Source organism: Leifsonia sp. fls2-241-R2A-40a (assembly GCF_030209575.1).
GTDB lineage: Bacteria > Actinomycetota > Actinomycetes > Actinomycetales > Microbacteriaceae > Leifsonia.
In genome coordinates this window covers 168,357-277,613 of record NZ_JARVRS010000001.1, presented here as the reverse complement: position 1 = coordinate 277,613, position 109,257 = coordinate 168,357, and the positions used below count along the sequence as shown (strand labels likewise).

116 protein-coding genes and 1 tRNA gene (2 of these 117 running past the window's edge) are annotated in these 109,257 nt (G+C 70.7%); 57 read left to right on the top strand and 60 right to left on the bottom strand.

All coding sequences use genetic code 11. From position 1 onward, the window contains the following. The 3 genes from QRN40_RS01405 to QRN40_RS01395 form a co-directional block, all read left to right on the top strand. A protein-coding gene (locus tag QRN40_RS01405) for an SDR family NAD(P)-dependent oxidoreductase (RefSeq protein ID WP_285113700.1) crosses the window boundary here: on the top strand, positions 1-496 show its 3' portion. Its footprint begins 371 nt before the window's first position; 496 of the gene's 867 nt are visible here — the last part of the coding sequence; its start codon lies off the left edge, out of view; it ends in the stop codon at positions 494-496. Between the two features lie 173 nt (positions 497-669). After that, a complete protein-coding gene (locus QRN40_RS01400; RefSeq protein ID WP_285113699.1) occupies positions 670-873 on the top strand; it encodes a hypothetical protein in 204 nt (67 codons plus the stop codon). Between the two features lie 74 nt (positions 874-947). Beyond that, positions 948-1,718: an EAL domain-containing protein gene (locus tag QRN40_RS01395; protein WP_285113698.1), complete on the top strand. Its 771-nt coding sequence runs from the start codon at positions 948-950 to the stop codon at positions 1,716-1,718. A gap of 75 nt (positions 1,719-1,793) precedes the next feature. On the opposite strand, the gene QRN40_RS01390 is transcribed toward QRN40_RS01395, so the two are convergent. Next, a complete protein-coding gene (locus QRN40_RS01390) occupies positions 1,794-2,051 on the bottom strand; it encodes a hypothetical protein (protein ID WP_285113697.1) in 258 nt (85 codons plus the stop codon). 124 nt (positions 2,052-2,175) lie between these two features. Between QRN40_RS01390 and QRN40_RS01385 the strand changes: the two genes are divergently transcribed. Beyond that, positions 2,176-2,490, top strand: a complete 315-nt coding sequence (locus QRN40_RS01385; RefSeq protein ID WP_285113696.1) for a DUF7882 family protein — start codon at positions 2,176-2,178, stop codon at positions 2,488-2,490. Between the two features lie 127 nt (positions 2,491-2,617). Beyond that, the gene (locus tag QRN40_RS01380) at positions 2,618-2,872 is read left to right on the top strand and encodes a hypothetical protein (RefSeq protein ID WP_285113695.1); all 255 of its coding nucleotides are present in this window, start codon (positions 2,618-2,620) and stop codon (positions 2,870-2,872) included. Positions 2,873-2,977: 105 nt separating this feature from the next. On the opposite strand, the gene QRN40_RS01375 is transcribed toward QRN40_RS01380, so the two are convergent. Further along, entirely contained in the window at positions 2,978-5,539 is a 2,562-nt protein-coding gene (locus tag QRN40_RS01375) for a DUF4062 domain-containing protein (RefSeq protein ID WP_285113694.1), read from the bottom strand. 127 nt (positions 5,540-5,666) lie between these two features. Here QRN40_RS01375 and QRN40_RS01370 point away from each other — a divergent pair, with 127 nt between their 5' ends. Then, complete coding sequence (locus QRN40_RS01370) at positions 5,667-5,942, top strand: hypothetical protein (RefSeq protein ID WP_285113693.1); 276 nt, start codon at positions 5,667-5,669, stop codon at positions 5,940-5,942. 19 nt (positions 5,943-5,961) lie between these two features. Here QRN40_RS01370 and QRN40_RS01365 read toward each other — a convergent pair whose 3' ends face one another. From QRN40_RS01365 to QRN40_RS01340, 6 genes are all read right to left on the bottom strand, one after another. Next, entirely contained in the window at positions 5,962-6,609 is a 648-nt protein-coding gene (locus QRN40_RS01365; RefSeq protein ID WP_285113692.1) for an NADPH-dependent F420 reductase, read from the bottom strand. A gap of 37 nt (positions 6,610-6,646) precedes the next feature. Next, a complete protein-coding gene (locus QRN40_RS01360; RefSeq protein WP_285113691.1) occupies positions 6,647-7,828 on the bottom strand; it encodes an OmpA family protein in 1,182 nt (393 codons plus the stop codon). Between the two features lie 11 nt (positions 7,829-7,839). Continuing rightward, positions 7,840-8,748 carry a hypothetical protein gene (locus QRN40_RS01355; protein ID WP_285113690.1) on the bottom strand — a complete coding sequence of 303 codons (909 nt, stop codon included), beginning with the start codon at positions 8,746-8,748 and terminating at the stop codon, positions 7,840-7,842. 10 nt (positions 8,749-8,758) lie between these two features. Then, positions 8,759-9,112: a hypothetical protein gene (locus QRN40_RS01350; protein ID WP_285113689.1), complete on the bottom strand. Its 354-nt coding sequence runs from the start codon at positions 9,110-9,112 to the stop codon at positions 8,759-8,761. Continuing rightward, positions 9,099-9,770 carry a hypothetical protein gene (locus QRN40_RS01345; RefSeq protein WP_285113688.1) on the bottom strand — a complete coding sequence of 224 codons (672 nt, stop codon included), beginning with the start codon at positions 9,768-9,770 and terminating at the stop codon, positions 9,099-9,101. Before QRN40_RS01345 ends, QRN40_RS01350 begins: the two co-directional genes overlap by 14 nt. A gap of 93 nt (positions 9,771-9,863) precedes the next feature. Further along, positions 9,864-10,964: an ABC transporter permease gene (locus QRN40_RS01340; RefSeq protein WP_285113687.1), complete on the bottom strand. Its 1,101-nt coding sequence runs from the start codon at positions 10,962-10,964 to the stop codon at positions 9,864-9,866. A gap of 87 nt (positions 10,965-11,051) precedes the next feature. On the opposite strand from QRN40_RS01340, the gene QRN40_RS01335 reads away from it, so the two are divergent. Continuing rightward, the gene (locus QRN40_RS01335; RefSeq protein WP_285113686.1) at positions 11,052-11,651 is read left to right on the top strand and encodes a TetR/AcrR family transcriptional regulator; all 600 of its coding nucleotides are present in this window, start codon (positions 11,052-11,054) and stop codon (positions 11,649-11,651) included. Positions 11,652-11,684: 33 nt separating this feature from the next. Here QRN40_RS01335 and QRN40_RS01330 read toward each other — a convergent pair whose 3' ends face one another. The 3 genes from QRN40_RS01330 to QRN40_RS01320 are packed head-to-tail and all read right to left on the bottom strand — an operon-like array spanning position 11,685 to position 14,676. Continuing rightward, positions 11,685-12,374 (bottom strand): glycosyltransferase family 2 protein, encoded by a 690-nt coding sequence (locus QRN40_RS01330; protein ID WP_285113685.1) that lies wholly within the window; start codon positions 12,372-12,374, stop codon positions 11,685-11,687. Then, complete coding sequence (locus tag QRN40_RS01325) at positions 12,371-13,648, bottom strand: bifunctional PIG-L family deacetylase/class I SAM-dependent methyltransferase (RefSeq protein WP_285113684.1); 1,278 nt, start codon at positions 13,646-13,648, stop codon at positions 12,371-12,373. Before QRN40_RS01325 ends, QRN40_RS01330 begins: the two co-directional genes overlap by 4 nt. After that, a complete protein-coding gene (locus QRN40_RS01320) occupies positions 13,642-14,676 on the bottom strand; it encodes an acyl-CoA dehydrogenase family protein (RefSeq protein ID WP_285113683.1) in 1,035 nt (344 codons plus the stop codon). Before QRN40_RS01320 ends, QRN40_RS01325 begins: the two co-directional genes overlap by 7 nt. A gap of 103 nt (positions 14,677-14,779) precedes the next feature. Between QRN40_RS01320 and QRN40_RS01315 the strand changes: the two genes are divergently transcribed. Next, complete coding sequence (locus QRN40_RS01315; RefSeq protein ID WP_285113682.1) at positions 14,780-15,628, top strand: ABC transporter ATP-binding protein; 849 nt, start codon at positions 14,780-14,782, stop codon at positions 15,626-15,628. Further along, entirely contained in the window at positions 15,625-16,410 is a 786-nt protein-coding gene (locus tag QRN40_RS01310; protein ID WP_285113681.1) for an alpha/beta fold hydrolase, read from the top strand. The genes QRN40_RS01315 and QRN40_RS01310 overlap by 4 nt, the downstream gene beginning before the upstream one ends. Here the strand turns inward: QRN40_RS01310 and QRN40_RS01305 are convergent. Beyond that, positions 16,403-17,797: a DUF2252 domain-containing protein gene (locus tag QRN40_RS01305; RefSeq protein ID WP_285113680.1), complete on the bottom strand. Its 1,395-nt coding sequence runs from the start codon at positions 17,795-17,797 to the stop codon at positions 16,403-16,405. The genes QRN40_RS01310 and QRN40_RS01305 overlap by 8 nt on opposite strands. A 171-nt stretch (positions 17,798-17,968) precedes the next feature. Between QRN40_RS01305 and QRN40_RS01300 the strand changes: the two genes are divergently transcribed. Then, positions 17,969-19,069 carry an ATP-binding protein gene (locus QRN40_RS01300; RefSeq protein WP_285113679.1) on the top strand — a complete coding sequence of 367 codons (1,101 nt, stop codon included), beginning with the start codon at positions 17,969-17,971 and terminating at the stop codon, positions 19,067-19,069. On the opposite strand, the gene QRN40_RS01295 is transcribed toward QRN40_RS01300, so the two are convergent. The 8 genes from QRN40_RS01295 to QRN40_RS01260 form a co-directional block, all read right to left on the bottom strand. Beyond that, complete coding sequence (locus tag QRN40_RS01295) at positions 19,066-19,737, bottom strand: GAP family protein (protein WP_285113678.1); 672 nt, start codon at positions 19,735-19,737, stop codon at positions 19,066-19,068. The genes QRN40_RS01300 and QRN40_RS01295 overlap by 4 nt on opposite strands. Beyond that, on the bottom strand, positions 19,730-20,971 hold the full coding sequence (locus tag QRN40_RS01290) for an AI-2E family transporter (protein ID WP_285113677.1): 1,242 nt from the start codon (positions 20,969-20,971) through the stop codon (positions 19,730-19,732). Before QRN40_RS01290 ends, QRN40_RS01295 begins: the two co-directional genes overlap by 8 nt. Beyond that, the gene (locus tag QRN40_RS01285) at positions 20,968-22,611 is read right to left on the bottom strand and encodes a SulP family inorganic anion transporter (RefSeq protein WP_285113676.1); all 1,644 of its coding nucleotides are present in this window, start codon (positions 22,609-22,611) and stop codon (positions 20,968-20,970) included. The genes QRN40_RS01290 and QRN40_RS01285 overlap by 4 nt, the downstream gene beginning before the upstream one ends. Positions 22,612-22,693: 82 nt before the next feature. Continuing rightward, positions 22,694-23,176, bottom strand: a complete 483-nt coding sequence (locus QRN40_RS01280) for an SHOCT domain-containing protein (protein WP_350224749.1) — start codon at positions 23,174-23,176, stop codon at positions 22,694-22,696. 105 nt (positions 23,177-23,281) lie between these two features. Continuing rightward, complete coding sequence (locus QRN40_RS01275) at positions 23,282-24,157, bottom strand: NAD(P)H-hydrate dehydratase (RefSeq protein WP_285113675.1); 876 nt, start codon at positions 24,155-24,157, stop codon at positions 23,282-23,284. Beyond that, entirely contained in the window at positions 24,150-24,857 is a 708-nt protein-coding gene (locus tag QRN40_RS01270) for a histidine phosphatase family protein (RefSeq protein ID WP_285113674.1), read from the bottom strand. Before QRN40_RS01270 ends, QRN40_RS01275 begins: the two co-directional genes overlap by 8 nt. After that, on the bottom strand, positions 24,854-25,792 hold the full coding sequence (locus QRN40_RS01265; protein WP_285113673.1) for a prenyltransferase/squalene oxidase repeat-containing protein: 939 nt from the start codon (positions 25,790-25,792) through the stop codon (positions 24,854-24,856). The genes QRN40_RS01270 and QRN40_RS01265 overlap by 4 nt, the downstream gene beginning before the upstream one ends. Positions 25,793-25,815: 23 nt before the next feature. After that, entirely contained in the window at positions 25,816-26,685 is an 870-nt protein-coding gene (locus QRN40_RS01260; protein ID WP_285113672.1) for a helix-turn-helix transcriptional regulator, read from the bottom strand. 101 nt (positions 26,686-26,786) lie between these two features. Between QRN40_RS01260 and QRN40_RS01255 the strand changes: the two genes are divergently transcribed. Next, on the top strand, positions 26,787-27,560 hold the full coding sequence (locus QRN40_RS01255) for an SDR family oxidoreductase (RefSeq protein WP_285113671.1): 774 nt from the start codon (positions 26,787-26,789) through the stop codon (positions 27,558-27,560). A 21-nt stretch (positions 27,561-27,581) separates the two neighbouring features. Here the strand turns inward: QRN40_RS01255 and QRN40_RS01250 are convergent, their stop codons facing one another. Together QRN40_RS01250 and QRN40_RS01245 are read right to left on the bottom strand one after the other, a co-directional pair. After that, positions 27,582-28,670, bottom strand: coding sequence for a DNA glycosylase AlkZ-like family protein (locus tag QRN40_RS01250; protein ID WP_285113670.1), 1,089 nt, complete (start codon positions 28,668-28,670; stop codon positions 27,582-27,584). 45 nt (positions 28,671-28,715) lie between these two features. Further along, positions 28,716-29,825: a DUF998 domain-containing protein gene (locus QRN40_RS01245; protein ID WP_285113669.1), complete on the bottom strand. Its 1,110-nt coding sequence runs from the start codon at positions 29,823-29,825 to the stop codon at positions 28,716-28,718. A gap of 305 nt (positions 29,826-30,130) precedes the next feature. Here QRN40_RS01245 and QRN40_RS01240 point away from each other — a divergent pair, with 305 nt between their 5' ends. Then, positions 30,131-31,981 (top strand): glycoside hydrolase family 15 protein, encoded by a 1,851-nt coding sequence (locus tag QRN40_RS01240; protein WP_285113668.1) that lies wholly within the window; start codon positions 30,131-30,133, stop codon positions 31,979-31,981. Then, a complete protein-coding gene (locus QRN40_RS01235; RefSeq protein ID WP_285117415.1) occupies positions 31,981-32,526 on the top strand; it encodes a hypothetical protein in 546 nt (181 codons plus the stop codon). The genes QRN40_RS01240 and QRN40_RS01235 overlap by 1 nt, the downstream gene beginning before the upstream one ends. A 28-nt stretch (positions 32,527-32,554) precedes the next feature. On the opposite strand, the gene QRN40_RS01230 is transcribed toward QRN40_RS01235, so the two are convergent. After that, positions 32,555-33,268, bottom strand: a complete 714-nt coding sequence (locus QRN40_RS01230) for an alpha/beta fold hydrolase (protein ID WP_285113667.1) — start codon at positions 33,266-33,268, stop codon at positions 32,555-32,557. 54 nt (positions 33,269-33,322) lie between these two features. Then, complete coding sequence (locus QRN40_RS01225) at positions 33,323-33,787, bottom strand: DUF2000 domain-containing protein (RefSeq protein ID WP_285113666.1); 465 nt, start codon at positions 33,785-33,787, stop codon at positions 33,323-33,325. A 104-nt stretch (positions 33,788-33,891) separates the two neighbouring features. Here QRN40_RS01225 and QRN40_RS01220 point away from each other — a divergent pair, with 104 nt between their 5' ends. The 4 genes from QRN40_RS01220 (at position 33,892) to QRN40_RS01205 (ending at position 40,660) form a co-directional block, all read left to right on the top strand. Then, positions 33,892-34,347, top strand: a complete 456-nt coding sequence (locus QRN40_RS01220) for an Lrp/AsnC family transcriptional regulator (protein ID WP_285113665.1) — start codon at positions 33,892-33,894, stop codon at positions 34,345-34,347. A 53-nt stretch (positions 34,348-34,400) separates the two neighbouring features. Next, positions 34,401-35,219, top strand: a complete 819-nt coding sequence (locus QRN40_RS01215) for an aldo/keto reductase (protein WP_285113664.1) — start codon at positions 34,401-34,403, stop codon at positions 35,217-35,219. Between the two features lie 162 nt (positions 35,220-35,381). Beyond that, entirely contained in the window at positions 35,382-37,922 is a 2,541-nt protein-coding gene (locus QRN40_RS01210; protein WP_285113663.1) for an ATP-dependent Clp protease ATP-binding subunit, read from the top strand. A 263-nt stretch (positions 37,923-38,185) separates the two neighbouring features. Further along, positions 38,186-40,660 (top strand): penicillin-binding protein, encoded by a 2,475-nt coding sequence (locus QRN40_RS01205; RefSeq protein WP_285113662.1) that lies wholly within the window; start codon positions 38,186-38,188, stop codon positions 40,658-40,660. A gap of 4 nt (positions 40,661-40,664) precedes the next feature. On the opposite strand, the gene QRN40_RS01200 is transcribed toward QRN40_RS01205, so the two are convergent. From QRN40_RS01200 to QRN40_RS01185, 4 genes are read right to left on the bottom strand one after another with little or no spacing between them, the layout of a single operon-like run. Then, positions 40,665-41,552, bottom strand: a complete 888-nt coding sequence (locus QRN40_RS01200) for an NUDIX hydrolase (protein WP_285113661.1) — start codon at positions 41,550-41,552, stop codon at positions 40,665-40,667. Further along, positions 41,549-42,157, bottom strand: a complete 609-nt coding sequence (locus QRN40_RS01195) for an HD domain-containing protein (protein ID WP_285113660.1) — start codon at positions 42,155-42,157, stop codon at positions 41,549-41,551. The genes QRN40_RS01200 and QRN40_RS01195 overlap by 4 nt, the downstream gene beginning before the upstream one ends. An 18-nt stretch (positions 42,158-42,175) precedes the next feature. Continuing rightward, a complete protein-coding gene (locus QRN40_RS01190; protein WP_285113659.1) occupies positions 42,176-43,207 on the bottom strand; it encodes a zinc-binding dehydrogenase in 1,032 nt (343 codons plus the stop codon). After that, positions 43,204-43,629, bottom strand: a complete 426-nt coding sequence (locus QRN40_RS01185; RefSeq protein ID WP_285113658.1) for a (deoxy)nucleoside triphosphate pyrophosphohydrolase — start codon at positions 43,627-43,629, stop codon at positions 43,204-43,206. The genes QRN40_RS01190 and QRN40_RS01185 overlap by 4 nt, the downstream gene beginning before the upstream one ends. 27 nt (positions 43,630-43,656) lie before the next feature. Here QRN40_RS01185 and QRN40_RS01180 point away from each other — a divergent pair, with 27 nt between their 5' ends. Beyond that, on the top strand, positions 43,657-44,334 hold the full coding sequence (locus QRN40_RS01180; RefSeq protein ID WP_285113657.1) for a DUF1345 domain-containing protein: 678 nt from the start codon (positions 43,657-43,659) through the stop codon (positions 44,332-44,334). A gap of 14 nt (positions 44,335-44,348) precedes the next feature. Here QRN40_RS01180 and QRN40_RS01175 read toward each other — a convergent pair whose 3' ends face one another. Continuing rightward, on the bottom strand, positions 44,349-44,648 hold the full coding sequence (locus QRN40_RS01175) for a DUF1905 domain-containing protein (protein ID WP_285113656.1): 300 nt from the start codon (positions 44,646-44,648) through the stop codon (positions 44,349-44,351). A gap of 66 nt (positions 44,649-44,714) precedes the next feature. On the opposite strand from QRN40_RS01175, the gene QRN40_RS01170 reads away from it, so the two are divergent. After that, positions 44,715-45,101, top strand: a complete 387-nt coding sequence (locus QRN40_RS01170) for a DUF7144 family membrane protein (RefSeq protein ID WP_285113655.1) — start codon at positions 44,715-44,717, stop codon at positions 45,099-45,101. Between the two features lie 65 nt (positions 45,102-45,166). Further along, complete coding sequence (locus QRN40_RS01165) at positions 45,167-45,793, top strand: hypothetical protein (protein ID WP_285113654.1); 627 nt, start codon at positions 45,167-45,169, stop codon at positions 45,791-45,793. Here QRN40_RS01165 and QRN40_RS01160 read toward each other — a convergent pair. The 3 genes from QRN40_RS01160 to QRN40_RS01150 are packed head-to-tail and all read right to left on the bottom strand — an operon-like array spanning position 45,790 to position 48,559. Continuing rightward, complete coding sequence (locus QRN40_RS01160; protein ID WP_285113653.1) at positions 45,790-47,244, bottom strand: lipase maturation factor family protein; 1,455 nt, start codon at positions 47,242-47,244, stop codon at positions 45,790-45,792. The two genes, QRN40_RS01165 and QRN40_RS01160, sit on opposite strands and share 4 nt — an antisense overlap. A gap of 55 nt (positions 47,245-47,299) precedes the next feature. Next, complete coding sequence (locus QRN40_RS01155; RefSeq protein ID WP_285113652.1) at positions 47,300-47,842, bottom strand: cysteine hydrolase family protein; 543 nt, start codon at positions 47,840-47,842, stop codon at positions 47,300-47,302. A 39-nt stretch (positions 47,843-47,881) separates the two neighbouring features. Continuing rightward, positions 47,882-48,559, bottom strand: a complete 678-nt coding sequence (locus tag QRN40_RS01150; protein WP_285113651.1) for an endonuclease/exonuclease/phosphatase family protein — start codon at positions 48,557-48,559, stop codon at positions 47,882-47,884. Positions 48,560-48,714: 155 nt separating this feature from the next. Between QRN40_RS01150 and ligD the strand changes: the two genes are divergently transcribed. Continuing rightward, entirely contained in the window at positions 48,715-49,734 is a 1,020-nt protein-coding gene (gene ligD, locus QRN40_RS01145; RefSeq protein WP_285113650.1) for a non-homologous end-joining DNA ligase, read from the top strand. 85 nt (positions 49,735-49,819) lie between these two features. On the opposite strand, the gene QRN40_RS01140 is transcribed toward ligD, so the two are convergent. Continuing rightward, positions 49,820-50,884, bottom strand: a complete 1,065-nt coding sequence (locus QRN40_RS01140) for an ATP-dependent DNA ligase (protein ID WP_285113649.1) — start codon at positions 50,882-50,884, stop codon at positions 49,820-49,822. A 108-nt stretch (positions 50,885-50,992) separates the two neighbouring features. Here QRN40_RS01140 and QRN40_RS01135 point away from each other — a divergent pair, with 108 nt between their 5' ends. Then, on the top strand, positions 50,993-51,439 hold the full coding sequence (locus QRN40_RS01135) for an SIP domain-containing protein (RefSeq protein ID WP_285113648.1): 447 nt from the start codon (positions 50,993-50,995) through the stop codon (positions 51,437-51,439). 117 nt (positions 51,440-51,556) lie between these two features. Here the strand turns inward: QRN40_RS01135 and QRN40_RS01130 are convergent, their stop codons facing one another. The 9 genes from QRN40_RS01130 to QRN40_RS01090 all read right to left on the bottom strand — a co-directional run bounded on the left by QRN40_RS01130 (position 51,557) and on the right by QRN40_RS01090 (position 60,394). After that, entirely contained in the window at positions 51,557-51,766 is a 210-nt protein-coding gene (locus tag QRN40_RS01130) for a hypothetical protein (RefSeq protein WP_285113647.1), read from the bottom strand. A gap of 86 nt (positions 51,767-51,852) precedes the next feature. Next, a complete protein-coding gene (locus QRN40_RS01125; RefSeq protein ID WP_285113646.1) occupies positions 51,853-52,839 on the bottom strand; it encodes a hypothetical protein in 987 nt (328 codons plus the stop codon). Positions 52,840-53,083: 244 nt separating this feature from the next. Continuing rightward, complete coding sequence (locus QRN40_RS01120) at positions 53,084-53,929, bottom strand: SDR family NAD(P)-dependent oxidoreductase (RefSeq protein WP_285113645.1); 846 nt, start codon at positions 53,927-53,929, stop codon at positions 53,084-53,086. Continuing rightward, on the bottom strand, positions 53,926-54,336 hold the full coding sequence (locus QRN40_RS01115; RefSeq protein WP_285113644.1) for a Fe-S oxidoreductase: 411 nt from the start codon (positions 54,334-54,336) through the stop codon (positions 53,926-53,928). Before QRN40_RS01115 ends, QRN40_RS01120 begins: the two co-directional genes overlap by 4 nt. After that, entirely contained in the window at positions 54,333-55,784 is a 1,452-nt protein-coding gene (locus QRN40_RS01110) for a dihydrolipoyl dehydrogenase family protein (RefSeq protein ID WP_285113643.1), read from the bottom strand. The genes QRN40_RS01115 and QRN40_RS01110 overlap by 4 nt, the downstream gene beginning before the upstream one ends. A gap of 82 nt (positions 55,785-55,866) precedes the next feature. Continuing rightward, on the bottom strand, positions 55,867-56,652 hold the full coding sequence (locus QRN40_RS01105) for a crotonase/enoyl-CoA hydratase family protein (protein WP_285113642.1): 786 nt from the start codon (positions 56,650-56,652) through the stop codon (positions 55,867-55,869). Positions 56,653-56,662: 10 nt separating this feature from the next. Next, positions 56,663-57,544 (bottom strand): arginase family protein, encoded by an 882-nt coding sequence (locus QRN40_RS01100; protein ID WP_285113641.1) that lies wholly within the window; start codon positions 57,542-57,544, stop codon positions 56,663-56,665. Continuing rightward, positions 57,541-58,290 carry a PspA/IM30 family protein gene (locus QRN40_RS01095; protein WP_285113640.1) on the bottom strand — a complete coding sequence of 250 codons (750 nt, stop codon included), beginning with the start codon at positions 58,288-58,290 and terminating at the stop codon, positions 57,541-57,543. Before QRN40_RS01095 ends, QRN40_RS01100 begins: the two co-directional genes overlap by 4 nt. Positions 58,291-58,348: 58 nt before the next feature. Continuing rightward, positions 58,349-60,394, bottom strand: coding sequence for a TPM domain-containing protein (locus QRN40_RS01090; protein ID WP_285113639.1), 2,046 nt, complete (start codon positions 60,392-60,394; stop codon positions 58,349-58,351). Positions 60,395-60,540: 146 nt separating this feature from the next. On the opposite strand from QRN40_RS01090, the gene QRN40_RS01085 reads away from it, so the two are divergent. Further along, a complete protein-coding gene (locus tag QRN40_RS01085) occupies positions 60,541-61,287 on the top strand; it encodes a gamma-glutamyl-gamma-aminobutyrate hydrolase family protein (protein ID WP_285113638.1) in 747 nt (248 codons plus the stop codon). A gap of 17 nt (positions 61,288-61,304) precedes the next feature. On the opposite strand, the gene QRN40_RS01080 is transcribed toward QRN40_RS01085, so the two are convergent. From QRN40_RS01080 to QRN40_RS01050, 7 genes are all read right to left on the bottom strand, one after another. Beyond that, the gene (locus QRN40_RS01080) at positions 61,305-61,925 is read right to left on the bottom strand and encodes a protein-L-isoaspartate(D-aspartate) O-methyltransferase (protein WP_285113637.1); all 621 of its coding nucleotides are present in this window, start codon (positions 61,923-61,925) and stop codon (positions 61,305-61,307) included. Positions 61,926-61,962: 37 nt separating this feature from the next. Next, positions 61,963-62,958 carry an N-acetylglucosamine kinase gene (locus tag QRN40_RS01075; protein ID WP_285113636.1) on the bottom strand — a complete coding sequence of 332 codons (996 nt, stop codon included), beginning with the start codon at positions 62,956-62,958 and terminating at the stop codon, positions 61,963-61,965. After that, complete coding sequence (locus tag QRN40_RS01070) at positions 62,955-64,226, bottom strand: 6-phospho-beta-glucosidase (RefSeq protein WP_285113635.1); 1,272 nt, start codon at positions 64,224-64,226, stop codon at positions 62,955-62,957. The genes QRN40_RS01075 and QRN40_RS01070 overlap by 4 nt, the downstream gene beginning before the upstream one ends. Positions 64,227-64,229: 3 nt before the next feature. Beyond that, complete coding sequence (locus QRN40_RS01065) at positions 64,230-65,138, bottom strand: carbohydrate ABC transporter permease (protein ID WP_285113634.1); 909 nt, start codon at positions 65,136-65,138, stop codon at positions 64,230-64,232. Then, positions 65,135-66,118: a carbohydrate ABC transporter permease gene (locus QRN40_RS01060; RefSeq protein ID WP_285113633.1), complete on the bottom strand. Its 984-nt coding sequence runs from the start codon at positions 66,116-66,118 to the stop codon at positions 65,135-65,137. Before QRN40_RS01060 ends, QRN40_RS01065 begins: the two co-directional genes overlap by 4 nt. A 10-nt stretch (positions 66,119-66,128) precedes the next feature. Further along, positions 66,129-67,460, bottom strand: coding sequence for an ABC transporter substrate-binding protein (locus QRN40_RS01055; RefSeq protein ID WP_285113632.1), 1,332 nt, complete (start codon positions 67,458-67,460; stop codon positions 66,129-66,131). Positions 67,461-67,540: 80 nt separating this feature from the next. Continuing rightward, a complete protein-coding gene (locus QRN40_RS01050; protein ID WP_285113631.1) occupies positions 67,541-68,686 on the bottom strand; it encodes an ROK family transcriptional regulator in 1,146 nt (381 codons plus the stop codon). A 157-nt stretch (positions 68,687-68,843) separates the two neighbouring features. Between QRN40_RS01050 and QRN40_RS01045 the strand changes: the two genes are divergently transcribed. Next, the gene (locus QRN40_RS01045; RefSeq protein WP_285113630.1) at positions 68,844-69,395 is read left to right on the top strand and encodes a COG4315 family predicted lipoprotein; all 552 of its coding nucleotides are present in this window, start codon (positions 68,844-68,846) and stop codon (positions 69,393-69,395) included. 21 nt (positions 69,396-69,416) lie between these two features. On the opposite strand, the gene QRN40_RS01040 is transcribed toward QRN40_RS01045, so the two are convergent. Next, on the bottom strand, positions 69,417-70,412 hold the full coding sequence (locus tag QRN40_RS01040) for an NAD-dependent epimerase/dehydratase family protein (protein ID WP_285113629.1): 996 nt from the start codon (positions 70,410-70,412) through the stop codon (positions 69,417-69,419). Positions 70,413-70,569: 157 nt separating this feature from the next. On the opposite strand from QRN40_RS01040, the gene QRN40_RS01035 reads away from it, so the two are divergent. Next, positions 70,570-71,799: a mechanosensitive ion channel family protein gene (locus QRN40_RS01035; protein WP_285113628.1), complete on the top strand. Its 1,230-nt coding sequence runs from the start codon at positions 70,570-70,572 to the stop codon at positions 71,797-71,799. Continuing rightward, positions 71,796-72,224, top strand: coding sequence for a hypothetical protein (locus tag QRN40_RS01030; protein WP_285113627.1), 429 nt, complete (start codon positions 71,796-71,798; stop codon positions 72,222-72,224). Before QRN40_RS01035 ends, QRN40_RS01030 begins: the two co-directional genes overlap by 4 nt. Positions 72,225-72,234: 10 nt before the next feature. On the opposite strand, the gene QRN40_RS01025 is transcribed toward QRN40_RS01030, so the two are convergent. Continuing rightward, a complete protein-coding gene (locus QRN40_RS01025; protein ID WP_285113626.1) occupies positions 72,235-72,960 on the bottom strand; it encodes an alpha/beta fold hydrolase in 726 nt (241 codons plus the stop codon). Positions 72,961-73,302: 342 nt separating this feature from the next. Between QRN40_RS01025 and QRN40_RS01020 the strand changes: the two genes are divergently transcribed. The 5 genes from QRN40_RS01020 to QRN40_RS01000 all read left to right on the top strand — a co-directional run bounded on the left by QRN40_RS01020 (position 73,303) and on the right by QRN40_RS01000 (position 76,962). After that, entirely contained in the window at positions 73,303-74,175 is an 873-nt protein-coding gene (locus QRN40_RS01020; RefSeq protein ID WP_285113625.1) for a type IV toxin-antitoxin system AbiEi family antitoxin domain-containing protein, read from the top strand. A gap of 36 nt (positions 74,176-74,211) precedes the next feature. Next, positions 74,212-74,676 carry a peptide-methionine (R)-S-oxide reductase MsrB gene (gene msrB, locus QRN40_RS01015; RefSeq protein WP_285113624.1) on the top strand — a complete coding sequence of 155 codons (465 nt, stop codon included), beginning with the start codon at positions 74,212-74,214 and terminating at the stop codon, positions 74,674-74,676. Beyond that, the gene (gene msrA, locus QRN40_RS01010; protein WP_285113623.1) at positions 74,669-75,178 is read left to right on the top strand and encodes a peptide-methionine (S)-S-oxide reductase MsrA; all 510 of its coding nucleotides are present in this window, start codon (positions 74,669-74,671) and stop codon (positions 75,176-75,178) included. The genes msrB and msrA overlap by 8 nt, the downstream gene beginning before the upstream one ends. Before the next feature lie 102 nt (positions 75,179-75,280). Beyond that, positions 75,281-76,153 (top strand): ABC transporter ATP-binding protein, encoded by an 873-nt coding sequence (locus QRN40_RS01005; protein ID WP_285113622.1) that lies wholly within the window; start codon positions 75,281-75,283, stop codon positions 76,151-76,153. Beyond that, a complete protein-coding gene (locus QRN40_RS01000) occupies positions 76,150-76,962 on the top strand; it encodes an ABC transporter permease (RefSeq protein ID WP_285113621.1) in 813 nt (270 codons plus the stop codon). Before QRN40_RS01005 ends, QRN40_RS01000 begins: the two co-directional genes overlap by 4 nt. 14 nt (positions 76,963-76,976) lie before the next feature. On the opposite strand, the gene rlmC is transcribed toward QRN40_RS01000, so the two are convergent. The 3 genes from rlmC to QRN40_RS00985 form a co-directional block, all read right to left on the bottom strand. Continuing rightward, entirely contained in the window at positions 76,977-78,101 is a 1,125-nt protein-coding gene (rlmC, locus tag QRN40_RS00995) for a 23S rRNA (uracil(747)-C(5))-methyltransferase RlmC (protein WP_285113620.1), read from the bottom strand. A gap of 51 nt (positions 78,102-78,152) precedes the next feature. Continuing rightward, positions 78,153-78,228, bottom strand: a tRNA-Arg gene (locus QRN40_RS00990). Positions 78,229-78,298: 70 nt separating this feature from the next. Next, positions 78,299-78,916 (bottom strand): iron ABC transporter ATP-binding protein, encoded by a 618-nt coding sequence (locus QRN40_RS00985; protein WP_285113619.1) that lies wholly within the window; start codon positions 78,914-78,916, stop codon positions 78,299-78,301. A 110-nt stretch (positions 78,917-79,026) separates the two neighbouring features. On the opposite strand from QRN40_RS00985, the gene argS reads away from it, so the two are divergent. Together argS and QRN40_RS00975 are read left to right on the top strand one after the other, a co-directional pair. Next, positions 79,027-80,730 (top strand): arginine--tRNA ligase, encoded by a 1,704-nt coding sequence (argS, locus tag QRN40_RS00980; RefSeq protein ID WP_285113618.1) that lies wholly within the window; start codon positions 79,027-79,029, stop codon positions 80,728-80,730. A gap of 57 nt (positions 80,731-80,787) precedes the next feature. Continuing rightward, positions 80,788-81,588 carry an LmeA family phospholipid-binding protein gene (locus tag QRN40_RS00975; RefSeq protein ID WP_285113617.1) on the top strand — a complete coding sequence of 267 codons (801 nt, stop codon included), beginning with the start codon at positions 80,788-80,790 and terminating at the stop codon, positions 81,586-81,588. A gap of 10 nt (positions 81,589-81,598) precedes the next feature. Here the strand turns inward: QRN40_RS00975 and QRN40_RS00970 are convergent, their stop codons facing one another. Further along, positions 81,599-81,853, bottom strand: a complete 255-nt coding sequence (locus QRN40_RS00970; RefSeq protein ID WP_285113616.1) for a hypothetical protein — start codon at positions 81,851-81,853, stop codon at positions 81,599-81,601. 219 nt (positions 81,854-82,072) lie between these two features. On the opposite strand from QRN40_RS00970, the gene lysA reads away from it, so the two are divergent. From lysA to prfA, 6 genes are all read left to right on the top strand, one after another. Beyond that, complete coding sequence (gene lysA, locus QRN40_RS00965) at positions 82,073-83,530, top strand: diaminopimelate decarboxylase (protein WP_285113615.1); 1,458 nt, start codon at positions 82,073-82,075, stop codon at positions 83,528-83,530. Then, positions 83,527-84,897, top strand: coding sequence for a homoserine dehydrogenase (locus QRN40_RS00960; RefSeq protein WP_285113614.1), 1,371 nt, complete (start codon positions 83,527-83,529; stop codon positions 84,895-84,897). Before lysA ends, QRN40_RS00960 begins: the two co-directional genes overlap by 4 nt. Further along, positions 84,897-86,003 (top strand): threonine synthase, encoded by a 1,107-nt coding sequence (gene thrC / locus QRN40_RS00955; protein ID WP_285113613.1) that lies wholly within the window; start codon positions 84,897-84,899, stop codon positions 86,001-86,003. Before QRN40_RS00960 ends, thrC begins: the two co-directional genes overlap by 1 nt. Continuing rightward, entirely contained in the window at positions 86,000-86,968 is a 969-nt protein-coding gene (gene thrB, locus QRN40_RS00950) for a homoserine kinase (protein ID WP_285113612.1), read from the top strand. Before thrC ends, thrB begins: the two co-directional genes overlap by 4 nt. A 254-nt stretch (positions 86,969-87,222) precedes the next feature. Continuing rightward, complete coding sequence (gene rho, locus QRN40_RS00945) at positions 87,223-89,439, top strand: transcription termination factor Rho (RefSeq protein WP_285113611.1); 2,217 nt, start codon at positions 87,223-87,225, stop codon at positions 89,437-89,439. A gap of 87 nt (positions 89,440-89,526) precedes the next feature. Then, positions 89,527-90,603 (top strand): peptide chain release factor 1, encoded by a 1,077-nt coding sequence (gene prfA / locus QRN40_RS00940; protein ID WP_285113610.1) that lies wholly within the window; start codon positions 89,527-89,529, stop codon positions 90,601-90,603. Positions 90,604-90,628: 25 nt separating this feature from the next. Here the strand turns inward: prfA and prmC are convergent, their stop codons facing one another. Further along, the gene (prmC, locus tag QRN40_RS00935; RefSeq protein ID WP_285113609.1) at positions 90,629-91,519 is read right to left on the bottom strand and encodes a peptide chain release factor N(5)-glutamine methyltransferase; all 891 of its coding nucleotides are present in this window, start codon (positions 91,517-91,519) and stop codon (positions 90,629-90,631) included. A gap of 100 nt (positions 91,520-91,619) precedes the next feature. On the opposite strand from prmC, the gene cysK reads away from it, so the two are divergent. Both cysK and epsC read left to right on the top strand, forming a co-directional pair. Beyond that, complete coding sequence (gene cysK, locus QRN40_RS00930; protein ID WP_285113608.1) at positions 91,620-92,558, top strand: cysteine synthase A; 939 nt, start codon at positions 91,620-91,622, stop codon at positions 92,556-92,558. Positions 92,559-92,561: 3 nt separating this feature from the next. Continuing rightward, positions 92,562-93,131: a serine O-acetyltransferase EpsC gene (gene epsC / locus QRN40_RS00925; protein ID WP_285113607.1), complete on the top strand. Its 570-nt coding sequence runs from the start codon at positions 92,562-92,564 to the stop codon at positions 93,129-93,131. A gap of 15 nt (positions 93,132-93,146) precedes the next feature. Here the strand turns inward: epsC and QRN40_RS00920 are convergent, their stop codons facing one another. Beyond that, positions 93,147-94,091 carry a TetR/AcrR family transcriptional regulator gene (locus QRN40_RS00920; protein WP_285113606.1) on the bottom strand — a complete coding sequence of 315 codons (945 nt, stop codon included), beginning with the start codon at positions 94,089-94,091 and terminating at the stop codon, positions 93,147-93,149. Positions 94,092-94,203: 112 nt separating this feature from the next. Here QRN40_RS00920 and QRN40_RS00915 point away from each other — a divergent pair, with 112 nt between their 5' ends. Both QRN40_RS00915 and QRN40_RS00910 read left to right on the top strand, forming a co-directional pair. Then, positions 94,204-95,124, top strand: coding sequence for an ATP-binding cassette domain-containing protein (locus QRN40_RS00915; protein ID WP_285113605.1), 921 nt, complete (start codon positions 94,204-94,206; stop codon positions 95,122-95,124). After that, on the top strand, positions 95,121-95,939 hold the full coding sequence (locus tag QRN40_RS00910) for an ABC transporter permease (protein WP_285113604.1): 819 nt from the start codon (positions 95,121-95,123) through the stop codon (positions 95,937-95,939). The genes QRN40_RS00915 and QRN40_RS00910 overlap by 4 nt, the downstream gene beginning before the upstream one ends. Positions 95,940-95,945: 6 nt before the next feature. Here QRN40_RS00910 and QRN40_RS00905 read toward each other — a convergent pair whose 3' ends face one another. Then, complete coding sequence (locus tag QRN40_RS00905) at positions 95,946-96,578, bottom strand: HAD family hydrolase (RefSeq protein ID WP_285113603.1); 633 nt, start codon at positions 96,576-96,578, stop codon at positions 95,946-95,948. A 59-nt stretch (positions 96,579-96,637) separates the two neighbouring features. Here QRN40_RS00905 and QRN40_RS00900 point away from each other — a divergent pair, with 59 nt between their 5' ends. The 13 genes from QRN40_RS00900 (at position 96,638) to QRN40_RS00840 (ending at position 107,461) form a co-directional block, all read left to right on the top strand. Continuing rightward, positions 96,638-97,348, top strand: a complete 711-nt coding sequence (locus QRN40_RS00900) for an L-threonylcarbamoyladenylate synthase (RefSeq protein WP_285113602.1) — start codon at positions 96,638-96,640, stop codon at positions 97,346-97,348. After that, the gene (locus QRN40_RS00895) at positions 97,345-98,604 is read left to right on the top strand and encodes an MraY family glycosyltransferase (RefSeq protein WP_285113601.1); all 1,260 of its coding nucleotides are present in this window, start codon (positions 97,345-97,347) and stop codon (positions 98,602-98,604) included. Before QRN40_RS00900 ends, QRN40_RS00895 begins: the two co-directional genes overlap by 4 nt. Next, positions 98,601-99,083 carry a Cg1360 family ATP-synthase-associated protein gene (locus QRN40_RS00890; RefSeq protein ID WP_285113600.1) on the top strand — a complete coding sequence of 161 codons (483 nt, stop codon included), beginning with the start codon at positions 98,601-98,603 and terminating at the stop codon, positions 99,081-99,083. Before QRN40_RS00895 ends, QRN40_RS00890 begins: the two co-directional genes overlap by 4 nt. 173 nt (positions 99,084-99,256) lie before the next feature. Next, entirely contained in the window at positions 99,257-100,054 is a 798-nt protein-coding gene (atpB, locus tag QRN40_RS00885; protein WP_285113599.1) for a F0F1 ATP synthase subunit A, read from the top strand. Positions 100,055-100,103: 49 nt separating this feature from the next. Then, a complete protein-coding gene (gene atpE, locus QRN40_RS00880; protein ID WP_163290842.1) occupies positions 100,104-100,325 on the top strand; it encodes a F0F1 ATP synthase subunit C in 222 nt (73 codons plus the stop codon). A gap of 33 nt (positions 100,326-100,358) precedes the next feature. Continuing rightward, a complete protein-coding gene (locus tag QRN40_RS00875) occupies positions 100,359-100,934 on the top strand; it encodes a F0F1 ATP synthase subunit B (RefSeq protein ID WP_285113594.1) in 576 nt (191 codons plus the stop codon). Further along, positions 100,934-101,725, top strand: a complete 792-nt coding sequence (locus QRN40_RS00870; protein ID WP_285113591.1) for a F0F1 ATP synthase subunit delta — start codon at positions 100,934-100,936, stop codon at positions 101,723-101,725. The genes QRN40_RS00875 and QRN40_RS00870 overlap by 1 nt, the downstream gene beginning before the upstream one ends. A gap of 22 nt (positions 101,726-101,747) precedes the next feature. Further along, on the top strand, positions 101,748-103,385 hold the full coding sequence (atpA, locus tag QRN40_RS00865; RefSeq protein ID WP_285113589.1) for a F0F1 ATP synthase subunit alpha: 1,638 nt from the start codon (positions 101,748-101,750) through the stop codon (positions 103,383-103,385). 54 nt (positions 103,386-103,439) lie between these two features. Next, positions 103,440-104,339 carry a F0F1 ATP synthase subunit gamma gene (locus QRN40_RS00860; protein ID WP_285113587.1) on the top strand — a complete coding sequence of 300 codons (900 nt, stop codon included), beginning with the start codon at positions 103,440-103,442 and terminating at the stop codon, positions 104,337-104,339. A 25-nt stretch (positions 104,340-104,364) separates the two neighbouring features. Beyond that, positions 104,365-105,825: a F0F1 ATP synthase subunit beta gene (gene atpD, locus QRN40_RS00855; protein ID WP_285113585.1), complete on the top strand. Its 1,461-nt coding sequence runs from the start codon at positions 104,365-104,367 to the stop codon at positions 105,823-105,825. Between the two features lie 2 nt (positions 105,826-105,827). Continuing rightward, entirely contained in the window at positions 105,828-106,088 is a 261-nt protein-coding gene (locus QRN40_RS00850; RefSeq protein WP_285113584.1) for a F0F1 ATP synthase subunit epsilon, read from the top strand. Position 106,089: 1 nt separating this feature from the next. After that, positions 106,090-106,650: a P-loop nucleotide/nucleoside kinase family protein gene (locus tag QRN40_RS00845; protein WP_285113582.1), complete on the top strand. Its 561-nt coding sequence runs from the start codon at positions 106,090-106,092 to the stop codon at positions 106,648-106,650. A gap of 1 nt (position 106,651) precedes the next feature. Beyond that, positions 106,652-107,461: a YaaA family protein gene (locus QRN40_RS00840; RefSeq protein ID WP_285113580.1), complete on the top strand. Its 810-nt coding sequence runs from the start codon at positions 106,652-106,654 to the stop codon at positions 107,459-107,461. 314 nt (positions 107,462-107,775) lie between these two features. Here QRN40_RS00840 and QRN40_RS00835 read toward each other — a convergent pair whose 3' ends face one another. Beyond that, positions 107,776-108,372, bottom strand: a complete 597-nt coding sequence (locus QRN40_RS00835; RefSeq protein WP_285113578.1) for a DNA-3-methyladenine glycosylase I — start codon at positions 108,370-108,372, stop codon at positions 107,776-107,778. Beyond that, positions 108,369-108,866, bottom strand: coding sequence for a methylated-DNA--[protein]-cysteine S-methyltransferase (locus QRN40_RS00830; RefSeq protein WP_285113576.1), 498 nt, complete (start codon positions 108,864-108,866; stop codon positions 108,369-108,371). The genes QRN40_RS00835 and QRN40_RS00830 overlap by 4 nt, the downstream gene beginning before the upstream one ends. A gap of 143 nt (positions 108,867-109,009) precedes the next feature. Between QRN40_RS00830 and QRN40_RS00825 the strand changes: the two genes are divergently transcribed. Further along, a protein-coding gene (locus QRN40_RS00825) for an aldo/keto reductase (protein WP_285113575.1) crosses the window boundary here: on the top strand, positions 109,010-109,257 show its 5' portion. The gene runs 724 nt beyond the window's last position; the window shows 248 of its 972 coding nt (coding positions 1-248); it begins with the start codon at positions 109,010-109,012; its stop codon lies off the right edge, out of view.

The window sequence follows — 109,257 nt, the reverse complement described above, 5'->3', positions numbered from 1 at the left end:
GCAGGGCGGCGGCCTCGTGATCCAGTTCTCGTCCGTCGGCGGCCGCGTGGGCGGCTCGCCCGGCATCGCCTCGTATCAGGCGGCGAAGTTCGCGATCGACGGCTTCAGCCGGGTGCTCCGCGCCGAGACGGCTCCGTTCGGCGTGAAGGTGCTGCTGGTGGAGCCGAGCGGGTTCCGCACCGACTGGGCCGGATCCTCGATGGAGGTCCGCGAGATTCCCGAGGGGTACAACGACACGGTCGGGGCGATGAACCGCCGAGTGCGTCAGGCGGGCGACGGTCCCGCAGGCGACCCGGTGCGCGCGGCGGAGATCCTGGTCCGCGTCGCCAAGCGCTCCGACATCCCGCAGAACCTCCCGCTCGGCGTGAACGCGACCGAGATGAGCGTCGCGCAGGACCGCCGTCTGCTCGCCTCCGACCTCGAATGGTCGGCCGTCAGCCGCAGTGCCGACGCCGACCAGCCGTACCCCGCCGCCTTCCCGCCCGACGCCGCCTGACGCAGGCCGCCCTCTCTGTCCCCGCCGCCGTCGTCGATCCCGAGAGCGGACGGATTGTGACGATTCGGTGAACGTGCCGCGGAGTGACTGCCCGAGAAGCTGTGCAGTGGCTATGCTTCGGAGCGTCCCGCGGGGTACAGGGGGTACCGCGGCACGAGATAGGGGGAGCGGCAATGCAGGGTCTGTCATCGGCAGGAGCCTTCGCAGCGGCGATCGCGCTAGCGGCGGTCGTCCTGCTGCTTGCGCCGGTCGGCGAGGCGATCGTTCCGGCTGTGCAAGCAGTGGATCTGGTGATCGCGGCGGTCGCGGGGGCGGCTGCGGCGACCTTCCTGGGCATCGCGGGAGGCCAGCGTCACCGTCGTCGGAGGGCCCGCTAGCGTCAACGGGCCCGATCGCGCAAGGGGTCACCCCGAAAGTTGACAACGTCCCCCGTCCTGGGGATCATCCGAATGTGACGTTGGTGGACGGGACCCTCGAGGACTTCGCCCGCGATTTCGAGATCGCGTTGGCGCAGCGCCAGGTCACGGCCGCCTATCAACCCCAGATCGATGTCGCCGACGGCTCCGTCGTGGGGGTCGAGGCTCTCGCCCGGTGGACGCATCCGAACCACGGCTCCGTCGCGCCCGACGTCTTCGTGGACATCGCCCAGAAGACCGGTCTGCTCCCGCTGCTGACGGCGCGGATCATCTCCGACGTGACCGCCGAGTACATCCCCGGCTGCACCATCGACGTGGCCGTGAACGTCTCGGCCACCCAGCTGGACGACCCGTCGCTCCTCGACATGTTCGAGGGTGCGTTCGCGACCGGGCGGTGCGATCCTGCGACGCTGACGGTCGAGGTCACCGAGAGCCACAGCATCCCGCGCCCCGAGCGCGCCGCGGGACTCCTGGAGTCGCTGGCCGCCGCCGGGGTCACGATCTCGGTCGACGACTTCGGCACCGGCCACTCGTCGTTCGCGCGGGTGGAGGCGCTGCACGCGCGCGAGCTCAAGCTGGATAAGAGCCTGGTGCAGGCCGACGATCGCACCCGCGAGGTCGCTCAGATCATCTCCGAGGCGCACCGGCGCGGCATCCGCGTCGTGGGCGAGGGCGTCGAGACCCGCCACCAGCTCGACCGGCTGGCAGAGGCCGGCTGCGACCGGGCCCAGGGCTACCTGATCTCGAAGCCGCAGCGCGCCAAGGCGCTCTTCTCCTGGTACCAGGAGCGCCGGCGCCGCTCCTGACGGGCCGACAGGGTCTGGAGACAGGAAACGCGCGGTCCTGAGATCAGGGCCGCGCGCGTCCGGTGTTCGCGTGGGTCAGAGGGCGTCGAACGAGTCGATGTCGACGCGCGGCTCCTCCTGGCGGGGAGCGGGCGGATCGACCTCGATCTGCGCCCAGGTGACGGGCATGCCGGGGGAGAACAGGACATCGACGCCGGGGCCGCCGCGCAGCGGCGGGATGGTGACGTAGCCGCCGCCGGCCCGCACGGCCTCGAGGATCTTGCTCCGCAGGTCGTCCACCGGATCGGGCAGGAAGTAATCCTTTCCATCGACCGTGAGGCGGTGAACGATCATGCGGTGATCCTTTCGGCGGGGATGTTGTAGAAGACTATCGCGGCGTCACGATACACCCGTATTCCGTGCGGGTAAGCTCGCAAGACCACCGAACACGCGCCACCTGACACCCTGAAAGGCATCCGTGGGCACCCTCCGTTACGACGGCGAAAGCTACGAGCTCGACGACCGTCTCCTGTTCCACATGCAGATCGCGATCAGCACCAAACTGCGTCGCGGCGAGAACTTCTTCCTCACCTGGCCCGTCCCCGCCGAACTGGGCAGCGGCCGTCACACCATCTGGGTCGACAACGGCGTCCCCCTGCACATCTTCTTCTCCGGCTCGAAGGTCCCGACCCTCAACAAGGACTGGATCGAGACCATGATCCAGACCGGCGCCCGGGCCTCGGGGATGATCGTCATGGAGGAGTCGGAGACGCGCTCCCCGGGCGGTCGATGACGCTGGGCCAGCGCTTATAGCGGAAGCGCGAATCCAAAGCAAGGCCCCCCGATTTTCTTGCTTCGCCGAACCGGTAGTTCGATCATCTAACTAGATCTTCGAACCGCCCAACGACAAAGGAAGAATCATGGCCGAGTCCCTCGCAGACATCATCGATCTCCCCACCGAGTACGTCTCCTGGCACTCGCCGGCGGCCGCACTGTGGGTGGCCTCGACTCCGACGGCGTACGTGGGCATGGTCGACCGGAACCACGACGGTTTCGTCGCCACCGACTGCACCGGCCGCGAGCTGGGCGTGTACGTGACGCAGGAGTCCGCACGCATCGCCGTCTACGGCGCGTGGGTGGCTCCGGCCCCCGAGGAGCAGGCGCTCATCGCCTGATCGCAGAGACCATCCCGGGCGGCGTTTCGGGTGCGCCTACCGGGATCCGGCGGAACCCCGGCACCATTCAGGTGCCGGGGTTCCATCACTTAAGGAGCCGGCGAGTCAGTTCAGGCTGGGTTCGGACAACGCCTCCGCCACGGCCTGCTCGACGGTGAGCTCGCGGCCCTCCGCGACGGCCTCGGCGAGGCGACCGGGCGCGCTGACCGACGCCAGGCGGTCCAGGTAGCGCTGGTGGAAGGTGAACGTCGGCCCGTTGTGCGTGCCCGACCGCTCGCGCAGCGCGTGCGCGGCGCCGGCCAGGCGGCCCGCACGCTCGACGTCCCCCGCGAGCGCGGCCACGGCGGCCAGCCCCTCCAGCCCGTACGCGATCCCCTCGATGTGGCCGAGGGAGGTCGAGAGCGTGACGCTCAGCGCGAAGTCCTTTCTGGCGTCCTCCGGCGACCCCAGCAGCAGGTGGGCCCAGCCGAGGTGGTAGGCGGCGATCCGGCCGCCGACCGCGTCCCCGCTGCGCTGCGTGAGCGACAGCGACTCGTCGAACCGCTCGAAGGCCTCGCGGAGCTTCTGTTCCAGGAGGGACACCCGGCCGAGCAGGACGAGCGCCATCGACTCGCCCCACACGTCCCCGGTCTCGCGGAACAGCTGGAGGCTGCGCTCCATCACCTCTGCGGCGCGCGCGGTGTCCGGCTTCTCTCCGGCCATCAGGGCGAGGGCGAGCGAGATCTCCGCCATCGCCTCGCCGGACCGGTCGCCGCAGCCGCGGAACAGGTCGGACGCCTCCGAGAGGTCGGCGGCGACGCGTCCGTCCGGGTCCTTCCAGAAGCGGATGGTGCGGGTGAAGTAGAGCGCGATGGCCCGCGTGCGGTCGCCGAGGGTGTCACCGGACTCGAGCGGCTCGTCCATCCAGGTCCGCACCTCGCCGAGGAGGCCGATGACCCAGAAGTAGAGGAAGAGGTTGAACGCGAGTTCGGCGGCGCGGTCCCAGTCGCGCGCATCCAGCAGGTAGCGCTCGGCGGCCCGGAGGTTGTCGCGCTCGTCGCCCAGCCGCTGCATCCACTCGCGCTGGCCCCCGCCCTTGAGCGGGAGCTTCGCACGTGCGCCGAGGTCGATGAAGAAGCGGGCGTGCGCGTCGCGGGCACGGTCGAGCTCGCCGTCGCTCTGCAACTGCTCGCGCGCGTACTCGCGCACGATCGCCTGCATGGTGAAGCGCGGCCGGTCGTCGCTGTCGTGCTGCGACACCAGGCTGGAGTCGACCAGCATGCCCAGGTCGAAGAGCACGTCCGCTCCGTCTGCGCCGTCCGCGCCGACGAACTCGGCGGCTTCCAGCGTGAAGCCGCCCTCGAACGCGCCGAGGCGCGCGAGCAACCGCCGCTGCTCCGGGGCGAGCAGCTGCGTGCTCCACTCGATGGTGCGGCGGATGGTCTGCTGCCGTTCCGGCAGGTCGCGGGAGCCTCCGACGAGCACGGACAGCCGGCGGTCCAGGCGGTCGAGCAGCTCGGCGGGGGACAGCACCCGGATGCGGGCGGCGGCCAGCTCGATGGCGAGCGGGACGCCGTCCAGCGCTACGCAGACCCGGGCCACCGACTCCGCGTTCTCCGCGGTGATTTCGAAGTCGGGCTTCACAGCGTGGGCGCGCTCGACGAAGAGGCTGACGGAGGAGTCCTCGGCCAGTGGGCCGACCTCGTAGCTCTGCTCGGCGCTCACCCGCAGCAGGGAACGGCTGGTGACCAGCAGCGCCAGCCCGGGAGCAGCGGCCAGGAGGCCCGTGAGCAACGGCGCGGCGTCCAGCACCTGCTCGAAGTTGTCGAGCACGAGCAGGATGCGACGGTCGTGCAGCGCCGTCACCAGATTGTCGACGACGGGCGCGTCGCCCGTGTCGCGCACTCCCAGCGCCTGGGCGATGCGGTTGGGCACCTGCCGCGGATCGTGCACCGCCGAGAGATCGACGAACACGGCGCCGTCCTCGAAGTCCTGGGCGGCCGCACGTGCTGCGGCGATGGCGAGGCGGCTCTTCCCGATGCCACCCGGGCCGGCCAGCGTGACGAAGCGGGTGCCGCGCCTCAGCCGGTCGACGATGGCGGCGATGTCGGCGTCACGGCCGACCAGGCCGGTGAGCGGGACGGGAAGGCGCACCGGCTCCACCACGCGGTCGGCGTCGCTGGCGACATCCGCGGTGACGAGCGCCCTGCTCTGGTCGAAGCGCTCGGCCAGCAGGGTGGCGAGGTCGTTCTCGATCAGCTGCGCCAGCTCCTTCGGGCTCTCGAAGTACTTGTAGGCGGCGCGGTCGTCGTCACGGATGCGGGCGAGCAGGGTCGCGAGTTTCGGCTCGCGGTTGTCGGCGGGGCTCTTGACGTAGAGCAGACGCGGCAGCTCCGGTGGGCAGAGGTTGTACTCGTCCTCGAGGCCGGACACCTCCTCTTCCGGAGCTACCCAGCCGTAGCGCTCCCAGTACAGGCCCAGGAAGACGTCGCTCTGCTCGAGGTAGGCACGGTACAGCTCGCGCGGGGGATGCGGACGCGCCCCGAGCTCGAACATCACCGGGGCGAGATGCAGCCGTTCGATGGCGGTCCGCGCTGCCCGGCGCTCAGCGGCGAGCTCCTGCAGCGTGGACGAGACGAAGATCCGCAGCCGTTGATCCGGCGTGCGGATTACATGAGGGTGGCTCATGTAACGTCATTGTGTTGCGTTCGCATGCAAAAGTACAGAGGGCAAGCACGGCGCGCGCTCCTAGCATGAGCGCGACCAGCTGCGCAAGGCTCTTCAGCCGCCTCTTCGACCGCGGTTAGCTAGGCACGTGAAAGAAATCGCGTGGTACGTCCTGGGGTTCGCGGGAGTGGTGTCCGGCATCGCTTTCGCGCTTCTGCTGGCACCGGATGCGGCCCCCGCTGCTGCCGGCTCCGGCGGCCTTCTCCAGCACCTGACGCCCAGCCAGTGGGCCGATCTGGTCATCGCACTGGTGTTCGCGGCTGCGGCGTTCGTCGCCGGCAGCTACCTGACCTCCCGCGCGGCCGCCGAGGCCGACGACAGCCCCGTGACGGTGGACCTCATCACCGCGGAGACCGTCGGCTGAGGCCCACCGCCCAGGCGGGTCACATGTCGCGGTAGCGCTTCGCGGCAGCGAGGGCCTCACGGAGGCCCGCTGCATCGTAGCGGCGGACGTACGCCGGGGTGTCGCGCTGGGCGCGCCATCCCTCGGACAGCTCGCCGACGTCGACCACGTCGAAGCCGAACTCGTCGATCAGCTCGGCCACCCGCGTGCGGGCGCCGGCGTCGTCTCCGGCCACGATGAGCGCGCGACGGTCCGGAGATCCCGCGGGCAGGCTCTCGCTCGTGAGCTCCCGCGCACCGATGTGGTTGAACGCCTTCACGACCTTCGAGGTCGGAAGCACCTTCTGCAGGCGCTCGGCGACCGTGGTCGAGTCGTCCTCGAGTTCGGGGATGGTGCCGTCGCGCTGCGGGTAGTAGTTGTTCGTGTCGATCACGATCTTGCCCGCGAGCTCCGCGACGGGGAGGGTCTTCTCCGCGGCGAGGGGAGTCGTGACCACGACGAGGTCTCCGGCCGCGGCCGCCTCGGCGGGCGTCGCCGCACGAGCGTGCTCGCCCAGCTCCTCGACGAGCGCCTGAAGCGTCTCGGGCCCGCGCGAGTTGCTGAGCACCACGTCGTAGCCCCGCGCGACGGCGAGGCGGGCGAGTTGCGATCCGATGTGTCCTGATCCGATGAGTCCGATGATCGTCATAGTCGCCGCAACGAACCGGGCCGCCGGATGATTCCCGTCAGCCGCACAACCCGACGCCGGCGGACGTGAGGATGACGGTGCGGTTCTGCTCGGCGAGGGCGTCCGAGTAGGTGCCGGCCGCATCCTTCTCGTTCTTCCAGCCGCACCATTCGAAGCCGACGCCCGCCGTCTGCATCAGGGACGCGGGCACGCCGAGGCCCACGAGGGCGGCCTTCACGGCGTCCGCCCGGCGCAGAGACAGGGCGGTGTCGGCCGCGTTGTCGGCCGCCTGGTCCTTGGAGGCGGTCCCGGTGATGGTGACGACCTTGCCGTTCTGCTCGATCGCGGGCACGAGCGTGGCGAGCACCTTCTGTGCGGCGCCCGGGTCGGAGAAGTCCGCGGTGTCCTTGGTGAACAGCAGTTCGCTGTTGCGGATCACGACCGGGCGCGACCAGTCCGTCTTGGTGGCGACGGCCTCGACCGTCACCGGCGAGACGGCCGGGAGGCCCGCTGGCGCGCTGCCGGAGGCGGGCTCGGGAAGCAGCGACAGCGTCCCGCCCGCGGCCTTCACCACGGCCGACCAGATCGCCTCGAGGTTGCTGCGAGCCGGCACGGTCAGCGGCTGCTGCGCGCCCGCGGTGTCGCCCATCCCGGCCCAGTAGACGGTGACGCCCTTGAGGTCGGTCGGGAGCAGGCCCCGCGAGCTCAGGTCGGAGACCACCTGCGCGGGGTCGGCGTAGAGCAGCCCTGTACCGGCGAAGTTCAGCGGGTCGGTCGTCTGCAGGCCGCTGCCGACCACGATGACGCCCATGGGGTCGCTGCCGAGGTTGCGGGCGGCCTGGTCGATGGCGCCGAGGAAGTCGACCTCCGGCGCGGACGCCTTGAGCCCGTCGATGTAAGAGGTGATCTGCGTGAGCTTGGTGCGCTGGTCGTTCTGGCAGACGATGGCGTCCTGCGCCGACGAACCGAGCGCCGTCGTCCCCATCACCTGCGGGGTGCCGGAGGGCACGACCACCGTCACGCTGCCGTTGGACGTCCCCGCCGCCGCGAGCTGCGCCGAGGCGGACGCCGGGAGCGCGACGGTCGGGGCGTTGGCCGTGCTGCCCGCGACGACGCCGAGGTTGCGCTTGTGCGACTGGTCGCAGGCCTCTCCGGAAGCGGTGGCGGAGGCGCAGGCGGTCAGGCCGGCGCACAGGGCGAGGACGGTCGCGACCGAGAGGAACAGCCGGGAGCGGGGCACAGAGGAGCCTTTCACTGGATGCCGGACGCCGGGTCCATGGATGCGGGGCCGGCCGGGGCCGATCCGCCCGGAAGGAGAGGAGGCGCGGTGTCCGGGGCCTCCACGCTGCGGCGGGCCCGCAGCTCGCGGATGATCTGGCTGGTGCTCTCCGGATCGCGCTCGCGCTGCGCCAGGCGGGTGGCGAGCTGCGCGCGCACCACGTCCATCCGGGAGTGGAAGGTCACGCGGGCTCCGGCGTACCGGACGGCGTCGTGGGCGTCGAGCTGGAGCGCCAGGCGCGCCCGCTCCTCCGCCGCGACGGCCTCGCCGAGCAGGCGGTCGCGGTGCACGCGCAGCCGGGTGGCGTGCGCCTGCGCCTTCTCGGCCGCGCTGAGGAGCGGTCTCGTCGTCAGCCAGGCGACCACGAAGCTGAGCGCTCCGGAGGTGACCAGCACCCCCAGCATGAGGAACGCCATGATCGTGTCCGGAGCGGTCCACGAGAAGCCGGCGGGAGCCGCGGTCTGCGAGCCGCCCACCAGCCCGGTGAGGCCGCCGGCGCTCTGCGCGTCGATGCCCGCTTTGATCCGCGCGACGGTGATGGCGGCGAGGATGGCCGCCCAGACCAGTCCGAGGACCACGGCGGTGGCGATCCACCGGCGGGACATGACCCCGGCCTGCACGCGCCTCAGCAGGATGGCGATGACGTGGGGCAGGGTGACGACCGCCAGCGAGATCCCGAGCGTGATGACGTACATCTGCAGCCCGATCGAGCCGTACTGGCTGTCGTTGCGGAGCAGCAGGGTGAGCGCCTGCGAGAGCAGGATGTAGTCGACCGCGATCATGGCGACGAGCAGCACGTAGACCATCGCGTGGGCGAAGGGGGAGATGTGGCCGACGCGGGGGCGCAGGCGCGGCGGGCGGGTGACGATGTCGCGTGCCATGGGCGTCCTCTCAGGCGTAGGTGTGGAAGTCGGGATCGTGACCGGCGAGCTTGGCGTCGAGTCGTTCGACGTCCTGGTCGGCGCGCCGGATGTCGGCCTCGGCGCGGTCGAGCGCCCGGCGGATGAGCTCCTGCCGCGACTGCGCCTCGGCCACGCGGGCGGACGCGACGGCGACGTTGCGGGTGCGCTGGCGTTCCAGGTCGGCGACCCCGGCGCGCTCGAAGGCGGCGAGCTCGTGCTCGAACACCTCCAGTGTCTCCACGTCGACGGCGTGGCGCATCCGGCGGAGGCGCCAGAGCAGCCGTCGGCGCAGGCCGCCGGTGCGCGGCACCCGGTAGTCCGTCAATCGATCACGCCGGGGCATCGGTCCTCCTGTGGTGGGTGTCGTGGCCGGCGGTCACGCCGGCGGCGTCCTCGCCCGCGGTGCGGGCGGCCGCGATGGGATGCAGGGCGTCGACCGCGGTGCCGCGGGAGGTCAGCCAGTCCGAGCGCCGCAGCGTCGGGGGCTGGGGTGCGACCCGGCCCGACGTGGTCTGCCGCAGAGCGCCCCAGTAGACGGCCGCGGCCTCGTCGGAGCGGTCGAACATCCGCGCCGCCCGCAACTGGGCCGCGGTGAAGCGGGCGTTGATGAGCGCGCTCAGCTCGTCGGTGCGACGATGCGCGCGGCGGATGCGGCGCTCCAGCCTCCGGAGCTCCTCGAACGCCGCTCCCTGCGCCTCGGCGATGCGGAAGCGGTCCGCCTCCGGGAGCCGGTCGAGCCGCTCGTCGTAGGCATCGAGGTCCGTGCGGAGCGCCGAGGTGAGCACGCGGTGCTCGGTCAGCTCGCTCCGCATCCGGCGGAAGAAGCGCTGCTCCTCACGTCGTGCGTACGCGTCCGCGCGCGCCTGCAGGGTGGCCACCGTGGGGGTGGTCGCCTCGCCGCGACCCGCGTCCGTGTCGTGCGCGGCGGCGGCGTCGCGGCGCGCCAGCCGCGCCAGGCGGCGCCGGACGAGTGGCCCGAGTCTGAGCGGCTGCGAGGTCATAACGGGCGAGCGTACGGAGCGGGCCTGTGCGTCCCCTAGGTGAACGGCGAAGGAAGCCCGAGCGTGACCGAACCGTGACCGAAGCCGCGCCGATCAGGCGGCGGCCTCGGTCACCTCCTGGTTGCGGAAGTGCCCGGCCACCATGGCGACACCGCCGACCACGGCCCACCCGGCGAGCACCAGCCACGGGAACGATGCGTCCGCCTGGGGGAAGTACGACAGGTCGCGCAGCAACGAGACCGAGGCGCCGGGCACGAACCACTGGCCGACGGCGCCCCACGGAGCGGCCACGAACTGGAGGGGCTGCGCCGCCGACGAGAGCGGGTTGCCGATCAGAACGGTCACCACTGCGCCCACGGCGATGCCGATCCGGCCGAGGAGCGCATTCATGCCGACGATGAACGCGGCGGTCGCGAACATCGAGAGCGACACGGCCAGCGCGTTCAGCCAGAAGTCGCCCTGCAGGACCCCGAACCATCCCTGCAGGATGCCGGTGACGGCCAGGCCTCCGGCCACCGCGTAGACGGCGACGGCACTGAGTCGCCGCCAGCTGCCGGCGATCAGGATCGAGATGAGGATGCCGCCGATCATGCCGCCGAGGACGAGGGGGAAGGAGGACGCCGTGAGACCGAGCCCGCGGGCATCCGTGGAGGCGAGCGGCACGACGTCGGTCACGGTGACGGTCACCGTCGGCGCCTTCGTGCCCGCCGGCGCCTTCCCCGCGGCGACGGCCTGCTGCACGGCGGCGTCGGCCTGCTGCTGGACCTGAGCCTGCAGGCGCGTCGCCAGCTGGCCGAGCAGCTGGCTGACGGCTGCGCCGTTCGCGGAGGCCGTGAGGACTTCGGGCTGCTCGCCGAGCACGATCGCACCGTCGACCTGACGGGTCTCGATCAGGTGGACGGCGTCCTCGCGGGAGGAGGCGGTGGTGAGGTCGAACGCGTCGCCGGCGCTCTTCTCCAGCTGCGACTGCACCGCGCTGACGGTCGCCGGATCACCGGCGATGGCGAGGGGCAGCTCCTTCACGGAGGAGGTGACGGTCGGCCAGAGGAACGCCAGCAGGATCACGACGACGGCGACGCCCGCGCCGAGCGCGAGGACGATGGCACGCCCCCAGGGCGTGTGGACGACGCGCGGGGGTTGCGGCTCGGAGTCCGGGCGGACCGGGACGGTTTCGGCGGGAGCTGCGGTGGTCATGGTGCCTCCAAAAACGAATGATCGTTCTTTATACTCCATCGGATGTCCGCTAAAGTCAAGAACGATCGTTCTTTATGGGAGGGACGCATGCCGAAGGTCACCGAGGAGCACCGCCAGGCGCGGCGCACGCAGATCGCCCAGGCGGCGCTGCGGTGCTTCGCGCGCGCCGGCTTCCAGCAGACCTCGATGGCCGACATCATCGCCGAGTCCGGCCTCTCGGCCGGCGCCATCTACGGCCACTACAAGAACAAGGAGGAGCTGGTCGAGCTCGCGGTGAGCGCCGTGCTCGACAGCCGGTTCTCCGATGTGGCGGAGGCGGGCAGGCGGGACCCGCTGCCGGCGCCCGGAGAGATGGTCCGGCTGCTGGTGCACGGCTTGCAGGAACAGATCGGCGACCTCGGCCTGCTTCTCCAGATCTGGGGCCAGGTGCCGGTCAATCCGCGGCTCGCCCAGCTCGCTGTCCGCGTCGGCGGACGCATCCGCACCCTCTTCGTCGACTACCTGACCGCGTGGCACCGACAGCAGCCGGGCGTGACGCCCGAGCAGGCCGTCGCCCGGGCGGAGGAGGACGCCAGCCTCTACACCGGGCTCGTCCAGGGCTACGTGACCCAGACCACGCTCTTCGCCGACTTCGACCAGGAGGCGTACCTCGCGGCCGTCGATCGGCTCGCGGGTGCGATGCGCTGACGCCGGAGCGTCGCCCGAGCGCCCACCGCTCGCTCAGGCGCTCTCGCCCGCCAGCGCCTCCAGGTAGCCGGCGTAGCCGTGGGGCGCGCGGCCCCGCAGGCGGGCGGACGTGATCACGGGCTCCCGCTCCGTCGACACGACGACTGCACCGGACTCGCGCAGCCGGGCCGCCAGGCGGACGTCCTCTGCTGTGGTGACGGGCGGGACTCCGCCGGACGCGCGGTACGCCGAGACGCGCACCCCGAGGTTCGCGCCGTGCGCATGGCCGAGGGTCGCTCCGGGAGGGTGCAGCTCCTCCCACACTCCGCGGCGGTCCGCGTCGAGGTCGTCGAGCACGGGGACGACCGCACCCAGGTAGGCGTCGGCGACCCGGGCTGCCCGCAAATGCTCGGCGAGCCATCCACGGGGGACCGTCCCGTCGGCGTCGGTGAACGCCAGCCAGACCTCCGAAGGGTGCTCGCGGACGCCGGCGAGCGCGGCGTCGACTCCGTGCGCCCGGCTGCGCCCGACATTGCGGTAGCCGACCGTCACGGTGCGCACCAGCGGATGCCGGGCCGCGATCGCCGCGGAGGCGTCGGTGCAGGCGTCGAGGACGAGCACGATGCTCGCCGGGATGCCGACGAGGGCGCATGCCGCCTCCACCGAGGTCAGGCACTCCTCGAGGGTCGCGGCCTCGTTCCGGGCGGGGATGACCACCAGGGCGCGGCGGATCGGCGGCCTCACCGGAGCACCTCCAGCACGAACTCCTCGTCGATGTGCCGGACCACCGGCCGCATCCCGGAGCGCTCGATGAAGCGGGCGTGGGCCGACTCGGCGGTCTGCGCGAAGTCGTCCGCGTCCCCCGTCCAGTGGCAGAGCACGACGTCGCCGCCCGCGCGGAGGGAGCCGAGGATCCGGTCGGTCACCGCATCCCATTCGGGTTCGGCGAAGTAGTAGGCCAGTTCCGAGACGACGACGAGGTCGGCGCCGTCCGCGCCGTCCGGCCACTCGTCGGGGATCCGCCTCTGTTCGACGGTCACGGTGGGCCGGTCGTGGAGCAGGCGCGCCGCCGCCTCGACCGCTGCGGCGGATCCGTCCACGGCCGTCAGCACGTCGCAGCGATCCGCGAGCACGGCGGTGGTCTCGCCGATGGAGCAGCCCAGCTCGAGCCCTCGGGCGTAGCGCTCGCGGGGGAGGGATGCGGTGAGCACCGCGCGCCGGCGGCGCTCGTACCAGCGGGTGCGCACGCGCCACGGATCGTCCCGTTCGCTGTGCATCCGCTCGAAGTGGTCGTCGGCGGCGGGCGGCGGCTCGAAGAGCACCTCCTGACCGGTGCCGGCGCGCTCGACGAAGCCGCGGTCCAGCACGCCGTCGGGATGCGCCGGGCTCCGGAGCTGCGTGACGAAGCGGGCGAGCGCATCCTGCTTGCGGGCGCGCTCTGCCGGCTCGAGCGGAACGCGAACCGTGCGTCGCCACGGGACGTCGTCCGGCGTCCCCCACTGCCAGAGCCACACCGGGTACAGGAGGACGCGCTCACCGCGTTCGCGTGCCGCCGCGACCACCTCGCGGCCGAGGGCACGATGGTCGCCGTGGCGGTCGCCGGTCCACGGCGCCAGCACGAGGCGCGTTACCGGGATCCCCGGAGCGGCGTCCAGCTCCCGGCGGATCGCCGCGCGCAGCTCGAGGGTGCTGTGCTTCAGCGCGCCGTCCGGGAGACCGAGCGGCCGGATGCGCGCGTCGCCGGTCTCCCGGGGGAAGCCGAGGGCGTCCAGGGCGGCGGCGAGTTCGCCCAGCCGGTCCGGATCGGAGGCCGTGGCCACCACCACGCTCGCGGAGGCGTTGCGTGCAGCGGCGCGGGCGAGCAGGCCCCCGACGCCGAGCGTCTCGTCGTCGGGATGGGCTGAGAAGACGACGAGGTCGTCGGACCTGTCGGCGAGCTCGGGCACGTCATCCCACTGCGGCAGCGACTCCCAGACCGCGGGCGAGGTGACGGCGGTATACGGGTCGAAGGTCACCACCAGACGGACTCGCCGTCGAGCGAGGATGCGGAGGCGAGCGACTCGAGCCGTGCCGCCAGGGAGGCGTCGTCGGGGCCGCGATGGTACTGCGCCACGTAGAGGTCGAGATCGGCGACCCGCCGGGCCTGCTCCTCGTCGAACGCGAGGGCGGCCGGACCGAGCAGGTCGTGCACGGCGGCGAGGGTCAGCGCGACGCCGTCGGCGACCGTGCCCCGCACCTCGTGCGCGAGGACGGCCGCCGCGTCGTCCGCCACCTGCGCGTCGATGAGGGCCGCCGCGCGCTCCAGCTGGAGGCGGCCCGATGACAGCGCCCGGTAGAGCGCACCGACCCGCGCCGCGAGCAGGGGATTGCCGGGGGTGGCCGCGCGATCGGCCAGCGCCCGGAACAGGGGCACGCACGCGCCCCACCAGCACGCCGCGACGCCGATGCCGCCCCACCGGAACCCGGGCCGCGACAGGTACCAGCCCGGGCCGCCCACCTCCTCGGCGGACGCCCCGTCGAAGCGCAGCGGCCCGCTCTGCACCTCGGCGAGCCCGCGCGCGACCCAGGTCGCGGACTCCGCCTGGACCGACTCCTGCCGCAGATCGACCGTGAACATCCGGCGGTCGTCGCGGTGCCGGGCGGTGACCAGGCCGTGGCTGAGCTGCCCGCCGAGGGAGCACCACGGTTTCACACCGGTCAGCGTCCATCCGTCCGGTCCCTCGACCGCCTCCAAGGCCGCCCCCGGCGCCTCCGCCGCGAAAACGCCCCAGGTCGTGCCCGGGGCCGGCGCGGGAAGACCCGCTTCGGACAGGATCGCGAGCGCGTCGAGGTGCGGCTCCAGCACGCGGGCGGCCGTGACGTCGATGCCGGCGACGCGGGAGAGGGTCCGGAAGCGCTCGGCGGTTCGACCGCTGCCGGGGAGCGGGACGGCGGCCGCATCCACCCGGGCGAGCGCCGCCAACAGGGGAGCGACGTGGCCGGCGGCGTCCGCGGCGGCCTGTTCGTAACCGGTGATCATCGTCGCGGCGGGAGCCGAAGGGGTCATGGCACCACCGTTCCACGGTCGGCGGGCGCGGACGAGTCCCTTGACGCCCGGGTGACCAGTACGCTCAGCGAAGTCACGGCCTCCGCCCGGCTAGGGTGAATCGGTGACCTCGACCGATCCGTCCGTCCCGTCCGGCGCCGTCCTCGAACTCCGCGACGTCACCTTCCGGCGCAGCGGGACTCAGATCCTCGACGGGATCGACCTCACCGTGCGTGCGGGGGAGCACTGGGCGCTGCTCGGGCCCAACGGAGCGGGCAAGTCGACACTGCTCGGGTTCTGCGGCGCGCTCACCTTCCCCACCTCCGGCACGGTGGATGTGCTCGGCCGGCGGCTCGGACGGGTGGAGCTGCAGGAGCTGCGCCGCCACATCGGCCACGTCAACCCGCGCCACCCGGTGCGGTCGCCGCTCGCGGCGACGGAGGTCGTGCTCACCGGCATCACCGGGACGCTCGAACTCCCCATGCGGTGGGACGCGACCGCGGCGGAGGCCGGCCGTGCCCGGGAGCTCCTCCACTCGGTGGGGCTGGACGAGCGGCGCGACGCCCGCTGGCCCACGCTGTCCCAGGGGGAGCGCGGGCGCACGCTGATCGCTCGTGCGCTCATCTCGGACCCGCGCCTGCTGCTGCTGGACGAGCCGACGACGGGACTGGATGTCGCGGCGCGTGAGCAGCTGCTGGAGACGATCGACGGGCTCTCGCACACCGCGCCCGAGCTCGCGTCGGTGCTCGTCACCCACCACCTGGAGGAGCTCCCGGAGACGACGACGCACGCGCTCCTCATCGCGCACGGACGCACCGTCGCGACGGGGGAGATCGACGGCACGATCACCACGGAGACGGTGACCCGCGCGTTCGAGCACCGCATCCGGGTCGAGAAGGCCGACGGCCGCTGGAGCGCCCGCGCGGTGCGCGAGCGAGCGGCTGCCGGACGCGCTGCCGGAGCGGTCGCGTGACCACCTTCGCGACCGCCGACGACGGCACCCGCATCGCGTACGAGGAGCACGGAGTCGGCGTGCCGGTGCTGCTGATCGCCGGGCAGGCGACCGGGATGCACGGCTGGGGCCCGTTCGCGGACGCGCTCGCGCGCGACTTCCGCGTCATCGTGTACGACCACCGCGGGATCGGGGAGAGCGGGCTCGGCGACCCGGCGGCGTACTCCACGCGCGCCTTCGCCGACGATGCCGTGGCGGTGCTCGACGCCGCCGGTGTTGCGGCAGCGCACGTCGTCGGTCACTCGATGGGCGGACGCGTCGCGCAGTGGCTGGCGGCCGACCATCCCGAGCGCGTGCGACGTCTCGCGCTGATCGCCACGACGGCGGGCGACCGCACCGCCGAGCGTCGCGATCCGGCCGTGGTCGCGGACCTGCTGAGCGGCGACCGCGACCGGATGCTGCCCCTCTTCTTCGACGATGGATGGGCTGCCGCGCATCCCGGCGACGTCGACCGCTTCTTCACCCGTGTCGCCACGCGGCCGGCGCTGCGCGGCCACTTCGCCGCGAGCCGCGACCACGACGGCACAGATGCACTCGGGCGGATCCGCGCACGCACGCTCGTAGTGCACGGCACGCACGACGCGCTCACCCCGGTAGCGCACGCGCGGCTGCTCACCGACCGCATCCCGGACGCCGTCATGGTCGAGCTGGATGCCCGTCACGGGCTGCACCTCGACACCCCGGCGGTGGAGGAGACGGTGCGCGACTTCCTCCTCCCGGACGGACAGCGCGCGCTCAGCTGACCGCGAAGGCGCCCCCGGCTGCGGCCTCCACGAAGTTCGCATAGTCGAGCTCTGCCTGGTCGGCGTACAGCTCGGCCCAGTGCGCGACCGCGCGGACGAACGACCCTCTCGAGCCGATGTAGCCGGCGAGGAACGGCGCCTTCGGCGAGCGCGCGTGCGCTCGCGCGAGCACCACGGCGCACGCCTGGGCGTAGTCGTGGAACTGGATCTGGCTCATCGAGGGGATGTCGAACGACGCGTTGCGGTTGCGGAACAGCCGCATGTAGAAGGCGAAACCCTCCACCCGGAGGAAGCCGAGGAACGGGTCGGAGACGGCCTGGAGGATGCGCTGGCAGGCGACGACGCGGTAGCCCTGCTCATCCGGAAGCAGGCTCAGATCGAGGTAGCCGGGCAGGGGCTCGACGCCCCCGAAGCGCTCGACCACCGAGGCGTTCGCCTCCTTCAGCTGCAGGATGACCGCCTCACCGGTGGGCCCGCGCAGCGCGATCACGAAGCAGCGCGTCCCGACGCTTCCGACGCCGACCACCCGGCGCGCGACGTCGTCCAGCCGGAGTTGCGAGGCGAGCAGCGCGGTGTTCGGCGAGAGGGTGTGGCGGTACCGGTCGTACGCGTCCTGGGCGAGCGCCTGCACCTCGGGCTCCGCCCGGGTCTGGATGGGCGGCCGCTCGACGAAACGCAGGGTGCCGTCCGGTTCCGTCTGCAGCGTGCGGCGGGCGACGTTCTCCGTCGTCCGTTTCCGGGACGCCTTGATCACCTGGCGGATGAGGCGCAGGGTCTCCGGGCTGAGCACCTGGCGGCCCGAACGGACCGAGGTCGGGGTGAAGTACCGCTCCACCAGGGGCGTGGCGAGCGCCATCCCCAGCCGGCTGCGATACGCATCGGCCGCCGTCTCGGTGATCTCGCGCAGGCGGTCAGGGGGGATGTTCAGCGAACGTCCGGCCAGCACGACACTGGCCAGCAGGCGCTTGAGGTCCCACTCCCACGGACCGACGGTCGCCTCGTCGAAGTCGTTGATGTCGAACACCATCGCGTTCTCGGGCGACCGGTAGATGCCGAAGTTGCTGAGGTGCGCGTCCCCGCAGATCACCACCTCGGCGCCGGTCGTCGGGGCCGCCGCGAGGTCCGCCGCCTGGATGGCCGCGGTGCCGCGGTAGAAGGCGAACGCGTCGGCGCTCATCCGCTCGATCCGCAGATCGACGAGGTACTGCAGCCGGTCCTCGTGCTGCGCGCGGAGGATGCCGATCGGATCGCGCCCCGGCGGCGGAGTGAACTCGGCGTGCGCGGAGCGCGGCAGCGACTCGCGCGCTGCGCGTCCGGCCTCATACAGCTCCTCCGCCGTGAGCGGGCTCTCGGCCCGTTCTCCCGCTTCGGCAACGTCCAGACTCATGCCGCACCTCCTACCGGAGCGTCGTGCCGCCCGGTCCGGGCGCGCATCCGGCGCTGACGCCCTCATCGTAGAGCGCCGCCGTCCGCTGCGGTATGCAGAATGCGGGGGTGCCCGCGGTGCGGACGCGCACGCTAGCATCGGCGGCACACGCACCCCGGAGGAGGAGGGTCCATGATCCCGCTGACGGTCGGAACAACGGTGGAGTCGCCCGAGCGTCCGGCGGTGATCGACGGCTCCCGCTTCAATCGCCACACCTTCTGGTGCGGCCAGAGCGGATCGGGGAAGACGTACGCCCTGGGCGTCGTGCTGGAACAGCTGCTGCTGGAGACGGCCCTTCCTGTCGCGGTGATCGACCCCAACGCGGACTTCGTGGAACTGCGCCGCACGCGCGAGGGCGTCAGCCGTTCGGAGGCCGGGCGCTGGGGCGAGCTGGACATCCGGGTGCAGCATTCCAGCACCCCGGAGGAACCCCAGCTGCACATCCGGTTCGTCGACCTGAGCGTGCGGGCGAAGGCCGCGGTCGCCCGGCTCGATCCGATCGCCGACGAGGAGGAGTACAACGCGCTGCTGCACCTCGATACGTCGCTGGAGCACTACGATCGGGCGACCTTCCCTGCGTCGTTCCTGCAATCGCTGGTGGGTTCCGACGACCCCGCGCGGAAGCACCTGGGCCTGCGGATCGAGAACCTGCAGGTGCTCGACTGGCCGCTCTGGGCGTTCGGCGGAAGCTCGGCGGCCGCGGTCATCGCGGAGCGCCCGCGGGCGACGGTGCTCGACGTGGGCGGCTTCACGCATCTGGCGGAGCCGCAGGCCGCGGCGCTCGGTGTCCTCGAAGACCTGTGGCGGCGGCGGATGGAGCGGCGGCCCATCCTCATCGTCATCGACGAGGCGCACAACTTCTGCCCGCCCGTGCCGCGCTCGGATGTGGAGGCGCAGCTGACGGAGCAGCTCATCCAGATCGCCGCCGAGGGCCGCAAGTTCGGTCTGTGGCTGTTCCTGTCGACGCAGCGCCCCACCAAGATCCACCCGAACGTGCTCTCGCAGTGCGACAACCTCGGCCTCATGCGGATGAACTCGCCGCGCGACCTCGCGGAGCTCGCCGATGTCTTCGGCTTCGTGCCCCACCAGCTGCTGGAGCAGTCGCCCTCCTTCCGCAAGGGCGAAGCGCTGTTCGCCGGGGCGTTCACCGACGAGCCGCAGCTGGTGCGCATCGGCCGCCGCCTCACGGTGGAGGGAGGCGGCGACCTGAGCGTGGAGGAGCGTGCCGGCTAGAAGCTGCCGATGCCCTTGCCCACGAGCACGACACCGAGCACCAGCAGCAGGACCGCCATGACCGTGGCGTTGTTGCGGACGAGCCAGCCGCGCAGCGACTGGAGCGGTGCGCGCATCCGCTCGGCGGCCACCAGGTAGGCGATCACGGGGATCGCCACCGAGAGCGCTGCGATCACGGTGAAGACGACGATCACGACGGTGGCGGAGCCGGCGCTGAGGCCCGCCGCCCCGATCGCCAGCCCGGCGCCCGCGGCGAGCAGCAGGTTCTTCGGGTTCACGGCGGCGAGGAGGAAGCCCAGGCCGAGACCGCGCCCGGCGGTCATCGAGTCGATGGCGCCCATCCACGACGGGAGGGCAGGCTCGGCGTCGTCGTGCGGGCGCGACTGCCACTGCCGGAACGCCAGGAACAGCAGCAGGAGTCCCAGGATGATCTGGATGATCCCGGCGATCGGGCGGGAGGCGTCCGGGTCGCTCTTCGGGATCAGCGCCGACAGCAGCGTGAAGACGACCACGGCGACCACGATGCCGAGGACCCAGCCGATCAGGAAGCCGACGCTCGTGCCCCTGGCCTTCGGCGACAGCAGCATGAGGATCGCGGCGATGATCGGGATCGGGCTGATCGCGATCCCGACCGCGAGCGGCAGGACGTCGCCGATGGCGCTACCCATGACGGCCGTCCTGCGCCTTGATCTGGTGGCGCTCCTCGCGCCGCGCATCCGACTCCGCCTTCATCTGCGCCTTGGTCTGCGCGAGGTCGCCGATGATCGGGCGCCACAACCGCGCCCGTGGATCGGAGTCGACGAGGACGGCGCGCACGAGCAGGGTCAGCGGCACCGCGAGGATGGCGCCGATCGGGCCCAGGACGACCGCCCAGAACAGCACGGAGAAGAACGTCAGCGTCTGGCTGAGCGCGACCGCGCTGCCGACCACCTTCGGCTGAACGACGGACTGGATGATGGCGTTGATGACGCCGTAGACGATGATGACCCCGACCACGGTTCCCCAGCCGCCGGTGAGATAGCCGAAGACGAGCGGGGGCACGAGGGCGATGAAATAGCCGACGTTCGGGATGAAGCTGCACAGGAAGGACAGGATCGCCCAGAGCAGCGCGGCCGGAACCCCGAGCAGAAGCAGGGCGACGCCGTTGATGACGCCCTGGGCGATGCCGAGCAGGGTCGTGACCACCATGTAGCGCCGGACCGAGACGGCGTAGCCGCTGACGGCGTAGACCAGGTTCGGCCGGGTGGGCTTCAGCTGCCGGAGCAGCGTTGGCGTGTAGGCCGCGTCCGCCGGCATCAGGATGAGCATCGTCAGCACGATCACCAACAGCGCGATGAGCCCGAACGCGTTCCCGAGGAGGCCGGTGACGAACGAGAGCGCCTTGCCGGGGTCGAAGCCGGACTGGATCTCCTGCACCTGCTGGGGCCCCAGGCCGATGCTCTTCAGCCAGGCGGTCAGCTGGTTGCCGAGCTCCTGCAGCTGCGGCTTGTACTGCGGCAGCATCCCCACGAACTGCGCCAGCGCGATCCACAGCACGGCGATGAACCCGGCGAGCAGGGCGAACACGGTCAGACCGACGGCTCCGGTCGCCAGACCCTGCGGCGTACCGTGGCGCTCCAGCCAGACCCGCACGGGCTGCGCGCAGATGGTGAGCACCAGGGCCAGCAGGGTCGGGGCGAGGATGCCGCCGATCGCCGCGATGCCGAACGAGATGACCACGGCGGAGGCGAGCCCGAGCAGGATGCGCACGCCGCGGCCCATCCCGCCGGCGTTCGCGAGTTCGGCGTCCGGGTCGACCGGCGCGCTGGGCGCCGCGGCGCGCTGCCGTCGCCCGCGGAAGGGCCACGACCGGCCGCGGCTCGCTTCGGGTGGCTGCGCCGGTGTGCTGGCATCCTCGCTCATGAGCGGGCTCCGTCCCTGCTGAGGGCCGCGATCGCGGCCCGGTTGGTGTCGAAGGACCGGACTCCGTCGAGCAGTCCGAGATGGTCGAGCCGGTCGCGGATGCCGGGACGGACCCGGCAGATCGACAGGTCGACGCTCTGCCCGGCGAGGTACGACTGGACGCTTCTCCAGGAGTCGGCTCCTGTCACATCCACATCCGTCACGGCCTCGAGATCGAGGACGACGTGCGCGGGATGCGACGCCTCCACCGCGCGGCGGAGGGCCCCCTCGAAGGCGCCGCTGTTGGCGAAGAACAGCGGCGCGGCCATCCGGATGACCACCACCCCCGGCGCCGTCTGCTCGCCGCTCGGGGCCGTGTCCAGGAGCGAAGCATGCGGGTCGCCGTCGGAGGCGAGAATGTCGATGGCCGGGCTCGCGGCCCGGCGCACGACGTTGACGACGGCGAGGACGAAGGCGATGACGATGCCCGCGATGGGGCCGATGAGCAGCGAGCCGAGGAAGCAGACGGCACCCACCGTGAACTCGAAGCGATCCTGCCGCCAGAGGGCGACGAACTCCGGGATGCCCAGCAGCGGGAACACGGCGACGGCCACGATCGCACCGATCGCTGCGGAGGGGATGTCCTCCAGCAGGCTCGTTCCGAAGATGAGCAGCAGGAGCGTGCCGGCCGCCGCGATCAGCGACGGGAGCTGCGTGCGGGATCCCGCCTGGTCCATGGCGGCGGTACGCGACGTGGAGGAACCGACCGTGAAGCCGCCGCTCACACCCGCCCCCAGGTTGGCCACACCGAACGCGAACAGGTCGCGGTTCGGGCTGGTGCGGTAGCCGCGGCGCTCGCCGTACGAGCGGGAGACGAGCAGGCCCTCGCCCATGGTCACCACCGTTAGGGCGATGGCCGACGGCACCAGCTGCAGCCACTGCGTCCACTCGATGACCGGCCAGGTGAGCGTCGGCGGTCCGGCATCCACGTGCCCCAGCACGGAGACGCCGAGGCGGTCGACGCCGGCCAGCACCACGACCAGGGTGGCGACGACGAGCACCACGAGAGCCCAGGGGACGGCGGGCGCGAGGCGGCGACCCCCCAGGAGGACGGCGAGGGAACCGATCGAGATGACCACCGCCCAGACGTTGGTGGTTCCGATCCCGCTGCCCAGCCCCACGAGCTTGTCGATGAACTCGCCGCCGGAGTCGATGCGCACACCGAGCATCTTCGCCAGCTGGGAGACCAGGATGTCCAGCGCCAGCCCTCCGACGAATCCGACCAGGATGGGCTTGGAGAGGAAGTCGGCCAGGAAGCCCAGCCGGAAGAACGACGCCAGCAGGAAGAGCCCGCCGACGATGATCGCCTGCGCGAGCGCGAGCGTCACATAATCGCGGTGCCCGGCGACCGCCAGGCCCCCGAGCGACGCCGCGACGAGCGCCGCTGCGGCCGCATCGGGGGAGGCGACGAGCTGCCGCGAGGACACCGTCAGTGCGTACAGCACCGCGGGCAGCACCAGCGCGTACAGCCCGGCCGTGGCCGGGAGTCCGGCGATCTGCGCGTACCCGATGTTGAGAGGGACCGCGATGGCGAGCAGCGTCACACCCGCGACGGACTCGCGGAGCGCGTTGCGGGCCGTCAGACCCCCCAGGGGCCGCATGCGAGCGCTCCGGGGTGCCGCCGCCGTCGCCGGCGGCGGCACCATCGGAGTCGGGCCCGTCACGGTCGTCGGACCCGCCGGTTCACACCGTGGGAGCTGCCGGCGGCGGTGTCGCCGGTCCGGCCGGGGCCGCGGGTGCCGTCGGCGCCGCGTTGGAGGCCGCGGCTGCGGGCGCGGTGTGGCCGGCGAGGGCGCGCGCCTTCAGGTGGGCGAACTCGTCGGGTGTGATCGCTCCGCTGTCGAGCAGCGCCTTGGCCTTGCTGATCTCGTCGGCCGGGCTCGAGGCCGCGACGTGACGGATGTAGTCGTCGGTGGCCGTCTGGTACTGCCGCGCCTCCTTCTGGCTGCGTTCCGCCATTCCCGGGCCCCGGGCGATCAGGTACACCAGGGCCGTCAGGAACGGGACGAAGATCAGGAAGATGATCCACAGCGCCTTCCACCAGCCGTTCAGCTTGTGGTCACGGAACAGGTCGCTGATGATCGCGAACAGCGCGAACAGGTACGCCACGAAGGCGAAGCTCCAGAAGAAGAGCCAGATGACGCTCCAGAAGTTGCTCCAGTCCATGTGAGTTTCCCCTCTCCACTCCAGCTCGGCGAGCCTGGATGTGCGCTGAGAGTAACGCCGCGCGCAGCAGCGCGTCTAGACATGTTTTCGGGGCCGTGGCCCGAGTCAGGAAAGGGCGTCGAGCTCGGCCGTCAGACGGTCGACGATCTCCGAGGCGAGGAAGCCGAGGCGACCGACCTCGGCGGTCAGCGAGTCCCCTGCTGCGGCGTGCAGGTGCGTGCCCCAGATCGCGGCCTGCAGCGGGTCGGCGCCGCGCGCGGCGAGGCCCGCGATCGCGCCGGCCAGCGCATCCCCACTCCCGGAGGTGCCCAGACCCGGATCGCCGCTGCCGACGCTGAACAGGCGGCCGTCCGGCGACGCGATCCGTCCGAAGCACGAGACCGTGGCGCCGTAGCGACGCGCCAGCTCGACCGTGTCGGCGTCCAGGTCGTCCGCGTCGCGGTCGAGCAGCCGCGCGGCCTCCTCGGTGTTCGGTGTCAGGATGCGTGCGCCGGTGCCGGCGAGGCGCGGATGCCCGGCCAGCGCCCCGAGGGCGTACGCGTCGAGGACGAGGACGGTGTCGCGCCCGACGGCGCGGGCCGTACGGGCCAGCATCCGTGCCGTCTCATCCGCGTCGTCGAGCCCAGGGCCGAGAAGGACCGCATCCGCCCCGGCCAGGTCGGACGCGGCCTCGCGGATGCCCGCGCCGCGCACGCTCCCGGAGGAGGTCTCGGGCAGCGGGACGACGCCGCACTCGGGCAGCGCCACGGCCACCTGGGCGGCCACGGACGCGCCCACGGCCAGCGTCAGGCGTCCCGCCCCGACCCGGAGCGCCGCCCGGCCGGCGAGCAGGGCCGCACCGGGGGAGCGCAGCGCGCCGCCGACGACCACCACCTCACCACGGGAGCGCTTCGACCCCGATGGCTCCGGCAACGGCCACCCGCGGAGCAGCTCGGGGGTCACCGTCTGGGACTCTGGGGCCTGCTCGCGCCGGTCACGCATCGGCCCGCGCCTCACCGGGATGCTGCGTCGCGGGGAGCCCCGCGGCCGTCAGGTGCTCGTCGTCGGCGAAGGCCTGCAGCGTCCATCCCGTGCCGTCGAAGGTCAGCTCGGTCACGGACGCGTTGGCGACCGGATGCGTCAGAAGGTGCTCGGCCAGCTCGTCCTCGGTCATGCGCAGCAGAACGTACAGGAACAGGCTCACCACCGCGTCGTGGGCGAAGACGACGACCGTCCCGGCGTCCGGCACATCCCGCAGGAAGGAGCGGATGCGCAGGGCGACATCCGTCCACGCCTCACCGCCCGGCGGACGGTAGTAGAACTTGCCCGACCAGCGCCGCCGCTCCGCCTCCAGCGGGACCCGTCGCTCCACGCCGAGCGCGGTAAGACGGTCCAGGATGCCGAGCTCGCGGTCGCGCAGCCGTTCGTCGACGAGCAGGGGTACGTGCTCCCCGAGTGCGAACTGCGCGGTCTGGATGGCCCGGCGATAGGGCGAGCTGAACACGACGGCATCCCTGGGGAGGGCGTCGCGCAGCCGGGCGCCGAGTGCGCCGGCCTGCAGCTCGCCGAGAGGGGACAGCGTGACATCGGCGTCTCTGGCCTCGACGGCGATCACGTCGGCGCCGGCGGCCTCCGCCGCGGCCGCCGCGACGTTCGCCGTGCTCTCGCCGTGACGGATCAGGAGCAGGGTGCGAGCGGTCATGCAGTGGACTGTACGCCCGCCCAGTCGAGCACACGCAGGGCCCGCAGAGTGTTCCACCGGCTGGGCTCCCCGACCGTCTCGAACTCCACGGCCGGCCGGCCCGGGAGGGGCGAGCTGAGCGTCCAGCGGCCGTCCGGGAGCTGCTGCCGGCGCACGACCTCGACCGCCTCTGCGACGCGGTCGTCGTACGGGAGTCCCGACGCGCGGAGGTGCTCGAGGCCGCGCAGCACGTCGTAGCGCCAGTAGGTCGGGAACGAGAACGACAGCCAGCCCTCGTTGATCAGCTCGCCCGTCGACTTGCGGCGCAGGAGTCCGCGCTCCAGGAGGTACTCCTGCCCGCGCCGCAGCGGTTCCCCGACGTCGGAGCGCCCGGTCGCGTCGCGGACCGCCGCGAGCCCCTCCACGACGCAGATCGTGCTGTGGAAGGAGCCCGGCGCATCCCGTGTCTCGGCGTAGCAGTTCCAGCCGCCGTCGGTCTGCTGGCCGTCGAGCAGTTTGGCGACGAGCACGTCGGTGACCTGGTCGTACGCGGCGGCCGCCGTCAGCACGCGGCCGTTGATGCACGGCTCGGACTCGCCCGCGAAGAGCGGGCTGCGGCCCCACTCCTCGCCCCAGTCGACTCCCGTCGCGGCCCGGCCGACGGCGTCGCGGGTGCGCTGCCCGTCGGCGCCCAGCTCGGCGAGCAGCAGGACGACCGTGTCCGTGGCATCCCGCTCCTGCGGCTTCCACACCGTCCCGCCCCAGGTGCCGTCGGGGTCCTGGAGGGCGAGCAGGCGAGCTCCCCAGCCCTCGCGCTCCACGCGCCCCCGTTCCGCGGCGACCTCATCGGCCGGCGCGCCGACCAGGTCGCGCAGGGCCTGCCAGCGGATCGCCGGGTCGCCGCCGAGCAGCCACTCGATGACCGGATTGTCGCGCATCCATCGGCCCGTGTCCATGGCGGTCAGGCTACTCCCGGGGGCTAGGGCGCCGGTGCCTCCGTCGTCGCGGTGCCCGCGAAGGACTGCGTGCCCAGCACCGAGAGCAGAGCGAGCTTCTCGGCCGCCTCGGTGCGGGGCGGCGCAGTCAGCACCAGCAGGCACTGCGACTGATCCTCAGTGAACAGCGCCTGGCAGTCCAGTTCGATGGCGCCGAGTTCCGGATGGATGAGAGTCTTGTGGTCCTCGAAGCGCCGCGCGACCTCGTGCCGCTCCCACAGCTCGGCGAATTCCGGGCTCTCCGCGAGCAGGGCACGCACCAGCTCCCCGGCGCGCGAGCGCGGCCCGAGCGCGCCGTACGCGTCGCGCAGCGAGGCCACCTGGGCCCGGCTCTGCCGAGCGCGGTCATCCTCCGGATACTGCGCCCGCGCCGCCTCGGGGTCCGTGAACCAGCGGTAGAACTCGCTGCGCGCCAGCCCGCTGAACCCCGAGCGGTCGCCGAAGAGCGCGACGGCCAACCGGTTCTGGATGAGCGTCTCGCCGAGGTTCGAGAGGACCAGCGCCGGGGTGTCCTCGAGCCGGTCGAGCACGCGGAGGAGGGCGGGGGAGACGTGGCCTGCGCCCGAGAAGCGGTCCGGGGTGTTGTGCCCCGCGACGCGGTACAGGTAGTCGCGTTCGTCGGCGGTCAGCCGGAGGGCCCTGGCCAGCGACGACAGCATCTGGTCGCTCGGCTGGGGGCCGCGTCGCTGCTCCAGGCGCGTGTAGTAGTCCGTCGACATCGCGGCGAGGAGCGCGACCTCCTCGCGGCGCAGCCCGGGCGCGCGGCGGCGGGCACCGGCAGGGAGCCCGACATCATCCGGGTGCAGGGACTCGCGGTGGCGGCGAAGGAAGTCGGCGAGAGCGGCACGGTCCATCCCTCCATGATGGATGCGATCGAGCCGGTCATCCAGGGACCGCCGATCCCTGGATGACCGCTCCACTTCCTCCGCCTCCCGACGTCACGCATCGTGGAGACATGAACATCACAGGGAACACCGTCTTCATCCCCGGTGCCACCAGCGGCATCGGACTCGCCCTCGCCCTCGCCCTCCACGAGCGCGGCAACACGGTCATCGTCGGCGGACGACGCACCGAACTGCTCGAGCGGATCGCCGCCGAGCACCCCGGCATCGACACCGTGCGCATCGACACCGCGGACGCCGCGAGCATCCGCTCGGCCGCCGCCGACGTGCTCGCCGCGCACCCCGACCTCAACGTCCTCGTCGCGATGGCGGGCATCATGCGGGTCGAGGACTGGCACACGCCCGCGGGGTTCCTCGACTCGGCGGAGGCCATCGTCGCCACCAACGTGCTCGGTCCCATCCGCCTGATCGCCGCCTTCGTCGAGCACCTGCAGACCCAGGCGGACGCCACGATCGTCACGGTCTCCTCCGGCCTCGCCTTCACGCCGTTGAAGGCCACGCCCAGCTACAACGCCAGCAAGGCGGCCATCCACATGCTCAGCGAGAGCATCCGCCTCCAACTCGCCGACACGTCGGTGAAGATCCTCGAACTGGTGCCCCCGGCGGTGCGGACAGGGCTGTTGCCCGGGCAGGAGGAGAGCGAGTTCGCCATGCCGCTCGACGAGTTCGTCGCCGAGGTGATGCAGCTGATCGAGTCGCACCCGGACGCGAAGGAGCTGCAGGTCGAGCGGGTGAAGTTCCTCCGCTACGGCGAGGCGCGCGGCGACTACGACCAGGTGGTCCAGGTCCTCAACGCCTCCGACCCGCACGGGAAAGAGGCCGCATAGCTCGCTCGCGCGGCCGCGGGCTCATCGTCGCTCGACGGTGAGCCCCAGCCACGTCGCGAGGTCGCCGATCGCAGCATCCACGTCGTCGCACGTCTGCGCGTCGAACGGCTCGTCTTCGTGGACCGCGTCCACCCGCAGCACCCCTGCCTTGCGGTCGGCGGCCGCATCCAGCTTCCCGACCAACCGGTCGTCGTGCAGGATCGGCAGGGCGAAGTAGCCCCAGCGGCGCTTGGCGGCGGGCTTGTACATCTCCAGCAGATACTCGAAGCCGAACAGCTCCTGCGTCCGGACGCGGTCGTGGATGAGCCGGTCGAACGGTGAGAGCAGCGCGGTGCGGCCCGTGAACGGCTGGTCGAGGGCATCCGGATCGAGCCGCCACTCCCGGCCGCTGCCCTCCACCCGGACCGGGACACCGGCGCCGCCGACGAGTTGCGGGCGAGCGATGCCGAGCGCACGCAGCCGCTTCGCGTCGCGCAGCGGGGCCGCCTGCTCCTCGGGGACGACCTCGATGCCGGACGGGTAGACGCGCTCGGCGAGATCCCAGGTGCGCTGCCGCCCGATCCGGCCTGCGACGGCCACCTCGCCACGGCCCTGCAGCAGCTCGAGCAGCAGTGTGACGTTCTTCGCATGCGTCCAGCCGCTCGACTGCCAGGGCACCTCGGCCGTGTCGGCGATGTCCTTCGACAGCAGCGGGCCGGCATCCCGCAGCCGGTCGAGCACGTCCTGCCGGAAGCGCGGATTCGCCTCCAGCCAGGCACGCCAGCCGGCGTGGACGGGACCGCGGGCCATGGCGTCCAGGGTGAGCGTCAGGTCGGAGACGGGACGCACCATCGCGAACGGCGGCTGCACCGGGTCGTCCTGCGCCTTCAGCTCGTAGAGCGTGCGGTCGCGCTCGACCGCCTCCTGCAGGTGCTCCGGCCGGTACGACGGCCCGAGCCGGGTGTACGCGATGAGGTCGGCGCTCGGCGCGATGGCGGCGGTCGGGTCGAGCTGCAGGAACGTCAGGTGCTCGACCAGGGGGACCAGCCCCTCGTTCGGCGCCGCATCCAACCGCTGTGCCCGGACGGCGATCCGCCGCGCCTCGGCGCGGTCCAGCACGGCGATCTCCATCACCGGAACGCTACCCGCGGCAACCGACGTCGGGCGGCCCGTTCCTCACGCGCGCTCGGCCGCGCCGCTCACGCGCAAGTAGACGGTGAGCCACGCGAACACGATCACGCCCGCGATGAGCTCGGTCGCCGTGAGCACGTAGTAGCCGGTCACGAAGAAGAGTGCGGCCAGCACGATCACCCCGAACGACGCGTAGCTGAACACCAGGAATGCCCGCGGTGCCTCCGGCAGGGCGCGCCGGACCCAGAAGACGAGGAAGCTGAACGCGAGCAGCATCCCGACCGCCGACGCGTTGTGCAGCACCTGCGAGACGTCGAGCGGGAACAGCCCGACGCCGGCGAGCAGCACGCCGATGAGGATGAGGCACACGCGCACGCGCAGGACCGCCGAGCGGGGTGCCGTGCCCGCGCCGCCGCTCGCTCCTCTGCCGACGGCGCCGAGATCGGTGGCGTAGCGGGCGATCGCCGCCATCATCAGCCCGGCGACGATCAGGGTGAGGTTGAAGGTCAGCGACGAGATGCTGTTCGTCATCCCGAGAGCGCTGAGGTGGAACATCCACCAGTGCGGATCGGGCGCGCTCAGGGTCGCGGCCAGGATGCCGACGATGGCGAAGACGGCGAGCACCGTCGACAGCCGCATGAGGTTCATGCGGGTCGCCGAGAGGAACACCGCATACGCCGTCACGCCGACCGCCGCTCCGGCGAGGACCGTCGCGGAGACGAAATAGACGGTCGCGTCGGCGAAGCCCTCTGCGAGCACCGCGCCGAGCACCAGCCAGCCGAGCAGGGCGATGATGCCGTGCGCTATGGCGATCACGATCGTGTCGAACACGGCCGCGCCGCCGATCGTGCGCCCCGCCGGGGAGGCGTCGGCCGCCCGGTCGGGCCGGCCGCCGAACGGGGTCAGTGCGGCGCGGTGCCACAGCCGGCCGACCGCATAGGAGACCGCGCCCGCCACGCCTGCCGCGATCGCTGCGAACTGCGACACCGAGGCAGGACCGGCGATCGCGAGCGTCCGTCCCCAGAAGAACGGGAGCGCCACCAGTGCTCCCGCCACGAGGGCGATCGCGGCGACCACGATGGCCGCGCCTTCGAGGTCGAGTGCGGCGGCCCGCGCCGTCAGCCTCGTCGTTTCGTGCTGCCCTGTGCTCGTCATCCCGACCCTCCCGTGCGCCCTGGCGGGCCCTCCCGACAACCGGCCGGCTCCGCCCCCCGGAGCCGGCCGGCCGTGGCGCCGAGCCCGTATTCGCTGAAGGGTCGATGGTGCCGGCGCCGGCCGATGTTGATCTGTCGGCGGCATGATGCATCGGCGAGCCGGTACTCGGCTAGAGGGGAGTTCGGCCGCCGGTGTCGAGGCGCCGATCGTTCCGTGCGGCGGCGGACGGTGCCCCCTACCCGAGGCCGTCTTCGCGGCGTTAGCATGCGCGAGCAGCGGCACCGACAGCGTCGGAAAGGGTGACCATGGAGCCGGAACCTCACGGAAGCGGCGGCTTCCCGGACATCGACGACCACGGCATGATCGGCGACCTCCAGTCGGTCGCGCTGGTGTCGACCGACGGCACGATCGACTGGTTCTGCGCGCCGCGCTTCGACTCCCCATCGGTGTTCGCGTCGCTTCTCGACCCGCAGAAGGGCGGCTTCTTCCGCATCCACGCGCTGGGGGAGCGGATGCGCGTCCGGCAGATGTACTTCCCCCAGACGGCGGTGCTGATCACCCGGTTCATGTCCGAGGACGGCGTCGGCGAGGTCATCGACTTCATGCCCGTCGCGGACGAGCCGACGGTGGCGACGCCGAGCCGGATCATCGTCCGCGCGATCCGCGTGGTGCGGGGAGAACTGACCTTCCGGCTGCAGTGCCGTCCCCGCTTCGACTACGGGAGGCGCGAGCACACCGCGACGGCCCTGAAGCACGGGGTCCGCTTCGAGGCGGGCGACGACACGGCGGCCCTGCACGGTGTGGACGCCGACGCGCTCGACGGCGCCGATGTCGACACCACCTTCACACTGGCCGCCGGAGCACTGCGCCTCTTCGCATTCGAGACGCAGCCCACCGGAGACCCGCGCGAGCTGGGCCGCGCGCGGGGCAACCGCTTGTTCCGCGATACCGTCGCGTTCTGGCGCGACTGGCTCTCCCGCAGCACCTACACGGGACGCTGGCGGGAGTCGGTGGAGCGCTCGGCGATGGTGCTGAAACTGCTGCAGTACGCGCCGACCGGGGCGCTGGTCGCGGCACCGACGGCCGCCCTGCCCGAGCAGCTCGGCGGCGTCCGGAACTGGGACTACCGCTACACGTGGATCCGCGACGCGTCCTTCTCCGTGTTCTCGCTGCTCGCCCTCGGCTATACGGAGGAGGCCATCGCGTTCATGATCTGGGCGGGCGACCGTGTGGTGGAGCAGGCCGGCGAGTCGTCGGGACCGCTCAAGATCATGTACCGGATCGACGGCTCGTCCGACCTGGAAGAGCTGGTGCTCGACCATTTCGAGGGCTACGCGGACTCGCGCCCGGTGAACGTCGGGAACGGCGCGGCCGATCAGTTGCAGCTCGACATCTACGGGGAGGCGCTGGAGGCGCTGGCGATCGGCGAGCGGTTCCGTCCGATCGGCAACCCCGGCTGGGTGAAGCTGCGCGGCATCCTCGACTGGCTCGTCGACAACTGGGATCAACCGGACGAGGGCGTCTGGGAGACCCGCGGCGGCCGGAAGGACTTCACCTACGGCCGGATCATGTGCTGGGTCGCCTTCGACCGCGGGTTGCGGATCGCCCGCGATCGCGGTCTGCCCGCGCCGCTGGAGCGCTGGACCGCTGCACGGGACGCCATCTACGAGCAGGTCTTCACCCAGTGCTGGAATCCGGAGCGCAAGGCCTTCACCCAGTACCCGGGCACCGAGGTGGTGGATGCGATCACCCTCCTCATGCCGCAGGTGGGGATGATCTCGCCGAAGGACCCGATGTGGTTGTCGACGCTGGATGCGATCGGCGAGGAGCTCGTGACCGACAGTCTCGTGTACCGCTACAACCCGGCCGCCTCCCCGGACGGCCTGCCGGGGGAGGAGGGCACCTTCTCGCTCTGCTCCTTCTTCTATGTGATGGCCTTGACCGACGCCGATCGCCTGGATGAAGCGCAGTACGCGTTCGAGAAGATGCTCACCTACGGCAACCACGTCGGGCTGTTCGCAGAGGAGATCGACCCGACGGGTCTGCAGCTGGGCAATTTCCCGCAGGCGTTCACACACCTCGCGCTGATCCGGGCCGCCATCGACCTGGATGCGGCTCTCGCCCGTCGCACCGGTGCGCACCCGGATCGGCTGTGATGGGTCTCGACGGGCCGGAGGAGGCGCCGGGCGGGCGCAACGCCCCTCTCCACCGCGGGCTGTGGCGCCACTGGGGGTCGCCCGCCGCGATCTACGGGACCATCGTCTACGCCAGCGTCGTGGCGGCGGCGTCGGGTCAAGACGATGACCAGGCGTCGGCCGTGCGGTTGCTCGTCTTCAGCGTTGTGAGCATCGTCGTCTTCTGGCTCGCGCACGTGTACTCCACGGCTCTCGGTTTCCAGGGAGAGACCACGGGCGGGACCCGGGTGCGCGACTCGGTCCGCCACGCGCTGCGCGAGTCCGGCGGGATGCTGGAGGCGGCGGTCGTTCCGAGCATCCCCCTGGTGCTCGCGGCGCTGGGCGTCCTCCCGCCGGACTTCGGCGTGGCACTCGCTCTCTGGTTGGCCGTGCTGATGCTCGCGCTGCTCGGCTACTCCGTGTTCGCCGTGCGCGGCCGGCCGGTGCCGATCTGCCTGCTCGGGGCGGTCGTGACGGGCGCATTCGGCGTCGTCGTGATCCTGCTCAAGAGCGCCCTGCAGCACTGAGGCGGCACCAGAAGCACTGAAGGCGGCGTCAGCGGTCGGCGAGCTCCGCCAGCAGCGCTCCCAGTTCGGAGGGCCGAGTGAACATCGGCCAGTGCCCGGTCGGCAACTCCACCACATCCAACCGTTCGAGCTTTCCGACCTCCACCACGACCGGTGAGCCGCCGTCGACCCAGGACTGCAGGTCGGCGGGAGTGAACTCGCAGGCGACGACGGTCGCCGGGACGGCGCGCCGCCGCGGGTCGTCGCTCAGCGGGATCGGCCCGCGGGTCACCGCGGCCGGCTCGGGCACGGCGACGCTGCGGAACGCCTCCCGCTGCTCGTCCGTGAGGTCGATGAGGTCCGCATCCTCGAAGTCGTCCCACTCGGGCAGCTCCACCTCGCCGTCGACGCCAACGAGGTCGCCGGCGACGACCCCGTCCGGGCCGAGCGGCCACGAGTCGACGTAGACGACGCGCGCGATCCGCTCCGGCCTCGCGTCGGTGGCCGCGTACGCGAGAGGGCCGCCCCCGGAGTGCCCGACGAGGACGACGTCGCGCGCCGACGGGTCGCCCACCTCGTCGATGCTGCGCACGATCGCGTCGACGTGCTCCCGGACGCCGATCGCGCTGCGGTCGGACTCGCGCGACTCCAGCCCCGGCAGCGTGAGGGGATGGGCGTGATGCCCGGCCTGTTCGATGACGGGCGCCACCTCCCGCCACGCGTCCGCGCCGAGCCAGAATCCGGGGACCAGTACGAGTTCCATGCCCCGACGCTAGCCCCGGCCGCCGACATCGCGACAGCCTGGTGGGCCGTGCGATCAAAGCAGCGCGAGCCTCCCCACGATCCGGTCCACCCGGTTGCGGGGGCCCACGACGCTCACGGCATAGAGGCGGAGCGCGTCGGCCGGGGAACCGGCGACCGTCTCGAGGTACTCGTCGTACACCCGGGTCAGCTGCGCTGCGGCGGGCATATCGGCGACGAAGACGTCGTCGGCCGCGCCCGCCTTGGCGCGGATCGCCGCGAGCTGGTCGCCCGTCGCCCGTAGCACAGAGCATCCCGCCCAGGGCAGGCCGGGATGGACGTGCCCGTCCGCATCCACGGCCTCGGCCCCGAGGAGGCCGTCGACGTGGACGGCGGTCGCGGCGGCCGTGCAGATGGCGGCGTTCGCGGCGATCCCGGCAGGGAGGGCCTCGTCGACCACGACCACCCACTTCAGACGCGCCGCCCGGGTCGGGGCCGCGGTGTCCACCTCGTGGGGCTCGAATCCGATCGTGCTCGTCATGCGGGGGTCCTTTCGTTCGGTCAGCGAAGCACGAATCTACATATGCGGCGCTGTGCTCGCTGAGAATCCGAATGAAGTTCGGCAATCGGGGTACTCTCGGCGTCATGGACGAACTTGATCGGGCGATCCTGGCAGAACTCCAGTCGGATGCGCGGCGCAGCAACCGCGACATCGCCGCCGCCGTCGGCGTTTCGCCGAGCACCGCCCTGGAGCGCACGCGGGCGCTCCGCCGGCGCGGCATCATCCGCGGGGCCCTGCTCGACGTCGACCTGGCCGCCATCGGCCGGCCCGTGCAGGCGCTCATCGCCGTGCGCATCCGGCCGCCGTCGCGTCCGGTCATCGAAGGCTTCCGCGACTGGGTCGCGTCGCTTCCCGAGACGCTCGGGGTGTTCGTCACCAGCGGCAACGAGGACTTCATCATCCACGTCGCCGTGGCCGACAACGAGAGCCTCTACGCCTTCGTCATCGACCGGCTCACCCAGCGTCGCGAGATCGCGGACGTCCGCACCTCCGTCGTCTACGAGCACCTGCGGAACGGACGTCCGGAGCCGGTGATCTGAGGGCGGTGCGGGGCTACGATGTGCGGCACCGCATCCCTTCGATAGGAGCCCTCATGCCCGTGCTCACCGACACCTTCACGCTCTCGAACGGCGTCACCATCCCGAAGATCGGGTTCGGAACGTGGCAGATCCCGGACGGCCCGCAGACCTACGACTCGGTGCGCACCGCGCTCGACGCGGGCTACCGCCACATCGACACGGCCCGCGCCTACGGCAACGAGGCGAGCGTGGGCCGCGCGGTGCGCGACAGCGGCATCCCGCGCGAGGAGATCTTCATCACGACCAAGTGCCCGGCGGAGGTGAAGGACGCCGACGGCGCCCGTCACGCGTTCGAGCGCTCGACCGAGCTGCTCGACCTCGGGCCCATCGACCTGTACCTCATCCACGCCCCGTGGCCCTGGAACCACATCGGCAGCGACCACCGGGCCGGCAACATCGAGGTCTGGAAGGTCTTCGAGGAGCTCTACGAGGCGGACCGCACCCGCGCGATCGGCGTCAGCAACTTCGAGGTGGCCGACCTCGAGTCCCTGATCGACGCGACGGATGTGGAGCCCCACGCCAACCAGATCCGCTGGTTCGTCGGCAACACCCAGCCGGAGACGACTGCCTACTGCACGGAGCGCGGCATCCTCGTCGAGGGCTACTCGCCGCTCGCCACCGGCCGCCTGCTCGAGAACGAGGACATCCGCAGGATCGCCGACACGTACGGCAAGTCGGTCGCGCAGGTGAGCATCCGCTACCTGCTGCAGAAGGACATCCTGCCGCTCCCCAAGTCGACCACCCCCAACCGGATCGTCGAGAACGCCGACGTCGACTTCGAGCTGTCGCCCGAGGATGTGGCGGCCCTGGATGCGCTCGACGCGGGTGAGTGAGCGGCCCGACGCTGCCTCGTCTGTCGTCTTCCGCCCCTTTTCTCCTTCTATGGCGGGCGCGAGAAGGACGCCGCCCGGCTCTTCTCACCCTCGGGAATAACCACGTCCCTCCTGCGTTGGACTTGAGTGCACAAGGCTCAACTTTGAGAAACAGGAGAACACGTGCCTGAGAACTTCACTCCCGACGGTGACAGCGCCAACTCGTTCGACGAGTTCCTCGCGCGGTACCTTGCGGGCGAGCGCGCGCGGAACGCACGCTCTATCGACATCAGCCGCTTCCTCAGCCGGCGCACCCAGGAGCTGCTGGCCGAGGCCGGCCGCTTCGCGCTCGAGCACGGGCACAGCGAGCTCGACGCCCTGCACGTCCTCCGCGTGATGGCGGTGCAGGAGCCGGCCTCCGACGCCATGCGCCGCATCGGCGTCGACCCCGAGCGGGTCGCGGAGGCGGCCGAGCAGCGCCTGCCCGCCGCGGGCGACGAGATCCACGCCGACGGCGCATCCATCACCGGACCGCTGCAGCGCGCCCTCTTCCACGCCTACCAGGTGGCGCAGGCCTCCGGCTCGACGTACATCGACCCCGAGCACCTCTTCTTCGCGCTCGTGATCGGGCGCGACGCGCCCGCCGGCCGCGTGCTGCAGGCCGCCGGAGTCACCCCGGAGTCGCTCACCGACGCCATGCGTCAGAGCGCCACCGTGGGCGGCGGCGAGCCCGCCGGCCAGGCGGCCGCATCCACCTCCGACACCCCGATGCTCGACCAGTTCGGCACCGACCTGACCGCCCTCGCGCGGGACGGCCGGCTCGACCCGGTCATCGGTCGGCTGGACGAGATCGACCAGACTGTCGAGATCCTCTCCCGCCGCACCAAGAACAACCCGGTGCTGGTCGGCGAGGCGGGCGTCGGGAAGACCGCGATCGTCGAGGGCCTGGCCCGCGCGATCGTGGCCGGCGACGTGCCCGAGCAGTTGCAGGACAAGAAGGTCGTATCGCTCGACCTCGCGGGGATGGTCGCAGGGACCCGGTACCGCGGCGACTTCGAAGAGCGGCTCACCAACCTGATGGACGAGATCAGCGCCGGCAAGGACGAGCTGATCGTGTTCATCGACGAGCTGCACACCGTTGTCGGCGCCGGAGGGTCCGGCGAGTCCGGCGGCATGGACGCCGGCAACATCCTCAAGCCGCGCCTTGCCCGCGGCGACCTGCACCTGGTCGGCGCGACCACGCTGAAGGAGTACCGCCGCATCGAGAAGGACCCGGCGCTGGAGCGCCGCTTCCAGCCGGTGACGGTCGGCGAGCCCTCGGTGGACGACGCCGTGCTCATCCTCGACGGCCTCCGCGGCGCGTACGAGGAGCACCACGGCGTCCGCTACACGGAGGACGCACTGCGTGCCGCCGTCGAGCTGTCCGACCGCTACATCTCCGACCGCTTCCTGCCCGACAAGGCGATCGACCTGATCGACCAGGCCGGCGCGCGCCTGCGCCTGTCGCTGGGCAAGCGCGTCGACACCTCCGCTCTCATGGAGCGCCTGGCCACGCTGGAGTCCGAGAAGAACTCCGCCGTCGCGGCCGAGCACTACGAGGAGGCGTCGCGCCTGCGCGACGAGATCGAGTCCGTGCAGCGTTCGCTGGACGAGCTGAGCTCCGCACCGCGAGTGGATGCGGTGGTCGGCGAGCCCGAGATCGCAGCGATCGTCTCGCGTGCCACCGGCATCCCGGTGTCCCGTGTCGGCCAGGCCGACCGTGAGCGCCTCGCGCGCCTCGAGTCGGAGCTGCACGAGCGCGTGATCGGTCAGGACGACGCGGTCGTCGCGGTGGCGAAGGCCGTCCGGCGCAACCGCACGGGCCTCGGCGACGAGGGCCGTCCGGTCGGAAGCTTCCTCTTCCTCGGACCGACGGGCGTGGGCAAGACCGAGCTGGCGAAGTCGCTCGCGACCTCGCTGTTCGGCTCGGAGAAGGCCATGCTGCGGTTCGACATGAGCGAGTTCGGCGAGCGCCACACGGTCGCTCGTCTGGTCGGTGCCCCTCCCGGATACGTCGGCTACGACGAGGCCGGTCAGCTGACCGAGCGCGTGCGCCGCAACCCGTACTCGGTGATCCTGTTCGACGAGATCGAGAAGGCCCACCCGGACGTGTTCAACCTGCTGCTGCAGGTGCTCGACGACGGACGCCTCACCGACGGCCAGGGCCGCACGGTCGACTTCCGCAACACGGTCGTCATCATGACCTCGAACCTGGGTTCGGAGTTCCTGGCGTCCCGTTCCGGCGCGCTCGGCTTCGTGCCGGCCGGCTCGGACGGCTTCGCCTCGGAGAAGGACATCCGCGACCGCGTGATGGGCAAGCTCCGTGAGGCGATGCGTCCCGAGTTCCTGAACCGCATCGACGAGATCGTGCTGTTCCGGAAGCTGGACGCCGAGCAGCTGCGCGACATCGTCCGCCTGCTGCTGAACGCGACCGCCTCCCGGCTGTCCGCCCGAGAGATCGCCTTCGAGGTGACGGATGCGGCGGTCGCCTGGATCGCGGAGGCCGGCTACGAGCCCGAGTACGGCGCCCGTCCGCTCCGCCGCGTGATCCAGCGCGAGGTCGACGACCGCATCGCGGAGCTGATGGTCAGCGGCGAGCTCGCCGAGGGCGGCCGCGTGACCGTTGACGCCGACGGCGAGCTGCGGGTCACCGCAGCCGCCACGGCGCTGCCGCTCGCGGCGTAACCCGTCCCGTCCCGTCCCGTCCCGTCCCGTCCCGTCCCGTCCCGTAAGGCGCCGGTCCTATCCGCAGGACCGGCGCCTTCGTGCATCCGGGCACCCCGAGCACCTAGTTGACGCAACACGCCGTCGCGGCACCTCGCCCAACGGCGTGTTGCGTCAACTAGGTCCGCGGGCGCGCCCGCCGACGTACGCATCCTGAACGTCTCCACACCGGCGCACATGCCGCCCCCTGGACTCATTCAGGCTGTCCTGATTGTCTGGAAAGCGTGCCCGCTTCCGATCGACCCCGCAATCCCCGCCTGGCCGCACTCGACGAGCGGCTGGAGCCTGTCAAGCGTTTCGAGTTGAAGCCCGCGCGCACCCGCGGCGGGCTGATCGCGCAGTTCCTCGGGTTGGCGCTCGTCGCCGCCGTGCTGAGCTCGCTGTTCCTGCTGCCCGGGTTCCTCGGCGTCGGCGTGACGGCGGCCGCCGGTGTCAGCGACTTCAACGCGCTTCCGGCGAACCTGCACATCCAGCAGTTCGCCCAGAACTCGACCGTCTTCGCCAAGCAGGGCGGCCAGGATGTGCCGATCGCGACCTTCTACGCGCAGAACCGGCAGGACGTCGCCTGGGATCAGATCGCCCAGACGATGAAGGATGCGACGGTCTCGGCCGAGGACCCGCGCTTCTACTCGGAGGGCGCCGTCGACATCTGGGGCACCCTCCGCGGTGCCGTCTCGACCGTGGCGGGCGGCGACGTGCAGGGCGGGTCCTCGATCACCCAGCAGTACGTGAAGAACGTCGAAGTCGAGAAGTGCGAGGCCCTGACCAGCCAGAAGAAGGTGCAGGCCTGCTACGCGGACGCAGCGGGCGTCACTCTGCAGCGCAAGGTGCAGGAGATGCGCTACGCCGTCCAGGTGGAGAAGACCTACAGCAAGAAGGACATCCTCACCGGCTACCTGAACGTCGTCGGCTTCGGCGGAACCGTGTACGGCGTGCAGGCGGCCGCGCAGTACTACTTCGGCACCACGGCGACGAAGCTCGACCTCACGCAGGCGGCGACCCTCGCGGCCATCCTGAACAACCCGGCCAACCTGCGCATCGACCAGCCGGACAACAAGGACAACGGCGCCGCGAACGGCTACGCCCTCACCAAGGAGCGCCGCGACTACGTGCTCGACCGCATGTACGTCACGCACACGATCACCAAGCAGCAGCGGGATGCGGCGAAGGCAGCGCCCATCAAGCCCACGATCACGCCGACGACCCAGGGATGCGCGGCCGCGCAGCAGTTCAACGCCGCGTTCTTCTGCGACTACGTGCGCGACGTCATCCTCAACGACCCCGCCTACGGCGCGACCGCGGACGAGCGCTTCAGCACCCTCAACCGCGGGGGCTTGAAGATCTACACGACGCTCAACCTCGACCTGCAGCAGGTGGCGCAGGCGTCGCTGAACGCGTATGTCCCGGCCTCCCGTCCCGACATCGACCTGGGTGCATCGAACGTCGCGATGGAGCTGGGCACAGGGCGCATCGTCACGATGGTGCAGAACCGCAAGTTCAACAACACGGACACTCCCATCGACGGCACGACCGCAGTGAACTACAACACCGACGAGGACTACGGCGGCTCGCAGGGCTTCCAGACCGGGTCCACCTTCAAGGCGTTCGACCTGGCCGCGTGGCTCGAGTCGGGGCACAGCCTCTACGAGAGGGTCAACGCGTCGCGGCACCTGTTCCCGACCTCGGACTTCACCAACTCGTGCGCGAACATCGACGGCCCGCCGTGGCCGGTGTCCAACGACGAGGGATCGGCGAGCCGGCTCTCCGTGATGGCGGCGACGGCCGAGTCGGTCAACACGGCGTTCGCTCAGATGGGCACGGAGGTCGACCTGTGCTCCATCCTGGATGCGGCGAAGGCGCTGGGCGTGCATCCCGCTTCGAAGAGCAACCCGCTGACCTCGGTGCCGGCGATGATCCTCGGCGTCAACTACATCTCGCCGCTGACGATGGCGACCGCCTACGCGGGCATCGCCAACAACGGCACGGTCTGCACCCCGATCGCGATCGACCGTGTGGTCAACGCCGACGGGACCGAGCACAAGGTCAGCAAGTCGACCTGCACCCAGGGGCTCAAGCCGGAGATCGCGGCCGGCGTCACCTACGCGCTGCAGGGCGTCATCCGCGGCGGGGGAACGGCCGCCAGCGCGAACCCGTACGACGACGTCCCGATCATGGCGAAGACCGGCACGACGGACGACTCGCTCGAGAACTGGCTCATCACCTCGACCACGAAGGTGGCGACGGCGACCTGGGTCGGCAACGTCTCCGGGGACACGCCCCTGCGCTCGCTGTACTTCAACGGCGTCGGCGGCGGCAACGTGAAGTTCTCGGTCGCGAAGCCCATCCTCAAGGCGCTGAACGCGACCTACGGCGGGAGCGACTTCTCCGAGCCGACGGACGCGGTGCTGTACGGGAACGAGATCACGATGCCCGACCTGACGGGCAAGCCCGTGGAGGTCGCCCAGAAGCTGCTCGACGGTCTCGGCTTGGACGTCACGGTCGACCCGACCCCGGTCGACAGCGACCAGCCGGCCGGCACGGTCGCGGCCAGCGATCCCGCCGCGGGAGCGACGCTCAGCGATGGCGACCCGGTGACGATCACCGTCAGCAACGGCACCAAGGCGAAGAGTTCATCCACGCCCAGCCCGGGCGCGAGCAGTACGCCCACGCCCACTCCGACACCGAAGCCGACGGGCTGACCGGTCAGGCGGCGGCGGGCTGCTCGCTGAGCCAGGCGGTCAGGATGCGCGCACGCAGCGCGTTGGACCGCTCGGCGAACGCCCGCTGCCGCCGCACGTACTCGGCCTTGCCCTCGGCGGTCTCGATGGCGACGGGTTCGGCTCCCCACGCGCGCATGTCGTAGGGCGACGCCTGCATGTCGAGCAGCCGGATGTCGCGCGCCAGCTCGAACGCGTCCAGCAGCAGCTCGCCGGGCACCAGCGGGCCCAGCTTCATGGCCCACTTGTACACATCCATCCCGGCGTGCAGGCAGCCGGGCTGCTCCAGCTCCGGCTGGGTCTCCCGGGTCGGTGCGTACCGGTTGCGCGGCACCGCATCCGGCGTGAAGAAGCGGAACGCGTCGATGTGCGTGCACCGCAGCTCGTTCGCCTCGACGACGGCGTCGGTCCCGTCGCGGCCGAGTCGCAGGGGGACGGGATGACGGTGCTCGTCCTGCCGGTAGACCATCGCCCACTCGTGCAGGCCGAAGCAGCCGAACCGCCCAGGACGCGCCGCCGTCGACTCCAGGATGCGCCGAACGCCTTTCAGGAGGGGCGCCTTCTCGCGCTCCAGGCCGTCGCGGTCGACGGTGAGCGAGCCGGGCGCCGCCCCGGCGACGTACCAGCGCCAGGCGGCGCGGGCGTCCGTCGCCGCGTCCTCCAGGTCGACGCCGGGTCCGGGATGCCACCGCCGCAGCTGCGCGGGCGAGTACGAGTAGTACGTGAACAGGAAGTCCCACACCGGGTGCTTCTCACCGCGGGCGGCACGCTCGCGGTGGTCCGCCGTGAGCGCATCGGCGCGCTCGGCGTGGACCCGCTCGCGCTCACGCCAGTCGCCGGCGGGCAGCAGTGTCGGGCGGGGGTCGGCGGTCACCCTTCGAGGATACGTTCCAGCGGGTTGTCGCGGAGCTTGCGCTGCACGCCGCCGTCCACCAGCCGCCGTGCCGAGGTGCCGGGCTTCCGCTCCGCCTGGTCGGCGACGCACGCCCCGAACTCGGCCGCGAGGTCGAGGCGCGGGTAGACGCCGAGCACCTCCCGGCGGAACTCCAGTGGCAACTCGTCGGCTCGCGCGCCGGAGATGTCGAGGGCGGTGGCGATCTCGAGCAAGTGGCCCTCCGCATCCATCGCCGGGTCGACCTCGGGCCAGTTGTGCCGCACGATGACCTCGTGGGCGCGGACGCGGCGCTCCGCCGGCCACCCCGCCCCCGCCGTGAGCGCTTTCGCGACGTGCCCGGCCGCGTCCTCGTACGCCAGCGTGTGGTTGTCGAACTCCGGCACGATCCCCAGATCGTGCAGCAGCGCGGACACGTAGAGCAGCTCCCGGTCGGCGTCGAGGCCGCGGAGGGTCGCGAAGCCTTCGGCCCACAGCCATGAGCGCTGCACGTGGTTCAGCAGCGACGGTGTGTGGTACTCGGTCGCGATCTCAAGGGCCGCGCGTGCGGCGGCCGTGTCCGGGCGGGGATAATCGGCGATGCGCATGCCCTCATCCTCGCAGTCTCAGCCCGCGGGATGCAGCACCGCGATCCCCGTCGGAGGCGCGGTGTCGGCCGTCTCCAGCAGCCGGGCCGCCTCCGTGAAGCCGACCGTCCGCCCGACCAGGTCCTGCGGGCGGAGCCGCCCGGCCGCGACATGGTCGAGCATGGCCGGGTAGTCCGCCGCCGCCATGCCGTGGCTGCCCAGCACATCCAGTTCCCACGCGATGACGCGGTCGAGGGGCAGTTCCGGGACCGCTGTGGCGAGCAGGCCGACCTGCACGTGCCGGCCGTGACGGCGCAGCGAGCGGATGCCCGCCGTCGCGGTGTCGGCCGAGCCCACCGCGTCGATGGTCGCGTGAGCGCCGCCTCCGGTCAGGTCGTGCACGCGCTCGGGAGCATCCGCGCCGGCGAGCAGGGTGTGCTCGGCTCCCAGACGCGCGGCCAGCTCCAGGGCGGCGGGCGAGCGGTCGACCGCCACCACGCGGGCGCCGAGTGCCGACGCGATCATCACGGCGCTCAGGCCCACCCCGCCCGCGCCGAAAACGGCGAGCCATTCGCCGGGCTGGATGCGCGCTCGCGCCGTCAACGCGCGGTACGCCGTCGCGAACCGGCAGCCGAGCGCCGCGGCGGCGTCCGCATCCAGGCCGTCGGGCAGGCGCACCAGGTTGGTGTCCGCCGCCCGCACGGCGACGAGTTCGGCGTGCGATCCCCAGTGCGTGAAGCCGGGCTGCGTCTGGTTCGGGCAGACCTGCGCAGCGCCCGCACGGCACCACTCGCACGCGCCGCAGCCGTTCACGAACGGGGCGGTCACCCGGTCGCCCGGCCGCCAGCGGGTGACGCCGGTGCCGACGGCCTCGACGACCCCCGCGAACTCGTGACCGGGCACCTGCGGCAGCCGTACCGAGTCGTCGTGCCCGACCCAGGCGTGCCAGTCGCTGCGGCAGAGGCCGGACGCCTCCACGCGGATGACGGCGCCGCCGTCGGGCGTCTCCGGGTCGGCGAGGTGCGCGACCTCCACCGGTCCGCCGAACCGCTCGTAGTACAGCGCCTTCACGCGTCCTCCTCCTGTGTCACCGTGGATGCCGTCAGCAGCCGGACCACCGGGAGGTCGGCGTCCGCCCACCCCAGACCGGCGAGCTCGCCGACGGGCAGCCAGCGCAGCTCGTCGTGATCCGTGCTCGCCGTCGGTCGTCCGGCGAGAAGCGTGCAGTCGTAGCAGGCGAGGTCGATGTCGCGCCCGTCCACCCGCGCGGTCACCGTGCGGTCGATCAGGCCGCCGACGCGGATCGCGACCCCCAGCTCCTCCCGGATCTCCCGTTCCAGCGCGGCCTCGGGCGTCTCGCCCGGCTCCACCTTGCCGCCGGGGAACTCCCAGCGCCCGGCCGCGTCCTTCCCGGGCGCGCGGCGGCAGGCGAGAACGAGCCCGCCGTCGCGGAGGACGGCGGCGACGACGAGGAGCGGCTGCACGACTCCCATCCTGCCCCGCACCGCTAGCATCCAGGTATGTCGCAGACCCTGCCCGCACGGCGGCCGTCGGTCGTGGTCGGTTTCGTCGCCAGCCTGATGGTCCAGCTCGTGATGATCGTGGTCGGCGTGTGGGTCGTGATCTTCGCCGAGGACGACGCCTCCACTCTGCTCCTGCTCGGGATCTGGTGCGCCATCGGCACGCTGTACGAGATCACCACCCTGATCGTGCTGGGACGCGTGGCGAAGCAGCCGTCGGTCGACGGGCGCCGCCCGGCGCGCTGGGAGACCGGGAGGATCGCCCGGCTCGTCTCGATGACCGCGACGATCTTCGCCAGCCTCATCGGGTTCACCGCCGCCTTCGAGGTGCTCGGACCCCACAACGATCCCCAGACCGGGTCGCTGATGGATGTCGTCGGCGTGTGGGCGATGCTGCTCGCGTGGGGGTTCTTCCACTGGGGCTTCGCGCAGATCTACTACCAGCGGTTCTGGTCGGCCGACGAGCCGATGCTGCGGTTCCCGGGCACCGACCATCCCCGGTTCATCGACTTCGTCTACTTCGCCTACACGCTCGGCACCACGTTCGCCGCCTCCGACGTGGAGGTGCGGAGCACCCGGATGCGGTGGACCATCGTCTGGCACTCGGTGCTGAGCTACTTCTTCAACGGCCTCGTCATCGTGCTCGCGCTCAACACGATCATGTCGACGGGGAAGTAGCCGGGCGACCCGCCTCAGAGCTGCGTCTCGACGCCGATCCGCACGCGGTCGCCGAGCTCGACGCCCTCCGTCCGGCGCACCGAGCTCTTGATCGGAACGACGTAGCTGCCGTCCGACTCCGGGAAGATCGACGTCGACCAGCGCGACCCGCCCAGCGTCACCGACACCTTCACCGAGTCGAAGCCGGCGGGTGGATGCGGCTGCAACCGGATCTCCTCCGAGACGTCCAGCGGAAGCCGGGCGAACACCCAGAGCTCCCGGCGCGACGCCCAGCGGAAGAGTTCCGTCTCGAACTCGTAGCGGTAACCGGCCATATCCGCCAAGCTACCGGGTGAACCGGCCGGCGGAGAAGCGCAGGCGGACGAAGCAGAGGAGACGACATGGCGACACGTCCCGGATCGGTCACGCTGGTGGCCGTCCTCACCTACATCAACGGCATCCTGAACATCATCGGCGGCGTCATCATCCTGCTCACCCGCGACCAGATGGCCGGGTCGAACTCCGGGGCGATCGGGGGGATCACCACCGCGGCCATCATCTCGATCCTGCTCGGCATCGTCACGGTCATCGTCGCCCGCGGGCTGCTGCGCGGGAGTTCGGTCTCGCGCGTGATCGTGGCGGTCGTCATGATCATCGACATCGTCAACGGTGTGCTGATGCTGTTCACGCTGCAGCTGGTCAGCGGCACCATCCAGATCCTGTGGTCCGCGCTCATCCTCATCCTGCTCTTCACGCGCCGCGCGAACGCATTCTTCGCCGGCCGCTGACCCGTCGCCCCCGATCGGACAGAATGGAGGGAGGCGCCGGATCGGGCGCCGGTTCGAGGAGTTCCATGCGCTGGCCGAAGTGGTTCCGCAGGAGCGTCGAGAAGACGACGCGCACGCGTCCGTTCGATGAAGACGCCCTGCCGGAGCCTGTCGCGCCCACCCTCGACCAGTCCGTCGAGGAAGGCATGCTGCTCGCGGAATACGCCACGCGCATGTCGGTCAAGAACCACATCGTCGTCGACACCATCCAGTACGGCAACTCGTACGATCCGATGATGCACGCGATGGAGGCGGCGGCGATGCTGCGGGAGCTGGCGTCCGAGCAGGGCGTCGCAGCAGGCCGCATCGAGGAGGAGCTGGCGGCGGCGGAGCAGCTCGGCGGCGACGCCATGCACCCGCACGACTACCGCAAGGTGGACGTCGACAACCTGAGGCTGCGACGGGATGCGGCCATCGCTCTGGCCACCGCGCTGCGGGCGAAGGCCGACTCGCCGGAGGAACTGGATGCGCTCGTCGAGCGCGGCCGCACGGACGCCTGGGACGAGGTCGGCCGGGCGATCGAGGCGGGGCTGGATGCGTTCTCCGGAGCCGAGGCGCTGAAGGACGACTACGAGCGGGAGAAGCCGGCACGGCTGAAGCTGCTGATCTGGCGCGACCTGGCGAAGCTCGAGGAGCAGCGCACCGGCTACTAGCCGCTGCGCAGGCTGACCGGAGGGACGAAGTCGCCGACCTCCGAGCGCACCCACACGTCGCCGGTCTCGCGCTTCTCGGCGCGCGTGCTGAAGCGGTACAGGAACATCCGAGCCCGGATCGCCCGCGGCGGCTCTCCCGCGAACGGATCGTGGCGCAGCAGCTTCAGCGTCGGGCGGTCCGCCTCCAGCAGCCGCAGCAGGAAGACCTCGAACCACGGGGAGTCGCGCGAGCCGAGCGCGAGGAACCACATCAGCCAATCCAGCCGCAGGTGGTACGGCGCGAACTGGCGGGGCACGCGGCGGGGCTCGCCGGGCTTCCCCTTGAAGCCGTACTCCGCCCACTGCGCCGCCGGGTCGCCCGGGTCGTCCGCGGTGCCCTCGACGACCACCTCGAACCGCTCTTTCGTCACGCTCCCGAAAGCGCCGTAGGCGTTGACCAGGTGCCACCGGTTGAAGCTGGCGTTCATCAGCTGACGCCTCGAGAACAGGTTCTTGAGAGGCGGCCAGCTGAGCACCAGCAGGAACACCGTCGCGGCGAGGGCGACGACGGCGTACCAGAGCGGCACCTCCGGCGCGCCGATCCCGCCGACCGGCCGGCCGCCCAGCAGCCAGGAGAAGACCGAGTCGCTGATGCCGGCGAAGGCGAGGACGATGGTGATCCAGTTGAGCCACGCGAAGTTGCCCGTGATCACGAGCCACAGCTGCGTCAGGATCATGACGGCCGCGGCCACGCCGGCGACCGGCTGCGGGGCGAACAGGAACCACGGCACGATCAGCTGCGCGAAGTGGTTGCCCAGCACCTCCACCCGGTGGAACCACTTCGGAAGCAGGTGCGCGGTCCGGCTCACCGGGTTCGGCATCGGCTGGGTCTCGTGGTGGTAGTACAGCGCGGTGAGGTCGCGCCACGACCGGTCGCCGCGCATCTTGATCATCCCGGCCCCGAACTCCAGCCGGAACACCAGCCAGCGCACGAAGAAGACGATGGTGATCGGGGGAGCGGTGTCCCACGCGCCCAGGAAGGCGACGACGAACCCGGCCTCGCAGATCAGGCTCTCCCAGCCGAAGCCGTAGAAGGTCTGCCCGATGTTCACGATGGAGAGGTACAGGAACCAGACGATGAGGAGGACCGGGACGAAGACGTAGGTCGGCGCGAGCTGGACGACCCCCGCGACGATGAGGGCCGACAGGCCGGCGCCCGTCCAGGCCACCGCCCGCAGCAGGCGGTCGGAGTACCGCCGGCGGAAGAGCGTCGGCTGCTTGCGCCCGTAGGGGTGCCGCAGGAAGCGTCGCGCCGGGAGCAGCCCGTTGTCGCCGAGCAACGCCGGGAACTGGTTCACCGCCGACACGAAGGCGACCAGGTACAGCGCCGCCACACCCCGCTCGAGGATCTCACGCGCGATCGTGTAGTCGTCGCCGGCCAGCCACCCGGTCAGCCATCCCGGGAACTCCATCGACACCACCTCGCCGTCGGATGGTGCTCACCGTACGCCCGGGGCGTGCCCGTCGTTAGAGGTCGACCTCCGCGGCGGGGACGGCAGCGAACAGCTGGCCGGGATAGCGCAGGCCGTCGAAGTAGCGGTTCGTGTGCGCCACGATCTGGCGGCCGGTGACCTCCACGCCGTCCCACTCGGTGTCGGTCGTGGTGTGCGCGTCTGACACCAGCGTCACGTCGAAGCCGCGGACGGCGGCGCTCTGCGCGGTGGTCCGCACGCAGTAGTCGCTCTGCGCGCCCGCGACGACCAGGCGCCCGACGTCGAGACGCTCGAGCACCTCATCCAACTCGGTGTCGGCGAACGCGTCGCGGTAGTGCTTGTGGATGCGCGGCTCGCCGTCGGCGGGCACCAGGCCGTCGACCAGCTGCCAGGCGTCCGAGCCCTCCTCCATGCCGTCCTCCTCGTGCTGCACCCACACCACGGGGGTCCCTGCGGAGCGGGCACGGTCGACCAGGGCGATCGTGCGGGCGAGCACTCCCTCGGCGTCGAAGCAGCCGGGCAGCACGCCGTTCTGCAGGTCGATGACGAGCAGGGCGGAGGGGACGGCGTCGGTCACGTGCCCATCCTGCCAGGGCGGACCGACGGCCGGCGCACGTCAGGCGACGAGTTCGGCGTCCAGCCGGATCGGGCGGTGGTCGGAGGCGCCCGCGGGCAGCACATCCACCCGCTCGATCTCGAAACCGGTGGAGGTGACGAAGTCGAAGTAGCCCGAGAAGAACTTGTACCGCAGGTAGGTCGGCTGCGTGGTGCGCTTCAGCGTGTAGCCGGACGTGGTGAGGTGCCGCTCCAGCCCACGGATGAACCACGGGTAGTTGAAGTCGCCCACCATGACGGCGGGCGTGTCGGGGGAGAGGGAGCGCATCCCGTCGTGGGCGGCGGCGATCTGCTTGCGCCGCAGCGAGTTGAGGGCCGTGAGGGGTGCGGCGTGGAACGAGCCGACCAGGATGTCCTCGCCGTTGTCGCGGTCGCGCAGGTGGACCGCGAGCAGGCGCTCGTTCGCCGGTGCGAGCACGCGGTCGTGCAGCGACTTCTGCACGGCGAAGACCTGGCTGTGCAGGATCTCGTACCGGTCGTCGCGGATGTAGATGGCGAGACCCAGCCGGTTCGCCCGGGTGGTGTCGGCAAGAACCAGGTCGTGCAGACGCTCGGGCAGTGCCTCGCTGTCGACCTCCTGCAGACACAGCACGTCGACGCCGTACGTCTCCGCGATCCCCATCAATTCGCCGCTGGCCGCGTGCTTGCGGAGGTTGTAGCTCACGATCCTCAGGGTCATGCACCTCTTCTCGAAGGACCTCGGTCGCGGTCGGCACGGATGCGCGCCCCGCTCTGCCATTCTGTCCCACTTCCCGCCGCGCTCAAGCTGGCCCGCGCGATCCCACAAGGAATTCACATCGCCGTCACCCTCGGTTCGGGCGGTACGGTGGTGCCATGGCAGGCGACGCGGTTGTGCTCACCGTCCCGGGTCCGCACGGCGACCGGGAGGTGCGCATCTCCAGTCCCGGCCGCGTGATCTTCCCCGAGCCGGGGATCACCAAGCTCGACCTGGCGAACTACCTGGTCGAGGTCGGGGAGGCGTTCGTGCGCGCCAACGGCGACCGGCCGGTCTCGCTGCAGCGTTTCCCGGAGGGGATCGACGGAGAGCAGTTCTTCTCGAAGAACCCGCCGCGCGGGACGCCCGACTACGTCCGGTCGGTGCCGGTCACCTACCCGAGCGCGCGGTCGCATCCGCAGCTCGTCATCGACGAGCCCGCCGCGGCGGTGTGGGCGGCGCAGATGAACACGGTGGTGTTCCACCCCTGGCCGTCGCGCGCGGAGGACTCCGACAACCCCGACCAGCTGCGCATCGACCTGGACCCCCAGCCCGGCACGGGCTTCGCGGAGGCCGTCGCTCCCGCGATCGAGCTGCGGAAGGTGCTGCAGGAGGCCGGACTGACCGCCTTCATCAAGACCTCGGGCAACCGCGGACTCCATGTCTTCGCCCCGATCGTTCCCCAGCGCGAGTTCCTCGATGTTCGGCACGCGGTCATCGCCGCCGCGCGCGAGCTGGAGCGGCGGATGCCCGACCGGGTGACCACCGCCTGGTGGAAGGAGGAGCGCGGCGAACGCGTCTTCGTGGACTTCAACCAGGCCAACCGTGACCGCACGATGGCCGGAGCGTACAGTCCGCGTGCGCTGCCCCACGCCTCGGTCTCCGCGCCGATCACCTGGGACGAGCTGGAGCACGTCTCGCCGGAGCAGTTCACCGTGCTGACCATGCCGGAGCGCCTGCGCACCCTCGGTGACCCGTGGGAGCACTTCGGTGCGGACCCCGGGACGATCGACGCGCTCCTCGGCTGGTGGGAACGGGACCTGGAGAACGGCCTCGGCGAACTGCCGTTCCCGCCCGACTACCCGAAGATGCCGGGCGAGCCGCCGCGCGTGCAACCCAGCCGCGCGAAGAAGGCGTAGCGCGGGCGGCCCGCCGCACGCCGCGGGCCGTCGGAGATGTGAGCCTGCGCATCCGACGTTGGCTTCGCCGCGGCGCCCACGCGCCTCAGGTCAGCACGTCGCCGAGGTCGTAGGCGATCGGACGGTCGAGCTGCTCGAAGGTGCAGGAGCGGGCCTCGCGGTCGGGACGCCAGCGCTCGAACTGCGCGGTGTGGCGGAACCGCATCCCTTCCATCTGGTCGTAGCGCACCTCCAGCACGCGCTCGGGTCGCAGGCGCACGAACGAGACGTCCTTGCTGGACGAGAAACGGCTCCGGTCGGTGGCGCCCTTGACCGCTTGGCCGTCCTCATCCCGCTCGACCAGGGGCTCCAACTCGTCGATGAGCTCCAGGCGCCGGGCGTCGCTGAACGCGGACACACCGCCGACGTTGCGCAGCTCGCCGTCGTCGCCGTACAGCCCGACGAGCAGGGAGCCGACACCCCGGCCGCTGGCGTGGATGCGGTAGCCGAGGGCGACGACGTCCGCCGTCCGGTGGTGCTTGATCTTGAGCATCGTCCGCTTGTTGGGCGCATAGACGCCCGCGAACGGCTTGGCCACGACGCCGTCGAGCCCGGCCCCCTCGAACTCGACCAGCCAGCGCCGCGCGAGGTCCACATCCGTCGTCGTGCGGGTCAGCTCGATCGGGTCCGCGAGGCCGCCGGCGAACTCCTCCAGCGCGGCGCGCCGCTCCGAGAACGGCCGGTCGACGTACGACTCGTCGCCGATCGCGAGCAGGTCGAACGCGACGAAGGTCGCAGGGGTCTGCTCGGACAGCAGCTTCACCCGGCTGGCGGCGGGGTGGATGCGCTGCGACAGCGCCTCCCAGTCGAGCCGCTGGTTCCCTGGCTCGCCCGTCGGCACCACGATCTCGCCGTCGAGGACGCACGGCCCGGGAAGGATGCGGCGGAACGCCTCCACGAGTTCGGGGAAGTACCGCGTCAGCATCTTGGAGCCGCGGCTGCCGATCTCAACCGACTCGACCGACCCCTCGCCCTCGGCGTAGACGATGGCACGGAACCCGTCCCACTTCGGCTCGTAGCTGAGGCCGCCCGCCACGCTCTCCGGCTCGGGGACGGCTGGAACCGCCTTCGCGAGCATCGGGGCGATCGGGGACGAGGCGGTGGGTCGCATGGTTCGATCATGCCGCGAACGGCCGACCTCGGGAAGGGATGCGGACAGCCTGTGGATGAACCCCGAGGTGCGAGCGATGAGGTAAGGCTCACCTATACTCGTGGCGTCATGTACCGTCCCGACCACGCCACCCACACCGCTTCCACCGCCCATGTCGACGACCGCGTGCAGTTCCTGGTCGTCGGCGACGAGGGCTCGCTCACGGAGCTGGAGGCGGAACTCGCGCTCCTCCCGCTGTGCGCCCGCGGCCGCGTGTTCGTCGAGGTCGAGGACGCGGATCAGGTCGTCGCCCTCCCGACGCCGCTGCGCATGACGGTCACCTGGCTGGCGCGGTCGCGCCGCAGCGGCCGCCCGGGCACGGGGGAGCGCTGCGCGCCTGGCGACGCCGGCGCCCGCGCAGTCCGCGCCTGGTGCGACGAGATGCTCTGCGACGGACCGGGCGAGACCCGCGCGATCGTCACGGGCGGCTTCACGCTGACCTCGGAGGTGCGTGAGCACCTCGTCGGCCCGGTCGGCATGTCGCCCGAGGCGATCTCCGTCCCCGCGTCCCGCTAGCCCAACGCATCCACAGGACGCAACACGCCGCCAGACGACCACGCACGACGGCGTGTCGCGCCAACTAGATGCCGCCGGCCGGGCGGGGCGCAGAGCGATGCGCACCGTCGGGGTTGTTCAGTCGCCGTCGTTGCGGTGAGGAGCAGGTGGCCCGTACGCGCCCGTCCTGTCCCGACGATCCCGCAGCGCGATGAACAGGTAGACCCCGGCGACGGCCCAGGCCCAGAGAGTGGCCAGAAACCACAGCCACCAGTTCGGAAGGCCGCGGATGGCGTAGCTCACGCCGAGGGCGCCGCACGTTGCGCCGAGGATCCCCGCCAGCACCACGTGGATGATGCGAGGCCGCCCGAAAGCCCATCGAACCCAACGTGGAAGGCTACCCATGCTTATGCTCCACTCTTCCGGGGTGGTAGTCAGCCGCGACAACTGGTGATGCTCGTCGGGATGGACTGCGCAAGCACATAACCGAACGCGCCCGAGGCAAACTTCACGAACTTGCCCGGGCCGTAGATCGAGAAGCCCGCCCACGCCAAAGACACCAGACATTCCCACGTGCCGAAAGCCGCCGGGTTGGCGGGCTTCCCATAACCAGTCAGCGGAACCGACTGTACTTGCTTGCCGTTGATGTACTTCTTCAGGTAGCTGCCTTTGCAGTTGCCCAGCAGGGAACCCGGCGCAAGCCAATAGTTGCTCCCGTTCTGCAGGATGCAGTTCCACGAGTACACGCCCGTTGACGGGTCAGCAACGACAGGAAAAGCCGTCGCCTCGGAGAAGTCGACCACCTGCGTGAGAGTGTTCCCGCGCACCTCGTAGTGTGTGGGTACGGCCGCCCCGTGGGCGTCCTTCGCCCAGGCCTCACCGAAGACGCGCAGCGGCGACCCGTCCGCAGTCACCACCGCAACGGTACCGTTGGCGTCCTGCTGGAGGGATGCTCCCTCGGGTATGGCGATCGGGTAGTCGTACCGCTTCGGAGCGTCGGCGTTGTCGATCACAGTGTTGATCTGCACGGTGCCGTCGGAATGAATGACCGGGACTGTGGTTGAGCCGTTTTTGTTGTCGAACGCCACCACGCCCGGAAGCTGCGAATCGGCGGCATCGGACGCCTGCTGTGCGAACGGCAATCCGATGTGCACCGAGTCCCCGAGCGAGACGCCGTCGGCAGGATCAACGGCGACTTCGACCGACCCGCCCGGAAGGGTAGCCGCCGCAGCGGTGTCACTGTCGCTTCGAACCGCTGCCAGGCTGGAAAACGACTCCGGCGCGACGCCTTGGATCGCGGCTACCGCATCCACTGCGTTGATCTCTGCCGCGTCCTGCGTAGCAAAACCAGTCAGGCCGGCGCCGACGATGCAGGCACCTGCCAGCGTGGCGGTTGATATCAAAACACGAGACTTCTTCACGAGGTCTCCCTTTCGTTCTCACATCGAACGAAATGGACGTGTCCGTCACCCGGTAGGCCGGAACGGTCGGTGTCCCTTACTCGCGAAGGACGAATAGGTCCTTGTACCCTTACAGACGCAGAAACCGGGAGGTCATGACGGAGCACTGGTGGAGGTTTCTGCGGACCCCCGAGATAGACGCAACACGCCGTCTCGCGTGAGTGCGTGACGGCGTGTTGCGCCAACTGGATGCCGCCGGCCCCGCTCAGGCCGGGACGTCGAGTCCCACGAGCTGCTCGCTCGCGGCCCACAGGTCGCGTCCGAGCTGCGCATTCTGCGCCTGCGGGTTCACCCGTCCGTTGGCCGTGAGGCGGTCGAAGTAGGTGCCGCTCGGCGCACCGACGGGCACCGGACCGGCGAGGAACAGCAGCGGGGCCGCGCCCTCCGTCACCGGGATCCCGAACGTGCTCCGGGTGAGGAGATGCCCGAGGCGGATCAGCGGCGACGAGTTCCCGAAGTTGGTCGCGATGACGCCCGGGTGGACCGAGTAGGCGCTCACGCCCGTCCCCGTCAGCCGCTCGGCGAGCTCCGCGGCGAACAGGATGGTCGCGAGCTTCGCCGTGCCGTACGCCCGCCAGCCGCCCTGCCACGGACGCTTCTCCCAGTCGAGGTCGTCGATGCGGAGGCTTCCGAAGCGGTTCGCGTTGCTCGCTGTCGAGATCACCCGCACCTCCCGCCCGGACGCCGCGGTCTCCAGCAGGCGCGGCCGCAGCAGTGCCGTGAGCAGGAACGGCGCCAGGTGGTTCGCCTGGATCGTGCGCTCGTGCCCATCCACCGTCAGCTCGCGGTCGTGGTACAGCCCGCCGGCGTTGTTCGCCAGGACGTCGATCGTCTCGTACCGGTCGAGCAGCGCGGCCGCGAGTGCCCGCACGTCGTCGAGCCGTTCGAAGTCGGCGAGGAACGGCGTCGCACCGATGCGCTCGGCCACCGCGCGCGTGCGCTCGGGGTTGCGCCCGACGACGGCGACGTCGTCGCCACCGGCGGCCAGCTGCTCGGCGGCGACCACGCCGATCCCGGAACTCGCTCCGGTGAGGATGACCGTGCGCGTCATCGGTACCCGCCTTTCTCGAGGCCCGCCTCGATCTCGAACCGGTTGCGCAGCGGGTCGCGGCCCGCCACGGAGTAGAGCAACGGGAACAGCATCCCGTAGCGCTGCCACTGCCGTTTGTGGACGGCCTCGTGCTCCAGCACGTCGTCCGTCACGTTGTGGTCGGTCAGGTAGACGCCGCCGACGCACGATCCGCCGCGGCCGAACATCGCCTTCGGCATTCCGCGGAAGACGATGAGCCCGTCGCGCCGCTCGATACGTCCGGTGCTCCACACGAAGCCCCACACCAGCGCGACCGCGGTGGCGTAGAGGTAGCCCAGCCGGCTGATCGGGGAGTCGAGGAGGAGGCGGCCGAGCACCGTTCGGTCGAACCCCGTTCGGTCGAACCCCGCGCGGTCGAACCCCGTCACAGCGCCGGCCGCCCGTAGCCCTCGAGCAGGCGCAGCCAGACTTCGCTGATCGTCGGGTACGAGGGGACCGCGTGCCACAGCCGGTCGAGCGGCACCTCCCCGACGACCGCGACGGTGGCGGAGTGCAGCAGCTCGCCCACGTCCTGCCCGACGAAGGTGACGCCGAGCACGACGCCGCGGTCCTCGTCCACCACCATGCGCGCTTTGCCTTCGTAGCCGTCGGCCACGACGTGGGCGCCCGACACGCTCCCGATCGAGTAGTCGACCACGCGGATGCGATACCCGGCCTTCTCGGCACGTGCGGCGGTCAGCCCGACCGACGCCACCTCGGGGTCGGTGAAGGTGACTTGCGGCACGGCCTGGTGGTCGGCGGTCGCGACGAACGTGCCCCACGGCTCCAACGAGACCTCGTGGCCCTTGGCCCGCGCCGCCATCGCGTCGCCCGCGGCACGCGCCTGGTACTTGCCCTGGTGGGTGAGCAGGGCGCGGTGGTTGACGTCTCCGACGCCGTACAGCCAGCCGCCGTCGACGGGCTTCCCGTCAGAGCCCAGGACGCGCATGCTGTCGTCCACGTTCAGCCAAGCGCCGTCCTCCAGGCCGAAGGCGTCGAGCCCGAGGCCGGAGGTGCGGGGGAGCCGGCCGGTGGCGACGAGGAACTCCTCGGTCTCCACCACGGTGCCGTCGTCCAGGTGGATGCGGAAGCCTTCGTCGTCCGTTCGCTCGACCCGCTCAGGCTCCGTATCGAGGTGGACGGTGGCGCCCAGCTTCTTCAACGACTCGGTCACCATCTCGCCGGCGAACGGCTCGTCGCCGCTCAGCAGACCGCTGCGGGCGAGCAGGTGCACCTCGGTGCCGAAGCCGGCGTACGCGGTCGCCATCTCCGTCGCGACGACGCCGCCGCCCAGAATGGCGAGGGAGACCGGTACGCGCTGCGCGCTGGTGGCCTCGCGGCTCGACCAGGGCTCGCTCTCGCGGAGCCCGGGGATGTCGGGCAGCAGCGCGGCCGATCCCGTGGACACGGAGACCGCGTGCTTCGCCCGCAGCACCGTCACGGTGCCGTCCTCGGCGGTGACCGTGACCTCGCGCGGTGCGGTGATGACGGCCCAGCCGCGCACGAGGTCGATCCCCGCGCCGTCGAGCCATTCCACCTGGCCGGAGTCGTTCCAATTGCTCGTCATGTCGTCGCGCCGCTTGAGGACCGCCGCGACGTCGAGCGGGCCGGTCACCGCCTCCCGGGTGCCTCCGACCTTCTGCGCGGCCCGCAGCAGCGCGCCGCTGCGCAGCAGCGTCTTCGACGGCATGCAGGCCCAGTACGAGCACTCGCCGCCGACGAGCTCGGCTTCGACGATGACCGTCCGCAGGCCACCTTGCACGGCGCGATCGGCGACGTTCTCGCCCACCGCCCCGGCGCCGATCACGATGACGTCGTAGTCCCTGGTCTCGCTCATGCCTGCGTTCTCCCTGTCTGGTGCGGTGGGCCGCCCCGGTGGTTCGTCGTATGAGGTTCGTCGCGCGGTGTCGAACGGATGGTCAGCGTCCCACGAATCGCGCCTCGGTCCGCGTGAGGAACGCCTCCATGCCGATGCGCGCATCCTCGCTCCCGACCAGCCGGACGAGCGTCGGCTGCAGTTCGGCCTCGGCGGCGGCGTCGCCGTCGCGGACGGCGCGCTTCGCGTTCGCGAGCGCGGCTTGGACCGCCAGGGGCGCCTGGGCGGCGATCCGCTCGGCCAATTCGAGCGCGCGGTCGAACTGCTCGCCGTCCTCCACGACCTCCTGGACCAGCCCGATGCGGTGCGCCTCGGCGGCATCGAAGAGGTCGCCGGTGAGGATGTAGCGCATCGCGTTCCCCCAGCCCACGGCGCGCGGGAATCGCAGCGTCGCACCGCCGAAGGGCAGGATGCCGCGGGTCACCTCGATCTGACCGAAGCGGGTGCCGCGGGCGGCGACCGCGATGTCGGAGGCGAGGATGAGCTCGATCCCGAGGGTGAGGCACGTGCCCTGCACCGCGATCACCACCGGCTTGGTCAGCTGCCGGCCGGACACCTGCCACGGGTCGATGGCGTCCTCGCCCACGAACGAGAGGCCGTCGGGCCCGATGCGCGGCCCGAGGTCGGCCAGGTCCAGCCCGGCGGTGAAGTGCTCGCCCACGGCGTGCACCAGACCCACCCGCAGCTCGGGATCGCGTTCCAGCTCCCCGTAGGCGCGCGCCAGCTGCGACAGCAGGTCGAAGTCGGCCGCGTTGCGCTTCTCCGGGCGGTTGAGGCCGATCAGCAGCACATGGCCGCGCCGTTCGGTCAGGATCTTGGGCTCGGTCATGCCGTCCACGCTAGCGCGCCCCTTCCGCCGCGGCGGCCGCTGGCGACCCCGTCGGACCGGTGAGCGCGCCGAGGATGCGGAGGATGACGGCGAGGTCGCGCGCGGCCGCATCCGGCGACTCGGGGGCGAACTCCATCAGGCCCGCGCCCGCGAGCTCGAACCGGCGCCGGAGCGCCCGGATCGCCTCGGTCAGCCGCTCCGGCTGCACGCCGAAGGGCTCGGGGTAGCCGATGCCGTCGATGGCGGAGGGGTCGAGCACATCGAGGTCGATGTGGAGGTACACGGACGTCGCGCCGGTCGCAGCCACGGCGTCGACGACGACCTCGGGGTCGTCGAGCTCGTCCGCGCCGAGCACACGGATGCCGCTCCTCTCGACGAAGGCCGACTCGCCGTCGTCGAGTGCACGGGTGCCCGCGAGCACGAGCTGGCCGGCCGCGAGGCGGGCGGCGCCCGTCGACGCCAGGCCGTCCGGCCCGTCGCCGAGCAGCGCGCGCAGCACCATCCCGTGGAACGCCCCCGAAGGCGACGACTCCGCATCGTTCAGATCGCCGTGCGCGTCGAACCAGACCACGGCCACCGACCCGGCGGGATGTGCGGCCAGCGCGTGCTGGACCGCCGCCAGCTCGGCGCCGCAGTCGCCGCCGACGGTGACCACCGGGGCCTCCAGCAGCGAGAGCTCCGCCTCGGTGGCGTCCTTCACCGCGACAAGCGACGAGAACCGGTTCACCCCCGTGCCCAGGGACTCACCGGCGGAGGCCGGCACCGGCACCTGGTGCGTGCGCGCGGCCGGCAGGTCGCCGCGGATGGCGTCGGCGCCGTCGATCAGCCGCATCGCCCGGGACGACCCCGAGCCCTGCCACTGCGGGACGACGAGGAAGGATGCGCCGCTCACCCCTCGGCGCCCGAGGTCACCGCGGACGGCGTGCCGCCGCCGGACTTGAGGGCGGCGAGCCGCGCCTCCACCTCGGTCATCTCGCCGAGGTCGTCGAGCTGCTCGAACTGCGAGTCGAGGCTGGAGGCGGCGAGCTCCTGCGCCCCGCGCACCTTCGCCTCCTCGCGGCGGATCTTGTCCTCGAACCGGGCGACCTCGCTGGTCGGGTCCATGATGTCGACGCTCTTGACCGCATCCATCACCTGGGCCTGCGCCTGGGCGCTCTTCGCGCGGGCGATCAGCTCGGAGCGCTTGCTCTTCAGCTGCTCCAGCTTCTCCTTCATCTGGTTGAGCCCGGTCTTGAGCTTCTCGACCACCTCGGTCTGCGCGGCGATCTGCGGCTCTGCGGCCTTCGCCTCGTTCTCGGACGAGATCTGCCGCTGCAGTGCGACCTTCGCGAGGTTGTCGAACTTGTCGGCGTTCGCGGCGTCGCCGGAGGAACGGTACTGGTCCGCCTGGCGGCTGGCGGCGAGCGCCTTGTCGCCCCACTCGCTCGCGGCCTCCACGTCTTCGCGGTGGTCGTCCTCCAGCAGCCGGAGGTTGCCGATCGTCTCCGCGATCGCGCTCTCGGCGTCGGCGATGCTGTTGGTGAAGTCGCGGACCATCTGGTCGAGCATCTTCTCCGGGTCCTCCGCCTGGTCGAGGAGGGCGTTGACGTTCGCCCGCAACAGTTGAGAGATCCGTCCGAAGATGGACTGCTTCGCCATGTGCTCTTCCTTTCGCTCCCGCCCTCGATGGGCGCTTGTGAGGTCTGTCGTCGGGCGGTCAGAACCGGCCGCCGCCGCGCCGGCTGCGGGTTCCGCCACCGCCGAAGCTCCCTGCGCTGAAGCCGCCGCCACCGCCGCCGCCCCAGCCACCGCCGCCGCCACCGAAGCCGCCGCCGCCCATCCCGCCGCGCAGGACGGAATCGATGAGGATGCCGCCCAGGATCGCGCCCATCGCACCGCTTCCGCCGCCGCGGCCGGAGGTGCCTCCGCCGAAGATGTCGCCGAGGCCGCCACCGCCCATGCCGCCCATCCCGCTCGGGAACCCTCCGACGTCCTGCTGCGCCAGCTGCGTCGCCTCGTCGGCGAGCTGCGACGCGCGCTGCGCGAGGGCGAGGGCCGAGACGGCGTCTGTGGCCGCGGTCTGCTCCGCCTGCACGACGAGCCGGCCGGCCTCCGCCAGCCGGGTGCGCGCCTCGGCGCCGACGGCTCCGCGCCGAGCGGTGATGAAGTCCTCGCAGGCCGAGACGCGCGCCTTCGCCGTCATCAGCGTCTGCTGCAGCGCCGACTGGGCGCGCTGCGCCTGGGCGCGGGCGTCGCGGACGCCCTGCAGCACGCCGTCGATGGACCGGTTGGCCGCATCCAGCCGCTGCGCGAGCTCGAGCGGGTTCACCCGGCCGGCGGTGAGCGCCGCCTGCACGTCGGTGACGGTCTGCTCCGTCCCGGCAGCGGTCGCGGCGATGGTCCCGCCGGGATCGCTGGAGGCGGCGAGCGCGCGGGCCTCCGCGAGATCGCTGCGGAGCTCGGCGAGCGTCCCGTCGAGCGACTGCTGGGCGGCGGCGAGATCGGTGCCGAGCCGGTCGACCGCGTCGAGCAGCAGCCCGGCCTGGTCGGCGGACTCCTCCGCCGCCCGCACCCCGACGGCCGCCGCTCCCGCATCCCCGGCGGCCGCCTTCTGCGCGGCGCCCGCGAGGGCGGTGTCCGTGAAGTCGAGGCGCTGCGTCGCCTGGGCGATGTTGTCGTGCACGGTCGCGAGCGCCGCATCCGTGTACCGCTGCGCGAGTCCGTCCAGCGTCGTCCGGGTCGTGGCCAGCCGCTGCCGGAGCGCCGCCGCCTGCCCGGTGATCTCCGCGGTGGCCTCCGGGATGCGCTTCTCGAGTGCGCGCAATTCGTCGAACGCGTCCGCCTGGGCGTCGAGGGCCTGGTTGGCGGCGGTGCACAGCTGGACGATGTGGATGTTCCACTCGCGCGGCTGCTCGTCGGTGTCCGGTTCCGCGTCGTCGAGGCGCTGCTTGAGGGTGAACGCCTCGCGGAGCTGCCCCTTCGCCGCGTCGAGCGCCGCCTGGAAAGGGACGACCGACTCCGCGCCGTACTGCGCTGTGGCGAATCCCAGCTCGTCTTCACTGGTGCGGATGGCGTCGTCGGTCTGCACGAGCGCCGACCCCGCGCGGCGCTCCAGGTCGGCGAGCGGGATGGTCTGCAGCTCGCTCTGCGGTGTGGCCGGCCCGGTCGCCGCCTGCTTCTTGCGGCGGCCGCGGGACCGCACCAGCAGGAAGACGACCACGCCGACGATGACGACGCCGATGAGGAACACCCAGAAGAAGGCGCCGCCTCCTCCGCCGCCTGCCGCGTCGCTCAGTCCGTTCGCGGCGGCGACGGCGGCTCCGGTCCAGTCGTTGTCGTGCAGCTTGGGCTCGATGTCGTTCTGCTCGATGCTGTCGAGCTGCCCTGCGCTCACCGGCCCGTCGTCGTCGCCGGACAGGTAGTAGGTGCGCGACTGCGTGGCGACGGCGAGCAGGTAGTCGCGCTGGCCCAGGCCGTTGCGGGCGGCCGTCTCATTGGCCCAGTCGGCCGCCTCGGTGGGATTCGTGAAGGTGTCGACGTAGACGACGTACAGGTCGATGCGGTGGTCGTCGTACAGCTTCTTCGCCGCGGCGGTGATCTGCGCTTCGTCCGAACCGCTGAGCACCTGCGACTGGTCGACCACGTGGGTCGGGCCCAGGTCGACGGGGTCCTGAGCGAATGCCGGGGGAGCGGCGACCGCCATCGGTGCCGCTACGAGCCCGAGCGCCAAGAGGGCTCCGGTCAGCAGACGTCGCAAGCGCATCCACCCACTCTCTCGGGTCCGGCTGATACCCAGCCGAGTCTATTGGCGGACTCCGGCACTGTCACTGTTTCGGCCTGTTACGGGCGGGGATGCGATCGAAAGGGGCGGCTGCTGGGATGGGGAAGTCCGGTCGAGAGGAGGAGCGCATGTCCACGCAGCCCACCCTGGCCGTCGTCGAGGCCACGCGCGTCCGCTCCCACGATCCGGCCTACCACGACTACGTGCAGCTCCTCGTCGGCAACGTCATCGCCGAAGCCGAGTCGCACGGCTGGACCGTCACCCGCCTGGCCGCCGACCGCGGGACGGATGCGCTGCTCGCCGGCGCGGAGCCTGCCGACGCCGTCGTCATCGTCGGCGGGGAGGACATCCACCCCGGTTTCTACGGCGCCGAGACCGGTTATGCGAACGAGTCGCGTCATCTCCCGGTCGCCGACGCCGCGCAGATCGCGCTGGTGCACGCGGCGATCGAGCGGCGCATCCCGCTGCTCGGAATCTGCCGTGGACTGCAGATCGTGAACGTCGCGCTCGGCGGCACGCTCGTCCAGGATCTCGGCGACGAGTGCGGTCACGTCAACCGCGGCGTCCCCATCCCGCAGGTGCTCACCACGCACGCCGTGCACGTCGAGCCCGAGACGCGCGTCGCGGAACTGCTCGGCGCCCCGCCCGTCGAGGTGCGCAGCGCACACCACCAGGCGGTGGATGCGCTCGGCGACGGCCTCGTCGTATCGGCGCGCTCGCACGACGGTCACGTCGAGGCGATCGAGCACCGCGAGGCGCCGCTCTTCGCGGTGCAGTGGCATCCCGAGGACGTGGCAGCGCCGGAGGGGCAGCTCACCGCCCTCCTCGGCGGCCTGCGCACGGCGCGCGACGCGCACGCCTTCGCCGTCGCCTGACGCCGTCGCCGCCGTGGTCAGCGTTCCGGCCAGCCCTGGTCCCCGAGCAGGGGCACGAAGGCGACCGCGCCGAGATTCGTCTCGTGCAGCCTTCCGTCGCCCGCGGCTGTGAAGAGCGCGAGGTGCTGCGAGCCCCCCGGCCGGCCGACGGGCATGACGATCCGGCCGCCCGGCGCCAGCTGCTCCGCCCACGCCCGCGGAACCGAGGGACCGGTCGCCGCGGCGACGATCGCGTCGTACGGCGCCGCCGCCGGCCACCCGAGCGTCCCATCGCCCGTGACCACCTCGACGCGGTAGCCCAGCGCCTCGAGTGTCGCCGCCGCCCCCACCGCGAGGTCCGGATGCCGCTCGATGCTGACCACGCGGTGCGCGAGCACGGCCGCGACGGCGGCCGCGTAGCCGGAGCCGGTCCCGACGTCGAGCACGCGGTCCTCCGGGCCGATCCGCGCGGCCTGAAGCATCAGGGCGACGATGTACGGCTGCGAAATCGTCTGCCCGTCGCCGATGGGCATCGGATGGTCCTCGTACGCGTACGGCGCGGCCGACGCCTCCACGAACAGGTGGCGCGGCACGCGCCGCATCGCATCGAGGACGCGCTGGTCCTCGATCCCGCGGGGCGCGAGCTGTTCCTCGACCATCCGCGCGCGTTCGAAGTCGTGGTCGTGGTTCGTGGGGCTATTGAACCACCGCGGCGGGACGCTCCTCCAGAGTGCGCCGCGCGGTGTCCACGGCCTCCAGCCCGGCGCCGGCGGACTCCAGCGCGAGCAGCGCTGCGCCGAGGATGGGCGCGGCCGTCACCAGCTCCATCCGCGCAGCCGGAGCGCGCTCGTCGAGCAGGCGCGCGATCCCGCTGAGCAGCCGCTCGTCGCGCCCGCTGATGACGCCGCCGCCGAGCACCACGGGGACGGTGCGGTCGAGCAGGTCGAGGCGGCGCAGCGTGGTGACCGCGAGGGTGGCGATCTCCTCCGCCTGCTCGTCGACCAGTGCGCCGGCGATCGCGTCGCCCTCGCGGGCGCATGCGAACACCGTCGGCGCGAGCCGGGCCAGATCGCTGTTCGGGAGGCGGCCGAAGTGCAGCGCCTCGATCACGTCCTGCACGCCCGTCAGCCCGAACGCCGCGGGGACCGCCTCCGCGAGGACCGTCGGCGCGCCGCGTCCGTCGACCGCCCGCGCCGCGTACCAGAGGGCGCGCTCGCCCAGGTGCCAGCCGCCTCCCCAGTCGCCGGAGATGGTCCCGAGCGACGGATAGCGGATGACCCGGCCGTCGGAGCGCACCCCGACGCAGTTGATGCCCGTGCCGCAGACCACCGCGACCGCGTCCGGCTCGCCGGTGCCCGCCCGCAGCAGCGCGAACAGGTCGTTGTCGATCGTCGCGCCCGCCCACGGCGTCCCGGCGATCGCCGTTCGGAACGCGTCGATCTCGCTCGGCAGGTCGAGCCCGGAGAGGTACAGGTTCGCCGCGGCGATCGGGCGCTCGCCGGTCCGGTCGAGGAGACGGCCGATCAGCCGGGACACGAGCTCGGCCGATTGGTGCATCCCGATGACGTGGGGGCTGGAGGTGCTGTCGCGCGCCTCGGCGACGACCGTCCCGTCCAGTTCGAGGGCGACCGCGTCGGTCTTCGACCCGCCGCCGTCGACCGCGATGACCAGCGGCGCTCCGTCGACGGTCACTGCGCCCACTCCAGGGGCTGCCGGTTGTGGGCGATGAGGAGGTCGGTGAGCCGCTCGGCGCGGTCGTACTGGCCGACCAGTGGATGCGCCATCATGGCGCGGAGCACCCGGTCCCGTCCGCCGTGCACCGCGGCCTCCAGCGCCAGCCGCTCGTACCCGGCGACGTGGGCGATCAGCCCGGCGTGGTCGGCGGGCAGCGGGTCGATGGGCAGGGCGGTGACGCCGCGCGCATCCACCGTCGCCGGCACCTCGATCACGTGGTCGTCGGGGAGGAACGGCAACGCGCCGTCGTTGCGCAGGTTGACGACCTGGACGTCGCCCCGGTCGCTCGTCAGCGACGCGATCAGGTCGACCGCGGCCTCCGAGTAGAAGGCGCCGCCGCGCTGCGACAGCTGCTCCGGCTTCGTGTCGACCGACGGGTCGCCGTACAGCTCCAGCAGCTCGCGCTCGACGCGCTGCACCGCCTCCGCCCGCGTGGGGGAGTCGAGCTGCTCGCGGAGCACCTCGTCGTGCTGGTAGTAGTACCGCAGGTAGTAGCTGGGCACATCGCCGAGCAGCCGCAGCAGCCCGGCGGGCATCTCGTTCTCCTCGGCCAGCTGGTCCAGGCGCGTGTCCAGCAGTCCGGGCAGGGCGTCGCGGGTGCCCGACGCATCCGTCACCAGCACCGACCGCTCCCACGTGAGGTGGTTCAGCCCGACGTGCCCCAGCTGCACCTGGCCCGGCTCGACGTCGAGCAGGGCGGCGAACCGGCGCTGGAACCCGATGGCGACGTTGCACAGCCCGACCGCGCGGTGTCCCTCCTGCAGGAGCGCGCGGGTCACGATCCCGACCGGGTTGGTGAAGTCGACGATCCAGGCGTCCGGCTTGGCGTGCCGGCGCACCTCCTCGGCGACCCGGAGGACGATCGGAACGGTGCGCAGCGCCTTCGCGAAGCCGCCGGGACCGGTCGTCTCCTGTCCGATGCAGCCGCACTCGTGCGGCCAGGTCTCGTCCCCGTGGCGCGCGGCCTGGCCGCCGATCCGCAGTTGGAGGAGCACCACGTCGGCGTCCGCCACCCCGGCCACGAGGTCCGACGTCGGCACCACGCGCCCGGTGTGACCGGCCGCGCGGAACATCCGCTGGCTCATCCCGCCCACCAGGCGCAGGCGCTCCGGGTCCGGATCGACCAGCCACAGCTCCTCGATAGGGAGCAGGTCGCGCAGCCGCGCGAATCCGTCGATGAGTTCGGGGGTGTAGGTGGAGCCGCCTCCGACGACCGTCAGTTTCACGTGTTATCCCTTCACGCCGGTGAGTGTGATGCCCTCCACGAAGACGCGTTGGGCGAAGAAGAAGATCAGGACGACGGGGATGGTGACCAGCATCGTCATAGCCATGGTGAGGCCCCAGTCGGTGCCGTGGACACCCCGGAACGACGCCAGCCCGTAGGCGACGGGCCACGCGGCCGGGTTCTCGGAGGTGTAGAGGAGCGGACCGTAGTAGTCGTTCCAGGAGGCGAAGAACAGGAAGATCGCGGTCGCCGCGATACCGGGCTTCGCCATCGGGAGCACCACCCGCCACAGCACGCCGAACTCGCCGTTGCCGTCGATGCGGGCGGCATCCGCGTACTCGCTGGGGATGGTGAGGAAGAACTGCCGGAGCAGGAAGATCGAGAACGCGTCCCCGAGCAGGTTCGGCAGGATGAGCGGCCACAGCGTGCCGGTCAGCCCCAGTTGCGACCACATGACGTAGACGGGGATGGCGGTGACCTGCGGCGGGAGCAGCATAGCGATGATGATCGCCGTGAACAGCACCCCCGACCCGCGGAACCGGATCTTCGCCAGCGCATACGCGGCGGGGATGCTCGAGACCAGCATGAACGCCGTCGCGAGCACCGCGTACATCGCCGAGTTCGCGAACCACTGCGCGAGCGGGACCGTCGTGAACACCTTCACGTAGTTGTCCCATTGGAACGGCTGCGGCCAGAGCGACGCGGTCAGCGTCTGCTCGGACGACATCAGCGAGGTCAGGAAGACAAACACCACCGGGGCGATGAACAGCACCGCCAGCACGACCAGCACGGCGTGCTCGGCGATCCAGCCCAGGATGCCGCGGGCGCGGGTGGACTGCGGGCTCGGGATGCGGCGGTGCGGCGCCGGCGGGCGGCTCGCGGTCTCGCCCGGGGTGAGGGTTGCGGAGGTCATTGTGCGCCTTCCGGGGTGAACGCCTTGAAGCGGCGGAGCAGCAGGACGAGGATGACGGCCGCGACCACGAACAGCAGCACGGCGAGCGCGGAGGCGTAGCCCAGCTGGTAGGTGCCGAAGCCGCGCACGTACAGCCACTGCGTGTATGTCAGCAGCGAGCCGTCCGGGTAGCCGAGGTTGGTGCTGATGCCCTGGCCGACCACGGCCTTGCCCGACGCGACCGAGGAGGCGACCGCTGCCTCCGTGAAGTACTGGATGGCCGCGATCACCCCCGTCACCGCTGCGAACAGCAGCACCGGGGCGATGGACGGCATCGTCACGTACCGCACCTTCTGCATGCCGTTCGCGCCGTCGAGCGAGGCAGCCTCGTACTGCTCGCGGGGCACATCCAGCAGCGCGGCCAGGAAGATGATCATGATGTCGCCCATGACCCAGATGCCGAGGAGCACCAGGGAGGGCTTCGACCAGGCGGGGTCGTTGAACCAGAGCGGTCCCTGGATCCCGAACCAGCCGAGCACCTGGTTCACCGGACCCGTCCCCGGGTTGAACAGGAACACGAACGCCACGACGCTCGCCACCGGTGGCACCAGGGCCGGGAGGTAGAACACGGTCCGCCAGAAGCCGGATGCGCGCCGTGCCCGGGCGAGGAGCCCGGCGACGATCAGGGCGAACCCGGTCTTCACCGGCACCCAGATCACGACGAACCAGAGGGTGTTGAGCGTCGCGAGCCAGACGTTGGGGTCCTGGGTGAACAGGTACTCGTAGTTCCGGAGCCCGATCCACTGCGGTGGCGACACCAGGTCGAACCGGGTGAACGAGTAGTAGATCGAGGCGATCAGCGGGTAGACGAAGAAGATCAGCAGCCCGAGGAGCGCCGGTGCGAGCAGGGCGAGCGTCACCAGGGAACGCCTGCGCCGCGCCCGGGAGCGCCGCGCGGGGCGGGCGGCGACCCGCCCCGCGCCTTCGATGGTGGCAGTCATGGGGTGCGGCTCACGGTCCCGTGCTCAGCGCGAGCGAGTCGTTGATCTGCTTGTCGACCGCCTTCAGCCCGGCGTCGAGGTCGCCGCCCTGGCTCTGGTACTTGTTCCACCAGTCCTCGAACGACTGCTGGTAGCCGGCGCCCAGCGGGCTCGGCGGCGTGGTCTGCACGTTCTTGTCCGCCGAGATGTCGAGGAACGTCTTGAACTGCTCAGAGACCTCGAGCTTCGGGGAGTTCAGCGCATCCTTGGTCGTCGGCACGTTCTTGAGGCCGTTGGCGAGCTTGACCACCGCGTCCGTGTCGGTCGTGAGGTACTTCAGCAGGGTCCAGGCCAGCTCCGGCTGCTTCGACCCCTTGGAGATGCCGATGATGTTCCCGGTGATGTAGCCGCCGCCGTACAGGTCGGTGTGGTCGTCCGCGGTCGGAAAGGGCGCCGTACCGTAGTTCAGCTTCTTCGCCTGGTCGTCGATGAACGCCGTGCGGTACTCGCCGTCGAGGTTCATCGCGACCTGTCCGGTCTGGAAGGCGTTGTCGGCCGAGAACTCCTGACCGAGTCCGGAGGTGAAAGCGTTCAGCTTGTCCCAGCCGATCTTGTCGACGAAGGCCTTCTGCCACGTCATCAACTGCTTCCAGCCCTCGCTCGAGCCGATCGCGCTGGTGCCGTCGGGCTTCAGCCACTGGGCGTCCGCGGCCGGGCCGTAGTGCGCGGCGGAATTCTCGTACCAGCCCATGGTCGGGTTGAAGCCGAGGGTCTTGATCGACCCGTCCGGCTTGAGCGTGGTCAGCTTCTCGGCCATCGACTCCAGCTCGGACAGCGTCTTCGGCGGAGCGGTGAATCCGGCGGCCTGCAAGAGACCCTTGTTGTAGTACAGACCGTAGACGTCGGCGAGCATCGGCATCGCGCAGCGCGTGCCCTTGTACTCGGTGTACGACTTCACCGTGTCGGAGAACTGGCTCAGGTCGACCTTGTCGCGCTCGATCACCTTGTTGAGGCTGCGGAACGCGCCGTTCGAGCAGAAGTTGCCGACGATGTCCGTCGAGTACGACAGCCCGACGTCGACCTTGCTGCCGGTGGCGATCGCCTTCTGCAGCTTCTCGTCGTCCTGGCCGGAGTGCACGTCGACCTTGATCTTCGGGTACTTCTTCTCGAAGTCGTCGACGACCGACTGGATGACGCCGGCCTCGCGATCCGAGAAGAAGTGCCAGAAGGACACGGTGCCGCTGAGGTCCTTCGGGCTGCTGTCGCTGAAGTTCGCTCCGCCCGATCCTCCGGAGCAGCCGGAGAGGGCGAGTGCTGCGGCGGCGGTGACCGCGGCCGCGGCGATGAGATGACGGTGTTTCACGGGTGGCTCCCTCACTGTGGTGGGTGCAATGGATGTGGTGCGGGTGGGTGTGGACAGGTGATGCAGGTGTGGCGCGGACGCTACGGTGCGAGCCGCGACACTTCGGCGAAGAGGGCTTCGCGCACCTCGCCGATGAGGTGCTCCCGCGCTCCGCGGAGCACGGGATGGGCAGCGACGCCGGTGGCGACGACGCTGCGTTCGCCCCAGGCGGGGCGCAGTTCCGAGGTCACGAGCTCCGCCAGGCGGGGTCCACCGGCGGAGCCGGTCGGTCCGCCGAGCACGACGAGCTCGGGGTCGAGCAGGGCGAGGACCGGGACGACGCCGACGGCCACGCGGCGTGCGAGCTCGGCGAGGAATCCCTCCCGGGCGTCGGGATCGCCGTCGAGGGCCGGCGTGAGCCCGTGGGCGGCGGCGAGGTCGGCGACCGCGGGCCCGCCGATCAGGTCCTGCAGGTCGCGGGCGTCGGGGTCGAGCTCCGCGGCCGACCGCGGGATGGGCAGGTAGCCGATCTCGCCCGCGCCGCCGGAGGCGCCGCGGTGGACGCTGCCGCCCTGATCGACCGACAGGCCGAGGCCGTCGCCCATCCAGAGCAGCGCGAAGCCGCCCGTGTCGCGTCCGGCGCCGTCCGTGCGCTCGGCGAGCGCCGCGAGGTTCACGTCGTTGTCGATGCGCACCTCGATGCCGAGGGCGTCCTGCAGGCGCCGGCGGATGCCCTGCTTGGGCCATCCGGGCAGCGTCTCGATGTAAGTGAGCTCGTCGGTGCGGGGGTCGAGCGCGCCCTGCACGCCGATGCAGACCGCGCCGACCCGCTGCGGATCCGCGCCGGCGGCGTCGCAGGCCGCATCGATGGCGGCGCGGACGTCGTCCTCTGGGGAGCGGCCCACCAGCGGGGTGACCGCGATCGGGCGCTCGGCTCCGGAGGCGTCGATGAGGGTGGAGCGCAGCTCCTCTGCGTCGATGTCGACCGCCACGGCGAGCATCCGGTCGGTCCGCACCGCGTAGCTCGCCGCGTTCGGTCCGCGCCCGGCGGAGACCTCTCCGACGACGTGGATGAGCCCGGCCGTCTCGAGCCGCGACACCATCTGGGCAGCGGTGGGCTTCGAGAGCCCGGAGAGCTCGCCGATCCGGTTGCGGGTGAGGACGCCGTGCTCGAGCAGCAGCGACAGGGCGGTGCGGTCGTTGGTCTCGCGCAACCACCCGGGGGTGCCCCGTACCGGTCCGGTCATCCTCATCCCTTCGTTGGAACAATGCTTTCGCGAGAATGTATCAGGAAAGTTTCTTTATAGTAAAGCTTCTGTTTCATAACGGTCCTGTTTCTTCTCTCAGAAAGTGAACCCGAACCGGTCCCGGCAGCGTGCACCGAGTGGAAGGGAGCACCTGCTCATGAGAAACACCATCGCACCCACGCGGCTCGCCGCGCTGACGGCCGCCGCGGCCGCTGTCCTCCTCGCGCTCGCCGCCTGCTCATCCGGAGGGGGAGCGGGCACCGGGTACTCGGGGTCGTCCTCCTCGTCGTCCTCGTCGTCCTCGTCCGGCTCATCCTCCGCGGCCGTCCTGAAGACCGGCTCGACGTCGCTCGGCACCGTGGTCGTCGGCGGCAAGGGACTCACCGCGTACGTGTTCGACAAGGACACCCCGAACTCCGGCATGAGCGTCTGCAGCGGAGCCTGCGCCGCCCAGTGGCCCGCGATCGAGGCCGACAGCGACCACCCGACCGTGCAGGGCGTGACCGGCACGATCGGCACCATCACCGGCGTCGACGGCAAGAAGCAGGTCACCCTCGACGGGCGCCCGCTCTACACGTTCGCGCAGGACACCTCGGTCGGCGACGTGACCGGCCAGGGCTTCGCAGGCATCTGGTGGGTCGTCGCGCCGGACGGCACGAAGATCACGTCCGCCTCCTCGACCCCGTCCGGGACGGGCTACACGAAGTAGGCGCCGCGCGCCCGCGCGGGCTCACCCGAACGCGCGGGCGTGCTCCACCAGCCGGTCGAAGGCGACCTCCAGGTCGGGGTCGACGCGCTGCCGGTCGGCGTCCGCCAGGTACCACTCGACGATCTCGCCGGCACCGCGGGCGAACGGCACCCGGGCGTTGAACTCGGGCACCAGCGCTTTCACCTTGGTGTTGTCGAAGTGCATCGAATGCGCCTTGTCGCCCAGCAGGCCGGGCCCGGATTCGGGGAGCACGGCGGCGATGGACTCGCTGGCCACGTGCACCAGCTCGGCCTCGACGCCGAGAGCCTCCGCCAGATAGCAGTAGATCTGGTCCCAGGTCGGAGCCTCGTCGCCCGTGATGTGGAACGCATCGCCGACCGCCTCCGGCCGGCCGAGCAGGCCGACGAACGCGACCGCGAAGTCCGTGTTGTGCGTGATCGTCCAGCGGCTGCTGCCGTCGCCGTGGACCACGACGGGCGCGCCGCGGCGCATCCGGGCGAGGTCCGTCCATCCACCCGTCGTCGGGATGAGCGTCCGATCGTACGTGTGCGACGGCCGGACGATGGTCACCGGGAAGCCGCGGTCGCGGTAGGCCTCCATCAGCGCGTCCTCGCAGGCGATCTTGTCGCGGGAGTACTGCCAGAACGGGTTCCGCAGCGCCGTGGATTCGGTCACCGGCACTCGCGACGGGGGCTTCTGGTAGGCCGAGGCGGAACTGACGAAGACGAACTGGCCGACGCGGCCCTCGAACAGGCCGAAGTCGATGCCGATGTGCTCCGGTGTGAACGCGAGGAACTCGGCGGCCACGTCGAAGCTGCGCTCGCCCAGCACGCGGTGGACGCTCTCCGGGTCGCGGATGTCGGCGTGCAGCACCTCGACGCCGTCCGGGAGGGGGCGGGTGGAGCTGTTCCCGCGGTTGACGACCGTGACCTCGTGCCCCTTCTCCAGGGCTTCGGCGACGCACGCCGAACTGATGACGCCGGTCCCGCCGATGAAGAGTGTCCGTGTCGCTGCCATTCCCGCTCCTTTACGCATTCCCCGTCGCCGGTCCGGACGTCCGTCCCGAATCGCCAGGCTAGTCCCGGTTCCTGCTCCGTGCGAGCGCCCCGATCGATCCTGCTCGGGTGCGCGCGTACACTGCTTCCCGGAACCGACCGGAGGAGTACGTCGACACGTGATCGCCCTGCGCAGCTGGCCCGGCCTCACGGTCGCGTGTCTCGTGGCCGTGGTGGTCGCCGTCGTGCTGACCGCCGTCCTCGCCCTGACGCTGCGCCTCATCGGCCGCCGGCAGCAGTGGCCGGTCCTCCTGATCCGGCACGCCCGCGTCCCGTTCCGGCTGTTCCTGCTGACCGTGGTGCTCTGGATCGCCGTGACGATCAGCCTCCCCTCCGACGTCTCGCAGGGATGGCGGGAAGGACTGCACCACACCTTCCTCATCCTCACCATCGCGACCGGGGTGTGGTTCGCCGCCGCCTTCGTCGTCTTCATCGAGGATCTGGGCCTCGCCCGGTACCGGCTGGATGTGCCCGACAACCGCTACGCGCGCCGCGTGCGGACGCAGGTGCTCATCCTCCGCCGGCTCACCGTCGTGGCGGCCGTGGTGATCGGGCTCGGTGCGATCCTGCTCACCTTCCCCGCGCTGCAAGCGGCGGGTGCGAGTCTGCTGGCGTCCGCAGGCGTGATCGGCATCATCGCCGGTGTCGCGGCGCAGTCGAGCCTCGCCAACCTCTTCGCCGGGATCCAGCTCGCGTTCTCCGACGCCATCCGCATCGACGACGTCGTCGTGGTGGAGCAGCAGTGGGGGACCATCGAGGAGATCACCCTGACCTACGTGGTCGTGCACGTCTGGGACGACCGCCGGCTGGTCCTCCCGTCGACGTACTTCACCACCAAGCCGTTCGAGAACTGGACCCGGCAGCACAGCGAACTGCTCGGCTCGATCGAGTTCGACCTCGACTGGCGCGTCTCCACCGGCGGGATGCGCGCCGAGCTGAACCGCATCCTCGCCACCACCGACCTGTGGGACCACCGCACCAGCGTGCTCCAGGTCACCGACGCGGTCGGCGGCTGGGTGCGGGTGCGGGTGCTCGTCACCGCGAAGGACGCGCCGACGCTGTTCGACCTCCGCTGCCTCGTGCGCGAACGCCTCATCGACTGGATGCAGCGCTACTCGCCCGCATCCCTCCCGCGCCAGCGCGTGGAGTTCGCCGAGCCGCCCGAGACGCGTGAGCGACCCCCGCGGGCGCGCAGCGAAGAGGAGGGGCGCCTGTTCAGCGGCTCGCCGGAGAACGAGCAGCGGGCGCAGCAGTTCACCGACTCGATCCCGATCATCCCGGAGACGGAGGCAGAGCCGGTGGTGCAGGGTTCCGACGATGTCCCCCCGACAGGCAAGGAGAACCGATGACGGACGGCCCCGACGAACAGCACACCCGGCCCGAGGGCCTGGACGACGCGACGGTGGATGCGCTCGGCAGCCTCAGCGAGGCGCTCGAGGTGGTCGAGCATGCGCGCGGGCTGCTCTACGGCTTCCACCGGCTGACCGGAAAGGCCGACTTCACGCTCGGTGACGCGGTCGAGAAGCTGCGCGCGGCCGGCCACGACGAGATCGCCGACCGGATCGAGCGGGAGCTGCTGGGCCGGAACGTCATCCAGGGCAGGTGGACGTTCCAGATCGTCGAGGACTTCGACGACGGCTACTACTCGCTGTTCCGCGATCTGGAGCGCGACGCGCGCGACCGGCTCGCCGGCGGCCGCCGCCACCTTTACGAGGCGGAGCTCAAGGAGCAGCGGCGGACGCACGGCGAGCCCGGGCACGAGGCCCGGCCCTAGCCTCCGGGATTCAGGAAATCGACTCCGCGGCGGCGACGATCGTCCCGACGGCCACATCCGGTGCCGACAGCATCGAGACGTGGCTGGACGGCGTCTCGATGATGGTCGCGTCGGCGCGCTCGGCCATGCGGCGCTGCAGCGCAGGCGGGATGATGCGGTCCTCTGTGCCGACGACCGCCCAGACCGGCAGGCTCTGCCAGGCACCCGGTCCGGCAGGGGACGTGTTCGCGGCGAGCGAGATAGGACGCTGCCCGGCGAAGATCTGGTCCTTGACCTCCTGCGCGACATCCTGCGCGAAGAACTGGTCGACCGTGGACGCCTTCAGGTACGCGTCCGCGTTCCCCTCCTCGGCGCCCGGGAACCCGACGATGTCGAGGACCGTCGTTGGGTCGGGCACGTCGAGCGCCGATCCCGAGCCGCCGAGCAGCCCGAACACGGTCTCGCCCTCGTCGGGGAGGAAGGCGTCGACGTACACCAGCGCGCGCACGTCCCCGCCGCCGAGGCCGGCGGCGCTGATGACCGCGCCGCCGTACGAGTGCCCGACGAGAACGACCGGCCCCTGCGTGCGCTGCTGGACGAACGAGGCGACGTACGCGCCGTCGCCGGCGGCCCCGCGGAGCAGGTTCGGCGGCGCGAGGACGGTGAACCCCCGCCCGCGCAGGTCGGTGATGACCGGGTTCCAGCTGGACGCGTCCGCCCAGGCTCCGTGGACGAGGACGATGGTCGGTTGCGGCATGGGGTTCCTTCGTTCGGTGCTGTGAACGGGTGGGATGGCACTCTCGGAACGGCGTCAGGCTAGGGCCCGCCCCGCCCGTTCGTCTACCCCCGCCACCGCCCCGTCACCCGCCGTTCCCCTCCGGTTCGCTGCCGCTGCGCGGAGCCGCCGCCCTCCGTCGGAGATTCGCGCGCCTTCGTCGGAGATTCGCCCCACCTCCGCCCGGTTCTCCTTCCGCACCGCGGTACGTAGGAGTTCCGGCGGCCGTTCTCCTACGTTGCACCCCGCGGCTCCGCCAGCCGACTCTCCACAGATCCGACCCATGGATGCGCCGGCCGCAGCCCGCGCCGGGAGGCTGGACTCATGATCGACGAGCGAACCCTTCAGCGCCTCGGTGGAATCGCCACCGTCCACCAGCTCCGGGCCTCCGGCACCTCGGCGGAAGAACTGACCGCGGCAGTGCGCGGCGGCGCACTTCGCCGCATCCGCAAAGGCATCTACACGCTGCCATCCGCGCCACGGGAGGCGGTGGTCGCGGTCACCGCCCGGGGCCGGCTCTCGTGCGTGTCCGCGGCGCGCACGTACGGACTGTGGTCCGGAAGCGATTCGCGGATGCATCTGCAGTACGCCCCGCACGCGCGCGCCGGGCCGGCGACGGGTCAGGTGCGGCACTGGGTTCCCACCGAGCAGGGTCCCGAACTCTGGCGCGTCACGCCGGCCGACTGTCTGCGCGCTGTCGCGAGGTGCGCGGACGAGGAGACCGCCGTCGCGGTCTTCGACACGGCCCTCTCCGCAGGGCTGGTCAACCCGATCTCTCTGCGACGGATTCTCGCCGGACAACCGCTCAAGGCTCAAGCGCGCGCGGTGCTGGCGCGGCCGGGCTCGGAGTCCGGCGTCGAGTCGATCGTGCGCCAGCGTCTCCAGGCGCTCGGACACCTCGTGGAGCAGCAGGTGCACGTGGCGGGGGTGGGGCGCGTCGACATGCGAGTCGACGGAGTCCTCTACCTCGAGATCGATGGATTCGCGTTCCACGGCGACAGGGAGGCGTTCGAGCGCGATCGGGCTCGGGATGCGGCCCTCGGCGCCCGCGGCGTCGCACGCCTCCGCGTCTCGGCGGCTCACGTCCAGCACGACTGGGCGACCGTGCTCCGTGCCATCGAGTCCACGCTCGCCCACTCGGTGAACTCACAGGAAGCGCGGGACCATCCTGGTGCCCTCGCGTGTTCCATGTACTGACGGCGTCGCAGCCAGCGCGCCGCACGAGGAGGAAACGTGACACAGGACTACCGCAAGGACCCGGAGGCCGTCTCCAAGCTGACCCAGCGTCAGTACGCGGTTACGCAGGAGGCTGCGACCGAGCCGGCATTCCGCAACGAGTTCTGGAACAACCACGAGGAGGGGCTTTACGTCGACATCGTGTCGGGGGAGCCGCTCTTCGCGTCCGTGAACAAGTACGACAGCCGTTCCGGATGGCCGAGCTTCACCGTTCCGGTCGAGCCGGGCAACATCGTCGAGAAGGTGGACAGCACGTACGGGATGATCCGTACCGAGGTCCGTTCCGCTCATGGCGACAGCCACCTGGGCCACCTGTTCGACGACGGTCCGGCCGAGGCCGGCGGACTGCGCTACTGCATCAACTCCGCCGCCATGCGGTTCGTCCCGCTCGCCGAGCTCGACGCGGCCGGCTACGGCGAGTACACGAAGATCTTCGAAAGTAAGGAGCACGACAATGACTGAGAAGGCAATCCTCGCCGGAGGATGTTTCTGGGGCATGGAGGACCTGATCCGCAAGCTTCCGGGAGTGGTGGACACGCGCGTGGGCTACACCGGCGGCAACGTCCCCAACGCTACCTACCGCAACCACGACGGACACGCCGAGGCGATCGAGATCCAGTACGACCCCGAGAAGACCAGCTACCGCGACCTCCTCGAGTTCTTCTTCCAGATCCACGACCCGTCGACCAAAAACCGTCAGGGCAATGACGTCGGCACCAGCTACCGGTCCGCGATCTTCTACGAGGACGACGCCCAGCGCCGCATCGCCGAGGACACCATCGCGGACGTGGACGCCTCCGGCCTCTGGCCCGGCAAGGTCGTCACCGAGGTGACCGCCGCCGGTCCGTTCTGGGAGGCCGAGCCGGAGCACCAGGACTACCTCGAGCGCATCCCGTGGGGGTACACCTGCCACTTCGTGCGCCCGGGCTGGAAGCTCCCGAAGCGCGAGACCGCCGCGAGCTGATCGCAATTGATCCTCACCGGCGGGGAACCGACCGCCGGTGAGGATCGTCGGGCATCGCCGACATCGCATGACGGGCGCGCCTCCCGCTGCGATACTGAGGCCATGACCCGCGACCCCGCTGTCTCCGTGCGCGGGCTGACGAAGTCCTATGGCTCCTTCGACGCCGTCCGTGGGATCGACTTCGATATCGCCCGCGGAGAGACGTTCGCACTGCTCGGACCGAACGGCGCAGGCAAGAGCACGACCATCGAGATCCTCGAGGGCTACCGAGACCGCACGGGCGGCGTGGTCGAGGTGCTCGGCACGGACCCGGGTGTCGGCGGAACCGCGTGGAAAGCACGCCTCGGGATGGTGCTGCAGACGAGTGCAGAGGCGGCGAACGCGTCCGTCCGCGAACAGCTGGCCCATTTCGCCCGCTTCTACCCGTCGCCCCGCGACGTCGACGAGGTCATCGCCGCAGTCGGACTGACCGAGAAAGCCAAGACCCGGGTGCGGAACCTCTCCGGCGGCCAGCGCCGCCGGCTCGACGTAGCGCTCGGGGTGGTCGGCCGGCCCGAACTCCTGTTCCTCGACGAGCCGACCACGGGCTTCGACCCGGAGGCGCGACACCAGTTCTGGGACCTCATCCGCGATCTGAAGCGCGACGGTACGACGATCCTGCTCACCACGCACTACCTCGACGAAGCGGCGCAGCTGAGCGACCGGGCGGCGGTCATCGCCCGCGGCAGGCTCGTGGCGATGGGCGACATCGGGGAGCTGGGCGGAGCGGCGGCCCGAATCCCGATCGTGCGTTGGCGCGACCGGGACGGGACGACGTGCACGGAGCGCAGCAGCACACCGGCCGCCGTGGTCGCCCGGGTCTCGCGTGAGGCCGCCGGAGAGCCGCGCGATCTCGAGGTGATCCGTCCGACTCTGGAGGACATCTACCTCGACCTCGTCCGCGAGGCCGAGCGCCCGGTGGGGGCCGTATCGTGAGCGCCGCCGCGCTGGGGTTGGAACGCGCCCGCTACGAGACCATGCTGTACTTCCGCCAGCCGGACACCATCTTCTTCACCTTCCTGTTCCCGGTCGTCATGCTCGGGATCTTCTCCGTCGCGTTCCAGGGGCTCGGCAACGTCGGCGCGAATCCGGACGGCTCGGGCGGCATCACCCGCGCCGCCTACTACCTGCCGGGGATGATCGCGGCGGGCATCCTGCTGTCCGGCGTGCAGAACCTCGCCGTCGACATCGCGGGCGAGAAGAGCGACGGCACCCTGAAGCGCCTGGGCGGGACGCCGCTGCCGGTGCTGTCCTACTTCACCGGCAAGATGGGCCAGGTGCTGGCCACGAGCGTGCTGCAGATCGCGCTGCTCCTGGTCGTCGCGCGGCTCGTGTTCGGCGTCGCCCTCCCGACGGAACCGGACCTGTGGCTGCGGTTCGCCTGGATCTACCTGCTCGGGATCATCACGTCGGCGGTGCTCGGGATCGCGCTGTCGTCGCTGCCGCGCACCGGCCGGAGCGCGACGGCGGTGATCATCCCGATCGTGCTCATCCTGCAGTTCATCTCGGGCGTCTACATCCCGTTCGACGTGCTTCCGACGTGGCTGCAGAACGTCGCGTCGATCTTCCCCCTGAAGTGGATCGCGCAGGGGATGCGCAGCGTCTTCCTGCCCGACAGCTTCGCGTCGGCCGAGCCGAGCGGCGGGTGGCAGCTGGGCTGGATCGCCGTCGTGCTGTCCATCTGGCTCGTCGTCGGGCTGATCGGCTGCCGGCTGACCTTCCGCTGGGTGCGGCGGAACGGCTGATCAGCACCCCTCGATCAGCACCGCTCCAGCAGCACCGCCACCTCCATGTGGCCGGTCTGCGGGAACATGTCGAGCACGCGGCCTGCCTGGATGCGGTACGACGGAATCCGGGCCAGGTCGTGGGCGAGACTCTTCGGGTTGCAGCTGGAGTAGACGACGCTGCGAACGCCGGAACCCTCGAGCCAGCCCGACAGCTCCGCCCCGATCCCGCGCCGGGGAGGATTGACGATCACCAGGTCCGGGGCGCTCGCCGCGGACAGCGCGAACGCGGTCGCGTCTCCCGCTCGGAACGCCACCTGCGGCAACCCCGCGGCGGCAGCCGTCGACCGGGCGCTCCGCACCGCCTCGCGGCTCGTCTCGACGCCCACCACCCGCCGGCCCGGCGCGGCGACGTGCAGCGCGAAGCCGCCGACACCGCAGTAGAGGTCCCACACCGAAGCCGGGGCGACCTCATCCACCCACGACGCCACCTGGCCGTACAGCTCGGTCGCGACCGCCGTGTTCGTCTGGAAGAAGCTCTGCGGCCGCAACCGCAGCGAGATGGCGCCGAGACGCATCGGCAACGAGGATTCGCGCGTCAGCACCACCTCGCGCTCGCCCTCGACGACAGCCTTGTGCTCCGGCTGGATGTTCACCGTCACCACGCGCGCGGAGGGCAGCTCGGCCAGCAGCCAGCCGAGTCCCGAGCGGATCCGCCCCACGGTCTCCTCCGACCGCGCGACGAAGCGCACCATGAGCTCGCCGTCCGGCGATTCCGTCACCAGCACGTACTTCAGCTCGCCGCGGCGCTCCGGGACCCGATACGGTTCCAGCCGCTGCCGCGTCACGAACCGCGCAAGCACGGGCAGCGCCGCGCGGATGCCCGGGGCGCAGATGCCGCACTCCCGCAGGTCGACACCGCGGCCCGCCTCGTCGAGGATTCCGATCGTCGGCGCACCGACCGTCCCGCCGACCACCATCTTCGCCTTGTTGCGGTAGCCCGCCTCGGCGCTCGCGACCGGCGTCAGCCACGCGGCGTCGCCGTACGGCGCGAGCAGTTCGCGCGCCAGCCGGTCCTTGCCCAGGAGCTGTTCGGCGTAGGGGACACCCATCAGCGTGCACGAGCGGCACACGCCGGCGTCGAAGTACGAACAGTCCATGCGGCTCTCGGATCTACCACGCCACGACCGCGAGGGCCGGGCGCTGAAGGATGGTGCCCCCAGTAGGATTTGAACCTACGGCCTTCTGCTCCGGAGGCAGACGCTCTATCCCCTGAGCTATGGGGGCCAGGGTGCCCAACCAGGCTAGCATCCCGTCGGCGAAGGACGTGACAGCCGGCCGGCCCAGGCGGCGCCTGTCAGGAGGCGGGGACGTTCCCCATCACGCTCTCCATCAGCGGAGCCGCGTCACCGGGCTCGAAGAACGCCGGCGACTCCGCGACGATCCAGTAGCTGCCCCGGAACACCTGCACCTGCCCGGCCGTCCCGGCCTTGAAGTACCCCTCGACCTGCGGCGGCACGCCGTACGTCGGCACCGGCTTGGCCGCGGTGATGGCCGCGTTCTTGAGCCCTTCCAGCTGGCTCGCCGGGGGCTTCGCCACCGCGACCTCGATCACGTCGCCGCTCGTCTGGTTCTTCCACGCGCAGGCGACGCCCTGCCAGTCGGCGATCTTCTTCTCCAGTGAGCCGGCCTTGGGCGTGTAGCCCGGGTCCGCGCCGTAGTTGGGGTTGAACGCGTACAGCTGGTCGGCCGTCAGCACCTGCTCGCAGGTCAGCCCCACCGGCGTCGGCGGGTCGGTCGGCGTCGGAGTCGACGTCGGCAGCGTCGTCGGGTCGGAGCTCGCAGGGGCGGCATCGGTCGGCGGCGTCGACGACGACGCGGCGGTCGGTGCGCACCCCGCGAGGGCGGCCGCGGCCAGGAGGCCGGCCGCGGCGGTGGCGGTCAGGAGGGCGAAACGGCGGGTGGTGAAAGGCATGCGGATTGTCGTCTCTCTGCTCGGCGCGCGCTGTGCGGGAGCGCGCGTCGCGATGACCCTATCAAGTGCAGCGGAGAGCGCCTGCGCGGCTCCCGGTAGAATCGTTCCTCATGACTCCCGCTGACCTCTCCGCCGCCCTCCTCGACATCGTGACGACGGTGGTCGAGCGGCGACGCGAGGCCGGCGCCGACATCCCCGAGCTGTCCCTGACCGTCGACGACGTGCCGCTGGAGCGCCCCAAGAACCGGGACCACGGCGACTGGGCCTCCAACGTCGCCATGCGCCTCGCGAAGAAGGTGGGCGCGAACCCGCGCGAGCTCGCCGAGGAGATCGCGACGGCCGCGGCCGGCATCGAGGGCGTCGCCTCCGCCGAGGTCGCCGGCCCCGGCTTCATCAACTTCCGGCTCGAGGCCGCCGCCGCCGGCCAGCTCGCCCAGGCGATCCTCGAGGCGGGCGAGGCGTACGGCCGCGGCGACGTGTTCGACGGCCTGAGCGTGAACCTCGAGTTCGTCTCCGCCAACCCCACCGGCCCGGTGCACATGGGCGGCGCCCGCTGGGCGGCCGTCGGCGACAGCCTGGCGCGCATCCTGCAGGCCGAGGGCGCGCAGGTGACCCGCGAGTACTACTTCAACGACCACGGTTCGCAGATCGACCGGTTCGCCCGCAGCCTGCTCGCCGCCTACCTCGGCGAGCCGACTCCGGAGGACGGCTACGGCGGCGGCTACATCCACGAGATCGCCGACCGCGTGGTCGCCCAGTACTCGGCTGGCACTGCTGACGGCGACCTCGCGGCGCTCCCGCGCGAGCAGCAGCAGGAGGTGTTCCGCTCCGTCGGCACCCAGCTGATGTTCCAGGAGATCAAGGACCGCCTGCACGCGTTCGGCGTCGACTTCGACGTGTACTTCCACGAGGACTCGCTGCACGAGTCGGGTGCCGTCGAGCGCGCGATCCAGCGCCTCCAGGAGCAGGGTCACATCTTCGAGGCGGACGGCGCCATCTGGCTGCGCACCACGACGTTCGGCGACGACCGCGACCGCGTCGTCATCCGCTCGAACGGCGAGCCCGCGTACATCTCGGGAGACCTCGGCTACTACCTGGACAAGCGCGAGCGCGGCTTCGAGCAGAACATCATCATGCTCGGTGCCGACCATCACGGCTACATCGGCCGCATGATGGCGATGGTCGAGGCGTTCGGCGACGAGCCGAACGTCAACCTGCAGATCCTCATCGGCCAGATGGTGAACCTCGTCAAGGATGGCGAGCCGGTCCGCATGTCGAAGCGCGCGGGCACCATCGTGACGCTCGACGACCTGGTGGATGCGGTGGGCGTCGACGCCGCCCGCTACGCTCTGGTCCGCTCGTCGACCGACTCGCAGCTCGACATCGACCTCGACCTGCTCACCAAGCGCAGCAACGACAACCCCGTCTTCTACGTGCAGTACGCCCACGCACGCACCCGCTCAGTCGCGGCGAACGCCGAGAAGGCGGGAGTCGACCGCAGCACGTTCGCTCCGGAGCTGCTGACCCACGAGACGGAGTCGGCGCTGCTGGGCGGCCTGCAGGAGTTCCCGCGCGTGGTCGCGCAGGCGGCCGAGCTGCGCGAACCGCACCGGGTCGCGCGGTACATCGAGGAGCTCGCCGGCCTGTACCACGCGTGGTACGCCGTCCGCGACGGCTCCACGCGGGTGCTCCCGCACGGCGACGAGCCCGTCACCGACCTGCACCGCACGCGGCTGTGGCTGAACGACGCGACCGGCCAGGTGATCCGCAACGGCCTCGGCCTGCTGGGGGTGTCGGCTCCCGACCGTATGTGAGCGGCCCGCAGCCGCCTACGCCGACACGAGCGACGATCGATTGGATGTGACCACCGGATGAGCGACAACACGACCCAGGTGCTTCCCGCGCCCGAGCCGCGGCCGTCCGCGCCCTCCCGCCGGCGCCGGCCGCTCCGCCTGCTGCTGGCGATCGGCATCCCGGTGATCGTCGTCGCCGTGCTGCTCGTGGTCGCCGACGTCGCGGTCCGCGCCTATGCGGAGCAGCGCGTCTCGAACGAGATCGAGAAGAACCTCCCGGCCGACATCCGCGGTCAGGTGACCACGCACATCGGCGGTTTCTCGGTGCTGCAGCAGTATGTGGCCGGCTCGTTCCAGCGGGTCGAACTGGATGCTCCCCGCCTGGTGGTCAAGGGCGCGCCGGTGAGCGCGAAGCTCGTGGCGACGGGCGTTCCGGCGGACTTCTCGAAGCCGATCGCCGACGCGACGGGCACGCTGTCCATCAGCGAGAAGTCGCTCAACAGTCTCGTCCAGATCCCGGGCGCCACGGGCGACATCACCCTGAACGACGGGACCATCGGGTACGACGGCACACTGAACCTGCTCGGGCTCCCCGTCGACTACACCGTGACGGCGACGCCCAAGGCGGCGGGTGATCATGTGCTGGTTCAGCCGGAGAAGGCGTCGCTGAAGACCGGCGCCGGGAACGTGAATCTCAACAAGCTGCTCGAGGCGCTGACCTCGCAGGGGCCCTTCCCGGTCTGCACGGCTCAGTATTTGCCGGACGGCGTCCAGGTCGAGGACATCGCCGTCACCCCGGGCCGGGCGACCGTGCGGTTCACCGCGAGTGACTTCGTGCTCGACGAGAAGTTCCTCAACAGCAAGGGGAGCTGCTCCTAGCCTCGACGGGTCAGGCGCGCGGCCGCACGGAGAGCAGCCGGCCGGTCGCCGACAGCATCCAGGCCAGGGTCGCGACGATCGTCGCGGCATCCGTGCCGTGATCGCCCGGTCGCACCACCAGGCGGTAGGCCGCAGTGGCCCCGTCGGCGGGCGCGTCGACCGGCTGCACGCTCACCGTGCCGGCGCCGGCGAGGGTCCGCGCATAGCCGGCGAGCCGGTGGCGACTGCAGTCGCGGACGCGAAGGTCGTAGCTGTAGGTGTTCACGGTGTGTCCTCTCGGTCGCGCGATCGCGGCGTTCGCTCTCTCTTCCAGAGACCAGGGAGGACGGTCCCGCCAGACGCAGGAAGGCCGCTGTTCGTAACACGCACCGAGCGGCCCGCGGCGCCTGGATAGACTTCTGCTGTCATCTCCACCGGCTTCAGGGGCCAACCCGGGTCCGCTCGCCTAGGAGACCCCCACTCGTCGCCACCCGTGAGGTTCCCTATGGCCCTGTCCCACGCCGGACCCAATCCGCTCGCCCCGTCCTGGCTCCATCTCCCCGATGATGCGAACGCGCTCGTCCCCGGACTCTGGTCGCGCACCACCGAGCGCGCAGACGGCGAGCTGGTCGTCGGAGGCGTCCGGGCGAGTGAGCTCGCCGAGCGCTTCGGCACTCCGCTCTATGTGATCGACGAGCAGGATGCGCGTTCGCGCGCCGTCGAGGTGCGCGAGGCGTTCGACCGCGCCTTCGGCGAGATCGGGACAGCCGCGAAGGTCTACTACGCCGGTAAGGCGTTCCTCAGCGTCGAGGTGGCGAAGTGGATGGACGCGGCCGGCCTCGACATCGACGTCTGCACCGGCGGGGAGCTGGCGGTCGCGCTGGCGGCGGGCATCGATCCGGAGAAGCTGGGCTTCCACGGCAACAACAAGTCGCTCGCCGAGATCGACCGGGCCGTCAGCGTGGGCCTCGGCGCCATCGTCATCGACAGCCTGCAGGAGATCGACCGCGTCGCCGAGGCCGCCGAGCGGCACGGCGTGCGGCAGAGCGTGCGCCTCCGCGTGAACAGCGGGGTGCACGCGCACACGCACGCGTTCCTGGCGACGGCCCACGAGGACCAGAAGTTCGGGATCCCGCTCGAGAGCGCTGCGGACGCGGTCGCTCAGATCCGCTCGCATCCCTCCCTCGCCTTCCGCGGACTGCACTGTCACATCGGCTCGCAGATCTTCGGCGCGGACGGCTTCGCCGAATCGGCCGCCCGCTTGCTGAGCCTCCACAAGGAGCTGCTGGCCGGGGGAGAGGTGCCCGAGCTGAACCTCGGCGGCGGCTTCGGCATCGCGTACACCGCGGCCGACGACCCGGCGCCGATCGCCGAGCTCGCGCGGCGGATCGCGGAGACGGTGGCCGCGGGATGCGCGGAGCTCGACATCCCCACGCCCGTCGTCGCCTTCGAGCCCGGCCGCTCGATCATCGGGACCGCCGGCCTCACGCTCTACACCGTCGGCACGACGAAGGATGTCCCTGTCGTGTTCCAGGACGACGGCGAGACCGCCGTCCGTCGCTACGTCAGCGTGGACGGCGGCATGAGCGACAACGCCCGTCCGGCCCTGTACGAGGCCGACTACTCTGCGCGTATCGCCGGCCGCGTCTCGCTCGCGGCCCCCGAGCTGGTCCGCGTCGCCGGAAAGCACTGCGAGAGCGGTGACATCGTCGTGAACGCGGAGTACCTCCCGGGCGACGTCCGTCCCGGCGACCTGCTCGCCGTGCCCGCGACCGGTGCCTACTGCTGGCCCCTGTCGAGCAACTACAACCACATCGGACGTCCGCCCGTGGTGGCGGTGCGCGACGGGGAGGCCCGGGTCATCGTCCGCGGCGAGACCATCGAGGACCTCCTCGCCCGCGATGCCGGCTACCAGGCCCCGGCGTCCGCCGAGTCCGCGTCGAAGGAGCGCAGCAACCCATGATCGAGTACCGCAACCTCCGCGTGGCCCTGCTCGGGGCCGGTTCCGTCGGCTCGCAGGTCGCCCGGCTGCTCCTGGAGCAGGGCGACGAGTTCGCCTCCCGCGTCGGCGCCCGTCTCGAGCTCGTCGGCATTGCCGTCCGCGACGTGGATGCGCCGCGCGACACGGACCTGCCGCACCACCTCTTCACCACCGACGCCAGCTCGCTCATCCTCGGCGCCGACATCGTGGTCGAGCTGATGGGCGGCATCGAGCCCGCGCGCGGGTACGTGCTGGAGGCCCTGAATTCCGGAGCCGACGTCATCACCGCGAACAAGGCGCTGCTGGCGACCCACGGCCCCGAGCTGTTCGACGCCGCCGAGCAGGTCGGCGCACAGCTCTATTACGAGGCCGCCGTCGCGGGCGCCATCCCGATCATCCGCCCGCTGCGCGACAGCCTCGCCGGCGACCGCATCAACCGCATCCTCGGCATCGTCAACGGCACCACCAACTTCGTCCTCGACCGGATGGACGTGCACGGCGAGACCCTGCAGGACGCCCTCGCGACCGCCACCGACCGCGGCTACGCGGAGGCGGACCCGACCGCCGACATCGGCGGCTACGACGCCGCGCAGAAGGCCGCGATCCTCGCGAGCCTCGCGTTCCACACCGTCGTCCCGCTGGACCGCGTCTACCGCGAGGGCATCACCAGCGTGACCAAGGCCCAGGTGGATGCGGCTCGCGAGGCCAACGCGGTCATCAAGCTCCTGGCGATCTGCGAGCGGCTGACCGATCCCGAGACGGGGGAGGAGGGCGTTTCGGCACGCGTCTACCCGGCCCTCATCAGCCGGGACCATCCGCTTGCGGCGGTGCACGGCGCCCACAACGCCGTCTTCGTCCAGTCGGCCGCGGCCGGCGACCTCATGTTCTACGGCGCGGGCGCGGGCGGGGTCGAGACGGCCTCGGCCGTGCTCGGCGACGTCGTCTCCGCCGCACGCCGCCACGTCGTCGGCGGCCCGGGCGTCGCCGAGTCGACGCACGCCGGCCTGCCGGTGCTCGACGTCGGACGCGTGGTGACGCGGTACCAGATCACTCTGGATGTGAAGGACCAGCCGGGCGTGCTCGCGGCCGTCGCGCGCATCCTCAGCGACGGCGGTGTCAGCGTCGAGACCGTCCAGCAATCGGTGCCGAGCCACACCGGTCCGCTCCCGATCGCGGGTTCCGCGTCGCTGAGCGACAGTCCGATTCACGGCGGTGGCAGGGCCACCGCTACCCTGGTGATCGGCACCCACGAAGCCGAGGAGGCCGCACTCGCGGCCACCGTCGAGGCTCTCGCGGCGAGCGACGTCGTGATCGCCATCTCTTCCGTTCTCCGAGTTGAAGGATCGTAATGCCCCAGCCCAAGGCCTACAGTCGTCAGTGGCGCGGCGTCCTGCGTGAGTACGCGGACCGCCTGAACATCTCCGACGCCACTCCGATCGTCACGCTGGGTGAGGGCGGCACGCCGCTCATCCCCGCCGCCGCGCTCTCCGCGCGCACCGGCGCGGACGTCTGGGTCAAGTTCGAGGGGATGAACCCGACCGGCTCCTTCAAGGACCGCGGCATGACCATGGCGATCTCGAAGGCGGTCGAGCACGGCGCGAAGGCCGTCATCTGCGCCTCCACCGGCAACACCTCGGCGTCGGCCGCGGCGTACGCGACGCACGCGGGCATCCAGGCCGTCGTGCTCGTCCCCGAGGGCAAGATCGCGATGGGCAAGCTCAGCCAGGCGATCGCGCACAACGCGCAGCTGCTGCAGGTGCAGGGAAACTTCGACGACTGTCTCGACATCGCCCGCGACCTCGCCACCAACTACCCGGTGCACCTCGTCAACTCGGTGAACCCGGACCGCATCGAGGGCCAGAAGACCGCCGCGTTCGAGGTCGTGGAGGCGCTGGGCGACGCTCCGGACTTCCACATCGTCCCGGTCGGCAACGCCGGCAACTACACCGCGTACCACCGCGGCTACACCGAGGAGCTGCAGCGCGGCGAGTCCACGAAGCTGCCGCGCATGTTCGGTTTCCAGGCTGCGGGGAGCGCCCCCATCGTCCTCGGCCACGCCGTCAAGGAGCCGGACACGATCGCGACCGCGATCCGCATCGGAAACCCCGCCTCGTGGGAGCTCGCGCTCAACGCGCGCGACGACAGCGAGGGCTACTTCGGCGCGATCGACGACGCCAAGATCCTGGAGGCGCACCGCATCCTCTCCGCCGAGGTTGGCATCTTCGTCGAGCCCGCGTCCGCGATCAGCGTCGCCGGCCTGCTGGAGCGCTCCGACGCCGGCGTCATTGCGGCCGGATCGACCGTCGTGCTCACCGTCACCGGCCACGGCCTGAAGGACCCGCAGTGGGCCCTCCGCACCGCCGACGGCTCGGACGTGCAGCCGACCGTCGTGCCCGTCGACACCGCCGCGATCGCCGACGTGCTCGGCCTGCAGCCGGCCGAGGCGACCGCGTGAGCTCGCCCGACCTGCGCGGCCGCACCGTCACGGTCAAGGTCCCGGCGACGAGCGCCAACCTCGGCCCGGGATTCGACACGCTCGGCCTCGCGCTGGCGCTCTACGACGAGCTCGAGGTGTCCGTCCGCGACGAGCCCGGCGCGACCGTCGAGGTGATCGGCGTCGGCGAGGGCGAGGTCGCGACCGACGAGAGCAACCTCGTGGTCCGCGCGATCGCGCACACCTTCGACGCGGTCGGCGTCCCGCTCCCCGGACTCAGCCTGCGGGCGCGCAACAGCATCCCGCACGGTCGCGGCATGGGTTCCTCCGGAGCCGCCATCGTCTCCGGGATCATGGCCGCCAAGGGCCTGCTCGAGGGCGTGGTGGACCTGGATGCGCAGCAGCTGCTCGCGCTCGCCAACGACATGGAGGGGCACCCGGACAACGTCGCGCCCGCTCTCTTCGGCGGCCTCACCATCGCGTGGGTGACGCCGGACGGCCCGCGCTTCAAGAAGCTCATCGTGCACCGCGGCGTCTCGCCGCTGGTGCTCGTGCCCGAGCACGTCATGTCGACGGCGCTCGCCCGGAGCCTGCAGCCGGAGTCCGTCCCGCACGAGGACGCCGTCTTCAACCTCTCCCGTTCGGCCTTGCTCGTCGCCGCTCTCATCCAGAGCCCGGAGCTGCTGCACGCGGCCACCGAGGACAAGCTCCACCAGAGCTACCGCGCCTCCGCGATGCCGGAGACCGACCGCCTCATCACCCTGCTCCGCGAGAACGGCTTCGCCGCCGTCGTCTCGGGCGCCGGTCCGTCGATCCTGGTGCTCGGGAGCGACCCGAGCCAGCGCCTCGCCGCCGCACGGCTCGTCGAGGAGTCCGCGCAGACGCGCTGGCAGCCGCTGATGCTGGCGGTCGACTTCAAGGGGGCGACCGTGACCCGGCAGAGCGACGACCTCGCCTCGACACGTTCGGACACACCCGCCGCGTAGCGTCCGAACCGTTGTCGCCGAAGTGGTAAACTGCGAACGCACCCGTGAAGAACCCGCGTCACGAGCGAATCCCGCTTCCGGGTGATCTCCTAGCAATCATGCCGTCACTCCTGCCTGCCTTCCCGGCTCTCCCCTCACGGGGTATCGGGGCGGCGACGTAGCGCGGATCCGAACGCGCGCGTTCAGGCAGTTCATGTGACGAAGCTTCCACAGACGGCGCGCAGAAGGCGCGCCGGGGGAAAGGATCCTCTTCCGTGACTGATGTCAAACTCCACGCCGGGGGCGTGGACACCAGCGACCTGGCCTCGCTCAAGGTGGCAGAGCTGCAAGCTCTCGCCGCCGGGCTCGGGCTCCAGGGCGCGACCCGGCTCCGCAAGGGCGAGCTGGTCGATGCGATCGCCGCCGCGCGCGCGGCGTCCGCTCCGGCCGACGCCGACGAGCCGGCCGAGACCGCGGTGGACGCCGTCGAGCCGGCCGCCGCCGCCTCGCAGGTGCTCACCGAGCCGCTGATCGCCGAGCCGCTCATCGCAGAGCAGGCCCCGGCCCAGCGCGTCGAGCCGACCGTGGGCGACCCGGTGCTTCCGCAGGCGGACGCGTCCGCCGACGTGGTCACCGCCGAGCCGCGCCGCCGTGGCTCGCGCCGCGTCACCAGCCCTGACGGCACGGGCATCGCCGCAGCCGGCAACGGCCTGGCCGCCGGCTCCCACGTCAACTCCGGCGCGACCGGCGTCGACTCGCTCATCCCCGATGTGGATGCGCTGCTCGACTCCGCCCTCGCCTCCCGCGAGCAGGCCCGCGGCCAGCAGAACGGCCAGAACGGCCAGAACGAGCAGTCCCAGGGCAACGCCCAGAACCAGGGCGGCGGACGCCGTCGCCGGGGCCGCGGCCAGGGCGGCCAGAACGGCGACCAGGGCCAGGACGCGCAGCAGACCCAGGACGAGCAGGCTCCGGCCGACGTCCAGCAGGGCGATCAGCAGCAGGGCGACCAGGGCGACAACGCTGCCAACGAGCAGCAGGGCCAGGGCCGCAACCGCCGCAACCGCAACCGCAACAAGAACAGCGGCCAGCAGAACGAGCAGGGCCAGAACCAGGGTCAGAACCAGAACCAGGGCCAGCCGAAAGACCTCCAGCAGGGCGGCCAGCAGACCCAGGGTCAGGGCCAGCAGACCCGAGGCCAGAACGCCGAGCAGGCGGAGGGCGAGCGCGCCGGCCGTTACCGCGACCGCAACCGCAAGCGCCGCGGCGGCGTCGCCGGCGACGAGTTCGAGCCGGAGCTGTCCGACGACGACGTGCTCATCCCCGTCGCGGGCATCCTGGACGTCCTCGACAACTACGCGTTCGTCCGCACCACCGGCTACCTGCCCGGTGCAAGCGACGTCTACGTGTCGCTGGGCCAGGTCAAGAAGTACAGCCTGCGCAAGGGTGACGCCGTGGTCGGCGCCATCCGCCAGCCGCGCGACAACGAGAACAACAGCCGCCAGAAGTACAACGCCCTGGTCAAGGTCGACTCCATCAACGGGCAGACCCCGGAGGAGGCGGCGGCTCGCGTCGAGTTCGGCAAGCTGACCCCGCTGTACCCGCAGGAGCGCCTGCGGCTCGAGACCGAGCCGAGCAAGGTGACCCAGCGGATCATCGACCTGGTCGCTCCGATCGGCAAGGGCCAGCGCGGCCTCATCGTCGCGCCGCCGAAGGCCGGCAAGACCATCGTGATGCAGCAGATCGCCAACGCGATCACAGCCAACAACCCTGAGGTGCACCTCATGGTCGTGCTGGTGGACGAGCGTCCAGAAGAGGTCACCGACATGCAGCGCACGGTGAAGGGTGAGGTCATCGCCTCCACCTTCGACCGTCCCGCCGAGGACCACACCACTGTCGCCGAGCTCGCCATCGAGCGCGCGAAGCGACTGGTGGAGCTGGGCCACGACGTCGTCGTGCTGCTCGACTCGATCACCCGCCTGGGCCGTGCGTACAACCTGACCGCTCCGGCGTCGGGCCGCATCCTCTCCGGTGGCGTCGACGCGTCCGCGCTGTACCCGCCGAAGCGCTTCTTCGGCGCCGCCCGCAACATCGAGCACGGCGGCTCGCTGACCATCCTCGCTTCGGCGCTGGTGGAGACCGGCTCCAAGATGGACGAGGTCATCTTCGAGGAGTTCAAGGGCACCGGCAACATGGAGCTCCGCCTGTCGCGCCAGCTGGCCGACAAGCGGATCTTCCCGGCCGTCGACGTCAACGCCTCCGGCACCCGCCGCGAGGAGATGCTGATGGGCCAGGACGAGGTCAAGATCACCTGGAAGCTGCGCCGCGCCCTCGCCGGGCTCGACCAGCAGCAGGCGCTCGAGATCGTCCTCGGCCGCCTGAAGGAGACCTCGAGCAACGTCGAGTTCCTGATGCAGGTGCAGAAGTCGATGCCCGCGCCGACCAACGGCCACGGCAACGCGCACTCGCACGGTCACGAGAACGACCACCGCTAGCAGCGTTCAGCGCCCGTCCGCCGTGCCTTCCGCACGGTGGGCGGGCGCTTCGGCGTTCCCCGGCCTCTCCCGCAGAAAGAAGACCCCATGTTCGAATCGGTGAACACCCTCATCGCCGAGCACGACGACCTCCAGCAGCAGCTCTCCGACCCGGAGCTGCACGGAGACCCGGTGCGCTCGAAGCGCGTCAACCGGCGGTACGCGGAGCTCAGCCGCATCGTCGCCGCCTACAACGAGTGGAAGCAGCTGTCGGACGACCTGGAGGCCGCGCGCGAGCTCGCCACCGAGGACGCCGCGTTCGCGGAGGAGGTCCCGGGTCTGGAGGAGAGCGTCCAGGAGTCCGCCGAGCGCCTGCGCCGGCTGCTCATCCCTCGCGACCCCAACGACTCCCGCGACGTCATCATGGAGATCAAGATGGGCGAGGGCGGCGCCGAGTCGGCGCTCTTCGCCGGCGACCTTCTGCGCATGTACCTGCACTACGCGGACTCCAAGCGCTGGAAGGCCGAGATCATCGAGCAGACCTCGAGCGACCTGGGCGGCATCAAGGATGTCCAGGTGGCGTTCAAGGGCAGCTCGAGCGACCCCGCCGAGGGCGTGTGGGCGCACCTGAAGTACGAGGGCGGCGTGCATCGTGTGCAGCGTGTGCCGGCGACCGAGTCGCAGGGCCGCATCCACACCTCCGCCGCCGGCGTGCTCGTGTTCCCCGAGGTGGACGAGCCGGAGGAGGTCGACATCAACCAGAACGACCTCAAGATCGACGTCTTCCGGTCGTCCGGCCCCGGCGGCCAGTCGGTCAACACGACCGACTCCGCGGTGCGCATCACGCACGTCCCGACCGGGATCGTCGTCTCGATGCAGAACGAGAAGAGCCAGCTGCAGAACCGTGAGGCGGCGATGCGCGTGCTGCGCGCGCGTCTGCTGGCGCGTCAGCAGGAGGAGGCGGATGCGGAGGCCGCGGAGTTCCGCAAGGGGCAGATCCGCACGATGGACCGCTCGGAGCGCATCCGTACCTACAACTTCCCCGAGAACCGCATCGCGGATCACCGCACCGGCTACAAGGCCTACAACCTCGACGCGGTCATGAACGGCGCCCTCGAGCCCGTGATCGAGTCGAACATCGTCGCCGACGAGGAGGCTCGCCTGGCCGATCTCGGCAACGACTGACGCACCGCGCCCTCGGGCGCGCGGGTCAGCGGAGGGCGGTCGTGGCGCGGTCGCGGGTGGTGAGGTCGCGGTGGGTGGCGGCGGCGCGCCAGCCGTCGGCGGTCAGGAGGTCGCGGATCGCCGCGCCCTGCAGCTCGCCGTGCTCGAGCACGAGCGTCCCGCCAGGGTGGAGCAGGCGCTGGGCCACGCGCGAGATCGTGCGCACCACATCCAGCCCGTCCGGTCCGCCGTAGAGCGCCGCGTGCGGGTCGTGGAGGCGCACCTCCGGGTCACGCGGGATGGCGTCGTCGGGTACGTATGGCGGGTTCGAGATGACGACGTCCACCCTGCCGTCGAGCTGCGGCAGCGCGTCCGCGAGGTCGATGAACACGGGTGTCAGGTTCTCTGCGCCGACCTCGTCGATGTTGCGGCGCGCCCAGATGAAGGCCTCGGGGGAGTTCTCGACCGCGTAGACGCGGGAGTGCGGGACCTCGGTCGCCAGAGCCAGGGCGATCGCGCCGCTGCCGGTGCCCAGGTCGACCGCGACCGGTTCGGGCGACGGGACGGCGCGCAGCGCGTCGATCGCGAACTGGGCGACCTGCTCGGTCTCGGGTCGCGGCACGAAGACGCCGGGCCCGACGTTCAGCTCGAGCGAACGGAAGGGCGCCCGCCCGGTGATGTGCTGCAGCGGCTCACGCGCGGCGCGTCGCTCGACCAGCGTCCGCATCCGGGCCGCATCCTCCGACGACATCGTGGAGTCCATCACCATCAGCGCCTGGACCCGGCCGCGGCCGACGCCGAGCACGTGTCCGATCAGCAGTTCCGCATCCACCTCCGGGTCGGGGACACCGGCGCGCGTCAGGAAGGCGACGGCGTCGTCGCGCAGGGCACGGACGGTCTCGGGGCGGTCGGCGGGAGGGGCGGATTCGGGGGTCATCGCCCGACGAGCCTACCGTCCCGTCACACGCAGCAGGCCCCCGTGCGCGGCGTCTAGAGTGGTGACGCGTTCCCATCCGCCACGTCCACGAGGAGAGGCCATGTCCGGTCACATCTACGACAACGTCACCCAGGCCGTGGGGCGGACGCCGCTCGTCCGGCTGAACCGTCTCACCGAGGGCGTCGGCGCGACCGTCCTCGCCAAGCTGGAGTTCTACAATCCGGCGGGAAGCGTGAAGGACCGCATCGGCGTCGCGATCGTCGACGCGGCCGAGAAGGCGGGGGCCCTCAAGCCGGGCGGCACCATCGTCGAGGCGACCAGCGGCAACACCGGCATCGCCCTCGCGATGGTCGGAGCGGCCCGCGGCTACAAGGTCATCCTCGCGATGCCCGAGACCATGAGCAAGGAGCGCCGCGTGCTGCTGCGCGCGTTCGGAGCCGAGATCGTGCTGACGCCCGGACCCGACGGGATGCGCGGAGCGGTCGAGACGGCGCAGGAGATCGTGGCGAAGACCGAGAACGCGATCTGGGCGAAGCAGTTCGCCAACGAGGCCAACCCGGCCATCCACCGCGCCACCACCGCGGAGGAGGTCTGGGCCGACACCGACGGCGGCGTCGACATCTTCGTCGCGGGCGTCGGCACCGGCGGCACGATCACCGGCGTGGGTCAGGTGCTCAAGGAGCGCAAGCCCGAGGTGCAGGTGGTCGCGGTCGAGCCGCTCGACTCGCCCATCCTGAACGGCGGCAAGCCCGGTCCGCACAAGATCCAGGGGATGGGCGCGAACTTCATCCCGGAGATCCTCGACACGACCGTCTACGACGAGGTCGTCGACGTCTCGTTCGAGGACGCCGTGAACGTGGCGAAGCGCCTGGCGAGCGAGGAGGGGCTGCTCGCCGGCATCTCGTCCGGAGCGATCATCTGGGCTGCTCTGCAGCTGGCCCAGCGGCCGGAGAATGCGGGCAAGACCATCGTGGCGATCGTGTGCGACACGGGGGAGCGCTACATCTCCACGCCCCTCTGGGCGGACCTGCTGGACTAGCGGGTGGCGATCCTCCGAGCGCGCGAAGACATCCGGAACGCGCGCAGGCACGACCCGGCCGCGCGCGGCGACGTGGAGATGGCGCTCGTCTACTCCGGGTTGCACGCGGTGTGGGCCTACCGCGTCGCGCACCGGCTGTGGCGCGCGGGGTTCCGCACGCCGGCACGCATCCTGTCGCAGTTCGCCCGCTTTCTGACCGGCATCGAGATCCACCCCGGAGCCCGCATCGGGCGCCGGTTCTTCATCGATCACGGCATGGGCGTGGTCATCGGCGAGACGACGTGGGTCGGCGACGACGTCATGCTCTACCACGGCGTCACCCTGGGCGGCCGGGGGAGCGGCCACGGCAAGCGGCACCCGACGATCGAGGACGGGGTCGTCGTCGGCGCGGGCGCCAAGGTTCTCGGCGCCATCACGATCGGGGCGCACTCGGTGATCGGCGCGAACGCGGTGGTCACCCGGGATGCGCCTCCCGAGTCGCTGCTAGTCGGCGTCCCCGCTCGCGCCCGTCCCCGCTCCGGCCACGAGCTGATCGCGGGGGAGGACTGGCTCGACCCGGCCATCTACATCTGAGCTGAACGGCGAGGTTCAGCGGGCGTCGCGGGCGGCGCGCTCGCGGGCCCGGGCGATCGCCTCGCGCTCGTTCTTGCGGGCCTCGCGCAGCTTCGACTCCGCCTCCCGGCGCGTCTTCGCCGCCTCGCGCACCGCTTTGTCGCGCGGGACCTCCTCCGGCCGCGGCTCGAACGCGGTGACCGGCTGCCCGCTCCGCCGCGCGGCGACGTACGTCTCGATCCCGTCGAGGATGCGTTCGAGGCCGAACGCGAAGTCGTCCTGCTCGTCCGGGTCCTCGTCCGCGTAGACACCCGAACGGACGAGCGGTGAGAGGTAGGGGAAGCGCTCGGGTGTGACCAGCTCGCCGAGGGCCGCGGTGAACGCGTCGCCGTGCGCGGCCGGGACGTCCGCCCCCTGCGACCGGCTCACGTCGCGCTCGACGACCGCCACGGCGCGCGCGTAGGACGACAGCAGCAGCGCGGTGGACATCTTCTCGGCATCGGTCAGCGGCAAGTCCCGCATCTCGCGCAGACCCCAGTCGAGAACCGCGAGATTGTTCGGCATCAGGGGGATGCCGCTGATCGGGATGTCGGGGAACCACGGGTGCTGCTGGATCACCTGGATGCTCGCCATCGCCCACCGGCGGAGTCCGGCCCGCCAGTCCTGCCCCTCGGCGCCCGCGTGTCCGGCCAGTTCGTCGTCGGGCGGGATCGGGATCTCGCACACCGCGTCCTGCATCAGGGCGAGCACGTCGTCCTTGCTGCTGACGTAGCGGTACAGCGACATCGTCGTGAACCCGAGCTCGCCGGCGATGCGGCTCATCGACACCGCCGCGAGCCCGTCGGAGTCGGCCACCTCGATCGCGGTCTCGATGATCCGCTCGACGCTCATCTCACGCTTCGGTCCGCGCTGCGGGTTCTCGGCCACGCCCCAGCTCAGCGCGACGGCGCGGGGAAGCGCCTCCTGAACGTCTTCGGGCATCTCCGGCGCCTTCCTTGTGAAGAGTGTTGACACTCATCCTAGAACTGTGTATCACTTAAACGGTTGTATGCGTCATAAACAGTTTACGAGACACACAGTCGAAGGGAAGACCATGACCGGACCGGCGATCGAGCTGGCGGGCGTGCGCAAGGCGTACGGCGCGCAGACCGTGCTCGACGGAATCGACCTCCGCGTGGAGGCGGGGAGCGTGTTCGCGCTCCTCGGCCCCAACGGGGCGGGCAAGACCACACTCATCACCATCCTCTCCACCCTCGTGCGGCCCGACCAGGGCAGCGTCACCGTCGCCGGCCACGACCTCGCGACCGACGCGGACGGCATCCGCCGGGCGATCAGCGTGACCGGGCAGGCCGCGGCGGTCGACGGAGTGCTGACGGGGGAGGAGAACCTCCGCATGATGGCGCGGCTCTCCGGCTTCACGGCCGCCGAGTCGAAGCGGCGCGCCACGGAACTCATCGATCGGTTCGACCTCCGCGAGGCGGCGCGCAAGCGCGTCGCGACGTACTCCGGCGGGATGCGGCGGCGTCTCGACCTCGCGCTCAGCCTGGTCGCGACCCCGCCCGTGATCTTCCTGGACGAGCCGACGACGGGGCTCGACACGCGCAGCCGGCAGACCCTATGGGACATCATCCACGACCTGTCGCGCCGCGGCACCACCATCCTGCTCACCACGCAGTACCTCGAGGAGGCCGACCAGCTGGCCGACCGCATCGCGGTGCTCGACCACGGCGTGATCGTCGCGGAGGGGACGCCGGACGAGCTCAAGGCGCGGGTCGGCGGCGAGGTCGTCGAACTGCGCGACGAGCGCGGCGACCTGGTCCGCGAGCTCCCCACCGACGGCAGCGTGGATGCGCTGCGCACCGCGATCGACGAGCTCGACGCCCTCGGCGTCACCGGCGGGTCGATCGGCATCCGCAAGCCGTCGCTCGACGACGCGTTCCTGGCCCTCACCGGGCAGCCGACCACGACCGCCACCGCCACCACCACCGAGATCGAGAAGGAGGCCGTCCGATGACCGCTCTGAACGCCCCCGGCCGGGCCGTACCCGTCCCCGCCCGCCCCGAGCGGCCGGTCACGCCGCTCACGTCCGCGCTCGTGTTCGTCGGCCGCGGCATCCGCCACTCGCTGCGCGACGTGGAGGCGCTCACCATGGCGATCGTCCTGCCCGTGATGCTCATGCTGCTGTTCACGTTCGTGTTCGGCGGCGCGCTCGATCGCGAGGGCGGTTACGTGCAGTACGTCGTGCCGGGCATCATCCTGCTCTGCGCGGGGTTCGGCGCCTCCAGCACCGCGGTCGACGTCGCTCGGGACATGACCGACGGGATCGTGGACCGGTTCCGGACGATGCCCCTGCGCTCGCGCGGCGTGGTGACCGGCCATGTCGTCGCGAGCCTGCTCCGCAACCTCCTGGCGACCGGTGTGGTCATCGGGGTCGCGCTGCTGGTCGGCTTCCGCCCGACGGCGAACGCCCTGCAGTGGGCCGGGGCGATCGGCGTCGTCGCGCTGTTCATCCTGGCGATCACCTGGCTGTACGCGGGGATCGGCCTCGCGGCGAAGAGCCCGACGGCCGCGAGCGGCTACGGCTTCGCGCTGCTGTTCCTGCCCTACCTCTCGAGTGCCTTCGTCCCGACCGACACCATGCCGTCATGGCTGCAGTGGGTCGCCGAGAACCAGCCGATCACACCGATCATCGAGACCATCCGCTCGCTGCTGTTCGGCCGCGACCCGGGCAGCGACCTGTGGTGGGCGCTCGGATGGTGCGCGCTGATCATCGTCGGGGCGTACGTCTGGGCGGCCTGGCTGTTCCGCCGCTCCGCCGGCCGCCGCTGACGTCTGTCAGCGGTCGCGCTCCGCGAAGGCGTGCATCGCGTCGCGCATCGCCTCGGTGTCGAAGGTCCCGTCGTCCTGCTTGACGAAGTGGTAGGCGTGCATGCCCACGGCACGGGCGCCCTCCACATTCGGAAGCGAGTCGTCGAACAGGATGGCGTCCTCCGGTCGCACACCGAACCGCCCGAGCGCACGCGTGTAGATGCGGCGCTCGGGCTTCCGGGCGCCGAGCACGGCCGACACGAGGTCGTTGTCCTGCAGCACGTCGACGATCTCGGGCGTCAGCACCGGCAGCGAGTCCTTGAACGGGATGGGGTTGTTCGACAGCAGCGAGACCGTTCCGAGCGTCGCCGCTTCATGCAGGGCGGCGATCGCTCCCGGGATGGGCGTCATGGCGGCCTTCCGCGCCACCTGCCACTCCTCGAGGGTCAGCTTCGCACCCGTGACCTCCGCGAAGGCGGCGAGGTACTCCTCGCTCGTCGTGTACTCGCCGATCTCGGCCGCGCGCTCGAAGCCGCCCGCCCACCAGGTGGAGGCGAGACGGTACTGACTCACCCCTCCCAGCTCAGCGAGCTTCGGAAGCCGCTTGTGGAAGTCGTAGTCGTAGAGCGTCTTGTCGCAGTCGAAGAAGTAGACATCCATCGCCTCCAGTATCGTCCTCCCAGTCTGGGCGTCCGCGCCCCGGCTATCATTGAGCCGTCATGGCACCCATCTACGACTGCTCGGTCGACTCCGAGCTGCTCACCGGCATGCGTCTCGCCCGATCGGCTATCGGACGGGGCGAGCTCGTCGTCATCCCCACCGACACGGTCTACGGCGTCGCGGCGGACGCGTTCAATCCGGCCGCCGTGCAGCGCCTTCTCGACGCGAAGGGACGCGGACGGCAGTCGCCGCCCCCGGTCCTCGTGCCGGGCATCCCGACCCTGACCGCGCTCGCCGAGCGCGTCCCGGACGAGGTGGAGGCGCTGGTGAAGGCCTTCTGGCCAGGCGGGCTGACCATCGTGCTCCCGGCCTCCCCGTCGCTGGTGTGGGACCTCGGCGAGACCAAGGGCACGGTCGCGCTGCGCATGCCGAAGGACACCATCGCCCTCGAACTGCTCTCCGAGACGGGGCCGCTCGCGGTCTCGTCCGCGAACCTGACCGGACGTCCGGCCGCCCGCACCGCCGCGGAGGCCGAGGCCATGCTCGGCGACTCCATCTCCGTCTACCTCGACGGGGGAGAGGCCGGAGCGGCCTACGAGCGCGTCGAGGGCAAGGACTCGTCGTCGACGATCGTCGACGCGACGGCTCTAGCCGCCGGCGCGGGAGGGCTGCGCATCCTGCGCCAGGGCGTCATCTCTCTCGAGCAGCTCCGCGAGGTCGTCGGCGAGGCCTTCGAGGAGCCGGCAGCGGCCTCGGACGCCGCCCCGTGACCCTCCTCCTCGCACTCGCACTCATCTCGGCCGTCATCACGTTCGGGATGTCCTGGGTCGTCTACAAGCTGGCGATGCGCTACAAGCTCTACCCGAAGATCCGGGCGCGGGATGTGCACACCCGGCCGACGCCGCGGCTCGGCGGCGTCGCGATGTTCCTCGGCATCCTGGTGGCCTTCGGCGTCTCCTGGCTCCTTTCGAGCCAGTTCGGCGTGCTCGGGCTGATCTTCTCCGACCAGGGCCCGATCCTCGCCATCCTCGGGGCGTCTCTGCTGATCGTCGTGATCGGCGTCGCCGACGACATCTGGGACCTCGACTGGATGACCAAGCTGGCCGGGCAGTTCGTGGCGGCGGGACTGGTCGCGTGGCTCGGCGTGCAGATCTACTCGCTGCCGATCAACGGCCTCACCGTCGGATCGCCGGTGATGTCGATCATCATCACGCTGTTCGCCATCGTGCTCGTGATGAACGCGATCAACTTCATCGACGGGCTGGACGGTCTGGTCGCCGGGGTCGCCCTCATCGCGAACGGCACGTTCCTCGTGTACACGTATCTGCTGCAGCGCGAGATCAGCCCCCAGAACTACTTCAGCCTCGCGGGCGTGATCGCCGCGATCCTGGTCGGTGCGTGCGCGGGCTTCCTGCCGCTCAACTGGCACCCGGCGAAGATGTTCATGGGCGATGCCGGAGCGCTGCTCATCGGCCTGCTCATGGCGACCTCCGCGATCTCGGTGACCGGCACGATCAACCCGGAGGCGCTGCAGACGCTCGGCAAGTCGTCGCTGGTGCCCGCGTTCATCCCCGTGATCCTCCCGTTCGCCGTGCTCGTCGTGCCCCTGCTCGACTTCGGGCTCGCGGTCATCCGGCGTCTCCGCGCCGGCAAGTCGCCGTTCAGCGCGGACCGCAAGCACCTGCACCACCGTCTGCTCGACATGGGCCACACGCACCTGCACGCCGTGCTGATCTTCTACGCATGGACCGCCGTGCTGTCGATCGGCTGCCTGCTGTTCTTCTTCGACCCGTACTGGATGGCGATCGTGTTCATCGCCATCGGACTCGTCGTCTGCACCGCCTTCACGCTGGCGCCCCTCAGCCGCCGCAAGGCGAACGAGGCCGTCGCCGAGCTCGCCCCCGCCGGCAGCCGCGAAGCGGCTGAGACCGCCCGCTTCGACCAGCTGGATGAGGCGAGCGAGCGCTCGGCGCCCGCGGCGGCCGGCAAAGCCACCACCCCGACTCTCACCGAGGAGCCCCGATGACCCACCAGCCCGACGCGGCTCCTGCACAGCCCCCCGCGCAGCCGAGCTCCAACGCCGTCCTCCGCGACGTCCTCAAGTACGGCCTCATCCTTGCCGGCGCGATCGCCATCGTCGGGATGCTGCTCGGCGGCCTGTTCGCCGGCTGGGTCGGTGTCACCAGCGCCCTCATCGGGACGGCCATGGCCGCGGTGTTCCTCTCGATCACGGCGCTGAGCATCCTGATCGCCAACCGCTTCATCGGCTCCGACCTCTTCGTCGGGCTGTTCTTCGGGATCGTTCTCGGCGGCTGGATCGTCAAATTCGTGCTGTTCCTCGTGCTCGCGATCGTTCTGCGCGACCAGCCCTGGATCAACTCCGTCGTGCTGTTCCTGAGCCTCATCGCGGGCGTCATCGGGTCGTTGGTGGTCGACATGATCGTCGTGTTCCGATCACGCGTCCCGTACGTCAGCGACGTCACCCTTCCGGGTGAGAAGCGCTGACCCGTATCCAATTCGTTATGGGCTGAAAACTCTTGTAGAGTTGTCAGTGATCCCCCACCCGTTCGCGCGAAGAACTCCATAGTGCGAGTAGTGCAGGGTGTCCCACCGTTCGTCGTCGCGAGAGCTCTGAGCTCGACGCCCCGAAACAGGAGATAGCGCTGTTAGCTAACGCTGTGAACCTGCTGGTCCAGGCCGCAAGCTCCGATGATGGAAGCTTCCATGGTCCGTCGATCAACGAGTTCTTCCCCCCGACCCTGTTCACCATCGGTGGCCTCGAGTTCAACCGAATCTTCTTCATCCGGCTGTTCGCCACCCTCGTGCTGCTCCTCGTGTTCTGGTTCGGCACGCGTCGCATGAAGGTCATCCCCGGCCGCTTCCAGTCGGTCGTCGAGATGGGTCTCGACTTCGTCCGGGTGAACATCGCAGAAGACCTGCTGGGCCGCAAGGACGGCCGTCGCTGGCTTCCCCTGCTCACCACCATCTTCTTCATGGCGCTGTTCTTCAACCTGACGGGCATCATCCCGTTCCTGAACATCGCGGGCACCTCGGTGATCGGCGTTCCGCTCGTGCTGGCTGTCTCCGCGTACTTCGCGTTCATCTACGCCGGCATCAAGAACAGCCCAAAGAACTTCTTCCGTAACGCGCTGTTCCCGCCCGGGGTGCCGTGGTTCCTCTACATCCTGGTGACTCCGATCGAGTTCATCTCGACGTTCATCCTGCGTCCGATCACGCTGACGCTCCGACTTCTGATGAACATGGTCGTCGGGCACCTGCTCCTCGTCCTGTTCTTCACGGCGACGTCCTTCTTCATCTTCACCGCGGGCAGCTGGTGGTCGCTCTTCGGCGCGGTCACGTTCGCCTTCGGCTTCGCCTTCACCCTGTTCGAAATCCTGGTAGCACTCCTCCAGGCCTACGTCTTCGCACTGCTCACGGCTGTCTACATCCAGCTGGCAGTCGCCGAGGAACACTAAGAACGATCCGCGCACCCGCACGGATCGCCATCACGGAAGGAAACACACAGTGGACATCGCTGCAATCTCCGGCAACATCGCCACCGTCGGTTACGGCCTCGCCGCCATCGGCCCGGCCATCGGCGTCGGTATCGTCGTCGGCAAGACCATCGAGGGCGTCGCCCGTCAGCCCGAGCTGGCCGGCCGTCTCCAGGTCCTGATGTACATCGGTATCGCGTTCACCGAGGCGCTCGCGTTCATCGGTATCGCTGTCGGCTTCATCTTCGTCTAGTCCCTCTTTATCTCACTTCAATAAGGAGGAACCATGCTGAACAGTATGGTCATCGCCGCGGCGGAGGAGCAGTCGCACAACCCGATCATCCCCGAGTGGCCGGATGTCATCGGTGCGCTGATCTGCTTCATCATCATCCTGTTCTTCTTCTGGAGGCTCGTGCTTCCGCGCATGAAGAAGCTGCTGGATGAGCGTGCAGAGGCGATCGAGGGCAACATCGAGAAGGCCGACGAGGCTCAGCGCAAGGCCGAGGCCCTGCTCGAGGAGTACACCGCTCAGCTCGCCGAGGCGCGCGCAGAGGCAGGCAAGATCCGCGAGACCGCTCGTGCCGATGGGCAGAAGATCGTCGCAGAGGCCCGCGAGGCCGCCGCGACCGAGGCCGCCCGCGTGACCGCGCAGGCTCAGGCACAGCTCGAGGCCGAGCGCCAGACGGCGCTCGTCCAGCTCCGTGGCGAGGTCGGCTCGCTGGCGATCGACCTCGCGTCGACCGTCGTGCGCGAGTCGCTCGACGAGGACCGGCGTGCGCAGGCCATCGTGGACCGCTTCCTGGCGGACCTAGAGGCCGAGGAGAAGGCTCAGGCAGACCAGAAGGCAGGATCGGGCAACTGATGGGAAGCGCCACCAGAGAAGCATTGGCCCGGTCCGTCTCGGCTCTCGCCGAGCTGGGCTCCCAGGCCGATCTGGCGACGGCTGAGGACCTGTTCGCCGCAGGACGGGTCGTCGCCGACTCCGCCCAGCTCCGGGCTGTCCTCAGCGACCCGACGGTGCTGGCCGAGGGCAAGACCGTGCTGGTGAAGCGCGTCTTCGCCTCGCTGTCGGCGCCTGCCGTCCAGCTGCTCACCGTGGTGACCGCCCAGCGGTGGTCGTCGCAGAACGATCTGCTGGCCGCGATCGAAGAGCTGGGGATCCGTGCGATCGCCTCCTCCGCGCCGCGCGACGTCGACATCGTGTCCGAGCTGTTCGTCTTCGGGGGCGCCGTGACCTCCGATGCGAGCCTCGAGCTCGCCCTGCGCAGCAAGCTCGCGACGGCCGACTCCAAGGTCGCGCTGGTGCAGCGTCTGCTCGGTGGACGGGCGTCGAAGGAGACGGTCGCCATCGTGCGTCAGCTCGTCGACCAGCCCCGCGGCCGGAGCATCCGCGAATCCCTTCGCGCCGCCGCCCGCACCGTGGCGGCTCAGAGCGGCGAGACCATCGCGACGGTCTACGCCGCGACACCGCTCCCCGAGGCCCAGGCCGAGCGCCTGCGCTCGGTGCTCAGTGCCACCTACGGCGACCTCCGGATCAACCAGGTCGTCGACCCCTCGATCATCGGCGGACTTCGCGTACAGATCGGTGACGACGTCATCGATGGAAGCATCGCGTCGCGTCTGGCCGAACTCCGGCTTCAGCTGGCGGGCTGACCGCCTCAAGATAGGAATCACAATGGCAGACATTCAGATCAGCCCCGACGAGATCCGCGACGCGCTCAAGGACTTCGTCAGCGCCTACGAGCCTGCGGGCGCCGAGGCCACCGAGATCGGCCACGTCCTGGACGCCTCGGACGGCATCGCGCACGTCGAGGGACTCCCCAGCGTGATGGCCAACGAGCTCATCCGCTTCGCGAACGGCACCCTCGGCCTCGCCCAGAACCTGGACGAGAACGAGATCGGCGTCGTCGTGCTCGGCGAGTTCGACGAGATCGTCGAGGGCATGGAGGTGACCCGCACCGGCGAGGTCCTCTCCGTCCCGGTCGGCGACGGCTACCTCGGCCGCGTCGTCGACCCGCTCGGCAACCCGATCGACGGCCTCGGCGACATCGCCAGCGAGGGCCGCCGCGAGCTCGAGCTCCAGGCGCCCGGCGTCATGCAGCGCAAGTCGGTGCACGAGCCGCTCCAGACCGGCATCAAGGCCATCGACGCGATGATCCCCGTCGGCCGCGGCCAGCGTCAGCTGATCATCGGCGACCGCCAGACCGGCAAGACGGCCATCGCGATCGACACGATCATCAACCAGAAGGCCAACTGGGATTCGGGCGACGTCAACAAGCAGGTCCGCTGCATCTACGTCGCGATCGGCCAGAAGGGCTCGACCATCGCCTCGGTGAAGGGCGCGCTCGAGGACGCCGGCGCGATGGAGTACACCACCATCGTCGCGGCTCCGGCCTCCGACCCCGCCGGCTTCAAGTACCTGGCTCCGTACACCGGCTCGGCCATCGGCCAGCACTGGATGTACGGCGGCAAGCACGTCCTCATCGTCTTCGACGACCTGTCGAAGCAGGCCGAGGCCTACCGCGCCGTGTCGCTGCTGCTCCGTCGTCCGCCGGGACGCGAGGCCTACCCGGGTGACGTCTTCTACCTGCACTCCCGTCTGCTGGAGCGTTGCGCCAAGCTCTCCGACGAGCTGGGCGCCGGCTCGATGACCGGTCTCCCGATCATCGAGACGAAGGCGAACGACGTCTCCGCGTACATCCCGACCAACGTGATCTCGATCACCGACGGCCAGATCTTCCTCCAGTCCGACCTCTTCAACGCCAACCAGCGTCCCGCGGTCGACGTCGGCATCTCGGTCTCCCGAGTCGGCGGCGACGCGCAGGTGAAGTCGATCAAGAAGGTCTCCGGCACGCTGAAGCTCGAGCTGGCGCAGTACCGCTCGCTCGAGGCGTTCGCGATGTTCGCGTCCGACCTCGACGCGGCGAGCCGTCGTCAGCTGGCCCGTGGCGCCCGCCTGACCGAACTGCTCAAGCAGCCGCAGTACTCGCCGTACCCGGTGGAGGAGCAGGTCGTCTCGATCTGGGCCGGCACCAACGGCAAGCTCGATGAGGTCGCCGTCGAGGACGTCCTGCGCTTCGAGTCGGAGCTGCTGGACCACTTGCGCCGGAACTCCGACATCCTGACGACGCTTCGCGAGACCAACGTCCTCGACGACGACACCGTCTCGAAGCTCGACTCCGAGGTGGATGCGTTCAAGCTCGAGTTCCAGACCGGCGAGGGCAAGCCGCTCGCCTCGGTCGGCCGCGAGGAGTTCCAGGCCATCGACGAGGACCAGGTCGACCAGGAGCGCATCGTCAAGGCCCGGCGCTGAGCGCTGAGCCGACGAGCGACTAGGCCGAGAAAGATTTAGGTACAGAGGAGAGACATGGGAGCACAGCTTCGGGTCTACCGGCAGAAGATCAGATCTGCCCAGACGACCAAGAAGATCACCCGTGCGATGGAGCTGATCTCCGCCTCCCGCATCCAGAAGGCGCAGGCGCGGGTGGCCGCCAGTTCGCCGTACGCCCGCGCGATCACGCGCGCGGTGTCGGCGGTGGCGACCTACTCGAACGTCGAGCACGTCCTGACCACGGAGCCGGAGAAGATCGAGCGCGCCGCGATCGTCATCTTCTCCTCCGACCGCGGTCTCGCCGGTGCGTTCAACTCGAACGTGCTCAAGGAGTCCGAGAAGCTCGCCGAGCTGCTGCGCAGCCAGGGCAAGGAGGTCGTGTACTTCCTCGTCGGCCGCAAGGCGCAGGGCTACTTCAGCTTCCGGCGCCGCGGGTTCGAGCGCGTCTGGACCGGCAACACGGACAGCCCCGAGTTCGAGCAGGCCAAGGAGGTCGCGGACGCGATCCTCGAGTCCTTCCTGCGCGACGCGTCCGACGGCGGCGTGGACGAGATCCACATCATCTACAACCGCTTCGTCAGCATGCTGACCCAGGAGCCGCAGGTCGTCCGCCTGCTTCCCCTGGAGGTCGTCGAAGGCGTGGAGGAGCCGGATCGCACGCAGGTCCTGCCGCTCTACGAGTTCGAGCCCGACGTGGGGACGGTGCTCGACGCGCTGCTCCCCGTCTATATCGAGAGCCGCATCTTCAACGCGATGCTGCAGTCCGCCGCCTCCAAGCACGCGGCGACGCAGAAGGCGATGAAGGCAGCGAGCGACAACGCCGACAAGCTCATCACCGACTACACGCGTCTCGCGAACAACGCCCGTCAGGCGGAGATCACCCAGCAGATCTCCGAGATCGTCGGCGGCGCGGACGCGCTGAGCTCGGCAAAGTAATCGTCCTACGAGAGAGATAGAAATCATGACTACCGCTACCGCCGAAGCCCAGGCTTCGACCGCGCAGCCGGGCGTCGGGCGCATTGCGCGCGTCACCGGCCCGGTCGTGGACATCGAGTTCCCGCACGACGCGATCCCGGGCATCTACAACGCCCTGAAGACCACGATCACGATCGGTGAGGAGTCGACCGAGATCACGCTCGAGGTCGCTCAGCACCTCGGTGACGACCTGGTCCGCGCGATCGCGCTGAAGCCGACCGACGGCCTGGTCCGTGGCGGCGAGGTCCGCGACACCGGCGCCCCGATCAGCGTCCCCGTGGGCGACGTGACCAAGGGCAAGGTGTTCAACGTCACCGGCGACATCCTGAACCTCGAGCCCGGCGAGAAGGTCGAGATCAGCGAGCGCTGGCCGATCCACCGTCAGCCGCCGGCGTTCGACCAGCTGGAGTCGAAGACCCAGCTGTTCGAGACCGGCATCAAGGTCATCGACCTGCTCACCCCGTACGTGCAGGGTGGCAAGATCGGCCTCTTCGGTGGCGCGGGCGTCGGCAAGACCGTCCTCATCCAGGAGATGATCCAGCGCGTCGCGCAGGACCACGGTGGTGTGTCGGTGTTCGCCGGTGTCGGCGAGCGCACCCGCGAGGGCAACGACCTCATCCACGAGATGGAGGAGGCGGGCGTCTTCGACAAGACCGCCCTCGTCTTCGGCCAGATGGACGAGCCGCCGGGAACGCGTCTGCGCGTCGCCCTCTCGGCCCTGACCATGGCGGAGTACTTCCGCGACGTGCAGAAGCAGGATGTGCTGCTCTTCATCGACAACATCTTCCGCTTCACGCAGGCCGGCTCCGAGGTCTCCACGCTGCTGGGCCGCATGCCCTCCGCGGTGGGCTACCAGCCGAACCTCGCCGACGAGATGGGTCTCCTCCAGGAGCGCATCACCTCGACCCGCGGTCACTCGATCACCTCGCTGCAGGCGATCTACGTGCCGGCCGACGACTACACCGACCCGGCGCCTGCGACCACGTTCGCGCACCTCGACGCCACGACCGAGCTCTCCCGTGAGATCGCGTCGAAGGGTCTGTACCCGGCCGTCGACCCGCTGACCTCGACCTCGCGCATCCTCGACCCCCGCTACTTGGGCGAGGACCACTACCGCGTGGCGACCACGGTCAAGCAGATCCTGCAGAAGAACAAGGAACTGCAGGAGATCATCGCGATCCTCGGTGTGGACGAGCTGTCGGAGGAGGACAAGATCACGGTGTCGCGTGCGCGCCGGATCCAGCAGTTCCTCTCGCAGAACACCTACATGGCCAAGAAGTTCACCGGTGTCGAGGGTTCGACGGTGCCGCTGAAGGAGACCATCGAGTCCTTCGACGCCATCGCCAAGGGCGAGTTCGACCACGTGGCCGAGCAGGCCTTCTTCAACGTCGGTGCGATCTCCGACGTCGAAGAGAAGTGGGCGCAGATCCAGAAGGAGAACGGCTGACCATGGCTGTTCTGAACGTCAGCGTCGTCGCCGCCGACCACGAGGTGTGGTCGGGCGAAGCGAGCATGGTGGTCGCGCGCACCGTGGAAGGGCAGATCGGTATCCTGCCCGGCCACGAGCCGCTGCTGGCCATCCTCGCCGAGGGCGAGGTCCGCGTGACCCTGAACGGGGGAGAGTCGATCACGGCCAGCGCCGATGACGGCTTCCTCTCCGTCGAGAACAACACCGTCACTGTCGTGGCCCGTCAGGCCGAGCTGGTCTGACATGTCCGGGCAGCAGGGAGCCCCGCTGGAGCGCCAGTTCGGAGACGTCCGCGTGCCGATGCTGGTGGCGATGGCGGGGCTTCCTGGTTCCGGCAAGTCCACCATCGCGGAGATCCTCGCGGGCCGAATCGGCGCGACGGTGATCTCGGTGGACCCGATCGAGGCGGCGATCCTCCACGCGGGGATCGATTCCGACCAGCCGACCGGGCTCGCGGCCTACCTGGTGGCCGAGACGATGGCCGAGCAGGTGCTGCTCTCCGGCCACTCGGTCGTGGTGGATGCGGTCAACGCCGTCGAGCCGGCACGCCTGCAGTGGCGCGACCTGGCGGAGCGGTGCGACGTGAAACTGCGGATCGTCGAGACGGTGTGCTCCGATCCTGCGCTGCATGAGGACCGCCTGGCCAAGCGCACGGGCATCGTGGCGGCGTACGCCGTCGAGCAGAGCGTCGACGAGTACGACGAGTGGCGGGGCGTCTGCGGCTCGCTTCCCCGGGTCACGCTGGACACGGCCGCCCCGCTGGGCGGCAACGTGGACGCCGCCGTCGGTTTCGTGGAGGACTAGGGTGCTCATCCTCCTCCCGCCCTCCGAGACCAAGAGGGACGGGGGAGCGGGGTCCCCGCTTGCCCTCGAGCACCTGCGGTTCCCCTCGCTCACCGCCGTCCGCACGGACGTCGTGTCGGCGCTCGTCGAGCTCGCCGCGGACCACGAGTCGGCGGTGAAGGCGCTCAAGCTCGGGCCGAAGCAGGCGGGCGAGGTGGAGCGGAACCGGACCCTTCGCACGGCGCCGACGATGCGCGCGCTCGAGCGCTACACCGGGGTACTGTACGACGCGCTCGACGCGGGGTCGCTGTCCGAGCGCGAATGGGCGGTCGCTGCGGACGCGGTCGCGGTGCAGTCCGCCCTTCTCGGGCTCGTGGGAGCCGCCGATCCGATCCCGGCGTACCGGCTGTCCTTCGACTCCCGCCTCTCCCTGCACCACGGCGCTGCATCGCTCAAGAAGCGCTGGGCCACGGCCGGCGCGGCGGCATTGGCCGAGCAGGACGGCCTCCTGCTGGACCTGCGGTCGGCGGGATACGCGGCGCTGGCGCCGCTGCCGGATCGGGAGGGCGCCCACTACGTCCGAGTCCTCGCGCGCGACGAGACCGGCCATGTCCGGGCGCTCAATCACTTCAACAAGCAGGCCAAGGGTTTGCTCGCGCGCGCCCTCGTAGAGGCGGGCGCTGCCTTCGAGTCCACGGCCGACCTGCTCGCGTGGGCCGCCGCAGAGGGCTACGAACTGCGGCTCACCGGCGACGGATCACGCGATCTCGAACTGGTCGTTCCGGAGGTCCGGGGCGAGCCAGGACGGCTGATGGCGGCTCTCCGCGTCTGACCCCGCATTCTGCGCGGCCCACAGCGAAGTCACAGTGGTGCGGGAGTTGAAAGTGAGATAAGCTCACAACCAAGAGAGAGGATCACTGATCCGAGGCGTGGCGTGCACCTGGTGTACTCCGCTCCTCACCTAGTCGGGCCGACGTGCGGTGGCCGGCGCATAATCCCCATGTGTCGTTTCCCACGCCGGAGTGTGAGGCACCATGAATCCGCCTGCGGTCGGGCACGAGCGGTAGCACCCTCACCAGCGAGAAACCGTCGTCGGGAGCCCTTTCCGCCGTCGGCCCGACTCTCTCGGTCGCTTTCTGCGCGCGCTCAGGCCGCCCGGAAGCAGCCCTCGAAGTGGTCGTCGACCATCCCGGTCGCCTGCATCAGGGCGTACATCGTCGTCGGACCGACGAAGCGGAACCCCCGCCGCCGCAGTTCTTTGCTCAGGGCCGTCGACTCCGGCGTGACCGCCGGGATCTCGCCCCACTCGCGCGGTCGATGGCCGCTGCGCGGCTCGGGCGCGAAGCCCCACATCAGCTCCTCGAGCGGCTGATCGAGTTCGAGCACGGCGCGCGCGTTCGAGATCGTCGCCTCGATCTTGCCGCGGTGCCGGATGATCCGCTCGTCCTGCAGCAGTCGCTCCACGTCGCCCTCGGTCATCGCCGCGACGCGTTCGGGCACGAAGCCGAGGAAGTCCTCGCGGAACGCGGGACGCCGGCGCAGGATGGTGATCCACGACAGCCCCGCCTGGAATCCTTCGAGGCAGAGCTTCTCGTACAGCGCGCGCGGGTCGTGCTGCGGGCGCCCCCACTCCTCGTCGTGGTAGCGGCGGTACTCGGGATCGCTCGCCGACCAGGAGCAGCGCGCTACGCCGTCCTCCCCGACGACGAGTGCCGATCGGACGGGTGTCGTCGTCTCGCTCATGCGGCCAGCAGGATCCCCTCGTGCTCCAGCAGCCACAGCTTGGTGGGGATGCCGTTGCCACCGCTGTACCCGGTCACCCGGCCGCTGGAGGAGAGGACCCGGTGGCAGCCGACGATGATCGGAACCGGGTTGGCGCCGACCGCACCGCCGATCGCACGGCCGTAGCCCGCGTGCCCGAGGGACGCGCCGAGCTCGCCGTACGAGACGAAGGTGCCGTATTCGAGCGCGGCCAGTCGCTCCCACACGGCCTGGCGGAAGGGCGTCCCCTGCAGGCGGACGGGCACGTCGAACGCGCGCCGCGACCCCGCGAAGTATTCGCCGAGCTGGGCGGCGGCATCGTCGAGAACCGGTGTGCTGCGTTCCGGGTGGTCTTCGAGGGGGAGGTGGCCGGCGCGCTCGATCGAGAGCGACGTGACGGCCGTGCCGTCGCTGGTCAGCTCGAGCCGCCCGATGGGGCTCGGCGTGCGGAGGAGATAGGCGAAGGAACTGCTCATGGGTCGACTCTAGGGCGCACCACCGACCTCGCACTCGCGGGAATCGGACATCGGGGGATAAGCGCCGAAGAGCGTCGACTGGGGACGGATTCCGGCGGCGAACGCGAGGCGAGCAGGACCTCGCGCGTGCCTAGACTCGAAGCATGGCGAACATCGAATACCGCACCCTCGGCCCCTCCGGACTGATCGTCTCCACGGTCGGTCTCGGCTGCAACAACTTCGGCCGGAAGGACACCGCGACCGAGACGCAGGAGGGGACGGATGCGGTGATCGGCGCCGCCATCGACGCCGGGGTGACGCTGTTCGACACCGCGGACATCTACGGCAAGGAGCGGGGACTCTCCGAGACTCTCATGGGCAAATCGCTGGAGGGGAAGCGCGACAAGATCGT

What these genes read in the sequence shown, in the direction of transcription:
- QRN40_RS01400 (WP_285113699.1), top strand. Translation starts at nt 670, where the DNA reads ATGCAGGGTCTGTCATCGGCAGGAGCCTTCGCAGCGGCGATCGCGCTA.
- QRN40_RS01390 (WP_285113697.1), bottom strand. Translation starts at nt 2,051, where the DNA reads ATGATCGTTCACCGCCTCACGGTCGATGGAAAGGATTACTTCCTGCCC.
- QRN40_RS01380 (WP_285113695.1), top strand. Translation starts at nt 2,618, where the DNA reads ATGGCCGAGTCCCTCGCAGACATCATCGATCTCCCCACCGAGTACGTC.
- QRN40_RS01375 (WP_285113694.1), bottom strand. Translation starts at nt 5,539, where the DNA reads ATGAGCCACCCTCATGTAATCCGCACGCCGGATCAACGGCTGCGGATC.
- QRN40_RS01365 (WP_285113692.1), bottom strand. Translation starts at nt 6,609, where the DNA reads ATGACGATCATCGGACTCATCGGATCAGGACACATCGGATCGCAACTC.
- QRN40_RS01355 (WP_285113690.1), bottom strand. Translation starts at nt 8,748, where the DNA reads ATGGCACGCGACATCGTCACCCGCCCGCCGCGCCTGCGCCCCCGCGTC.
- QRN40_RS01350 (WP_285113689.1), bottom strand. Translation starts at nt 9,112, where the DNA reads ATGCCCCGGCGTGATCGATTGACGGACTACCGGGTGCCGCGCACCGGC.
- QRN40_RS01345 (WP_285113688.1), bottom strand. Translation starts at nt 9,770, where the DNA reads ATGACCTCGCAGCCGCTCAGACTCGGGCCACTCGTCCGGCGCCGCCTG.
- QRN40_RS01340 (WP_285113687.1), bottom strand. Translation starts at nt 10,964, where the DNA reads ATGACCACCGCAGCTCCCGCCGAAACCGTCCCGGTCCGCCCGGACTCC.
- QRN40_RS01335 (WP_285113686.1), top strand. Translation starts at nt 11,052, where the DNA reads ATGCCGAAGGTCACCGAGGAGCACCGCCAGGCGCGGCGCACGCAGATC.
- QRN40_RS01320 (WP_285113683.1), bottom strand. Translation starts at nt 14,676, where the DNA reads ATGACCCCTTCGGCTCCCGCCGCGACGATGATCACCGGTTACGAACAG.
- QRN40_RS01305 (WP_285113680.1), bottom strand. Translation starts at nt 17,797, where the DNA reads ATGAGTCTGGACGTTGCCGAAGCGGGAGAACGGGCCGAGAGCCCGCTC.
- QRN40_RS01300 (WP_285113679.1), top strand. Translation starts at nt 17,969, where the DNA reads ATGATCCCGCTGACGGTCGGAACAACGGTGGAGTCGCCCGAGCGTCCG.
- QRN40_RS01295 (WP_285113678.1), bottom strand. Translation starts at nt 19,737, where the DNA reads ATGGGTAGCGCCATCGGCGACGTCCTGCCGCTCGCGGTCGGGATCGCG.
- QRN40_RS01290 (WP_285113677.1), bottom strand. Translation starts at nt 20,971, where the DNA reads ATGAGCGAGGATGCCAGCACACCGGCGCAGCCACCCGAAGCGAGCCGC.
- QRN40_RS01285 (WP_285113676.1), bottom strand. Translation starts at nt 22,611, where the DNA reads ATGCGGCCCCTGGGGGGTCTGACGGCCCGCAACGCGCTCCGCGAGTCC.
- QRN40_RS01280 (WP_350224749.1), bottom strand. Translation starts at nt 23,176, where the DNA reads ATGGACTGGAGCAACTTCTGGAGCGTCATCTGGCTCTTCTTCTGGAGC.
- QRN40_RS01275 (WP_285113675.1), bottom strand. Translation starts at nt 24,157, where the DNA reads ATGCGTGACCGGCGCGAGCAGGCCCCAGAGTCCCAGACGGTGACCCCC.
- QRN40_RS01270 (WP_285113674.1), bottom strand. Translation starts at nt 24,857, where the DNA reads ATGACCGCTCGCACCCTGCTCCTGATCCGTCACGGCGAGAGCACGGCG.
- QRN40_RS01265 (WP_285113673.1), bottom strand. Translation starts at nt 25,792, where the DNA reads ATGGACACGGGCCGATGGATGCGCGACAATCCGGTCATCGAGTGGCTG.
- QRN40_RS01260 (WP_285113672.1), bottom strand. Translation starts at nt 26,685, where the DNA reads ATGGACCGTGCCGCTCTCGCCGACTTCCTTCGCCGCCACCGCGAGTCC.
- QRN40_RS01255 (WP_285113671.1), top strand. Translation starts at nt 26,787, where the DNA reads ATGAACATCACAGGGAACACCGTCTTCATCCCCGGTGCCACCAGCGGC.
- QRN40_RS01250 (WP_285113670.1), bottom strand. Translation starts at nt 28,670, where the DNA reads ATGGAGATCGCCGTGCTGGACCGCGCCGAGGCGCGGCGGATCGCCGTC.
- QRN40_RS01245 (WP_285113669.1), bottom strand. Translation starts at nt 29,825, where the DNA reads ATGACGAGCACAGGGCAGCACGAAACGACGAGGCTGACGGCGCGGGCC.
- QRN40_RS01240 (WP_285113668.1), top strand. Translation starts at nt 30,131, where the DNA reads ATGGAGCCGGAACCTCACGGAAGCGGCGGCTTCCCGGACATCGACGAC.
- QRN40_RS01235 (WP_285117415.1), top strand. Translation starts at nt 31,981, where the DNA reads ATGGGTCTCGACGGGCCGGAGGAGGCGCCGGGCGGGCGCAACGCCCCT.
- QRN40_RS01230 (WP_285113667.1), bottom strand. Translation starts at nt 33,268, where the DNA reads ATGGAACTCGTACTGGTCCCCGGATTCTGGCTCGGCGCGGACGCGTGG.
- QRN40_RS01225 (WP_285113666.1), bottom strand. Translation starts at nt 33,787, where the DNA reads ATGACGAGCACGATCGGATTCGAGCCCCACGAGGTGGACACCGCGGCC.
- QRN40_RS01220 (WP_285113665.1), top strand. Translation starts at nt 33,892, where the DNA reads ATGGACGAACTTGATCGGGCGATCCTGGCAGAACTCCAGTCGGATGCG.
- QRN40_RS01215 (WP_285113664.1), top strand. Translation starts at nt 34,401, where the DNA reads ATGCCCGTGCTCACCGACACCTTCACGCTCTCGAACGGCGTCACCATC.
- QRN40_RS01195 (WP_285113660.1), bottom strand. Translation starts at nt 42,157, where the DNA reads ATGCGCATCGCCGATTATCCCCGCCCGGACACGGCCGCCGCACGCGCG.
- QRN40_RS01185 (WP_285113658.1), bottom strand. Translation starts at nt 43,629, where the DNA reads ATGGGAGTCGTGCAGCCGCTCCTCGTCGTCGCCGCCGTCCTCCGCGAC.
- QRN40_RS01180 (WP_285113657.1), top strand. Translation starts at nt 43,657, where the DNA reads ATGTCGCAGACCCTGCCCGCACGGCGGCCGTCGGTCGTGGTCGGTTTC.
- QRN40_RS01175 (WP_285113656.1), bottom strand. Translation starts at nt 44,648, where the DNA reads ATGGCCGGTTACCGCTACGAGTTCGAGACGGAACTCTTCCGCTGGGCG.
- QRN40_RS01170 (WP_285113655.1), top strand. Translation starts at nt 44,715, where the DNA reads ATGGCGACACGTCCCGGATCGGTCACGCTGGTGGCCGTCCTCACCTAC.
- QRN40_RS01165 (WP_285113654.1), top strand. Translation starts at nt 45,167, where the DNA reads ATGCGCTGGCCGAAGTGGTTCCGCAGGAGCGTCGAGAAGACGACGCGC.
- QRN40_RS01160 (WP_285113653.1), bottom strand. Translation starts at nt 47,244, where the DNA reads ATGGAGTTCCCGGGATGGCTGACCGGGTGGCTGGCCGGCGACGACTAC.
- QRN40_RS01150 (WP_285113651.1), bottom strand. Translation starts at nt 48,559, where the DNA reads ATGACCCTGAGGATCGTGAGCTACAACCTCCGCAAGCACGCGGCCAGC.
- ligD (WP_285113650.1), top strand. Translation starts at nt 48,715, where the DNA reads ATGGCAGGCGACGCGGTTGTGCTCACCGTCCCGGGTCCGCACGGCGAC.
- QRN40_RS01140 (WP_285113649.1), bottom strand. Translation starts at nt 50,884, where the DNA reads ATGCGACCCACCGCCTCGTCCCCGATCGCCCCGATGCTCGCGAAGGCG.
- QRN40_RS01135 (WP_285113648.1), top strand. Translation starts at nt 50,993, where the DNA reads ATGTACCGTCCCGACCACGCCACCCACACCGCTTCCACCGCCCATGTC.
- QRN40_RS01120 (WP_285113645.1), bottom strand. Translation starts at nt 53,929, where the DNA reads ATGACGCGCACGGTCATCCTCACCGGAGCGAGTTCCGGGATCGGCGTG.
- QRN40_RS01110 (WP_285113643.1), bottom strand. Translation starts at nt 55,784, where the DNA reads ATGAGCGAGACCAGGGACTACGACGTCATCGTGATCGGCGCCGGGGCG.
- QRN40_RS01105 (WP_285113642.1), bottom strand. Translation starts at nt 56,652, where the DNA reads ATGACCGAGCCCAAGATCCTGACCGAACGGCGCGGCCATGTGCTGCTG.
- QRN40_RS01095 (WP_285113640.1), bottom strand. Translation starts at nt 58,290, where the DNA reads ATGGCGAAGCAGTCCATCTTCGGACGGATCTCTCAACTGTTGCGGGCG.
- QRN40_RS01090 (WP_285113639.1), bottom strand. Translation starts at nt 60,394, where the DNA reads ATGCGCTTGCGACGTCTGCTGACCGGAGCCCTCTTGGCGCTCGGGCTC.
- QRN40_RS01085 (WP_285113638.1), top strand. Translation starts at nt 60,541, where the DNA reads ATGTCCACGCAGCCCACCCTGGCCGTCGTCGAGGCCACGCGCGTCCGC.
- QRN40_RS01080 (WP_285113637.1), bottom strand. Translation starts at nt 61,925, where the DNA reads ATGGTCGAGGAACAGCTCGCGCCCCGCGGGATCGAGGACCAGCGCGTC.
- QRN40_RS01065 (WP_285113634.1), bottom strand. Translation starts at nt 65,138, where the DNA reads ATGACCTCCGCAACCCTCACCCCGGGCGAGACCGCGAGCCGCCCGCCG.
- QRN40_RS01060 (WP_285113633.1), bottom strand. Translation starts at nt 66,118, where the DNA reads ATGACTGCCACCATCGAAGGCGCGGGGCGGGTCGCCGCCCGCCCCGCG.
- QRN40_RS01050 (WP_285113631.1), bottom strand. Translation starts at nt 68,686, where the DNA reads ATGACCGGACCGGTACGGGGCACCCCCGGGTGGTTGCGCGAGACCAAC.
- QRN40_RS01045 (WP_285113630.1), top strand. Translation starts at nt 68,844, where the DNA reads ATGAGAAACACCATCGCACCCACGCGGCTCGCCGCGCTGACGGCCGCC.
- QRN40_RS01040 (WP_285113629.1), bottom strand. Translation starts at nt 70,412, where the DNA reads ATGGCAGCGACACGGACACTCTTCATCGGCGGGACCGGCGTCATCAGT.
- QRN40_RS01030 (WP_285113627.1), top strand. Translation starts at nt 71,796, where the DNA reads ATGACGGACGGCCCCGACGAACAGCACACCCGGCCCGAGGGCCTGGAC.
- QRN40_RS01025 (WP_285113626.1), bottom strand. Translation starts at nt 72,960, where the DNA reads ATGCCGCAACCGACCATCGTCCTCGTCCACGGAGCCTGGGCGGACGCG.
- QRN40_RS01020 (WP_285113625.1), top strand. Translation starts at nt 73,303, where the DNA reads ATGATCGACGAGCGAACCCTTCAGCGCCTCGGTGGAATCGCCACCGTC.
- msrA (WP_285113623.1), top strand. Translation starts at nt 74,669, where the DNA reads ATGACTGAGAAGGCAATCCTCGCCGGAGGATGTTTCTGGGGCATGGAG.
- QRN40_RS01005 (WP_285113622.1), top strand. Translation starts at nt 75,281, where the DNA reads ATGACCCGCGACCCCGCTGTCTCCGTGCGCGGGCTGACGAAGTCCTAT.
- rlmC (WP_285113620.1), bottom strand. Translation starts at nt 78,101, where the DNA reads ATGGACTGTTCGTACTTCGACGCCGGCGTGTGCCGCTCGTGCACGCTG.
- QRN40_RS00985 (WP_285113619.1), bottom strand. Translation starts at nt 78,916, where the DNA reads ATGCCTTTCACCACCCGCCGTTTCGCCCTCCTGACCGCCACCGCCGCG.
- argS (WP_285113618.1), top strand. Translation starts at nt 79,027, where the DNA reads ATGACTCCCGCTGACCTCTCCGCCGCCCTCCTCGACATCGTGACGACG.
- QRN40_RS00975 (WP_285113617.1), top strand. Translation starts at nt 80,788, where the DNA reads ATGAGCGACAACACGACCCAGGTGCTTCCCGCGCCCGAGCCGCGGCCG.
- lysA (WP_285113615.1), top strand. Translation starts at nt 82,073, where the DNA reads ATGGCCCTGTCCCACGCCGGACCCAATCCGCTCGCCCCGTCCTGGCTC.
- QRN40_RS00960 (WP_285113614.1), top strand. Translation starts at nt 83,527, where the DNA reads ATGATCGAGTACCGCAACCTCCGCGTGGCCCTGCTCGGGGCCGGTTCC.
- thrC (WP_285113613.1), top strand. Translation starts at nt 84,897, where the DNA reads ATGCCCCAGCCCAAGGCCTACAGTCGTCAGTGGCGCGGCGTCCTGCGT.
- prfA (WP_285113610.1), top strand. Translation starts at nt 89,527, where the DNA reads ATGTTCGAATCGGTGAACACCCTCATCGCCGAGCACGACGACCTCCAG.
- prmC (WP_285113609.1), bottom strand. Translation starts at nt 91,519, where the DNA reads ATGACCCCCGAATCCGCCCCTCCCGCCGACCGCCCCGAGACCGTCCGT.
- cysK (WP_285113608.1), top strand. Translation starts at nt 91,620, where the DNA reads ATGTCCGGTCACATCTACGACAACGTCACCCAGGCCGTGGGGCGGACG.
- QRN40_RS00920 (WP_285113606.1), bottom strand. Translation starts at nt 94,091, where the DNA reads ATGCCCGAAGACGTTCAGGAGGCGCTTCCCCGCGCCGTCGCGCTGAGC.
- QRN40_RS00915 (WP_285113605.1), top strand. Translation starts at nt 94,204, where the DNA reads ATGACCGGACCGGCGATCGAGCTGGCGGGCGTGCGCAAGGCGTACGGC.
- QRN40_RS00910 (WP_285113604.1), top strand. Translation starts at nt 95,121, where the DNA reads ATGACCGCTCTGAACGCCCCCGGCCGGGCCGTACCCGTCCCCGCCCGC.
- QRN40_RS00905 (WP_285113603.1), bottom strand. Translation starts at nt 96,578, where the DNA reads ATGGATGTCTACTTCTTCGACTGCGACAAGACGCTCTACGACTACGAC.
- QRN40_RS00900 (WP_285113602.1), top strand. Translation starts at nt 96,638, where the DNA reads ATGGCACCCATCTACGACTGCTCGGTCGACTCCGAGCTGCTCACCGGC.
- QRN40_RS00890 (WP_285113600.1), top strand. Translation starts at nt 98,601, where the DNA reads ATGACCCACCAGCCCGACGCGGCTCCTGCACAGCCCCCCGCGCAGCCG.
- QRN40_RS00875 (WP_285113594.1), top strand. Translation starts at nt 100,359, where the DNA reads ATGCTGAACAGTATGGTCATCGCCGCGGCGGAGGAGCAGTCGCACAAC.
- QRN40_RS00870 (WP_285113591.1), top strand. Translation starts at nt 100,934, where the DNA reads ATGGGAAGCGCCACCAGAGAAGCATTGGCCCGGTCCGTCTCGGCTCTC.
- atpA (WP_285113589.1), top strand. Translation starts at nt 101,748, where the DNA reads ATGGCAGACATTCAGATCAGCCCCGACGAGATCCGCGACGCGCTCAAG.
- QRN40_RS00860 (WP_285113587.1), top strand. Translation starts at nt 103,440, where the DNA reads ATGGGAGCACAGCTTCGGGTCTACCGGCAGAAGATCAGATCTGCCCAG.
- atpD (WP_285113585.1), top strand. Translation starts at nt 104,365, where the DNA reads ATGACTACCGCTACCGCCGAAGCCCAGGCTTCGACCGCGCAGCCGGGC.
- QRN40_RS00850 (WP_285113584.1), top strand. Translation starts at nt 105,828, where the DNA reads ATGGCTGTTCTGAACGTCAGCGTCGTCGCCGCCGACCACGAGGTGTGG.
- QRN40_RS00845 (WP_285113582.1), top strand. Translation starts at nt 106,090, where the DNA reads ATGTCCGGGCAGCAGGGAGCCCCGCTGGAGCGCCAGTTCGGAGACGTC.
- QRN40_RS00835 (WP_285113578.1), bottom strand. Translation starts at nt 108,372, where the DNA reads ATGAGCGAGACGACGACACCCGTCCGATCGGCACTCGTCGTCGGGGAG.
- QRN40_RS00830 (WP_285113576.1), bottom strand. Translation starts at nt 108,866, where the DNA reads ATGAGCAGTTCCTTCGCCTATCTCCTCCGCACGCCGAGCCCCATCGGG.